Below are 115,343 nucleotides of genomic sequence, written 5' to 3' on the forward strand. Positions count from 1 at the left end.
TTGAGCTTGGCGGCCACTCATTGATAGCCGTTAGTCTGATAGAACAACTGCGCAATATGGGATGGGTTCTTGATATCCAGATCATATTTACCAGACCAGTACTGCACGAGATGGCAAACGCAATACTGTCGGCTCAGAAAAAGACAATTCAAGGAAATATAGAACAAGAAAATGCGGCTGTATTCACCGTTCCGCCTAATCTCATCCCTGACGGCTGTACTACCATTACACCCGACATACTGACTCTAGTTTCTCTGTCTCAACAAGAAATTGATGCTATCGCCGCAGCTATTCCCAGAGGAGCTGCCAATATTCAAGATATCTATCCACTCGCACCACTACAGGAAGGCATTCTTTTCTATTATCTGTTGCAGAAACAGGGGGATATTTATCTATTACGCAATTTACTGTCCTTTAACACCCGCGAACGGCTCGATACCTTTCTGGCAGCCTTACAACTGGTGATTAACCGTCACGATATTCTGCGCACTTCAATCTATTGGCAGGAATTAGCACAGCCGGTACAGGTCGTTTGGCGGCAGGCCTCTTTGAACATTAATACGTTTTTGGCAAATAGCGAGCAGGAGATCTCCTCTCAATTACTGACACACACTGATCCCCACCAACACCGTTTTGATATAAGTCAGGCTCCGTTAGTCTCTGCCGACATTGCCTATGATCCAGCTCAGAATGAGTGGTTACTGGCACTGTGCATCCACCATTTAGTCTGTGACCATATCACACTGGAGCGTATCATTGATGAAATCGGTACATTACTGCATAGCCATGCCGAAACATTGCCACCCGTATTACCTTATCGTAACTTTGTTGCTCAATCCCTGCATGTATCGACTTCAACTCACGAAGCCTATTTCCACAAAGTATTTTCTGATGTAGATGCGCCAACAGCCTCTTTCGAAATACTGGATCTTCATAGCGGTGAGCAACAAAATAGTGGCGAGCAGCAAATATCTGAAACCAAACAGCCACTTGATACTGCACTGTCCAGAGCTATCCGCACACAGGCCCGACGTCAGTGTGTCAGTCCCAGTATCTTGTTTCATGTTGCTTTAGCTCTGGTGCTGGCAAAAACCAGCGGGCGTGATGATGTGGTCTTTGGCACGGTATTGTTAGGGCGTATGCAAGGCAGTTCCGGCATCGATCAAGTTATGGGACTGCTTATTAATACTTTACCTATTCGGATTAGGCTTACGGAGAATAGCGTACAGACAACCGTTCAAGAGACCTACCTCAGCCTGATGAGATTGTTAGAACACGAGCAGGCAACACTGACACTGGCCCAGCGCTGTAGCGGCGTAATACCACCTTTACCACTTTTCAACACCCTGCTTAACTATCGTCATAGTCAATCGGATACCACCTTTGCTAAATTGGAAGGTACACGTCTGTTGATGCAAGAAGAGAGGATTAATTATCCCATCGGTTTGTTTGTTGATGATTGGGGTGATGAGTTTAGCCTGGTTGCCCAAACTGTATCGAACATCGATTCGGTTCGTCTGATTGGCTATATGACCACAGCCCTGACAGGCTTGGTCGAGGCGCTGGAAACCTCACCTCACCAGCCAATTTTGGAGATTTCGATTTTGCCCGCTAGCGAGCGTCAACAGTTGCTGGTGGATTTCAACATAGTTCAATCCCGTCAAGACTTTTCATTTTCTCAAGATACAGCGGCAGATTTCCCACAACATGATGCGTTTATTCACGAATTATTTGAAAAACAGGTGCAACGCAATCCTGATGCAATTGCTGTCATTTTTGGAGAACAGTCGTTAAGTTATGCTGAATTGAACCACCAAGCCAATCGTCTAGCCCATTATCTGATTACTTTAGGTGTCCGCCCTGATGATAGGGTGGCGATTTGTACTGAACGCAGTCTGGAAATGGTAGTGGGATTGCTCGCTATCCTTAAGGCCGGTGGTGCCTATGTTCCGCTTGACCCAAGCTATCCTGCCGAAAGACTGGCCTATATACTTGAGGATGCGTCCCCTGTTGTCTTACTCACCCAGACGGCGTTTATTGAACAATTCATCCGCTCCATACCCATTGTAAATCTTGATGATACAGTGTCCTTTATTGAAGATATGCCAACCAGCAACCCGGACCGACAAACTCTTAGCCTCACCTCACATCATCTGGTTTATGTCATTTATACCTCTGGTTCGACGGGCTTACCCAAAGGCGTGATGAATGAGCATCGTGGTGTCATGAACCGCTTGCTCTGGGCGCAGGAGACCTATCGGCTAACCCCGCAGGATCGGGTTTTGCAGAAGACACCATTCAGTTTTGATGTTTCCGTCTGGGAGTTCTTCCTGCCTTTGATGTTTGGTGCGCAGTTAATTATGGCTCGTCCTGACGGTCATAAAGATCCCAGCTATTTACTGAGTGAAATCGAAAAACGCAGCATTACCGTGCTTCATTTTGTCCCTTCCATGCTGCAACATTTTCTGCATGATACGCCAGCCGGAAGTTGCTGTTCTCTGCGCCATATTCTGTGTAGTGGCGAAGTGCTTTCTTATGCCTTGCAGCAGCAATGCCTGTCCCGTTTTCCTCACTGTGAATTACACAACTTATATGGTCCAACTGAAGCAGCAATTGATGTTACCGCCTGGAGATGTGTTCCGAATCGTTATATCGGGCAGGTTCCCATTGGACGGCCTATTACCAATATTCAAATCTATCTTCTTGATCGCCATGGGGAGCCGGTTCCAATCGGTGTTACAGGTGAAATTTATATCGGTGGAGTCGGTGTTGCCCGCGGTTATCTGAACCGCCCAGAACTCACAACCGAACACTTTATTGCTGATCCTTTTTCTTCAGCCCCTGATGCTCGTCTATACAAAAGTGGCGATCTGGCTCGCTGGTTACCTGACGGTAATATTGAATACCTTGGCCGGAATGATTTTCAGGTCAAAATACGCGGTTTCCGTGTCGAACTTGGCGAGATTGAGAACAGACTGGCGCAATGTCACGATGTGCGCGAAGCCGTTGTGCTTGCTCAAGAAGATACTTCTTATGAAAAAACAGAGGGTGAAAAAACAGGGAATGGAAAACGTCTGGTTGCTTATCTACTCGCTCAACCAAATGCGATACTGGTGCCGGCAGAATTACGCCAGCAACTTGCGCAACACCTTGCCGAGTATATGCTACCCAGCGCTTTTGTGACGCTTGATGCCTTTCCATTGACACCTAATGGCAAACTCAATCGTCAGGCACTGCCAATACCCGCGCAGACGGCACTGGTGACCCGCAATTATGAAGCGCCCATCGGAAGCATGGAAACAGGATTGGCCGAGATTTGGCAAGAACTGCTGAAATTGGAACAAGTTAGTCGTCACGATCATTTCTTTGAACTCGGTGGTCACTCCCTGCTGGCTATCCAACTTGCTGCCCGAATACGCCAGAAACTGGCGCGGGAATTGCACTTACAGCAACTCTTTTCCCACCCTGTCCTGACCGATTTAGCAACCGTGCTTATCGACACCCCTGTGACAAACCAAATCATTATTTCTGCGACTGATCGTAGCCAACCCTTACCACTCTCTTTCTCTCAACAACGCTTGTGGTTTATCATCCATCTCAATACCAAAACCAATCTGGCCTATCATATCCCGATGGCCCTGCATCTCAGCGGACATCTCGATCATACTGCTCTTGCGACTGCGCTTAACCATCTCGTCAGCCGACATGAAAGTTTACGTACCCGTTTTGTCCTGATTGATGAACAGCCTCACCAATATATTGATAGTGCAGATACTGGTTTTTCTCTGGCCTATCAAGATCTGCGCAGTTTAGACGAAACATCTCGCATGACCCGTATTAACGAATTGGCAGAACTCGAAACACAAACGCCATTTGACTTTGCTAATGAGCCAATGATTCGGGGCCAATTACTGCAACTATCTGATGAAGAACATGTATTGCTCCTGACCCAGCATCACATCATTACCGATGGCTGGTCGGTGGGGATACTGCTCCGGGAACTAAGTGCTCTTTACCGTACCGCACTGGGAAAATATAGCGATCCTTTACCTCACCTCCCCATCCAGTACCCGGATTATGCCGTCTGGCAACAGAAATGGTTACAAGGTGTGGTTCTCACTACACAACGGGATTTCTGGCAAAAACAACTTCAGGGTGCACCGGTATTGCTCGATCTTCCTACAGATTATCCACGCCCGCCGGAACAACGATACACTGGCAGTCACGTCCCTGTTCACCTGAATGCTGACTTACTGTCTGCTCTCAAAACACTCGGACAGCGTCAAGACACGACGTTATTTATGATCCTGCTTGCAGCCTGGGGGATCGTACTTACCCGTTTAAGCGGGCAGGATGATATTGTCATCGGCACGCCTGTCGCTAACCGTCCACTGAGTGAACTTGAAGGATTGATTGGCTTTTTCGTCAATACCCTGCCTTTGCGCATTGAGCTGAAACCGTGCGATTCTGTGGCAAATCTGCTCACCCACGTTCGTGAACGTGCGCTGGCAGCTTATGCACATCAAGACTTGCCTTTTGAACAATTAGTGGAAATTCTGCAACCTGAACGCAGCCTGAGCTACAACCCAATTTTTCAGGTTATGCTGGCCCTAAACAACACTTCCACTCAGTCTCTTGAATTGCCGGGTTTATCTGTCTCACCGATAGAACAGCCACATCCCAGCGCGTACTTTGACCTGACGCTGTCACTGTCCGAAACTTTGGATGACCTCAATGGTTATCTGGAATACGCTTCGGATCTCTTCAAGCACACAACAGTTGAACGCATGGTTGGATATCTCATCAATGTGCTAACTGCCATCGCAACCGATGAAACCCAAGCCATTGGCCGCCTGCTGATGTTATCTGCTGAGGAGCGCCAACAATTACTGGTGGATTTCAATACCCCTCAATCCTGTCAAAATACCGGAGTTAACTTGCCGGACAGTACGTTGATTCATCAACTGTTCGAAGCACAAGTACAACGCACTCCAAACGCGACAGCGGTGATATTTGAAGGCCAATCTTTGAGTTACCACGAACTGAACTGTCGCGCCAATCAACTGGCACATGGACTAATTGCCTTTGGTGTTCACCCTGATGATCGTGTCGCCATTCATGTTGAACGGGGTTTAGACATGATTATCGGCCTATTCGGGATCTTAAAAGCCGGTGCCGGTTATATTCCACTTGATCCAGAATACCCCACCGAACGGCTGGTTTATCAGTTATCGGACTGCAAACCGGTATTATTGTTGACCCAGAAACAATTACAGACACGTTTACCAATACAGGATATTCCCATCTGGCGGCTGGACGACGAAATTCACCAAGGTAACATGCAAAAACTGCCTGCCTATAATCCTGATAGCCCGCAAATGGGGATCAAGCCGCACCACTTGGCTTATATCATCTACACCTCTGGTTCAACCGGAAATCCAAAAGGCGTTATGTTGGAACACCACAATATCGTTAGCCTTATTCATGCTCAATGTCAGGTGAGTGAACCTCACTTGGGCGATCGGGTTTTGCAATTTGTGACCTTCGCGTTTGACATTTCAGTGTCAGATATTTTTCCTACTCTGGCTTCAGGTGCCACACTGGTTCTGCGCCCATCCTATATCAAAATACCGGATGTCACCTTTATCGATTTTTTGCGTGAACAGAAAATAACCATTATCAATATACCGACCGCCTTCTGGCACCATTGGGTACAAGAAATGATAGTCAGACGCAGTGGTTTCAGCCCCTACCTGCGTACCATTATTGTTGGAGGTGATAAAGTAGAGCACCGCTATTTAATGGACTGGCTATCGTACCCGGAAACACAATCCTGCCGTTGGATCAATGCCTATGGTCCTACAGAGATCACCGTTACTGCAACTACTATGCCGATAAACAAGGACATGACAGTAGACAAAGGAACAGTGTCAGATAATAAAAACACTCCCTCTATTACCAATACCAACAACGTTATCACCAACAACATTCCGATTGGGCGCCCACTGTCTAATACCCGTGTCTATATTCTGGACACACTCGGTCAGCCAGTTCCTATCGGCGTAAGTGGCGAAATTTATATCGGAGGCATGGGCGTCGCCCGTGGTTATTCAAATCAACCAGAGCTAACAGCAGAAAAATTTGTTGTTGACCCCTTTAGCGAGCACCCCAACGCGCGTATGTATAAAACTGGCGATCTGGCTCGCTGGCGATCTGACGGCAATATCGAGTACCTCGGTCGCAATGATTTTCAGGTCAAGATCCGCGGATTCCGTATTGAACTGGGAGAAATCGAAACCAGATTGCTACAATGTCAGGGCGTGCGTGAAGCTATTGTGCTTGCTCGCGAAGATGCTTCTTATGAAAAAACAGGGGGTGATAAACGCCTTGTTGCTTATCTGACCGCCGAACCCAATACAAAACTTGTGCCCGCAGAACTACGCCAGCAACTCGCACAATACCTTGCTGACTATATGCTGCCCAGTGCATTTGTGATACTGAGTGCTTTTCCGTTGGCTCCCAATGGCAAACTCAACCGCCAAGCCCTGCCGATGCCGGATCAGTCATCAATCGTGACTCAAGCTTATGAAACACCGCTCGGTGAAAAAGAAAGAGTTCTGGTGGAGATCTGGCAAACATTATTAGGGTTGGAAAAAGTTGGCCGCTATGACCATTTCTTTGAACTGGGTGGTCATTCTCTGATGATTATCCATCTGATCGAACGACTGCGCAGCCGGGGTTGGAGCCTTGATATACGAACCGTTTTTGTCACTCCGATATTGGCTGAAATGGCAAAAGTAATGCAGGACATTGAAAATAACGCGGCCACATCCACCATGTCCGCTATACCGCCTAATCTGATCCCTGATGACTGCACCGCCATTACTCCTGATATGCTGCCACTGGTTTCTCTGACACAACCCGAAATTGATACTATCGCCGCCGCCGTTCCCGATGGCATCACCAATATTCAGGATATCTACCCACTCGCATCATTACAGGCAGGTATGTTGTTCCACCATCTGATGCAAACACAAGGAGACGTTTATCTGTTACATACCTTGTTTACGTTCGACACCCGCGAACGTCTTGATGCTTTTCTGGCAGCCTTACAACAGCTCATTAATCGCCATGATATTCTGCGCACAGCTATTTGCTGGGAAGGCTTAACACAACCAGTGCAAGTTGTATGGCGTCAGGCTTCCTTGCATATCAACAACTTTGTGCCGGACGGTGATAACGATATTTCTTCCCAGTTACTGGCGCATACCGCCCCACACCAGCGCCGTCTTGATATAAGTCAGGCACCGCTATTATCTGCCGATATTGCCTATGATCCGCATCAAGGTGAATGGTTGCTGGCTTTCTGCTGCCACCATATACTTAATGACCATATATCGTTGGATATTATCATCACTGAAATCAAAGAACTTTTGCACCCGCATACCAAACTGTTACCTCCTGCACTGCCTTATCGTCACTTTATCGCTCAGTCTTTATGCGTACCGATATCAGATCACGAAACTTTTTTCCGTGAAATGCTCGCCGATGTGGATGCACCAACCGCGCCTTTCGGAATAGTGGATATCTACAGTGAAAATAGACAGATAACCGAGGTCGTCAAGCCACTTAACGCCGCCCTATCCAGAGCTATCCGCAAACAGGCGCGTCGTCAGGGAGTCAGTCCCGGAGTATTGTTCCATGTCGCGCTAGCACAAGTTCTGGCAAAAATAAGCAGACGAGATGATGTCGTCTTCGGGACAGTCTTGCTCGGACGCATGCAGGGAAATGCTGACATTGAGCAGATTCTGGGGCTGTTTATCAATACTCTGCCTGTGCGCATCCAACTTGCAGAGAACAGCGCACAAGAAACTGTGCAAGCGGCCTACCGCAGTCTGACGCAGTTACTTGAGCACGAACAGGCACCACTGGCACTGGCTCAGCGCTGTAGTGGTGTAACACCGCCTCTGCCACTGTTTAATACACTGCTTAACTATCGCCATAGTCAATCAAACGTGACTAACACCCTATGGGAAGGCATACGCCTGGTGACAGGACGGGAAAGAACCAATTACCCTCTCTACTTGGCAGTAGATGATTTGGCTAGAGGTTTCCTGTTGACAGCCCAGACTGTATCGGGAATCGATCCGGCGCGCCTGATTGCCTGCATGACGACGGCCCTAACGGATCTGGTAAAAACATTGGCAAACGAACCTCATAAACCAATCATGGATATTTCTACTTTGCCCGATAAAGAACGCCAGCAATTACTGGCGGATTTTAGTGCTGTTCAGGCTGGCTTAGTGCAAGATTTGCTGATACCAGACCAATCTGCCGTTGTAACTTCCGGCCATTCCGACTATAAAGCGCCGCTCGGTGAAGTAGAGATTGCACTGGCTGAAATATGGCAAAAGTTGCTGAAACTGGAACAAGTAAGCCGCCATGATAATTTCTTCGCGTTAGGAGGTCATTCATTGATAGCGATACAATTGTTAGCCCGTATGCGTGAACAAAACATGGAGATCCCATTAGCAACGTTGTTTACTCATCCCACATTATGTGAACTGGCTAAGGCCATAAACCAAAATCACTCAACCGAATTTAATCGCTCAAACTGCAATCATGAAATGAAATAAAAATTAAACGGCTCCACAATCTGTAGACTGTGGAGCCACTTTTCAATCAGTTACCTAACGGGCACCTTTAATTAAAATTAGGTTGACCATTGGATGCCGTTAGCCCGCCATCTACTGGCAAGTTCACACCATTAATGAAACTGGCATCCTCACTCGCCAAAAATGCAATAGCAGCGGCCACTTCAGAAGGCTGCCCTGGCCGTTTCAACGAAATACGGCTATCGAAAGACTCAAGAGTTTCCTCGTCAAGACGTGCGACCATCGGGGTCAATACTAAACCTGGACAAACGGCATTGACACGAACACCTTGTGAACCATAATCCAGAGCCATAGCACGGGTGAGATTAACGACAGCGCCTTTTGACGCGCAATAGTGAGCGCCACCCCAATCTCCCCCTAAACCAGATATAGAGGCATTATTGACAATACATCCTTTACTTTTCAGCAAATGAGGTAAAGCAAAATAACTACAATTAAGCACGCCATTGAAATTCGTCGCTAATACCGCATTAGCCTCTTCTTCTGAGATATTCAATAAATCGCCGACTGCATACAATCCTGCATTGTTCACCAGAATATCGATCCGGCCAAAATGCCTGACCGTTTCATCAACCATATTTTTAACTGATTCCCGATCTGTAACATCAGTCTGGATCACCAACGCTTTTTCCGATGACAGTTCACTGAAAACACAATGAAGCTTATCAGTATCCCGTCCTGCTAATACAACAATGGCCCCCTCTTGCGAAAAACGTTTCGCTGTAGCCTCCCCAATACCGCTTCCTGCGCCAGTAATAATGACAACCTTATCCTCAAATCGAATCATGTTATTACCCTCATTGATGTATTTTCAATGCCCGTTATAAATCCAGAAATAGCAATATTCTTGATCCCGTTCTTCCTGACTGGAATTTATATGCCAGTGAGCATTGCGTATTTCAGATATTGATTGAGATATGGAAACTGATTTATTCAAGATAGATGTTATCTTATCGTCAGATAATGTATTTTAAAATTTATAAAAAACAGGAAATGTTTAACTATCATATCCTCCAGAATATAATTTGTTAATTACCTTGCTATTTCTTTTTTTATACCTGATTAACCATTAATTATTCAATAAAGGATTAATTCATGTTTTCTCAGTAAAAAATATAATAATCCTTCTTCCAGTAATTTCAGGCTAATAGTTTTATAAAACAAAAATAGCTTTATACAACAAAAATAGCTTTCCCCAAATAAAGTAGAAAAATTGGCTAATGTGCAACAACAAAATCCCTGGATTAGCAATGATTATTAGAGAGCTGGTGCTATATCCTTCGTCTTTCAAATTCCCTCTTTGTTGGCTGAGCTAATTTAACATAATTCAGATATGATATTGTTTTTTCTCACAAAATAATGCATTATTCTCCTTTTTGCAGTTTAGCAGGTAATAAAAAGTGAAAATGAAATCATTTTGCATCTCAGCAATCGCAGCCTCTGCAATTATCATCAGTGGATGCCAATCCAATGCTGATTCATTTGCAGCAGATGTTTATGACACAACTCAGTTAAACGAAAAACAAGAAACAAAGACAATCAATATCATTTCTGTCCTTCCTGCCAAAATCGTTGTAGAAAACAACTCCAATAGACAAGCTGCTCAAACATTTGGTGCCATTCTTGGTGCTGTGGCTGGTGGTGTTGTGGGTTATAACGCAGGTCCCGGTTCCAGAGCAGGTATTGCGGCAGGTGCAGTCGGTGGTGGCGCACTTGGTGCAGCAGCAGGATCAATAGTAGATGATAAAGTCATCGTTGAAGGTGTCTCTCTTACCTATAAAGAAAACACTAAAATTTACACCTCAACTCAAGTTGGGCGCACATGCCAATTCACTCCAGGGCTAGCGGTAGTCATTTCAACCAGAGCAAACGAAACGCGCGTTCAGCCTAATGCTACGTGCCAGGATAAAAAATAAGCAGGTGAACCATGATTAAAAAAATTCTTATTACATCTTTACTGATCGTTCTATCCACTCCTGTACTTGCTTCACCTCTTCAAAGCCAGCTTTCTGCCATTGCTCAGGCAGAAAGTGAAGGTAAAGCAGAAGAGCAAAAACAGCAGGCCGAAAAGAAAGCGCAGTTAGAAAGAGCAGCCAGAGCGGAAAGAGAAAGAAAGCAAAGAGAAACTGCTGTCAGAGCAGAAAAAATCAGAAAGCAAGAAGCTATCCGCAAAGCTGAAAAACAAAGAGTGCTGGCTGAAGCAGCGGCAGATAAGAAACGGGATCAGACTTATGAAGATGAACTACGCAAACTCGAAATAGAGATGAAAAAACTTGAACTAGAGAAACGTTCAGCCAGAACGAAGCGTGAAAATGAGTTCATTGATCAAGAACTAAAAACCCAGGCAGCAAAAACGGATGTTATCCAGTCAGAAGCTGATGCCAACCGTAATTTATCATCGGGCGCTAAGTCTCTGTTAGAAAGCGAAGGCAAAGCCAGAGAGAAAAAATCCAGTGGTTGGTTTAAGTAATCTATCTGTAAGTTTTCTGACTTATATTGGCTCAAACTTCATCAGACGGACACCTTAAATAGATGTCCATAATTTCGCATCATTTCAGATAAATCAATCAATGGCTTGGTATGTTATTATTCCAAGCCATTGGATCTTTTCTATAAATTTGTGGTATACCCGTCGTCTTTCAAGTTACATCTTAAAATCCATAGGTTATATTGCAATTACACTTTACATAATTCGATACTTACTGCGAATATCTCTGACCTGAGATTTGAGTTGCCCGCAACCACCCAAAATTTCTGTACTATCACTTTTATCTGATATGCATCGGAAACCGGCTTCAGTAAGTGCTTTAGCAAAAGCAGGCATCTCTTCTGAAGGATTCAATGATATTCCATTTATATCACTAACTTCATTCAGGTATTTTAGCTTGATAACAAATATGTCTTTATCCACCAAATCTTTTAACCGTGTTAAATCCTGTTGTGAATCATTTATTCCCTCTAACATCAGATAATTGACAATAACTGGAACACCAGTATGGTGATGATAGGTTGAAAAATGCTCAAGAAGTTCTTTAATACCAAATTTCGCTTTTGATGGAATCAACATATTGCGTTGTTCATCAGTGGTAGCATGGAGCGAAATGGAAACGGTATCCAGTGGAAGATCATAAATTTTATCTCCCGCGTGGCGAATACCGCCCGTTGTTAGTGTGGCCCTATTTGCCAATGTCTGCTTTTTAAACTCAGTGACTGCACCACTGATCTCTTTCAAATTCAATATTGGCTCCCCCATTCCGGCAAACAATATCGTATTAAGCCCTTCATCACCTCCCAGTGCCCCTGAATGTAATAAATGATCACGGCATAATACAACTTGCTGTACTATTTGCTCTGTCGTCATGTTTCCTAATGGCTGCTGCCTGCCCGTTTCACAGAATACACAACCAACAGCGCAACCATATTGACTGGATCTACAGAGGTAAGGCAAACGTTGCTCTGTATGCATAAAGAAAGTTGATTCAACGCTTTTTCTTAAATCTGAATCACTTGCTGACAATAAATATTTTTTGGAACCATTTTCTGATTCCACGACTTCGCTAATTTTCATCTTTACACCTTCTCAATGCTCTTTGGCGCGACGGCGCATATCAGAAACTTCACACATTTTAGGGCTGGATAGAGGCAAATCAGATTGGATAACTTCCTGATGTGTCTTAACCGGATCAATGAATAATTTTTGGATTTCATCCAGTTGCAGTGTGGAAAGATAACTACTATCGATACCCTGATAATTTTCTGGGATCGTCGTTGTTGTGGGGAAAACAAGTTGTTTCGGATATAAACGACCACTCCAGAATTCATCACCTTTTTCCAGTGGCTTAGTCATATTTTACCATCCAGTCGACAATGTTTTGTTGTCGTTCCATCAATGTAATGTCTTTAAAGAATGCAGTTAATACTATGGGGATTACGATCCCTCCTGAATTACGATAATTTTCAATAAAGTCCAGCCGTTGTTTCAATTGTACATTGGTATCTAACGCACTAACCGAAACTCTTATTTCTGCTTTAGCCACAATTAAGCGCCGAATAATGTCATCTGACATTTTCCGGAAGGCTTTGGGAAGGCTTTGGTGATAAATATCATCAACAATCCCGCATCCCGGGCCAACTTTAGTTCATTTATCAGACACACTGTTATTTGAGAGAATATTTACGATTCCAGATATATTATATTCCATCAACTTTTAAACATAGTAAAAATAACACTATCCAATTAGTTTGTTATCTGATTTTATATCCAATAGATTTCAAGTTGCATTACGATGGCAAGGAAACTAATCCTCGGAAGCATAGATAACAAAAGATAAAATTATCGGCTGAATAAAATCAGCTTTATCTCAGAGTAATTCCATAAAAAGTTATACATAATATGTATCCCCTCTATATACAATCAGAATACAGTAAGTTAAATTCTTTAAAGTAGTCTAATAGAAAGAGATAAATAACATTTTTCGAGGAGAAGTAATAGATCACACAATTTAAAAGGAGAAATTAATGACATATAAACAATCATATCCTTCTGACATAACACATTCTCCGTGGAAAGTTAATGACGCGCCATTATTAATTGTCCTTGGTCAATCAAACAGTTATGGTCATGGTACTCAATTATCATCAGATGAAGCAATTACTCAGGGTTTAGAAAATGTATTTACCTTATCCCTGCCAGAAGTTTATAGCGTTAATTTTCCCACAATTCACTGGACGGGGTTAACCAGTTTTGGTCATGCCAATATCGGTGCTCCCAACGGTCTGCCACGTGGTAATCAGGATCACCCTGTCAATCTCGCAAATCGTTTCGCCCGCCACTGGCAAGATCATATCGACGCAGGTAACACACTTAGCTTGCCTGATCTTTATGTCATTCTGATGGGTACAGAAAGAGGCTATCGCTCTACTATCGGTTTTGACATTGATCTTAGCGTATAGCACTATTAATAAGTTCTAAATCGAATCACAATAAATACACCTTATTAATCAAACATCTGACTCTATGACTAAACTTTACGATTATAACCCTCTCGTCACTATCAAAAGCGGCTCTCGAACTGGTTCACCCTTCTTTTGTATTCCGGGTGCGGGAGCCAGCGCTTTCAGCCTCCTTGAGCTTGCTTTGTCATTACCGCCATCCTTGCCTGTTTATGCTTTACAATCACGTGGGTTAGCAGATCCCAAACTGCCGCCTCATTCCAGTGTCAATGTGATGGCTCGTGATTACATTCAGGCTATCCGCCAAGTGCAGCCTACAGGTCCCTATCACTTATTAGGGCACTCCTTTGGTGGCTGGGTTGCCTTCGAAATTGCATTACAGCTACTGGAACAGGGAGAACAAATTGCTGATCTTATTCTCATTGATACCGAAGCACCTGATCCACAAGGTTGCAAATCCAAGTCTTTCGACCGTATCGAAACATTGATGGAATTAATTAAAATCTACAACATGATACTCAACCAACCACTACCGCTTACGAGAAAAGATTTTGAGGAGCAGTCGGAAAGCGAACAACTCCAGTATCTGTATCAGGAACTGATACGCTCTGGGCTATTCACTACCCATTCATCGATATCCTTGTTACAAGGTATTGTTCAGGTCATGCAGGCCAACCTGAATACGTGCTATACGCCTCATACTCACTATAACGGCTTAGTGCATTTGATTAATGCCAAAGAAGAGGATATGCAAGAAACACAAGGCCATATCACCCGCTGGAAAACACATGTCACTCAGTTAAATACAATGCTGGCACCCGGCAATCATATGACCATGTTGTCTATGCCGAATGTTAAAATATTTATTAATGCGTTATGGCCAAAGCAGGGGTAAAGTCAGAGTAAAACTATCTCATCATATTTCGATAATCACCGAAGTGACCACAAAACCTGCAAGATATCATGGCGTTTTCTATCCTTCAGAGGAACAATAATATTAGTTTGTTATATTTGAAGTCGAAATCGCAGAAAACCAAGGTGAACGTTACTTTGATACCACAACCGCACTTTACTTACTTAAAAAATATTTTGGTTATTATCTATTGGGAGATAAATTGCTGTCATCTCCCAATAAATAACCATTTTTAGGTAATGAGACTTATTAAAGGACATATTAGAGACTAGTATGTCGCGAACGAACAACCCATAAATCGACCAAAGAACATCCAATACCAATATCCCATTGAAAATCCTGCAACCAATACATAACTGATCGATCTTAATTTACACAGTGAAAATGCTTTGATGCCTTTCACTGCAAATACCAACATAAATGGCAAAAGAAAAAAGAGACATAATGGTGCTGTCAATATTCTGTCATCATTAATAACAAAAGAACTGACCACATCACAAACGGTATTGATCCCTTCTTCCCCGATCGCCCACTCAAAATCAACGGTTGACAAACATCCTATCAATATAATACTGAATAAAATAAAGGTGATACAGGCGAGTATATTTATAATTTTCATGCTCATTTATTTTTCTCATCTATTTATAAGGCATAAGACGAGATTTAATCCTTTCTTAAGCTCATTAAATTAAATCTGAAACGTTTATATCAAAAAACTTAATACGGCATTCTCTCGGCCTGCCAAAGATCAGATCTTGATCACAAGATAAAATAATATAATGAACAGAAAAACTAGGATTTGTCGGAGGCGAAAAATTCAATACACACTAAGAGGTATAATAAATTCAGGCTATTAATAACAATGCGTTATAAAAGCAGCAGAGGGAAGGAATAAACTCTTATCCGTTTAATTAGCAAACAGATAAGAGCCAAGAACCTGAAAGTCACAAGCTCACATTAAACTTAATTATCGATACATCTCAAACAGAGACATTCCTTTTAAGTCTGTAAACGCTTTAAAAGAAGCCTGCAAAGCAGCCTGTTGCTGGTAATAGCTGGAAATAGTCGCAGTCCAATCCACATCTACCAATTCCCCAGTGCGAACTTTATTGGCAATACTATGTTCACTACCCAAAGAATCCAGTTGCTCCAATTCCTGAAGTTGTAAACCAAGTACGGCTTCCACAGAAGATAAATTATTCAGGCTGTTACGGATACCACGGTTAGCTTTATTCATCAGCTCCGTAGCTTCGTTTTTCTGTTCTTCAGTCACCGAACTGTATGACGTTCTCAACGCTTTGATTGCCATATCAATGGTGGCAAAAACATCAGATTCACTCGAACTGCCATCAGGCTCTTTAATCGGGCTGGATGTCGCTGATAAGAAGACCTGCTGTCCGGTATGAGCAATCACCATTGTGCGGTTATCATCCACTTTCTGGGTGATTTCTTCGTAACCTCCGGCATAACTGACTTTACCATCTTTATCTGCGACAAAAGGAGGCTTATCCGTTTTATAACCAGCAAAAATATATCGGCCATTACCATCAGTTTTATTGCCGAGGTTTAACAGCTCTTGTTTAAGACCTTCCAATTGCTGCGCATAGGATTCACGATCCTGATTACTCTGTTCATCCGCAGCCGCAACTAAAGTCTCAAACACATTAGCTGCCACCTTAACGACATTAGAAGTAATGCTCAGTTGGGATGACATTGCATTTTTGGCAAAAATACGAGCAGTCATAAACTGCTGGTTTTTCGATTCAGATTGAGAAACCATGATGCTTTGTGATGCAGCCAAAGGATCATCGGATGGATTAATTACCCGGCGGCCACTAGATAGTTGTTCACCATATTTCATCCACTTGGATTGGGCGCCAAAAATCCCATTCATTTTTTGGCTGTATAATAGATTCGTACTTACACGCACAATATCATTTCCTTTTTGTTATCGGCGAATAGTTACTAGCAAGAATAATTACCATAAAAAACAGCTATCAGCGAATGCCCAAAATAGCATCAAATAAAGTCGTCGCCGTCTGGATCACACGGGCGTTTGCCAGATAGTACTGCTGCATACGTTGCAGTTCGCCGTATTCTTCGTCCATATTAACGCCGGAAATTGATTCACGGATCGATTTCAGTTTATCAACGATGTGGCCTTGTGTTTCAACGCTGATATTTGCGCTATTGGCTTTGCTGCCCACTGTACTTACCAGTGAAGCGTACGCTCCGGCAAAGGAAGCCTTGCCATCCACCAAACGTTTATCCTGTAATTCGAGGAATTTCTTCGCGTTGCGGTTATCACTCTGGCCAGCATCTTTGGCTCCCGCCGTTGCCAATTGGGATGAATCCTTCAGATTCACTTCCAACGTTGCCACGACGTTACTGACCGTTTTCAGTGTGTATTTGTCGTGATCCTGTGCGTTAGTAGCATCGATTTCTACTTTCAGCCCATCGAATTCCAGCGTATTGCCATTTTTGGTCACAGCAACCATTTCGCGATCAAAAAAACGCTGTACTTTCCAATCTCCACTTTCATATTTGAGAGTGTAATCACTGGCTTTCACTTTAGTGGTATCGGTGTACGCCACCTTGATGTCAGCCGTACCTTTGTTATCGCTGTTAGAAACAACATCCGGTTTAGTGAAGTTGAAAAAATCAACGCCTGGTTTACCTTTCAGGTCAAAACCGCCATGTTGTACCTGATTAAATTGGTCAGCCATGACCAGCGCCAGTTGGTTCAGTTCATTGCGGGTTGAATCGCCAACTCCGCTGCGCACACGCAATGCACCACCCAACTTACCGCCTGAAATGAAACGCTCATCAATTTCTCTCGTACCCACTGTGCCATTGTTATAACCCAGCGTAATACGGCTACTGTCGGTGCTGGCTGGAATAGCTTCCATCCGGTAGGATTTACTGCCCGATACCAGTGACATACCACCACCGAATGAAACGTTATAAACGTCGCCATCCTGCTGAGTGACATTCACTTCCACCAGCTCATTTAATTTACTGACCGCCAGATCACGTTTATCCAGCAATGCCAGCGGTTCACCTGTACCAACACCACGCATACGGGTGATTTCATTATTCAGTTTGGCAATTTCTTCTGCGTATTTGTTGATTTCTTTAACATTCTGCTCAATCTGAGAATTGATGCTGCTATCAACCTGACGCAGAAATTCGTCCGATTCTTTAAATCGACTGACTAAACCTCCCGCTTTGCCTAACACCGTAGTTCTTGCCGCGCTGTCTTCCGCATTGCTTTCAACCGTCCCCAGACTTTTGAAAAAGTCTTCAATGGAGTTCGACAGGCTGGTGTCTTTATCTGCCAACAAGTTGTTGATTTTGGTAATCTGCTCGTTATAAGCCTTTAAAGCAGATTGTTTGGTTTGCGCAGAGCTGTATTGCTGATTGATAAACTCGCTATATTCACGGTTAATGGTAGTCACCGTCACACCGTTACCCACAAAACCAGCGGGTGACATAGTTCCATTATTTTGTGTCATTACGGTGGTCTGTCGGTTATAACCTTCGCTTCTGGAGTTGGCAATGTTATTACCCACTACACTCATTGCCACCTGTGCGGCATTAATACCACTCATGGCAGTATTCATAAGACTGTTGGACATGTGTAGATCCTTTTACGTTTCCGTTATGCCTCCATCATGGGAGGCCAACTGCTGTCGTTATCGGTATATACCCAATGGATTTCAAGAGACGACTTGAAAGACGAAGGGGATAAATTATCTGTAAAAGTTATCGGCAGGATATTCTGATCCTTGAACAAAAATGATTTGGGCTGTTCGGTCAGAACAAGTTATCGAAATCATAGTTATAGGCTTTTACCATCTGATTGCCGCTACTCTTTAATTGCTGGATCAGTGATACCAGTTTCCCGGCATAACCGGGGTCTGTGGCATACCCGGCATCTTGTAAGGAGTATGCTCCCTGCTCTGCGGTCGTTGACCGAGCGACTTTGGCATAGCGCGGGTTTTCCGCCAGTAATTTGACGTAATCTGTGACCGCTTCCAGATAAGAGCCATAAACCCGGAAACTGTCACGTATTTTCTTCGGTTCACCATCAATGTATTCGGTTGTCGTAATCTGAGTGACAGGCCCTTGCCAACTCTTACCTGCTTTGATGCCAAACAGGTTATGACTCGGTTTACCCTCTTCGGTCAGAATTTCCCGCTGCCCCCAACCAGATTCCAGCGCCGCCTGCGCAATGAGCAGTAAATGGGGGATACCACTTTGCTGACTGGCTATCTGCGCAGGCACGGAAAGCATAGAAACAAAGCTGGCACTGCTCATTGGCACAGACCTGGTCATTGACAATGATTTCGACTGTGCTGCACGATTGGGCGATTTATCAGGTAGTGTCCGACGCAGAAACTGTTCCAAAGCCTGTTTTGGCAGGGTATGCAGGATTTCATTATCCAATGGCATCGGCACAATTCCGGCCAGTTCACTGGGAGCGCTGTTAGTATTAGGAATAGCAGTATTAGGAATAGCATTGGAAAACTGTTTGACGATCATATCGGCAAATCCCAGTCCTTTTTGAGAAAGATCCTGGGCAATCTGCTGATCGTACATTGAAGTATAAAAACGCGTCTGATCACTACTCAATATGCCATTCTGTGGCAACGAGGAACGCATACTTTTCAGCATCATCTGAACAAATACGCCTTCCAGTTGTTGGGCTACCTGCCGTAGCCCTTGTTGTGGTTCCTGTGACAATTTAGCTTTCAGTGAATGGAGTGAATTCACATCGTAAGCGACATTCGGCATCGTCAGAAAATCATTCATCAAATAATCTCCAACTTCGCCCGCAAGCAACCTGCACTTTCCATCGCCTGCAAAATAGACATCAAGTCTGTCGGTGTTGCTCCCAAAGCGTTCAACGCACGAATAACCTGAGTCAGGTTTGCACTGGCATCAACTTTCTGTAGCACACCGCCCTGCTCCTGAATACCAACCCCGGTATTGCGTGTTACAACCGTATTTCCCCCTGCCAGTGGTGTATTCGGCTGATTGACTACCGTCTGACGTTCAACAATCACAGACAGGCTGCCATGAGCAATTGCACAGCTATCCAATGTGACATTACGGTTCATCACCACCGATCCTGTACGGGAGTTGAAAATCACTTTGGCGTCGCCGGCACCGACACGAATATTCAGGTTCTGAACCTGTGACAAGAATTTCACCTGTTCGCTGCTCTCTATCGGCAAACGTAACTGTACCGTACGGGAATCCAGCGCTGTTGCTGTGCCTACCCCCTTTAGGCGGTTGACAGCATCACTGATTTGCTGAGCCAGACTAAAGTCATCCTCATTCAATTGCAGATTCAAAATACCTTTCTGACCAAATTTTGTTGGCAACTCCTGCTCAATGACAGCACCATTGGAAATTCGTCCGCCTGCAAGTTGATTAATTTTAAGGCTGTTGCCACCTGCACTAACTCCCGCACCACCGACCAGAATATTACCTTGTGCCAGTGCATATACCTGATTATCAACACCTTTCAGTGGTGTCATCAACAATGTACCGCCACGCAGACTTTTGGCATTACCCAGTGAGGAAACGACCACGTCAATGCTTTGCCCTGAACGCGCAAATGGTGGCAGTTTGGCTGTCACCATAACGGCAGCAACGTTCTTAAGCTGCATATTTGTACCGGACGGCACAGTGATCCCCAACTGTGACAACATATTACTTAAACTTTGGGTAGTGAAAGGCGTTTGCATGGTCTGGTCACCCGTGCCATCCAGCCCGACCACTAAGCCATAACCAATCAGCGCGTTATCCCTGATACCCTCAATGGTCGTCAAATCACGAATACGCTCAGCAAAAGCGTTGGTCAGCGCGAACGTGTTGAACAATACCAGCAAAAACGTAAAAAGGCTGGCGACTAATTTTTTCATCCTGACCATCCTCTTTTAAAACGGTGAGATATTTATAAAGAAACGCTGTAACCACCCCATGTGCTGCGCTTCATTGATATAACCATCGCCAACATATTCAATGCGGGCATCTGCAACCTGATTGGAGCTGACTGTATTGTTGCCGGTGATGGTGCGCGGGTTCACAACGCCGGAGAAGCGGATAAATTCCGTTCCCTGATTGATAGCAATCTGTTTTTCACCGATAACATGCAGGTTGCCGTTTGCCAACAATTGATCCACGGTCACAGTAATTGTACCCCTGAAAGTATTGTTCGCATTCGCTCCGCCTTTACCGCCAAACTCATTATTACCTTCCATGCCCAAATCAGTTTTATCACCACCGATCAATCCCTGTAAAAAACGGGGAGTCAGGGCAGCTGCGAAACTGGTTTTACCATTCCGGCTGGCATTCGCTGAGGAGTTTTTGCTGGCACTGACATTTTCTTGCAGGATAATCATCAGTGTATCGCCGATATTGCGTGGACGACGGTCTTCAAACAGTGGCTGATAACCGTAATAGACTGGCTGGACAGTCTGAAAAATAGAACCATTCGGCGCTGGGGCAGGTGCTTCGGCGGGTTTGGCAGTTGTCACCCCTTTCACCAGTGGTTTGTGCGGCATATAAGCACATCCCCCTAATGTCAGTATCGACAATGCGATTACCGCCACAGTTCTGCTGATATGCCGCTTATTCCCCCGGTTTTTCCGTAAACCGGCAGAGCTATAAGCTACATGTTTTTCAGCCTGTCTTTCAGCAACGGGCATTGTATCCATCTTCGATGCTCTTAAGTTTATCGTAGAAATCGTGGGGAATTTATTCCCCACTGATTAATGATTAGGTTATAACTGAGTCAGCTTTTGCAGCATCTGATCTGAAGTCGATACTGCTTTACTGTTAATTTCGTAGGCTCGTTGAACCTGAATCATACTGACCAGTTCTTCCGCCACATTGACGTTAGAGGTTTCAACATACCCCTTGTAGAGCAATCCGGCACCATTGATGCCCGGTGCATTTTCTACCGGAACACCGGAACTGTTGGTTTCCAGATACAGGTTCTCACCGATACTTTCCAGACCGCTTTCATTGATAAAGGTAGTCAGTGTCAATTGTCCAACCTGCTGCGGCGCGTTTTGCCCCTGCACGTTTACGCTGACGATACCATCACGAGCAATGTTAATTTTGGTGGCATTGTCTGGAATGATGATGGCAGGCACGACCTGAAAACCGCCGGCAGTCACTAACTGACCATTCTGATCCACCTGAAATGAACCATCACGGGTATAGCCAGTTGTGCCATCAGGTAACTGGATCTGGAAAAAACCCTGTCCCTTGATTGCCACATCTTTACTATTGTTGGTCTGTGCTAGGTTACCCTGACTGTGCAATCGCTCAGTCGCTACCGGACGAACCCCTGTACCAATCTGTAAACCGGATGGCAGGTTAGTCTGTTCAGATGACATTGCACCGGGCTGGCGTTCAGTTTGATAAAGTAAATCTTCAAACACCGCACGCTGACGTTTAAAACCATTAGTGCTGACGTTTGCCAGGTTGTTGGCAATTACATCCATATTTGTTTGCTGAGCATCCAGCCCAGTCTTGGCAATCCATAAAGATCGGATCATGAATTTATCCCCCCGATTAGCTCATAGTGAGAAGCTGGTTAGCCCGCTGAGCATTTTCATCAGAACTGTGTATAACTTTCATCTGCATCTCAAAACGACGCGCGTTGGCGATCATGTTCACCATGCTTTCCACTGGGTTAACATTGCTGCCTTCCAGTACACCCGGCATGATTTTCACTTCAGTGCTCGCCGCCAGTTCATCACCTTGTTGTTCCCGCGCCTGTGGCGTTAAATGGAACAAACCATCATCACCGCGCACTACTTGACCCGCTTCCGGTTTGACGATTTTCAGTTTGCCAATCTGCCCCAATAAAGTCGGAGGATCGCTGGCAATCAGGGCAGAAATGGCACCATCTGCTGCAATGGTCAGTTCAGCTTGTGGTGGAACATCAATTGGCCCGTTTTCACCCATCAACATACGCCCCTGTATCATCAGTTGCCCTTCTGGTGAAATCTGGATGCTGCCGTTGCGGGTATAGGCTTCCGTCCCATCTTCAAGTTGAACAGCCAGATAGCCACTTTGTCCGACAGCAACATCCAATGGACGAGCAGTATAATTCATTGGCCCCTGACGGCTATCCATGCCGGGAGTGGAGGCAACAACCAAAGTACGGGTTGGCAGGGTTTCACCTTCAATTGGAACAGCACGCAATGCAGCAAGCTGAGCTTTAAAGCCCGGCGTCGAAGCGTTCGCCAGATTGTTAGCAGTAACGGCCTGATGCTCCAGTGTCTGGCGCGCGGCGCCCATAGCGGTATATATAACGTGATCCATAAAGCTATCCGCCTGAGCTTATTAACGCATGCTGACCAAAGTTTGCAGGATTTGATCCTGTGTCTTGATAGTCTGGGCGTTAGATTGATAGTTACGCTGAGCGACGATCATATTGACTAGCTCCTGACTCATATCCACGTTAGACGCTTCCAGCGCACCGCTGATCAGCTTGCCGAAGTTACCAGAATCCGCAAGACCCACTACCGGACTACCGGATGCGCCGGATTCTACCCAAACGTTATCACCTTGCGCAGCCAAGCCTTCAGGATTAGAAAAGTTTGCCAGTACTACCTGACCTAATACTTGTTTCTGGTTGTTGGAATAGGTAGCGTAAATCTTGCCGTCATTATCCACACGATAGTCAATGAAACTACCCGCAGCATAGCCATCTTGTATTGGATTAGAGGTAGAATCTTGTGCAATGTTCTGCTGTTTACTACCCGAAAAATCGATGGTGATTGGTGCAGTAATTGACCCATTCAAAGATTCTACATTGAATGTAAATGCATTATTGATGTCGACCATTTGACCATTGCCGTCAAATTCCACATCACCCAATTTATGATGAGCGGTAGAACCTGCTACAGAGATATCCTTAGCATGAAACTCCCACTTATTATTGGCTGTTTTCACGAAGAATATATTGAGATCATGTTGATTTCCCAAACTGTCATAGACTTGCAGAGTTGTGCTGTAGCTAAAGCTATCTTTATTATTCGGATCAAAGGCGTTTTTTACCTGATCAATCGCTGGGTGCATTGAATTTAGGGTAGCTTTCAACTTAACTTCTGTGCTCGCTTTTGCATTCAACATATCCGTTGGAATTGAAAGCGGCTCTACAGCTCCGCCTTGCTGAATTTCTCCGTTTACCGCCGGATAACCCGTCAACTTCATGCCCTGCATATTGATCAGATTACGCTCTTTATCCATTTGGAACTGACCGTTACGGGAATAGAAAATATTACCGCTGGAATCCTGCATGCGGAAAAAACCGCCTTGTGTAATTGCCATATCCAACTGGCGATTAGTCTTAGTGGTTGAGCCATCTTTAAAGTTCTGAAACATACCAGAAACCTTAACCCCCAAACCCACGTCTGAACCACTGAAAACATCCGCAAACGCGGCTGAGCTAGATTTAAAGCCAAATGTCGCTGAGTTTGAGATGTTATTACCAATAACATCCAGATTACTCGCTGCGGCATTCAAGCCACTAACCGCTTGTGAAAAAGACATATGTCCTCCGTTTAATTAAAGAATCTGACGAACTTTATCCATGGTTACCGTACCCGCCAGCCCTAAATCTAATTTAGTGCCGTCCTCACCCCGCGTGACACCGTTTACCACACCCTGTGTCAGCGGAAGTGTCACTAACGCTTGATCTTGATAGCTTGCAGAAACAGTGAAGCTATATGCTCCGTCTGCAACTTCCTTGCCATCCGCGTCTTTACCATCCCATACGAGGTTATGAACACCTGTATTTAACTTACCGATATCCAATTCCCGGACTACCGCACCACTCTTATCTTTGATGGTTACTTTGACACTGTCGGCAGGCCGGTTCAGTTCAAACCCAAATGTACTGATTTCTTTCTTTTCATTGGAACCTACTAAAATTTTATCGCCAGGGATCATGACTTTACGACCAATTAACATGGTCGTTTGCATTGTTTGATTGCCTTCCATTTGTCCAACAATGGCACCCAACGATTTATTGAGTTTTTCAATGCCTTCAACAGTACTGATCTGCGCAAGCTGCGCAGTCAGTTCATTATTTTGCATTGGATTGGTTGGGTCCTGATTCTTAAGCTGTGTAACCAGCAAATTCAAGAAGTTATCTTTGATATCGCCACTTTTCTGCGGCTGTGTTTTGGTGATGCTGGCTAATTCACCGACCGTTGAATTATCCAAAGAGTCATTGATTGAAGCGGTAACTGCCATAATGGAATTCCTGTTACTGACCCAGAGTCAGGGTTTTCAGCATGATGGACTTAGTGGTGTTGAGAACTTCAATATTTGCCTGATAACTGCGGGAAGCAGAGATGGTATTGACCATTTCCCCGACGACATCGACATTTGGCATACGAACATAACCTTTTTCATCCGCCAACGGGCTGCCCGGCTGATATTCAAGACGGAAAGGTGTGGGATCATCCACCACTTCACTGACGCGCACACCGCCGATCTCCTGTCCTGCTGGCGCAGCGACACGAAATACGACTTGTTTGGCACGATAAGGCTCGCCATCCGGCCCAACGATACTATCGGCATTCGCCATATTACTGGCGCTGACATTCAGCCGCTGAGACTGAGCAGAAAGCGCGGAGCCGGCAATATCAAAAATACTGAGTAAAGACATTCCCATTATCCTTGTGACTGTAGAACTGACATCATGCTTTTGATCTGAGCATTCGTCATGGTAAGTTCAGCCTGATATTTCAGACTGTTATCTGCGAAATTGCTACGTTCCATATCCATGTCAACGGTATTTCCATCCATCGCCGTCTGGTGAGGCACCCGGTACAATAGATCCATCTCCAAACGTTTCTGAGGCTGAATGGGAATATGTCGATTGGAAGTCAGAGTCAGCCCAATTCCATTCCCCGTCACACGACCATGTTCCATCACCTTTCTTAATTGGGCGGCAAAATCGATATCACGAGCCTGATAGCCAGGGGTATCCGCATTGGCAATGTTCGCCGACAGAATTTCCTGCCGCTGGTTGCGGAGTACCAGGGCTTCTTGTCGAAAATGAAAGGCGGTATCTAATTTATCGAGCATATTCCTCCCTCGCCTGTTTTATAGCCGGCTTTTATAGGCCAGTTTAGGGTAAGTCCCGCAGAACCAAGCCCCGTAACGCATTAAGAGCGCTAACAGCATAAACTCAGAAGAAAAAGCCGATTCGAAGAATAGACACAAATTGATTTGCTATTTATCCCATTAACTAATAATCAAGCGCGTTACACTATTAACATCCAGCAGATACTGAATATTTTTGGAATCATGGTTTACCTCACTAGTGTCAGGTAATAGAAGGTAAGAGTAAGAGAGATAAAAATGATTAAAATACCTGTATTAAAATTTATCGGATCCCTTACCTTTTTTCTTAACCTGTTTTTTGGTGGTTCTTTGGCATGGGGAAATGATTTACCCCGTTCAATCAATGATTATTTCAAGCAGATTCATTACGGCACGAATTATAAGGTTTCCGTAGACATCAAAACACCGGAACAACAATGGCCAACATGTGAATCTCCTGAAATACATCCACCAATGGGCAATAAAAATTGGGGAAATATTTCGCTGCCGGTTAACTGTGGTCAGCAACGTCGTTTTATGCAAATCCACGTCAGTGTTACTGGCCCATATTTAGTTTCAAATCGTGCAATTCAACGTAATTCGGTACTGAGAGAAAAAGATTTTCAGGTCAAAACAGGCGCTTTAGACAAACTACCAAACGACATCATCCATAACAAAAAGGTTACACTTAATGGTATTGCCATTCGCAACATACCTGCCGGGCAATTCATCACTCGTAATATGCTCCGGCGTCCCTGGGTGATTAAAGCCGGACAAAATGTTGTCATTACTGTAGATGGGCAAAATTTCCGGGTACGTTATAAAGGAAAAGCAATTAACAATGCTGCAAGTTTTGATAATATCCGTGTCCGCTTGGTTTCCGGGCAGGTTATTACCGGAGAAGCTCAGGAAAATGGTAGTGTAAAAATGATGTTATGAATGGCTAAAGTTTTATGTTTCTACGCCGATATAACCATCAGACCATGATTTACAGGCATGCCAGCGGTATATCGCCTGCTACCTCTACCCAATAGAGTATAAGATAAATAAATAATGCCTGATTAAAGGATTACAATTATGAGTATTGAACGCACTCAACCTCTACTGGCTATTGCTGCTTTACAGCAACGCAATGCCAATGAAAGTGCCCAAAGCACTCGCAGGACTGTGGCTGTTGCAGAAAAAAGCGCCGATACGCAAGTTAGACTGAGTGAGGCGCAGAAAAAACTGGTTCAGCCAAGTAGTCAAGACATTAATATCCAGAAAGTACAACAACTGAAAGAAGCTATTGCGAAGGGAACCCTAACTATGGACAGTGGTAAAATTGCTGATGCCCTGCTCAGAGAAGCCCTTGAAAACCTTGAAAACTGATTACTTAAAACTTATTACCTTAATAACAAGAATTATAAGAAATAAACCAGCAAAATCATAAAGGCCATAAATGGAAGAACTTCAACTCTTGCTTGAGCAGCAAAGTGCACACTTACATTCGCTTTCGACAACGATGGCAGAAGAACAACGTATCCTGAACGAAGGCTTTATTGAAGCGAATCATTTGCATCGTGTCACAGAGCAAAAAACATTTTTGCTTTCGGCACTCGATCATGCGGAAAGAAAGCGTCAGCAATTAAATGGAACGCTGAAAGTGAGTGCACCTTATGCTGACCATGAAATATTAGCTGTGTTGTGGGATCAAATCAGTCAGTCGGTTGAACGAATTCGTGATTTAAATACGCATAATGGATTTTTGTTGGATCAACATATTGAGTTAAATAGTCAGGCAATTGCTTTTTTGAAAAGCCATCACAGCCCTTCTCTTTATGGCGCTGATGGTCAGGCCCGTCATAATTCTGCATTATCGGGTCATAAGATCAGTGTTTGATTATTCTCATGCTGCTTAAGCAACAATCTTTACAGACCTCTTGGTATATCCGTAATAATAAGAGGTCTGTTTCTGTGTAGTTATATTTTCCTTTGGATGTAGGCCATGATTCCAATTTATTGATAGTGATGAATATTTAAATAATCCCCCATGACTCTGTCATGCATTTCCACGGATTTTGAAAAAGATAAGGTTTTGCGAGTCAGTCTTGCCAAATGCTGACGAAGATTCAGGTTATGTCTCTCTATGCGTTGTGTATAACGCTTGCTGACCACATGCAATTTCCCCATCAGTGTTTTTTCATCGCTTTTCCAGCCATCGGTCATACAGACCACTATGTTGAAAGAAGCCAGTAACGCCATCAAACGCATCAAGGTCTTTTTCACCTAATGAATAATTAAAAATTTATATATACCCTTCATATTTCAATTAAGATGAGGGAAAACAGGCAAGATTATTATTCGAGATGAAAGTAACAAACCCCGTTATTTTCAACGAGGTTTGTCAGAGATTTGAGTCTATAGTTTTAACGAGAAGACTTTAATTCACGAAGCGATTTTAAATAGTAAGCCTTTCCGGGATTATACAACGGCCCCATATCAATAGTTTCACGGTTAGATTTGGCAACATATCCCATTCCTTCTCTGGCTGCATTCGCTAACAGCCCGCAATCCTGATCACCAGACCAGGAAAAGATCCCTCCTAATTGATGTTCGCTGACGTATTCTCCTTTTTGTTTCACCGTACGCGGCGTATCCAATGAAATGAAATGCCCCTGCTTTTCACTGAACAGAAAATCGGCATCCGCGTTGGTGTCCGTCATCAATACAAATCCATTCTTTCCGGTGCTGAGTGTGTGTTCATTATCCAGGTAATTATTGACGATATCGAAAAATTCCGGTGCCCCCTTTTCCATTGTTCCTAACGCATCAGCGGGCATATCATACCGGCGTGTTTCAAGATTGGCACCTTTACCTGCACGCCCATAGTTGGCATAACCTAAGTTAATCATGTTCAAGGGAATGCCCAATTCTTGATGCAGATATTGAATCGCTGCCTCAGCGGAAAGATCATATTCTCCCTTGGGATCGGGATCGTTGGGGGAATAAAGATTAGTGTGGTGACCAATATAACTCGCCCATCCTGTACCAAAAAAGTCGTAACTCATCAGGAAGATGTTGTCCAGTCCATTTTTCACTAGTTCAGCAATATTGGATTTCTCCAATTTCGCTTTTACCCCGCTACAGGCAATGGAAATTTCCTTGCTGCCGATACCAAACCGATTATCCAGTGCTGTTCGTAACTCTTTAACCAAAAGGGCATAATTTTTACCATCATCTTCACTAATGTGATTGTGTTCATCCCCCGCGGCTCCCGGATATTCCCAGTCAATATCCACACAACTGAACATCGGGAAACGCTCAAAAAAATCGACTACACTACCAATGAAAACACTACGCTGATTTTCATCAGCCGCCATCACGGAAAAATAACTCGACAGGCTCCAGCCACCAATACTGAATGCCAGCTCCAGTTTATGGCCGGCCGCACGTGCACGCTTTTGGAGTTCCCGCAATCCTCCCAACAAACCAGCCGCTTTACTCTGGTTGTAATAGGGCAGAAACGTTCCCGGATTAATTGCCGTGTTCTGATTTGTTTCTGGCAATCCCACGTTATGCGCTGTTCCTAAATCACCGTAAGGATCCAGTGGCACAATATGACCTTCACTGATTTTCTGATCAGTCTGGGAATTCCAGCCAGCCCACACTTCGTTCACTTTGTCTTTCTTAACACCAACATCACCACAAACACCTAAAAAACTGAAAATCAATTTGTCATAAATGGTTGGATCAATGGTCGCTAAATCAAATCCCCTGCCCCATTGGTTTGGATCTTTATTCTCTTCATCATCTTTATCAAGACGAACATCATATTGGGACCAATCTGTAATATAAGCAGAAAGTTTGGGCTTTGTTAGATCGCTTTCATACTGGTTATACATGGGTTTACAGACACGGGTAGCGGTATAAGATAAATATGAACCTGAGCCATCGGGTTTGTATCCAACTTGTTGGTAACTGTCTTCCGTATATTCATCAAATTGCAGAATAGGGAATGGAATATTTTCTGTTGGCAATACCGTGCCATCCGTTGGATTGCCATGCTGTTTCATTTCATCTGCCGTTGCTGCACGTACATATTTCCAGGCATTATGCGGTGAACTTTCTTTGCCGGATTGACCGGGAACATGCCAGCGTTCAACCCAATAAGTATTGGTATAAACGTTACCATCAAAAATGACATTATAAACTTGCCCGCCTTCCTGCTGGTTCCAGGCAGTTAATGGTTCACCAATAGCATCACTGATATCGGACATTGCTTTTGATGATGTATAAATGTATTTATTAGCCATTGAGAAACTCCAATCGTTTTTCCTGTTCAGCCTCCTTTTCAGAAGGCTGGCTCATCATGAAATCACCTGTAACAAGCCAAAACCATGCGGTTATGAGTCCGCCGTTTTGGATTCTGCCAGTAGTTTCTGGACGGCTTTGCCAAACGCAGAAGAACCTGCTTTAGCCGTATATCTGACGTGCAGAATGACATCGGTCAAGCTGTCAAGATTTTGTGTCTGGTTAGTGAAGGCGAATGTCCAGCTTGATTCGACGCCAGATCCTTCAAATGGTAAGAAACGTTCATCATCAAAATTCAGTGTGAACATGCCGCTGTCATTCATACCACTGGACAGAGAGATCTGCTGGTTAGGATGGATGCTACGTACCCAATAGGGAGAATCAGCACTAAGACCATTTTTCAGGACTTTTTCCATGACCTGAACATCGGCTTTTACCATGCGGGCATTGACGCCCAACGATAACTGCGCACAAATATCTTCATAAGGCCCCACCAGCATAGGAAGGGAAACTGAGACAGATTTAATTCGACGATGAGAAAGATTGGGATAATCCTTTGCAAAATCGGCTTCTTGTAAGTTGAAAGTGATTGCTGAATGTTGTTTCAGCGTCTCCAGGTCTTTATCCCACATCTCTTTTCGAAGTTCTTTCAGGGAGATGGTCTTAGTAATTTCTTGCAAACGTGAATTCTGTTCAATGTAGGTACGTTCCATTCTCTGCAAAGCCAATTTCAGGGTTTCACCAGACATCAGCCCCTGATAAAAATCATTCCAACTGCTGCCTTCAATAAAGGTTTGCTCTGAATCCAGTTCATACTGCAATGAGGCTTCCGCGGAAAGACACAGTGATGAAACGGCATCATAAGCTTGCAGATATAAGTTTGACAGTTGGCTTATCATCCATGTGTACAGGCTTTCATTAGTAAAACGACTGGAGAAATAATCCAACAATTCCAATGACTTTTGTTGTTCAGCTGCAATCTGTACCAACCGTTTATTCGCAGCCTCAACTTGCAAGTTTTGCACATTAATTTGTTGATCAATAGAGTTCACTTCCCATTCCGCCTGTTTGTACTGTATTTCCCACTCTTGACGGCGACGGCGATATGATTCCGATACACTCAAACTGTCAGCTTTGATACTGTCAGACTGATGTTTGATCATAATGATTTCGGCTGCGGCATTTAATGCTGCCCCCCAGCGCGATCCCCCTACTGCCAACCCATAAATGTTAGGCAACATATCCAATGCCGCTGCACCAGTACGCAATGTTTGAGCGGCCAGTAAAGCAGAAGCCGATTGGGATTGAAGTTCAATTATCTGTTGTTCTGTTGGTGAAATATTTTCGTCATGCAGTGATTTGAAATGTTCATATCGATCCTGTGCGGCTTTCTTACTGATTTGCAACGCTTCCAGGCTAGCCTGATTAATATTGATTTCCTGCTGTTGCAGATCTATTGAAAAGCGGTACAGATCACTGTTCTGGAGCATTTGGTATTTTTCAAAACTCAGGCTTTCCTTGCGTTCCAGCAGACTCAATAAGGTGCTGCCAAACTGGATCAATGTATCAACCCCACCTTTGGCACGAGCCAGCATTGGTTCAAAACGGTAATTGGGAGGATTGAAATTCATTCGGCTGGCATTACGCGCTGTCACGACACGTTGGTAACGCAGATTCATCAGGCCCTGTGGAGAGATTTTTTCATCATACAACGCCATGTTAATCTCTTTACCATCCAACGTAAGGTTATGCCGCAAATTGTAAATCCGGTTTTCAAGGCGATCCCAAAGCGCGGTCAGATCGCTGTTGATCGGTTTCATAAACAGATCATTGTCAATGGCACGGATAGTGTTGTCGTGCACAACCGGAATGTACGGCAACGGCTGGCTTTGCATCTCCAATTGGCGTAGTTCACTGTTATCGTATTGGTAAAGCGCATCTTCCAATGTCAGTGGCTGCCAATAACTGGCTAATTGCACATCAGGGCGCCGGCCAAGCAGCGAACTGGCCGTGGCATAACTCAGACGGGCAATGGTTCTTGCCGTAGGCTGGAGTTTTCGATACTCCATATCACCTTGATCAATGAGGTTTCTGACCAGGAAATAGAAAATCGCCTTGCGGTAGTGGATCGGTTCGCCAGAGGCAATAGCATCAGGATCACTGGGTTGCATCAAACTGTAAGTCTCTTTGGGATCATCAAGCAATGGACGACTGTTCCAGTAACGTGGTTTTCCCTGTTTCAATGCAGGTTCATCTTCATTTTCATATGGATCAAAGAGGTATTTAATCCAGCGACTGGCTTCTTCAAAACGCTGTTCAACATTAAATCGCCATGCCACCAGAAACGGCATATGGAAGAACAATTCCCAGAAATAGATACCGTTCGCTCCTTCCAGATCAATCGGTACTGAACCGCCGCCAGAGATGGATTCTTCATGCAGGTTTTGAGTTTCCCAACTCAATACTAGTTCCAGCTTTTTGCTTGCTTTACTAATGAGTTCCTTAGCAAACAACGTATTTAAGCGAGTCTGCTTACCGGAATACCAAACGGGTTTTGATTGATTGTCAGGGAATTGCAAATATTGAGTCTGTTTACTCTGTTTGATCTGGAATTTTTCCCGCAACAATTTACCAACACTTAGCGTGACCTTAATTCTGCCACCAATATCGTCACCATCTTCTTTCGGCAAGCTGAAACCAGTAACAACAATGATATCTTTCAGGTCATCACTGTTACACCGTTTCACGCGGGCATGAAGCTCGATGTTACCTTTTTCAAAATCTTCTTTGGTCAGGGACTTATATTCAAGCCAACATCGGTTACCGTTTTTATCCTGCAGCCAGATGCAATACAAAATATTTTTACTCTTACTGAAATCGTATTTGTAGGTTGAAGTAGAGGTCAGATACATATCCAGTGTATCTTCCACATAATCTGCACTGAGCTTGAAATTTTCCTTATTGCCCAGTTTGCCCTCAAATGTCGTTTCTCCTTCAATTGGCCATTTTCTATTGATGTTAACGGGATAGAGGATGAGCTGATTGAATTCTTCCATTCCCCCATTATCGGGTTCACGGAAGAAAAACCAAACCAGCTTATTACCATAATCATCCTGGTCAGAGAGATGCGTTGTTGAAGGAGGAAGATCTGAAGAAGCCATCAGCATATTGTCACAGATATAACTGAATACTTCGTCATAATCATAAGGCCCGTTCTTATCTTCACCATGAAGACGGGTAAAGGCTACCAGCGCCAAACGCTCTTCTTTTCCTGTCCGGTCAAGCACAGCGATCATTTTATCCATAGCGTGAGCCAACACTTCTTCGCGAACTGTTGTGCCGCTGCTCCATGTACCATCGAACCCCAGATGCGCTATATTGAGCTTGGTGCGGTAACGAATTGCTGTGCTCTCTTTATCATCTTTCTCTTCTGAAACCTCAAACCAGCCAATATAGAGGCGATTATTCATAATCACCGGACGAACAATACCGTTGCGGGCATTTTCCAATGGCACACTGATAGGTTTCCACTCACTCCAGGCTGTCGGATACAGCTCATTGGTCGCAGTGTTACGCTGCATCATATCCAGTGAGCGCCAGAAGTAACGATAAGGTTGGGTGCGGGTTCTGGCAATGAAATAGGTTTTATCGTTGGCAACGTCTACGCCATCTTCATAACCGGAAAGGACTTCCAGATTACTCACTTCTTCAAACTGATTCAGATAACCAAGAACTGCTTTTTGTGCCGCATCATCAGTCAATTTTCCCTGATTTAATGCACTTTCCAGTTGAAAGAAAAATTCTGTTTTTGTCAGGCGCAGAGTCGGATCAACATAAATTTCAGGATATAGCCTGAGTTGCTGGTTGGCTGACCAATAACCATAACGGTTGGCAAACTCCTGCCAATCGGCGATCTCTTCCTGAGTCATGGCAAGGCCCGACTCCAAATTGAGCATAATGCGATTAATATATTGTTGTACCGATTGAGTAACATAGGACAAACGTGAAGTGGTCACTTTTGAAGAAACTTGTGTATCCAACAACAGATAATCATAAAGATCATCAACATTCTTGATTTTCTCACGATCACGCTGGAAATCTGCCCCTTTGGGAACAATTTGCCCAAGATAATAATCGACCAGAGCATCACGCAAATCTTCTTGTAATTTTGCTTCAATGGAATTAGACATTCTCAATATCTCCTTGCGCTTTTAAGGCCGCCATAACCGCTTCACCAACGCTCTGGTAGAGGTTGAAATCAGTGCTGATTGTTAATTCGCTGGCATCCCATAAGGTTTTCACTGACAGGTTTGTACTGGTTGCAAGTTGCTGCAATCTGCGTAACCAGTCGATATGGAGTAGATTTTGTGCCTGTGGAGGAGTTAATGCTCGCAAAGTACAAGCCAGATAGATTTCATTGGCATCCCATCCCAAAATATCGGCAAGAATATCTGCACATGTTTCACTGTGATCATCAATGCCATTTCTGGCTGTTTTTCTATTGGGTTGTGACTGATTGGATTGTAGCTGATTGGTATGATCCTCATTCGCATAAGTGAAATAATCATACAACTTGTCTTCGTTCTGATTGGCGCTGCTCACCAAATCTTGATAACGAGTCAAAGAATATATTTCATCCAATGACAATGAGTTTGAGGTTTTGTTATTTAACACACCAAGCCATTCTGGTTTTGTCAGGCGCAGTAACAGCAAGTTTTTATTGATTTTTAACGTGTTGATGATTTGAGTATAAATAAGCAGGCTATAGGTTAAATCGGTAAATTGGCTACTGAGATCCGCTGCGGTTTCCGGTACTCCCGCTAGGATCATATTCAAAACTTGATAAACATTACTGCCTAACCAGCAAAGCTGTAAGGGAACCAGGCTCTTTTCCACGCCATATTCCGCTGCAATCGCACTGGATAGCAGATTATCCTGTGCATTTTTGGCCTGAATCAAGAGTTGGGCCACAATATTAATAGCATTATCTGAAACCGCTCCCTCTTCAGTAAACAATGCTTTGACCTTTTCCCTGATTTGATTTTCCTCTGTTTTGTTCCACTCTGGTGGAATATCTAATACCAACCCTTGCTGATTAAGTAGTCCATGTTCCCCTGTCAGTAATGTCCACCAGTCGATTCCAACCAGCTCTGGACGGATAAAATCTGACGATGATAAAAGTACATTTTCAGATAACCCGGCAGCAATACCTTTAAAGAAAGTGACCATGCTATCAGTAGGCACAACAGGCAATACTGTTTTACCCAGCATCAGGGAAAGTTTTGCCGCCGTCATTTTGCTTTTCACCAACCAGGCACTCATAATCTCCATTTTCATGATGAAGATAAGAAGATTGTTCTGTTCCGCACTGTTGGCAGAAGTATTAGTCAGAGGGAAAACAGGTGGCTTAGCCAGATAACCGTGGTCATTCGTCAGAATATCAGCAAGAATCAACCCATCTTCTGTGGAAAGACCAAAGGTGCGAGGAATACTAACTAAACGGTAGAGGCTTGAGACAACATCAAGATTACGCTTTAATCTTCCAGGCATCGCAGACTGTATTGGCGTATACACATTTTCAACAAGCGGGGCAATCAGTTGGAACGTCACCGAAGAAATGCCCAACCCTGCACAAAGTTGTTTGATCGTTTTGGCATCATCTCCTTGAGTTGCCATATAATTGAATTCTGTATTATCCAGTACTAACGGTTGATCAAACAGTTTTGTCTGATTGAAGAGCTGGTCAAAGAATGGCACGTTATCGCTGATTGAAAATGGTGTCACCTGATATAGCCAACTGGCAAACATTTCCGCTGTCACTTTATATTGAACGTTCAGATGCCGGAATAGTCCTAATAATTTCAATATATTATCCGTAATTCTCATGTCCAGATTATTGGTTTCAGCTTTTATGCCAGAAGCCAGCAAGAGATCAAGCTGATGGTAAGGTAAGTCAAACCAACGCTGTAAACGGATAAAACGATTTAACCTGTCATAACGGAATTGTGATACTGCCTTAATTTCTCGCCCATCATCTGTTCGGATAATTTCCAGCGCATCACGCTGCCCGGCATTGATATAAACACCACCATAATGATAAGGTGCGGGAAAAGTCGCCGAAGTTTGTTCACTACTGAAAATCGTATTAGAGAAGTGAACATGCGGGGAAACAATTGGCCGATATTTGCCACTGCTAAACAGATTTTCAAGTTCAGTAACTTTGGTATTAGTTTGATCACCAAAAACAGTCAATTGCTTGAGCTGGACACTTTGCCCTTCCGACAGGCCATAATTATTTTCAAAAAAATCATTGGATTGTGGTGATAATTCGGAAGATGGTGTACCAGACTTAGCAATCGCTAACCGATAACTCATAGCCCGAAATACAACTCCATCTATTTGATCGACAACTTGTCCAATTCGTTGATTATTTTCTGCTGGAATAGCTGCGTAAATGGTCATATTGGCAAAATATGGCCCTTCATCCAGATTACCGATATCAGGGTTATCACTTTCCAGATAGGTCAGTTTTAACTGTCGGCTGAAAGGTGGAGAGTTATCAAACGGCACCATTCTTGCCTTGATGCGATAGTAAGTTAAAACGTTTTCTGCCCGCAGTTTAATTGTGATGGTTTTACCTGCCTGATTTTTGCAGGTGATGGAAATGGTGTCATAAGCATTGGGAGAATTTTCAACTAATTTCGTTGGCCCGTTTATACCTTCCTCTTGAGCAACAATATAAGCGTGCCGTGAAATATCTTTTTCAGGCACCAGCTCTGTAGTACTGCCACTGTAGTAAGACTTCATCAATTGGTCACGTGACAGTAAATTTTCAGAAAAATGAGCAGGTTCAGTTAATATCTCAATTTGTTCATTACTCAATTGTGTATAGGCCAGCAAAGTCTGATGGTTTTTTGCAGTTCCTGTACTCCACGGAAATTGTGTGTCTACTTGCTGGATCACGGCGCCTAATTCAGTGTTATTTTCTGCTAATCCTCTATTGATTTGTTGAGTGGCTAAATTATAGGGCAACGTAAAGGGGAAGCGGGTTTCTCCCAACACCTGATTAACGGGCTTAGTGGCTTCTCCAGTCTGGTCAATATATTTTCTGGCACTTTCAGACAACACATTATTCACGATAGTCAGGGCGCGCACCTCTTTATAAAGTGCCTCACTGTCCAACATCAACTGCGAGATATCTTCCCGTCTTGTTGCCAGTACTCTTGCCTGATTAGTGCCATCGACTTCGATTTGCTGAACAAATTTATAAAGATCAAGTAAGTAATTCGCTGGACTATCAAGGGATTCAATAGCATCTGGCTGACAAAAATTATCCCACGGTTCCGGGAACAGGCTGCTATAGTCTGGTAGTTTTCCAACTTGTCCGCCAGCATCCTGATACTCTGCGCCTGAAATTCGGAATGATGCTTTTTCCCTATCATGTTGCCTGAGTGAATTTTGCCGATAATGCTGAACCAATTGGTTAGCCATACTCACCGCTTTGTCAAAGATAATCTCAGCATGACCGGTCAAAGACTGGTTATGTCGTTTAACAAAACGCTGCTTTGACACACTGACAATATCGAAAATAGAGTGATAGCCTAAATTTTTAAGTGCATCAACCAATGAAAATGTCGTGGATGAATATTCTTCTTGTGGAAATGTGCTTTTTTTTGTTAGTGCTAAATTAGATAAAGGTATTTCTGCCGCCACCGCTAATAATGGTGAAACTTTTTTCATATTCTGCGGCCCGTCAGAATAATCACGATTCTTACTCATTTTTATTATCCCATTTCAGTGATTCGGTCATACTCAGCAAACAGTTATCAATTAAATAACCATCTGAACATGATATTGAGAATTAAACACAATCCTTGCATTGTGGCTCTTTGGGTTTATCGTAAGAAGGGAGATTATCGTCATCAAAATAAAATGGTGACATATCAATAATCTGATGCTTAACTTTACGTCCCAAACCTTCGTGAGCTGCGTTGGTTAATAAGCCATTATCCTGATCACCAGACCAAATAAATAAGCCACCTAATCCTTTTTCTTTGACATAACGGGCTTTTTCTCTGACAGAGCGGGGCGTGTCCAATGACATAAAGACTTGCAGCTTTTCGTTATAAAGGTAATCTGCCTGTGCTATTTCATCGTGGATAATTTCATAGCCATTACGGCCTATGCCATTTTCGAAATCAACATAGTTATAAATAACGTCTGTCCACTCAATAACTGCGGATTCGAAACTGCCTACAACATTACCGCTTCCGGTATAAGTGCCTTGCAGTGGACTTTGATTGTTAATAGTTGCACCTTTCGCATTACGTGTATAACCCGAATAACCGATAAAAATCTTTTCCTCATCAATACCAAGTTTAATTAAATGCTGGACAGCATCATCAACGGAATATTTGGAATACTTATCATCTTTATTTCGATACAGGTTGGTATGGTGAGAAAGTTGACCATCACCTAAAGTAAAAAAGTCATAAGTCATCAAATTAATACCAGTGACTCCTGCGGCTATTAATTCAGGAATATGGGCATCATCAATTTTTTCCGGATCGCCGGAAGCCGCAATACTAATCCCTTTTAAATTAGAAATATTGGCAGCCTTTATTTCTTCAATTAGTTTTTTATAATAAATATAATCATCTTTATCAAACTGATTTCCCATTCCCGCAGAGCCGGGATATTCCCAGTCAATATCGATATGATTGAACATTGGGAAACGATTGAATAGATCTTTCAGCCCCTCAACAAACTGTTTACGGTGGATATCATCGCGGCAGATATCATAAAAAGCACCACTCATTGACCAGCCACCAATACTGACGGAAATCTCCAGATTAGGGTCAGTTTTTTTCAGTTCACGGAAGCCACCCAGTAATCCTTTGGCTTTTTCCTGGTCATAGAGATCCTTCGCGACGATGCCTCCGGCCCCTTCTTTAAAACCACAGTTGAAAAATGAACTGACATCTGCCCACGGGTCGATTGGGATCGGCCAACCCGTGTAACTTTCGGGAATATTATCCTTATCTGAACCAAATCCCCAAATTGCAGCAGCCGATAAAATAGTATCCTTTTTTGGCCCTTTATCACCAATGATGCCAACAAAGCTGAATATCAGTTTTTTAAAGGGGCTACCATTGGTTGCATCACCTTTAACGCGAGTTAAATCAGCGCCACGACCGCCCTGATTTTTTAATACCTCATCTGGAGGCGATGGTTCTACCGCTCTGGCATCGTATTGCGCCCAATCAGTAAAATAACACGCGATACTGAAATCATCGTTATCCTCATAAGTATTAAACACGGTCTTGGCCATACGAGTAGAAGTGTAGGTCAAGATATCCGTGCTCGCGGCGGGATCATAATTGTTGAGGGCATAGGTTTTTTGCGTTGCCTCTTTGCCATAACCTTTAAGAGCACCTTCATGTTGATATCCAGGATCAACACTATACACAAGATTACTTTCTGTATTCTTTTCAGTTTTATCCATTTTATACCTCATTATTATTACATTGCTGCTAATAAACAGAAGATCCTTTATGTAATTTGAATATTAAAAATAATTAACCTGAATCCAGATTAAGAATATTCTTGCTAAAAAATATACTTATCAACCGTACTACAAATGAAAGACGCCTGTCTAGCTTTCAAATTTAATATCATTATTAATATTAAATTATTTTTGCAATATTTACAGTCTATTTCATTAGGTTCTTAATTTTCTTAATGTAATATCGCATTATTGGTATACAAGGATATCCTTCATTTTAAAATTGCCGCATTGCAAGTTTGTGGATATATCTAATAAGAGGAAGTAAATTATATTTAATAATATATCCCCATCCAGAGGTAGTTCATATCAAAATTAATTACTATTTTTGTATGTACTATATAAATATTGAAAGAGATATATTTTTTAAATAACCAGGTCAGATATTATTTAGAAGATACCAATAACAGGATATGTCCGAATTAACAATTTTATAAAGAGAGAATTAAAATGCGATTTTGAGTTAGTTCCAGATGAAATGAAAAAACAGCTTTAATGTAAAAAGTCTGAGAATTGATTATTTCTATAATAAGGTGATCACCGTAGTGATCACTTATATTTATTATTATGCAGAAAACTTCACTGCCAGTACTATCTTGTACCACCAATCGTCGCTGTCATTCTTATCTGACGGTTATCGGTAATTTCAAGATTAGAAAGTACAACCAATCTGGGCAGCACACGGCACAGAAAACGAGACAGTAATGGACGCAGTGCGTGGTTGACCAACAGCACTGGCGGTGCACCGAGCATTTCCTGACGCTCCAGTGCTTCTGCCGCTTGACGTTCCAGACTTTCAGCCAGTCCCGGCTCCAGTCCACCACCACCCTGCAATGCCTGAAGCAGAATACGTTCAAGGTTCGCATCTAAACCAATCACTTTAATTTCATCCGCACCGGGGAACCATTGTTGAGCAATCGCCCGACCAAGAGCAATACGGATAATGGCAGTCAGTTCATAAGGATCTGTCTGTACCGATGCATGTTCAGCCAGTGTTTCAATAATGGTGCGCATGTCACGGATCGGTACTTGCTCCGCCAACAGGCTTTGCAGAACTTTATGTAATGTGGTCAAGCTGACGACATCAGGAATAAAGTCTTCTGTCAGCTTCGGCATTTCCTGACTGACGCGCTCAAACAGTTGCTGTGCTTCCTGTCTGCCAAATAGTTCACTAGAGTGCTGAGACAACAAATGGTTCAGATGAGTTGCCACAACAGTACTTGCCGCTACAACGGTATAACCCTGTACCTGTGCCTGTTCCCTTAAACTGTCATCAATCCAGACAGCCGGCAGTCCGAAAGCCGGATCTTGAGTCAGATCACCCTGCAATTCACCTACTGCACCGCCCGGATTAATCGCCAGCCAACGTCCGGGATGAGCTTCACCACGGCCAATCTCTACTCCTTTCATCATGATACGGTAGCTGGCTGGTGCCAATTCAAGGTTGTCACGGATATGAACAACGGGTGGCAAATAGCCCACTTCCTGTGCGAATTTTTTACGAATACCGCTAATACGCCCAAGCAGCTCGCCATTCTGACGAAAATCTACCATCGGGATTAACCGATAACCGACTTCCATGCCCAATAGATCTTCCAGTTGCACATCAGACCATGAAGCTTCTGCGGTTTGTTGTTGTTCTTCTACCGCTTTCATCTCTTCGTGTTGTACCGTAAATGGATCTTTATCCTTACGAAGCAGGAAGTACCCTACTCCCGCCAATGCCACGGTAAACAACAGAAAAACAAAGTTAGGCATTCCCGGCACTAAACCAAGCAGACCCAATACACCAGCACTCAACATCATAACCTTAGGGTTGTTAAAAAGCTGGGTCACCATTTGCTGGCCGACATCTTCATCGGTTGCGACACGGGTTACGATAACACCCGCTGCCGTAGAGATAATCAACGCCGGTAACTGAGCAACCAAACCATCACCGATGGTTAGCAATGTATAGGCTTCTGCCGCATCATCCAAACTCAACCCATGTTGGACAACACCGACAATCAAACCTCCAACGATGTTGATCACCAGGATCATCAAGCCGGCAATGGCATCGCCGCGCACGAATTTACTCGCCCCATCCATCGAACCGTAGAAGTCTGCTTCTTGTGTGACTTCAGCGCGCCGTTTCTTGGCTTCATCTTCGCCTATCAATCCGGCATTCAAATCGGCATCAATTGCCATCTGTTTACCGGGCATCCCATCCAGTACAAAGCGTGCGCCGACTTCAGCGATACGTCCTGCACCTTTGGTGATCACCATAAAGTTAATCAGAATCAAGATAACAAAGACAACGATACCAATGGCAAAATTACCACCGACAAGGAAGTGACCGAAAGCTTCTACGACTTGTCCTGCCGCTGCCGTTCCTGTATGCCCCTCCATCAGAATGATACGCGTAGATGCGACATTCAGTGACAGACGCAGCAATGTTGAAAACAGCAAAATCGTCGGAAAGGCCGCAAAATCCAGCGTCCGACGAGTGAACATCGCCACCAGCAAAACCATGATGGAAAGTGCGATATTAAAAGTGAACAGTAGATCAAGCAGGAATGGTGGTAACGGCAGTACCATCATTGACAAGATCATGAGGATGAGTACAGGCCCCGCAAGCATTTGCCACTGGGAGCCTTTTATATTCCCCGGTAAACGGAACAATGAGGCCAGATTAGCCATGACGATTATTCTCTCCAGCAAAATCCAGTGCTGGCGGCACTGGCAGATTTTCAGGTGATTTTGGTTTCAGGCCACCTTCCCGTTTCCAACGTTTCAATTGGTAAACCCAGGCAAGCACTTCAGCAACGGCAGCATAAAGTGCCGCCGGAATAAAGCCGCCCACTTCAGCATGGCGAAACAACGCTCGTGCTAATGGAGGGGCTTCCAACAGTGGAATGCGATTTTCCGCACCAATTTCTTTAATACGTAAAGCAATGAGTCCCGCTCCTTTCGCCAATACTTTAGGTGCACTCATTTTTTTACTGTCATACTGTAAAGCAACGGCATAGTGGGTCGGGTTAGTGACAATAACATCCGCTTTTGGCACATCCGCTATCATCCGCTTACGTGCAGCCGCACGCTGTTGTTGGCGAATTCGCGCCTTTACATGTGGATCTCCTTCTTGTTCCTTAAATTCATCCTTGATCTCCTGACGGGTCATTTTCAATTTTTTCAGATGGCTGCGGATCTGATAAAACACATCAAACGCCACCATCGGTATTAACATAAACAAGACAACGTAGCCTGCAAAAATCAACATCAGCATGGCATCACTCAATGCCACCAAGGGTGTTTGGGTAGTCAGGTTTAGCATGGCAGGCCAATTCTCCCAGATAAACAGGGCTGCTCCCCCTCCTACCATTGATGCTTTCAAGATGGCCTTGAACAGTTCCGCCAATGCGTTCATAGAGAAAATTTTCTTCAGGCCAGCAACCGGATCCAGTTTCGCCAGATCAAATTTGATGGATTTTGAGCTGAATATCAGCCCCCCCATCAATGTCGGCGCACTCAAGGCAATCAGAACCAAGCCAATAAACACAGGTAACAACGCCCAGACTGCCTGTTTTAATAAACGGCCAACCTGCTGTACCATCTGCTTATCATTACTGACCATGTTATGGTCAAAGTTGAATCCTTCGAATACCATCAATGAAAGTTCGTGAGTGATCGACTGTCCGCTCATCCAAAGTAGACTGACGCCTCCCGTTAACATCAGGATAGAGGTGAGTTCCTTTGAACGCGCTATCTGCCCCTCTTTACGCGCTTTTTCCCGTTTATGGGACGTGGGTTCTTCAGTTTTTTCGAGATCGCTATCTTCAGCCACGGCTTTCCTTGGTGAGCATTTGTTATTACACGCAGGAAATTTGCCCTCAACAAACCTCAGCAAAGGACAAATAAAATTGTGCTAAGCATGACAAAAGCCAGGAAATTCAATGGCAGGAACACTGCAAAATTTGCAGGGATATTTGCGGCATTATACCCGATGGGTTTCAAGATACCGCAACTTGAAAAACAACGGATATATGAGATTTATGCCTTACTGGAAGTATAACGCCGCCCCCATACCAGAATGATGACCAATACTGTTAGCGGCAAGCCGTGGAAAAAAATGATAACGCTGGACGGCGGCAACCAACAGCATTCCTATTCCAAAACCGGTCATCTGTAATAGAGTCAGCAAACTGAAAATGGGCAATCGCAGACTTTCCGGTTCACTTTGCGCACGGGATATCAGACTAACTTCCGCAATTCCATCACCAATTCCTGCCCATACTGCAAACTTTTATTAAACGTTCACCTAAAATGGCAATATCTGTAGCAATAATATGTTGCATTATAAGATGAGTAATAAAAGTTTCCTCCGAATAATGAAACCGGAGGAGCAATGAGCAGATTTTCTAATACCGTATTATCTTTTTCTGTCAGAATAAGTTTTTCATTTATTAATACCGGATAGACAGTATCCTGGGTAATTAGACATTCGACAGTATCTTCAATACTTTGGATATATTCTTCCAGTAACATACGTTGCCCCGGCTGGTTCAGGTATTCTGTGCCTTCAGGAGTAGAATATGTTTGAATATTTCCAAGAAAATCCACTACGGCTGAGTGCTTATAGTGAGCTGTGAATGTTTGGTAATGAGCTTGCAATTCAAACCAGTTATAACACTTTTTAATAAAAGCTGAGCATGCCCCAAAAGGCAGTTTTGCCATCACCGGATGACCAATTCTATTGGCTTGCTTATATAACTCCTTTTCACTATTACATAGTGCATGGCGTATTGTTCTAATTCCATGCGTTTGTATTGCCTGACGCATAAGGAATTTGTTGTTGCAGGTAGCAATGGAGGCGGGAGAAGTATAAGGCAATCCAATTTTTTGACATATTTCGGCAACAATACAACCCATTTGCCCGCTGGCAGAAGCATGCCCTGCGTGACAAAAAATAGCGCACAAATTATAAGATTGCTGCAAACCGGTAACGCAATCTTGCAAAGATTCAAACGATAATGATTCCAATAAGAAAACTTCATCACTATCAGTAAAAAGTCGTTCTGTATTCTGGCGTCTTTTACGCGCTACAGTCAGACAAAAAAATCCCATCTTTTTTGCTGCCAACGCCAATCAACCCAATTTTCAGTAGAATCAACCAGAATCTGCTGTAAATGAGGTACTACATCGCTATTATTTATTGTCGTTCCTCATAATTATTATTTTACTAATAATATATACCCCTTCATAAATAACATGTTCCCATATCCCAATCCGTGCGTTCAGGACGATAACGCTCTGCTTGAGACATGGAAACTATTCCAATTTATATTGGTTTAATAATTATTAATCTATTTTCATTGCGGTTTTAATCTCAACACTACTTGCCTTAATCTCAATGCTATCCGCATTAACATCATAGATATGGTCTTTCGTCAGGCGATACACAACCGGACTTAACAGCGCAATCGCAATTAAGTTAGGGATAGCCATCATGGCATTGAGTGTATCTGCCAGTAACCAGACAAAGTTCAGTGATTGAGTTGCGCCAATCGGTAACGCAATGATCCAAATAATACGGAAAGGAATAATGGCTTTTGTTCCCAGTAAATACTGAATACATTTTTCACCATAGAAGCTCCATCCTAAGATAGTTGTAAAAGCAAAGATTGCCAGTGCGATTGCAACAACGTAATGGCCTCCCGGAATAACTGACGAGAAAGCAGCCGCTGTTAATGTTGCTCCTGTCTGGCCTGTCAACCAACCGCCAGTAATAACGATGGTCAACCCGGTAATGGAACATACCACAATGGTATCAATGAAAGTCCCCAACATGGCAATTAAACCCTGGCGGATCGGGTTTTGGGTTTTCGCTGTAGCGTGAGCAATAGGAGCACTACCCATACCTGCTTCGTTAGAAAACACACCACGGGCAATACCAAAACGGATTGCAGCCCAGACTGCTGCTCCAGCAAATCCTCCTTGTGCTGCAACAGGAGTGAAAGCGGATTTGATAATCAAGGCAAACGCATCTGGAATAGCACTCACATTGAGTCCTAAAACGACCATACCGGCCCCCAGATAACCTACAGTCATAACAGGCACCAGTTTACCTGCAACATCAGAAATCCGTTTGATACCACCAATCAATACCGCACCAACCAGAAGAACCAGTGCCGCCGCAGTTATAGTTTTATCAACACCAAAGCTACTTTGCAGTACTTCAGAAACTGAGTTGGCTTGTACCGTATTACCAATGCCAAAGCCAGCTATACTTCCGAAGAAAGCAAATAATGTTCCCAGCCATACCCATTTTTCCCCCAATCCATTTTTAATATAGTACATGGGGCCACCAACATAGTTACCGTTCTTATCTGTTTCACGGTAACGTACTGCCAGCACAGCTTCGGAATATTTAGTTGCCATTCCCACCAACGCAGTCATCCACATCCAGAACAATGCTCCCGGCCCACCCATAACAATCGCCGTTGCAACCCCTGCTATATTCCCTGTGCCTATCGTTGCGGACAATGCGGTCATTAATGCATTAAAAGGGGAAACTTGCCCTTCACCACGTTGTGTATTTTTTTGAAAGAGTAATTTGAACCCTGTCCCTAACTTGCGTATCGGCAAGAAAGACAGGCGGATCTGCATGAAAATACCTATCCCCAGAAGACCAATCAGCATTGGTACTCCCCATACAACCCCGTTTATTGCACCTAACCATTGTGTGATCAGTTCCATATATACCCTCGGAATTCTACGTAACAAGTTAGTAACAAAAATGCTTCAATTAAATAAAAGAATATTTTGAGGAAATAAGAAAGAACTAATTCGACCTTACTGGTAAGAAAACTTAATACTGTGAGTGTGATCACCGACTCTAGTAATATCTTAATAATTTCGCTTATAGCAAATCTTCATGCATCATAAAATCAAAGATAAAAGGCCATTAGGCAAATTTTTATCGTGTGATCTGGCAAATTTGGGGTTTTTTATAACAAAAAAATAGGTATTATTCCCTGACAAATAGTTTCCCATGTAATTAAAGGATTATCCGTGGCAAGAATTGGTTATATCCGAGTGTCAACAAATGATCAAAATAGTGATTTACAAAAAAATGCATTGGTCAGCATTAACTGCGAAATGATTTTTGAAGACAAAATCAGTGGGAAAACCGCCAATCGCCCGGGATTAAAACGTGCGTTAAAGCACCTCAAATCTGGTGATACGCTCGTTGTCTGGAAACTGGATCGCTTGGGGCGCAGTGTAAAAAATCTGGTGACACTCATTTCAGAACTACATGAACGAGGAATTCATTTTCAAAGTCTGACTGACAGTATCGATACCAGCACAGCTATGGGAAGGTTTTTCTTTCATGTAATGAGTGCATTGGCGGAAATGGAACGTGAATTGATTGTTGAAAGAACTAACGCAGGTTTAGCCGCAGCACGGGAACAGGGACGAATTGGCGGGCGGCCTGTCAAATTTACCGAAGAAGACCAGCAACAAGCCGCCAGATTGCTGAGTAAAGGCCACAGCAGAAAACAACTCTCAATTATTTATAATGTATCGCTGTCAACCATTTATAAATATTTGCCGGCGAATTTAACCGTTAGCCTTGCCTCTTCAGAATAAAACGCTGTTCCCAATTACCTATTTTTGCAAAAAATCTTTGATAACCTTTACCCACTCTGCCGGGTTTTCCATCTGTACCGCATGACCACTCTTCACCTCCATGTACAGACTGTTCTTTATACTTTTATGGACTTCACGTGCCAGATAAGGCGGAATCAGCGTATCGTGACTTAGCCCAATAATTAATGTGTCCTTATTTATCCGGGAAAGGTAATTTTTGATGTTTATCGATAATCCCAAAGCTATCCGCCTGTTCGCCTCTTTTTCTGATGGTCTGGCACAAATTTGACGGAGCGTTTCCTGCCCCAATGATGAAATAAATTCAGGGCTGAGAACATGGGAAAGTCCAAAAGCAGTTGCTAAAGTTTGATCGCTGTTTTCCAATTTTAACCAGGTCGTAAACATCAACTGGAAATAGGGATCATCATTTGTGGCCCACGGTGCAGTCAATACCAGCCTATTCACTAACTGAGGATAAGTCGCTGCAACCACTGAGGCAACAACGGCTCCTAAAGATATACCCACTAAATCAACAGGGGTATCACTGCTGTCATTAATGGCTGCTGCTACCTGTTCCACAAGGTACTCGATAGTTAATATCTCTGATGACAACCCGGAATTACCACACCCGGCATAATCAGGAATAATAACTGTCCGATCACCATTAAATGCAGTTTTTATCCCTCCAAAGCTACTATTACCACTGCTATTTGTGCCATGGAGAAACATCACCGGATTTTGATGGTTTGCTTGATTTTCATTAGAGTCTTTACGATAGGAAACAAATGAATCTGCCAAATAGATGACTTTTTCAATCGACTGCACTGTGTTTTCCTTTTATAGGGTCTGAATAATGATATCGTTTTATACATAAAATCAACCAGATAACACTGTGATCTAACCGAAAGTCCGGCATATTGAAAATAACGTTTGGGCAGCCGCCTGACTCGCCCAAACATCAAACTTATTTAAGAATAAATGTTGTTCGTTAAAGTATTATCACTCGTTATCAAAAACCTAAACTATCCAGTAAATCATCAACCTGTTCCTGGTTGGCAATGACGCCGATCCCATTCTGGTTGACCTGAGGGCCATTAAGAAGACTTTCGTTCTCTTTTTTAGTTTTGGCCACCTGGTCAGAAGGCATATTTTCCATTAATACCATGACCAGTTGTTTTTCCAGTTCCTGAATGACTTCCATCATCCGTTTAATTACCTGCCCGGTGAGATCCTGAAAATCTTGGGCCATCATGATCTCAAGCAATTGGGTATTGGTAAATGCAGCATGTTCTGGCACGAGTTTGAGATAATCTCTCGTGTCCGTTACCAAAGAGCGCGCATCAGCCAGTTCTAAATTAGTCGGGTTCGCAAACCACTCATCCCAACGTTGGGTTAAGGATTTTGCCGAGGTTTCCAATTCATTTTGGCGAGGCTGAGCTACTTCAACGCAGTTCAATACCCTTTCAGCCGCCTGTGCTGTCATCTGGACAACGTAATTCAATCGCTCCCTCGCATCAGGGATCGCCTCAGCCGCCTGAGCAATGGTTCGATCCAATCCCAGTTCACGTAGACTATCGCGCAACATTCTTGTTAACTGCCCGATACGACTGATTATTTCACTGGTTGTAACCGCCTCATCTCTCGGCATGACTGGATTTCCACTCATTTTGTCTCCTTAGAGCCCCAATTTTTCAAATATTTTATTGAGCTTTTCTTCCAAAATCGCCGCAGTAAATGGTTTCACAACATAACCACTAGCTCCGGCTTGTGCTGCTGCAATGATGTTTTCTTTTTTTGCTTCTGCCGTCACCATCAGAACTGGCAAAGCAGCCAATTTTTCGTCACTGCGAATTGTTTTCAACAATTCGAGACCATCAATGTTAGGCATGTTCCAGTCAGAAATGACAAAATCAAATTCGGCTGCACGAAGCTTTGCCAGCGCTTCTGCTCCATCCAGTGCCTCATCAACATTATTAAAACCCAGTTCTTTCAACAAATTACGCACAATTCGACGCATGGTTGAAAAGTCATCAACCACCAGAAACCTTAGATCCTTACTTGCCATAAAAACTCCTTGAAATTTTATTCATCCAACAGCATCGTGCTGTAAAAGTTAACAACAATATCCTCTTTATCTTTCAAGGTGCAGCAACTTGAAATATATCAGATATAACAACGACTAAATCCGAATCGATTGCCCGGTACTGATTTTAGCCAGCATAGTTTTACTCAGCTTTTGTAGATCCATCACTTCATCGACGGCCCCCAACTGGATCGCAGCCCGCGGCATACCAAAGACCACACAACTCGATTCACTTTGTGCTAATGTGTACGCTCCTGCTTGTTTCATTTCCAACAAACCCGCCGCACCATCACTGCCCATACCCGTTAAGATAACGCCCACCGCGTTGCGCCCTGCGTATTTAGCAACAGAACGAAACAGGACATCGACAGAAGGACGATGACGATTAACCGGTGGAGTACTGCTAGTCATAATTTGGTAGTTAGCTCCGCTACGACACAGTTCCATATGGCGATCTCCCGGTGCGATATAGGCATGTCCCGGTAAGACACGCTCACCATCTTCCGCTTCTTTGACAGTAACCTGGCTCAATTTATTTAGCCGTTCTGCAAATGAGCGGGTAAAGCCGGATGGCATGTGCTGTGTAATAAGCAAAGCCGGGCTGGTAACAGGTAACGGTTGTAACAGGTTCTTGATTGCCTCAGTTCCCCCGGTTGAAGCACCAACCGCGATCAATTTCTCACTGGACAAAAGTGGCTTAAAATTCAGCGGAGCTACAATTTCTTGTGTTGGTCTTACTGTGCTGATTTTTGCCTGTGCCGCCGCACGGATTTTTTCCGCAATCAGCTCACTATAGGCCAACATGCCTTCACGAATACCTAATTGCGGCTTGGTTACAAAGTCCACAGCCCCCAATTCCAGTGCTTTTAATGTAATTTCCGAACCTTTTGCCGTCAGAGATGAAACCATCACAACAGGCATAGGTCGCAAACGCATTAATTTATCAAGAAAATCAATACCATCCATCCGTGGCATCTCGACATCCAATGTCAATACCTGCGGGTTATATTTTTTGATTAAATCGCGGGCAACATATGGATCAGGCGCACAGTCCACCACTTCCATGTCAGGGTGGCTATTGATTATTTCCCGCATGATTTGACGCATCAGCGCCGAATCATCCACACAAAGAACTGTTATTTTATTCATGACCCCTCCTTGCCCGGCCTACACCGTAAACGGTCTGTCCTTGCAAGTAGAACTCTCGGCTAATTTGAGTGACGTTTTCGGAATGCCCTGCAAAGAGCAGACCATCGGGTTTTAAGAAATTGACAAAGCGACGCAGAATTCTTTCCTGCGTTTTTTTATCAAAATAAATCATGACATTACGACAAAAAATTGCATCAAATTTACCTTCCAGTGCCCACTCAGAATCAAGTAAATTCAGATGCTGAAAGCTAACCAGCTCAGTAAGCACTGGACGAACTCTGGCGTACCCTTCAAAATAACCAACGCCTTTGAAAAAATATTTTTTCTTTTGGCTTTCACTCAGGTGCTGTAATTCATCCAATCGATAAACACCTTGGCGAGCTTTTTCCAACACCTGGGTATCAATATCACTGCCAATGATTTTTATCCGGTTTGAGTGGTGTCCCAATACATCACACGATCTGCCACACAAAGCCTCTCTACCACACAAAGTGTCATACAGTGTCATTGCAATGGAATACGGCTCTTCTCCCGTTGACGCAGCCGCACTCCAGACACGGTAAGTTCCTCCGTTTTTTCTGCTGGCATGTGCCGCCAGAATAGGAAAATGATGGGCTTCCCTAAAAAATGCGGTGAGATTGGTCGTTAATGCATTGATAAATAATTCCCACTCCTTGCTATAACTATCCTGTTCCAGAATCGACAGATATTGACCAAAATCATTGAGCCCCAGAACACGCAAACGCCTGATCAGGCGGTTGTAAACCATCTCACGTTTATTTTTTGCCAATACAATGCCAGCTCGTTGGTAAATAAACTGGCAGATGCGCTGAAATTGCGCATCCGACAACGTATGCCGCTGAAACATAAAGTTCAGCGGTACAATAGCTTCAACGTCTGAAGCTGCTAAATTGGATTTCATCTGACCTCAGTGTACTTGACTTACAACATACTCATCGGTCATTTTTGATGCTGGATATACCTGATGGTCATGCTCATGCTCCAAATCTGTCGGTAATTCAAATTGTGCAACCGTTTTCACCAATATATCTGCCTTATCTTCAAGCGCGGATGCAGCAGCCGCAGATTGTTCCACCAATGCCGCATTTTGCTGTGTGACTTGATCCATCTGACTAACGGCTTGGGCTATCTGATGAATGCCACGGCTTTGTTCGTCGGAAGCTGCCGCAATTTCAGACATAAGATCAGTGACTTGATTCACTGACTTGACTAATTCATCCATTGTTCTTCCGGCATTATTCACCAGCTCAGAGCCTTGATTAACACGATGGACGGATTCATCGATCAATATTTTGATTTCTTTTGCGGCGTCAGCACTGCGTTGCGCCAGATCACGAACTTCTCCGGCCACTACAGAAAATCCTCGGCCCTGCTCACCAGCACGGGCGGCTTCAACCGCTGCATTCAAGGCCAGAATGTTGGTCTGAAAGGCGATACCATCAATCACGCTGATAATCGCGCTGATTTTCTTCGAACTATTGGCAATTTCATCCATTGTCGCAACAACACTGCTGGTCTGTTCGCCGCCTTTCGTCGCCGTTTGAGAAGCCGCTACCGCAAGTGCGCTGGCCTGACGTGCATGTTCTGCGTTCTGCTTAACAGTAACTGTTAACTGCTCCATACTGGCCGCAGTTTCTTCCAGTGATGCCGCTTGTTCCTCAGTACGTGAGGATAAATCTGTATTACCTTGCGTGATTTCCTGGATACCGGCATACATTTGGTTGGTATTATCCCGCACCGACGAAATGGATTTGATCAGTGAATTCTGCATATCACGCAGTTTTCTGAATATGTTACCAATTTCGTCATTGGTGGTGACGACCACTTCTTTATTTAGCCGCCCTTCAGCCACATCCTGAAAACAAGCTCTCATGTTTGCAAAAGGTCTGAGGAGGTTACGTTTCAGCCACCAATGAGCTGACAGGGAAACAACAAACACCATCAGGATAGAGCCAAAGAACATGGCAATGGAGACTTTATAATAAAATGCGCCATCAGAAACCGCTTTACTGATATGGGCACCGAGATAATGCATATAGTTATTGTATGCAACCTCTAATTTACTCTGGTAACTCTCTGTTGGTTGATCGAGGAATTCTTGAAAGTGACCTTCGTAAAGGAAGATTTTTAATTCCTTCAATGCATTAATGTATTCTTGGTATGCATGCTCAACAGCCGACAATAATTCCGCTCCATTATCACTCTGCTCCATCAGAGGTAATCCACTAAAACGTGCGAAGCTCCTTTCAGCTTCATTCAGTGAACTTTTGAGCAATGCTTCCATTTCATCTATTTGCTCTCTCGGTTGCCCGACTTTATGAGCAATCGCGATCTTATTCAAGGTGTTACGCGTTTGCAGCAACGCCGCCCAACTCAATCCAAGGGTATCTCTCCGTTGAGTTCCCAAATCAATTCTTTCTATATATGACTGGTCTGTATAAATTATCCCCAAAGATAAGCCACTGGAAATAATCTGCATAACACAAAACATCATCAGTAATAGATACAAACTGGTTGATATGCGAAACCTGCCTAACATGTAATCACCTCGTTTAACGGCTGCATAATGCAGCCGTAGTTATCGCTATTATTTTTTTAGAATGTTTCCCAATTAGATGGGTCTTCCACATCGCTGCTTTTTTTCAGCACGGGAGGATTCGTTTTATTAGCTGGAGGAGTCGGCGATTTTATCGTCGGTAAAACTTCATGTTTTCTTTTCTCAGGCTGCTTCCTTCCTGCCTGCTCCGGTAACTGAAATAATGATACTGCTTTGGTCAAGATCATGGCCTGCTCTTCCAACGCCGCTGCTGCGGCCGCAGACTGTTCAACCAATGATGCATTCTGTTGTGTGACTCTATCCATTTCAGAGATAGCGACACCAACTTGTGTAATTCCCCGACTTTGTTCATCAGAAGCTGATGCTATTTCTCCCATGATGTCAGTCACACGGGTAACAGAATCGACAATTTGGTTCATTGTTTCACCAGCACTTTCCACCAGCACAGAGCCTGTGTCAGTACGGTTGACGGAATCTTCAATCAGTGATTTGATCTCTTTCGCTGCTTCTGCACTGCGCTGTGCCAGATTGCGGACTTCACCGGCAACCACAGCAAAACCACGACCGTGTTCACCTGCACGAGCCGCTTCTACCGCAGCATTAAGAGCCAGAATATTAGTCTGGAAAGCGATGGCATCAATAACACCAGTGATGTCTGAAATTTTGCGTGAACTATCAGCAATTTCGTGCATAGTTTGCACTACATTTGCTACCACTTTACCCCCCTGACGAGCGATATCAGAGGCGTTATCAGCCAGATTACTGGCTTGGCGAGCGTTGTCAGCATTTTGTTTTACCGTTGCCGTCAACTGTTCCATGCTGGCCGCAGTTTCTTCTAATGAAGCCACTTGCTGCTCAGTACGGGCAGAGAGATCATTGTTACCCGCAGCGATTTCGCTGGTGCCGGTATAGATGGTTTCAGTGCTGTGATGCACGCTGCTGACGGTATGAATCAGCTCGTCTTGCATATTTTTCAGTCCAACCGCCAACATTCCCATTTCATTGGTGCCTGAGACATCAACAGTTTTAGTCAAATCACCTTTCGAAAAAGCCTTAATGGTATCCAACAATTTGTTCAGCGGATCGATCAATGATTTACGCAAACCAACCCAACTTGCTGCCATGACGGCAATCAGCAATACAAATATAAAAATCAGACTAATGATAATATTGTGGTAGGCGGCATCAGCTTCATCTGACAATTGCTGATACAGTTTTTCATTTTGATCCAGGTAAAAAGCGTATTCAGCACCAAATGCGTTCTGATACGTAGTGGTTGGCTGAACAAAAAATTCTTTAAACTGTTTTTTTACCAGCAACACATCTAGTTCTTTCAGTGCATTGAGATAGTCATGGTGGGTTTGTCTTAAGCTCTGCATACGCTCTGGCTCGCGTATAACTGTGCTTGGCAATTGCTCAAATTGCTGGAAACGACGCTCTGCACGCGCTAAGTTGACCTTAGCTTCTGCTAAAACATCCTCAATTTTGTACTCGCTCTCCCCATCATGCTCTTTCATGATATAGATGATGCCAATACGGTTCAGGTTATTACGGGCTTGTAGCAGGTTGCTCCAGCTCTCGTCCAATAATTTTTGCCGCTGCCGCATTTCATCTAATGTATCAAAGGACTTGGTATCATTCTTTAACGCATTAAAAAACAGTCCTCCAGAGATAAATTGCAGAGCACCAAATAATATGATGACTGAGATGAGTCCCGTCACTATTTTCATTCGGTTAAACATGACTTCCCTTGTGTAATAAATTGCTATGCCTGTGTTATCGGCATCCTTAAAGGGAACTTTACGCGTAATACAAAAAATTGAGTCTTTACTGTGTTTTTTTGACCTACAACAAATCAGGCTGCCTTTTCACGCTACAATTTTGCGCATTCCCTTAGCAAAAAGAGCGAGAATGATGGCAGCCCTGAAATATCAATCTCTGGCGACAGAATCCACCAATGCCATTTCCTCACTATTGAGCAATTTTTCAATATCTACCAGGATCAGCATACGCTCTTCAATAGAGCCAAGCCCGGTCAGATATTCAGTTGACAAAGTGACGGCAAATTCTGGCGCAGGACAAATTTGCTCTTCTTTCAGAGACAACACATCAGATACACCATCAACCACGATCCCGACTATGCGATTAAGCAAATTCAAAATGATGACCACGGTGTTATCGTTGTAAGTGACATCTTCTTGTGAAAATTTGATCCGCAGGTCGATAATAGGAACAATCACTCCACGCAGATTAGTTATGCCTTTTATAAAAGCTGGGGTGTTGGCAATCCGGGTAACCTGATCATAACCACGTATTTCCTGCACTTTCAGAATTTCAATTCCATACTCTTCATCACCCAAAGTGAAAACCAGATATTCCTTTCCGGCTGTTTCCCCCGATAATTTACTAAATTCGTCTATGGCTGGCATGATGTTACCTTTTACTGTGACTTGAAATTGGGCCTAACTTAATTGGTTGTTTTTTTATCCGCAAGTTCAGCCTTACGCACGGCCAACTGCTCATGATTAAGTTTCTGCAAAGCAGGAATATCAATAATTAAGGCAACACTGCCATCCCCCATAATGGTGGCAGCCGAAATGCCCGGTACTTTGCGGTAGTTGCTTTCAATATTTTTAACAACAACCTGATGCTGCCCCACCAGTTTATCTACCAACAGTGCATAACGACGCCCTGCACTTTGAACGATCACAGCAATACCTTTCGTTGGTGCCGTTTCTGCATTTGGAATGTCAAATATCCGGTACAGTTCAAGCAGCGACAGATATTCGCCACGTACCTGCAACAATTTTTCATCTCCCGCCAATGGATAAATATCTGCTTCTTGTGGCTGTAAGGAACTGACAACAGCACTCAACGGTAAAATGAAGACTTCATCGTTAACTTTGACAGACATACCATCCAATATCGCCAATGTCAGCGGCAGCAAAATACGAATGACGGTCCCCTTTCCTTCTTGGAAGTTGATCTGGATCTGTCCTCCCATATCCTGAATGTTACGTTTAACCACATCCATACCTACTCCACGGCCAGAAACATCCGTGACCACTTCTGCGGTAGAAAATCCGGGAGCAAAAATTAACATGGCAACTTCTTCATTACTCATGTTTTCACTGACCGCCAGCCCCTGAGACTGGGCTTTTGCTAAGATCTTCTCTCGATTCAGCCCTGCACCGTCATCAATAACTTCAATACAGATATTGCCGCCCTGATGTTCCGCAGCAAGAGTCAAGTTACCTGTTTCCGGTTTACCTGCTGCAAGACGTTTTTCCGGGGTTTCGATACCATGGTCAAGACTATTGCGAACTAAGTGCGTAAGCGGATCGATAATTCGCTCAATCAAACTTTTATCTAATTCTGTTGAGCTGCCGATTAATGTCAGTTCTACTTTTTTATTCAATTTTCCCGCCAAATCCCGGACTAAACGTGGATAACGGCTGAAAACATATTCCATCGGCATCATACGGATCGACATGACAGACTCTTGTAAATCACGAGAGTTGCGCTGCAATTGAGCCATACAACTCAACAGTTCACTGTGTTTTGTCGGCTCTAAAGCATCACAGTGCTGCGCCAGCATAGATTGGGTGATCACCAGCTCACCTACCAGATTGATGAGTTGATCCACTTTCTCCACAGCCACACGAATGCTGGAAGATTCCACACGTTGACGCGGTGATCCTGCCACCGGACGCGGTGCCGGACGGCCAACTTCATGTAGATCTGCTTTTTTCTTCGCGCTATTTGTACTATTTGCATTATTCGCATTAACAGACTGTGGTATATCTACCGTGCCAGATTCCACATTATTTATGACGGTATTTGTCGTTGTAGTATCAGATGATGTAGTACTTTCTTCAGTTTTTGATTCTGTCGGTTGGAAGTCCGATACAGGCAAAAAAGTTATCTGCTCAGGTTCAACCACAAAACACAATACCGCAGTAATATCATCTTCTGTTGCAGATGTGATTAATGAAGCCTCAAGGCTATCGGTGGCTTGTTCAACATCATAAACCTCTCCAAGATGTCCTAGTTCATCTTTCATCAAAGCAACTTCACGCTCTTTCAACCCAGACAGATGAACACGGATCCTGCCCTGATCGATTGCTACAGCCGGAGAGATTTTTTCTTCTGATTGCTCAGGTTGCTCTGTTGTTACTGCTTGTGCTTCCTTCTCTTCCTGACTTTCTGCTGCATGTTGGATAGTCTCTTCCATTACAGGCGCCGCTTCAGATATTGCAGTAAAAACTTCTACATTTTGCTGTTTTTGCTGTTCTTCCTGCTGCCGATCTTCCTGTAGCTCTAATGCAAGCTGACGCAATGTCTCGCAGATATAATTGAATGTATCTTCATCTGGCTCCTGAGAACTTTTATAGGCATCCAATTGTTGCTGCATAATATCTTTCGCTTCTAAAAACAGGTTGATAATGTCAGTTGTCAGGCGTATTTCGTCACGTCTGGCACTATCCAGCAGATTCTCCAAAACATGCGTGGTTTGTTGTAGCTTGGTAAAACCAAATGTCGCAGCGCCCCCCTTGATAGAGTGGGCGCTGCGAAAGATGGCATTTAGCTGTTCATGATCAGGTTCATCGGCATTGAGCAGCAATAAATGCTGCTCCATATCCGCCAATAGTTCATCTGCTTCATCAAAAAAAGTCTGATAAAACGCGGTAATATCCATCGTTACTTACTCTGTCACCTTATTAGTATCACTTGCCGATTCCACTTTTGGCTGTTCGGGCATTGTGATTTCATTGGATTGTCCGGTGGGTTGCTGAGAAGGCGTTCCCTCATTCGAATCCATTCTGATGACTTCTTGCATATCCATACTACTGCTAGCAGTCATGGCATTACCGCCACTGTTTTCCTGTTCAATCCGTTTTTCTGCTTCCTTATTCAAAACAATAATGCTGATACGGCGATTAACAGGAGCATCAGGAGCAATACCTTTTTGCATACTGACGGTGGATGCCATGCCAACAACCCGCAGAACTTTGGGTTCATCCAAACCACCAATGAGCAACTCTCGTCTTGATGCGTTTGCACGATCTGAAGAGAGTTCCCAGTTGCTATAACCACGCTGTCCATTGATATATTGCAAATTATCAGTGTGTCCAGACAGGCTGATCTTATTTGGAATGCTATTCAGGATCGGCGCAATTGCCCGCAAAATATCGCTCATATAATTTTCAACTTTCGCACTACCAACCATGAACATCGGGCGATTTTCCCTGTCGATGATCTGGATGCGTAAACCTTCATCCATCATGTCAATTAATAAATGCGGACGCAGTTCTTTGAGATGAGGATCCGTGATAATCAGTTGATCAAGTTGTTGGCGCAACCGATTCAAACGACGGGTTTCTTCACTGGTTTCAACTTGCTTGTTCTGACGGAAAACTTCTCCATCCTGCTGGAAAACGTCATCCCCTCCCCCAGGGATAGGATTTGTATTATCACTACTCTGTTTCCCCTTATTTATTGCAACCTGCAAAGGGGTACGGAAATATTCTGCAATGCTGGTCAATTCCTGCGGGCTGGCGATAGATACCAGCCACATAACCAAAAAGAAAGCCATCATTGCAGTCATAAAGTCAGCATATGCAATTTTCCATGAACCGCCATTATGACTATGACCATGTTTTTTGCGCTTTTTTATTCTGATAACAGAAACATTATTCGCTCTCATAATTAGTCTTCAGCTTCTTGTTGTACAGGGACCTTAACCCTACGAACATGCTCTTCAAGTTCTGTAAATGAAGGACGATCTGTGAGAAATAATGTTTTACGACCAAATTCAACCGCAATTTGTGGAGCATAACCATTCATGCTGGAAAGCAGGGTAACCTTAATACATTGCATCATTTTTACCTGCTCACTACTGCGCTGACGCAACAAAGTCGCCAAAGGCGAAACAAAACCGTAAGCCAGTAAGATCCCCAGAAATGTTCCTACCATTGCGTGAGCAATCAATACCCCAAGTTCTCCTGCTGGCCGATCTGCCGAACCTAACGCATGAACTACCCCCATCACGGCCGCGACAATCCCAAATGCCGGCAATGAATCTCCCACCATTGTCAAACTGGTTGCAGGGACTTCGCTTTCCTGCTCATAAGTCTCGATTTCTTCATCCATCAGAGCTTCGATTTCATGTGGATTCATATTACCGCTGATGATCAAGCGCATATAATCCGTGATGAAGTTCATCAAATAAGGATCTTTTAGTAAGCGGGGATACTGTGTGAAGATATCACTCTGTTGCGGATTCTCAATATCCCGCTCCAGAGCCAAAAGCCCATGCTGGCGGGATTTAGATAGCAGACGAAACTGTAAAGCCATCAGATCCATGTACATCGCTTTATTGTATTTTGATCTACGCAATACTTTTGGTAAAACGCGCAATGTAGCCTTTATCGCTTTGCCATTGTTGCCCACGATAAAAGCACCAATGCCCGCACCTGCAATAATCAAAAATTCCGCTGGCTGATAAAGTGCGCCCATGTGACCACCGACAAGCAGATAGCCACCAATTACCGCACCAAAAACCATCATATATCCTAAAAGTACTAACACGCGATATCCTTTAGCTAAGTTGGTGAGCAGATGGGATTTGAACAGGGCGAATTAGCCAATGAGGAAGAGGATGGCTGTAGATTACAGGCCAGAGTAACCAAAACCTGTAATCTAGTTTTCACTTTCCCATTTAAATTCACATAGCTTGCTGAGCAAATCCATCCAGCAGTTGTGAATTAGTATCGGCAGGTTGAGCGGAAAGTTTACGTTTTTTTACCGCTCTTGAAGGCGGCTGGCAAAGACTACAAACAAAACTATTTACCGGTTGGTGAGCATGTGTGATAAAAGTTCCACCACAACAGCGACACTCGGTTGGCTGCAACATCCCACTATCGACAAAACGAATAAGAGTCCAAGCTCTGGTTAGGGCCAAAACTGGTCCATCTTTACTCGCCGGGGGACATTGCTCAAGATATAACCTATAAGCCTTTACTACAGCTTCAACACCAGCACAATGTCCACTTTTTAGCAGGAAACGGTAAGCGTTGTAGAACATTGAAGAATGAATATTCTGTTCCCAAGTCATAAACCAATCCGTCGAAAAGGGGAGCATCCCTTTAGGCGGAGGGCTTCCCCGCAACTCTTTATACAACTTAATCAACCTTCCCCGGCTTAATTGCGTTTCACTTTCAAGCATCTGCAACCGTGCGCCTAAGGTGATGAGCTCCATTGCCAATTGAATATCTTTAGCTTCCTGGACAATACTTTTCTCAACCATCTTTATGCTCTTTTTTTGATTGAAGCGTCATCCTGAGTGGATAACTGTTGAAAAAGATGGGTAGACAACAAGATACCTGTATGAATTTGTTGCAAATCATCCACCCGTGATTCCTTCGTCAACTGCTGTACAGTTTCGTGATCTTCAAACCGAAAATGGCAAATCAGTTGGTTTGTTTCAGCTAATTTTACTAACTGAGGCAATGCCAGCTTGGCCAACGTATCAGCCATAGATTCACTAATACCTAAACGGAACATCGCAGACGCTTTCTCATGGTTAATTAGCCGTTGTGCTAAAAGCAAATACGATAAATTTATGTCATAAATATGTTTGAGCAATTCAACCGTACTCATTTCTATATATCCCGTCCGATTATATGAAAAAATCAATTAAGTGATCAAAGAATCACTCACGACAAAATTACCAGTAGCATGAGATTCAATAATCTCCGACATAACTGAAATATACATCTTTAGCCAGAGCAGTAACTGTCCTTTGTATTACTCTTGGGATCGCCCAATTTCTAAAATATTTCGGTAATGAATTGTAAAAATATTATTGCATCATCTGGATAATGAACTTGCCACAATTGATTAAGAATATTCTTAATACTAATTAACTTTACTCCTGAATCATCAATTTATACAACGGAGAATATATGTCATTTTAAATACTATGTGACATATATCACAAAACCACCTTTTTTATTATGATTCTAGCTCATTAACTATTCAAGCAAAAGAAAACACAAAATAGCCTATAATTAATAAGTTAAATTATTTAAATAAAAATATTAGAGACCATTTTTTGTTTTATACGATCTATTAAACTTATAAATTTAAAATAACGAGAAAAAATCCTTTCTTTAGCTAAATTATAAAAATATTATTAAAAATTGTTTCCTGATAATGTGGGTAGGCACTCATCTTCCACTATTAGTCGATTTGGATCATAGTTATGCCAAATTTATTAATAATGTGTGAATACTAGTCATTAAAAAGATACCAGTCTGATCATTTTTAGTTTACGATTGTGCTATTTTCACACAGTTACTGAGGTAACATCGACATCACTTAGAATACAAGTATCACACAGATCACAAAAATAAGATAAAATACAGTATGATGTTGAAATAAAAAAATATCTGCATCTTTATCCCAGAGCAATCGCAATCAATAAGTCTCCGATACTCCAACAAATCCTATCACTGGACAAAGCCAGCACCACTTTACCCAGTCATTAAAATTAATAATTTTTACTTATCAAATATAGTGCACAGAATGATAGCTTTTGACATTCTCTTAACGAAAACCTCATTGGCGGTTATTTACAGCCACTGAGCACTCCATAAGCCAAAAACATAAGAAAAAATTATAATACACATCTTCCATGACTTTAAAAATGTTAAGGATAATCGATGATTATGATACTCATCTGACCAGTTTATTAGCTGACATACAAAGTACAAAATAACCTATTGACCTAAAATTAATTTCCTTAAATACGATAAATTCAGAAACAAAATAATTCCCAAATGTAAATTAACCAATAAATTATTACAACGCAGAACTAAATTTAAAAAGTAATTTACAGTTTAAATAGACTGCGAACAAAATAATAGATGAAATAAAAACAAATAGTGTCTTATTCTTCTTAATTTGAAATACAAATAATAACGAGTCATGTAACAAAATGATTAAAATAAAAAAATAGCATACAAATATAATTCTATTATCCCGTTAAGCTTATCATTATTATGATAGTAGGTTCGTAGTTAAAGAATAACATCAATACCTATCAAAAATATCTGCCAAAAATCATTAATGGCCAGAGTTATTGATGTGAAAATTGCGATGGCTATTTTCTTAATCAAGATAGAATAAGATATTAATTAATGAGAATTATTCACAACCATTCACCAAAACTATGAATATAAAATCGTTTTATCACATGAATGACAATGCAGTAGCTTATAAACTCCCCAATTAACCAAGGAAAATATTTCCAAGGTAACGATTTTAATCCTTATGAAAGTAGCAAATGATGATCATGATATGTAACTACCTAATATCATTGTTATTAATGTCATCAATAATACAGGTAAAGCGACGGTACTTTATACAACCAGGTTTTTTGCATAACATATGTACACCTAGTTTTGTGATAACACCTCTTCCACCACTCACCAGACTGTAATACGGCTTAATGTTATATACTATTAGTTCGAATAAATACCATATAAAATATGTTGTAATATAGAAAACGATTACACAAAATCGCAAACAAGGTTATAGAAAATAGAAAGGACCAGAGCATAAAATATCCGATATTTTTCACATCCCATTTGTAATGGTTTTCTCAAGAAACTTTTATCCATTTTATTCCACTGCAAAGACTATTGTGAAATATCGTACATTAGGTTTTGTACAAGCTAATGAATGGTTAACATAGCTAAAAATAGAATAAATGCATTGACAACCAATACAGAAAATACATCCCAAAATTCGATCTGACTGTCATATTTAAATACTGCATGATATTTCCAAACGTTTTCCTTATCTTTTTACACCCTCTTCTAATGCCATCTGATTTTTATCAAGCAAAATGATATCTGCAAATTCTTTTGCGATCCCAATCGCAATATCCACACAAATACGCCAACATCCTGCAATGTCGGTGCATCATTTATTCCATCATCAGGAATATTTATTGCATACGTATTATTTTGTAGTGCCTTTAAAATGTATGATTTTTACCGAAGGATTAAGTTACAAAAACAGGTCTTAATTCCACTTCTTTTGAAAGGTTTTCATCATTCATACATTTAATATCAAGGTAACTAAGAATACTCTCAGTATCTAAATCCATATCACGACAAATTTTAACTATAATGACAGAATTATCTTCGGCAAACACCTTAACCGAAATACTCACTCCTTTTCGTTAGTAACAGAAAGTAGATGTTTCACTTCATCAATATTTAATTCACATATTACTAAGATTAACACCCTGAAACCTTGCTCGTTATAGCAACTAACCAATTACATGATATTGTTGCGCCTTTCTTCAGTAAGAGGAATAAGTTACTCATTTTTCTATGTATGACAGCAAACAGATCACATCCCTTCTGCTGTACCTTTGCGAATCACTTGGTAGCTTTGCTGTGGGTTATACACAAAAATTGACGATCTCCAACTGACACAACTAAAAAGTAATTCATCAATTTTTCTGTAGCCGTGAAGAAAACTAATCTCTACTTTCTTTTACTTCCATATCTAAAAATTGCCTGATCTTTCAGTTTATTATCCACTTTGATGAAAATTATTTATCCCGTTCCAATGAAGTGTTGAACTATGGTAAATTCTTTTCTGAAATGATTAATTAGTTTTGTGACGGCCCACTTAATCATACACACTATATTCAATTTCCCATCATAGTGGTTATCTCTTCTTTGCTAATAGAGAAGAATTTATAAAGTTTTTGGTGTTGCATAACTGAGAATAATGTTCATTATCATTAATGAAAGTATTAATAATCAATACCATTCCATATTATTAATATAATGACGCTATTTCATAGGCAACACCTTATTCATGCTAAGAGATGAAGGAGGATCTCCCACATAATCTCCTTATAAAATAATTGAATTACTTATATAAAATTATTCTAAGTAGGTAACTCAGCAGCAATTTCCCAATTAACTGAGCTAACACTTTTTTCTAAACTCACTCGACAAACAATCGATTCGATTTCTTTTTGCTTAGCAGGTGTTGCCAATATTTCTACACAGACCTCAAGTCTATTTGGCTGATGGGTATCAGCACTACTTAATGATTGTAGCCGAATGTTTAATCCATTAATTGCTTGCCGGATCAGCGTCCTGATTAAGATTTCATCACTAATATCACAGATAATTTGGATTTTATAACGCTGCTTTAAATCTAAGGATTGTTGTTGAGGCTGGGCATTAATTCTCTGAGCCGCTTCTCTCAACAAAATATTTGCGGATAGAATTATTGCAGTTGCAATACTCGCTGACCAATATTGTCCTAACCCACACAAAACCCCAATACCTGCCGAACACCATAAAATTGCCGCTGTATTTAAACCACGAATATTCATTCCTTCTCTCATGATCACACCAGCACCAAGAAAACCAATACCAGATACAATCTGCGCAGCAATACGTCCGGGGCTATCAGGCGAAGTTGATATTGAGCAAAGAATAAAAACCGTAGCACCAGTAGCAACTAAGGCATTAGTTCTCAATCCTGCCATACGTTGACGCCACTGACGTTCTGCACCAATTAGTGCTCCGAAACACGTAGCAGATAGTAAATGAATAGCAATAGATGTCAAAAGCATGACACTCTCCCCATAATATTAAAATGGATAAATTATCCCTTTTATCTACCAGGTTACTTATTCATTGGCTTAGCTCATTTACAGCCTCTACGATGCAACCCAAAATCTATAGGTATAGGATCCGGCTTGGTTCAGGATTTTTATGGCTGAGTGCTTATTGGCTTCGAGGTTTCAGATAATCTCAAGCCTGCAATTAAAATGATCTTACGCTTTGCAAATACGATTTTTAATCGCTACTCATTTTTCTGTATTGGACTAAAGCTTAATGGATAGCCTAAAGAAATAATTTCTTTATTTTGTACAATAGGAATAAGGCAGAATATAGAAATTCGATTTGGTTATTGATATGTTCCCGGAGGGAATAAGGAATGAGTATAAAGTTGCATTATAGATATCCCGACACATCTGTTGATACTATCTTTAAGGATTTAAAATAGCAGCTCTACGGTATTATTGCGTAATTTTTCGGGATAGTACAACTTGTGAAATTTAAGTAATACCGCCCGCCATCTCAGGTAAGCAGTAAATTGAACGTAAATGAACAGATTACCGGATTATTTTTTATTAAACCTAAAACTTTGACTGTTCAATTATCAGTACTCCAATAGAATTTGGCCGGGTGTATAAACAGGTAAAATTGACAAGTAAAGGCTTTAATTAATAAATGAGCTTTAAAAAATGCTCTTTTTATCGTCTGTTTAATAAAAAATTACTGTAATTTATAATATATTGTGGTTATTTTTTTATTAAAAATCATTCTATAAGCAAAAAGCCCGCCAAGGCATTTTAGCATGGCGAGCTTAATAAGACATAAAAGCTAAATTAGATAGCAGTTACGTTTGCTGCTGCCGGGCCTTTGGCACCATCTTCAATGGTGAATTCTACGTTCTGGCCTTCAGCCAGAGTTTTGAAACCGTTACCTTGAATGGCAGAGAAGTGAACGAATACGTCTTTGCTACCATCGGTTGGAGTAATGAAACCAAAACCTTTGGACTCGTTGAACCACTTCACTTGACCTGTCATTTTCATGTGACTTTCCTATATATCAAAAAAAACTCGCCACCTTGGGCATGTGTTGGCCAGTATCAGCTATTACTTATGGAGGCACTAAGAAGGAAACGGTCTACAAAGGCTACTTAGGATAGCACTTTTACACATAACGCATTAACTCAAGATGTCGTACATAAAGTAGGTCTGTTTATCAGGCCAGACGCATTAACGCATGACTGCACAGGAATAGCAACCTTTTTATGTATTATCGATCTAAAAAAAATCCATACGCTCAATATTAGAACAAAATAACCGAATAAATAGATGCATTTATGATTTTATTTGATTTATTCAACTTTTATCTTAAGAAAAAATACTCGTGTTCTTTCCAGACAATAACAGTTTTGCAAATAAAAAAAAGTAATTGCTATACAGATGGATGCTCTGAGCATGATAACCTTGAAAATATTAACACTTTTAATTCGAAAACAGATTTCTACAATAATCGGGCTAGTATTATGAATATCATCAAACAGATATTGATACAGGACCTTGAGCGGATCAATCTCGCGGAGCATCGAGATGGTAAGGTGCATTTTAATAGCATCTTTATTCACCAGCATCCATACCTGTTTTTGGCGATGATCGTTGCTTATGCTTTCCTCGCTGTACTGATGTGGTATGCCCCCTATTTTGGTGTTTGGTCACTTATTCTATTTACCATACTTTTTTTCACCATGGCTGCCGTTTTACTGTTCGATATCAAACCGGTTTATCATTTTGAAGACATTGATGTATTAGATTTACGCGTATGCTACAACGGTGAATGGTTCGTTGATGAAAAAGTATCTCAGGATGCTATCAACACAATACTTGCTCATCCGAATGTACCCAGCGAAATAAAGAATGAAATCAAACGAATCATCAGACGAAAAGATGGAATTTGTTTTTATGATGTATTTATGATTGCGTGTTCAGAACAATCGCCTTATTTACAACCTCCCAAGGTTGAACAAAAATATGTAATTTCAGCAAAGTAGCATATTCATAGCACAATGCGCTCATATGATGAACAAACAATAGAAAAATAGAATTTTGGCGTTGACACTCCCTGAGTTCATCGTTAATATTCGCCACGTTCTCAGGAACATAGTAATTCCTCCATAGTTCAGTCGGTAGAACGGCGGACTGTTAATCCGTATGTCACTGGTTCGAGTCCAGTTGGAGGAGCCAAATTCTAAAAAGCCCGGCTTTAGCTCTGCTAGTCGGGTTTTTTGCTGTCTATCCCCTATGGGCTGTCTCTAACGAATAATTTCTTATCTTGCTCATATACGCTTTCTTTCTCCACATTGCCACTCTGAACACTACTTAACCATTTTAATTTATTTTCTATTTTTTCGCTTTACAACTCTTCTGTATTCCCCTATTATTCGCTTCGTTCTCAGGAACACAGCAATTCCTCCATAGTTCAGTCGGTAGAACGGCGGACTGTTAATCCGTATGTCACTGGTTCGAGTCCAGTTGGAGGAGCCAAATTCTAAAAAGCCCGGTTTTAGCTCTGCTAGTCGAGCTTTTTACCATCTATCACTTATGCTAATAACCACGTCTCCCTTCCCCAGACACATTTTCCCCCAAGTATCTAATCATCACTTATATCCCTATTGTATCGGATGAGGGTTGACGATATTTTTCGCTAAAATCTTTCCTGTCAGTTTTTCCGATAATTTTCTCTGCGATCCCATGTCAGAGAATACAATGAAATCTTAATCTCATGTACAAGATATAAAAAGTTACAGTATTGGTGATATTCTGTCACAAAAAATGATATAACATCATCACATTGAACAACCATCAACCACTTAAACTTATTTTTTTATTTTTCTGCTTTACAACCTTTCTACATTCACCTATTATTCGCCTCGTTCTCAGGAACACAGCAATTCCTCCATAGTTCAGTCGGTAGAACGGCGGACTGTTAATCCGTATGTCACTGGTTCGAGTCCAGTTGGAGGAGCCAAATTCTAAAAGCCCGATTTTAGCTTTGCTAATCGGGCTTTTTACCTTCCAATTATCATGTTTTCCACTTATCCCTGTTTGTTAGTTTTATTTCTGTAAAATTTCTAATATTTTTTCAAAAATAACCCGAAAAAGCTGAAAAAAGCTGAAAAAAGCGCTTAAAGTACATATTTACAACAAACAAACCAGTATTATGATTTTCCTCTTTGACAAATAGAAAAAGAGCCATTAATATTCGCCCCGTCTTGAAGGAGTTCCTCCATAGTTCAGTCGGTAGAACGGCGGACTGTTAATCCGTATGTCACTGGTTCAAGTCCAGTTGGAGGAGCCAACTTCAATTCACCCTCGTTTATTACTTCTATTTTTTCCTTTTTTGATACGATTAATTTCCTCTGAATACCCTAGCTTGTATAAAATTAAAAACTTAATTCTGCGAAAATGTGGAATTTTATCACTTATTAATAGCTATTTAACTATTTTCTCTTTATCATCTTCCATCGGCTTAAGGAATGCTGAATCAGCATCCGTCATTTTTCATCTATATTCTGGAGCCGGTTCCATGACTACTGAATCTTATACTATTAAAATCCGCCGCCCTGACGACTGGCATGTTCATTTTCGCGATGGTGATATATTGAAGACCATTGTCCCTCATACCAGCCGCTTTTTTGGCCGAGCTATTGTCATGCCCAACCTTGTTCCTCCTGTAATAGATGTTGCTAGCGCCAGAGCTTATAAAGAGCGAATCATGGCAGCCATTCCGTCAGAGCATCCATTCGAACCACTGATGACATGCTATCTCACAGATTCAACAGATAACTCACAAATTGAAATCGGTTATAAAGAGGGCGTTTTCACAGCCTGTAAACTCTACCCCGCAAATGCAACAACTAATTCCAGCCATGGTATTTCTGACATACAAAAGATCTATCCTTTATTGGAAACGATGGAAAAATTGGGTATGCCTCTATTAATTCATGGTGAAGCTACCGCAGCTCATATTGATATTTTTGATCGGGAGGCCCGCTTCATTGAACAAGTGATGGAACCCTTACGTAAACAGTTCCCTGATCTGAAAGTTGTTTTCGAGCATATTACGACTAAAGAAGCTGCCGAATACGTTCTTGAAGGCAACGATAAATTAGGAGCGACACTAACACCACAACACTTGATGTTTAACCGTAATCATATGTTGGTCGGTGGTATCCGTCCTCATCTCTATTGCCTGCCTGTATTAAAACGTAATATTCATCAAGAAGCGTTACGTTCAGCCGTCGCCAGTGGTTGTGACCGTTTCTTTTTGGGAACAGACTCCGCCCCTCATTTGTTGCATCGTAAAGAATCTTCCTGTGGTTGTGCTGGTGTCTTCAACGCGCCTACTGCTTTGGCTGCCTATGCCACTGTTTTTGAAGAAATGGGTGCAATGAATCACTTTGAAGCATTCTGCTCTCTGAATGGCCCGAAATTTTATGATTTGCCTGTTAATAAAGGATTTATTGAGCTTATACGCAAAACTACACCAGTTACCGAATATATCGAACATGCTGGTGAAAAACTGATCCCATTCCTGGCTGGAGAAAATGCAAGGTGGGAAGTAACAGTAATTCATTCATAAGCAAGTTTAAGTTATAGAAGTTTTAGTTTCTTATTATCAGATAAAATGACCAATATCTGGTTTCTACAACTGGTTGTAGTATTAGATTGATAAAAAGGTTTATACTGCAACTGCTCATCCTGGATGAGTCCACTGCTCTTAGTCAATTATATCAATAAAGATGCTGTAGTCTGATTAGGGGGTTATATGGGACAAAAAAATGAAATAATCCAAACCCATCCAGTTGTAGGTTGGGACATCAGTATTGTAGATACCTATGACGCTATGATGATTCGTCTTCATTACTTATCCTCCCAAGATCAAACCATAGATAATGTTAGCATTGACAAAACATTGTGGTTGACAACAGGGGTTGCAAAACAACTGATCCTAATCTTGCAGGCTGGAATCGAGAAGATTGAGTCATCGGAATACACTCAACTTGACTATACGAAACATTAACAACAAACTTGAAAATTCAAACACATCTGGACACTCAATACACTGAGTGTCCAACATGAGTATCAAAACGAATATCAGCCGACAAAATCATTCATATAGTTTATTATTCTGTACAATACTGTATCATACAGCTATGTTCGTTCGCCTGATTTTTAAGTATCAAGCGACCTAATTCATTTAATAATAACCGCTATAGAACAAGGATGTTCAGTTAATGAAATTATTAATTATTGATGAGTGCCATTATACACGTCTTGGGATCATTGAATCTCTAAAAGAAAATACAGATATCCTTTCAACAGCGGCTCATTCAATTCAGGAGGCGATAAATATTTTGTCGATATTTTCGCCTGATATTATTCTGATGAACCTGACATATTATGGTCATCACAGTTCATATTGTGAACAAATGAAACTATTTATTTCATTGGTTCGTAATACCCGTATATATATCTATATTGATAAACTATATCCATGGATAGAGAATTATATCCAATTGACAAATAAAGATTTTATCTTACCCAAAAGGAATCTTAGCTTATTGTTAGCGCGGCTAAAAGAGTTGGCATCACATGATATTCAACGTTATTTTACCAATTTTAATATAAAAAGTTCTATTTTTAGTCAACAAGAAAACAGGATCATCTATTATTGGATGCTGGAAATAGATACCTATAAAATTGCCAGAATACTAAATATAAGTAGTAGTACAGTTTATTCACATAAACGGCATATCATAGAAAAAATAGGAGTAACCAACAAAATAGAACTACTTTTTGTTTATAATATTTTTAAATATCTCTGCTAACGCCGCAAAAAATAACTAAATTGGCGTAATAATTTAAGTATTATTACGCCAATTTTTGTATCTGCTTGCTAGAAATATACTTAAGATAAATTTATTGTTTGTTGGATTGCAATGAGGTAATATTTAGACCGTCATTCAACCGATAACGGGATTTATTAAAAATCTTAGCCCCATTTTCTCTTCCTGCCCGGCGAGCACGTTGTTCATCTTCAGGGAGTAACATTTCTTCCCGACAAACATCGCTACAACATCCCTCAAACCGCTCTGCACAAGATGGACATTGAATAAACAACAAATGGCATCCATCATTTTTACAGTTAGTGTGACTATCACAAGTTGCGCCGCACTGATGACAATGAGCGATAACGTCTTCAGAAATACGCTCTCCCATACGCTCATCAAAAACAAAGTTTTTACCAATAAAGCGAACAGGTAAGCTTTGCTCTTTCACCTTACGAGCATACTCAATAACTCCACCTTCTACATGGTAAACTTTGTTAAAACCATTGTGGAGCATGTAGGCACTCGCTTTTTCACAACGGATCCCACCAGTACAATACATAACGATATTTTTATCTTTATCATCTTTCAACATTTCTACTGCCATCGGCAATTGCTCACGAAATGTATCTGATGGGATCTCAATCGCGTTCTCAAAATGGCCAACTTCATATTCATAATGGTTACGCATATCGACAAACACGGTATTAGGATCATCCAGCATTTGGTTGACCTGAGCGGCTTTCAGATATTCACCGGTTTTTGACGGATTAAAAGTTTCATCCTCAATACCATCAGCAACTATGCGTTCACGCACTTTCATACGTAATACCCAAAATGACTTGCCATCATCTTCCAACGCAATATTGAGTCGCAGGTTATACAAAGCAGGATCTGTTGCATCTAATAATGTTTTCAAGGCATCAACATTTTTGGAAGGTATGCTGATTTGCGCATTGATACCCTCTTTGGCGATATAAACCCGCCCGAAGACTGATAACTCAGTGAATTTTTGATACAAGCTATCGCGAAAAGCCTGTGGCTCAGAAATAGTAAAATATTTATAAAAAGAGATGGTTGTACGCGGCTCTGTTTCAGCCAACATACGCTCTTTCAGCTCTTTATTAGAAATACGGTTATGTAACACTGGCATGGTGTTCAAAATACCCTTATAGTTTGTTGATATTCATACATTTATGTCTGTCTGTATCCGCAGAGTGTTTACACTAGATCATTATCGACAATTTTAACCAGAAACCCCACGCGCTACACTTGAGGTTTTTTATCCCCTGCAATATTACTTTTTTCTGTGGCCCAGATCTATCAATCCCTGTTCTGAATCAACTTAACCCCCGAACTAGCTTAAACATTTAGAAATTACCATTTCTCCCTCATTTCACAATATTCTTAATCCGCAGCCACAACGTATCACGGCGCCTCTTTCTGCCGTTCCGTTTCTACCGGAGTAAAACAATCATTTGAATATGATGCTGAAGAACATCATAATCATGCCCTAACACTGCATAGCCAAAGCATGGGGGACAACTTCTTACTTGTTATCAGTTGATTAATCATTTAGTGCCCCGGTATTTCGATATTCCACTAAAAAGTGTCACAATACCCCTATTACTCTTAAAACCTTACAAGACAGGTTTTTTATAGTTAGATTATTATCTTTAATACACTGAAAACACATGATACAAGCATCCTCTTTTCGTTGTTTATTTTTACATCCCCGCTACTGGCTGACTTGGCTGGGTATCGGCATACTCTATCTACTGGTCTTACTTCCTTACCCCGTGATTTACTGGATAGGAACCCGGCTTGGTCGGTTATCACAGCGTTTTTTAAAAAAACGAGCCAAAATCGCTGAACGCAATCTGGCTCTCTGCTTCCCTAATATGCCACCAGAGGAACGAAATAAATGGCTGGTCAAAAACTTTGAATCTGTTGGTATGGGGTTATTTGAAACCGGCATGGCTTGGTTCTGGCCTGACTGGAGAATTAAACGCTGGTTCAAAATTACAGGACGAGAGAACATCCAAAAAGTGCAAGCCACAGGTCAGGGGATCATCGTGATTGGGATCCATTTTCTGACACTGGAATTGGGAGCCCGCATTTTTGGTATGCTCAATCCGGGCATCGGGGTTTATCGCCCGAATGATAATCCGGTTATCGATTGGCTACAAACCTGGGGACGTTTACGTTCCAACAAATACATGCTGGACAGAAAAGATGTCAAGGGAATGATCCGTTGCCTGAAAAACGGTGAAATTGTCTGGTACGCACCAGATCATGATTATGGTCCACGTAAAAGTGTATTTGCCCCATTATTTGCTGTTGAACATGCCGCAACAACGACCGGGACTTCAATTTTGGTTAGATTATCCAATCCAGCTTTATTACCTTTTACCCCACGCAGATTACCTGATGGAAAAGGTTATGAGCTGATTATTCAACCCGCTGTAGAAAATTTTCCTGAAAAAGATGAAGTCGAGGCGGCAACCTTTATGAATAAGGTAATCGAGCAGGAAATTATGCAAGCTCCGGAGCAATACATGTGGTTACACCGCCGTTTTAAAACACGTCCTAAAGATATGCCGTCTTTATATAGTGATAATATTCATTAGTCAGTCATCATTAGCAAACTCTCAGGCAGCCATTTTTTACGTGACCGCCTGAGTTTTAGCAATGAAAGTTATCTATTAAATCATAAAATAACCATCACTATCTCCCGCAAGCATCGGAGATCTCCATCTCGGAATAGAGATTCCCTCGTTCTTTCTCCAATTTCTGTCTGGTTTCACGATAACATTTGCGTCGGTTTGAACGGATTATTTCTCTCATAAAACGAGCTTCCTTGATCTGATAAAACTGCAGGTCTTTGTTATTCCAGCTATAAGAAAGCCCGACACGCCCTTTGTGCTGAGATAAGAGGGACAATTCGTTCATAAAGTGCCTTTCTTTGGCATAATCCCAACTAGGAGAAATCTCGACATACATATTCGAATCGTTTTTTTTGGTGTATTCCTTCAACTCTTCTTCTCGTTTCTCAGCCAGGGCATTGTCTTGCGCTAACTTATTAACATTCCAATAATTGGCGCCAAGTTCTTCCCTTTTTTTCAGATATTCTCCTGAAGGTTTGTTATCAGCAGGTATATCACTTTTGTAGCTGAAGTCGTAAGCCAATGCCTGAGAACAGCCAATTACTGTAAGAAAAAACAGGCTATGGATCCCTTTTATTTTCATAAATCCCCTAGTGTAACTATTACAAGTATTATTATTTAATAATCATTACCACCTTAGATCAACTACCAGTAATGGGTAGTTCCAGAGCCAAAACAAATAACCCTTTACAAACAATAGCAATTTCAACATGCTAGGTAACATTTTTTAAAAGCAAAGTGAGTTCTTGATGCGTTCATACCCTATTTATCATGTCGATGCTTTTACAGAAAAAAACTTCTCCGGTAATCCCGCTGCTGTTGTCTTACTGGACGAATGGTTATCAGATGAAACATTGATTGCGATCGCTGCTGAGATCAACCTCTCAGAAACTGCTTTTTTAGTTGACGATCATCTACGCTGGTTTACTCCCAAAATGGAAGTAAACTTATGTGGGCATGCAACACTGGCAACAGCTTTTGTTCTCGTTGAACAGCATTCTTATCAAAATAATCCAATTACATTCAAAACCCGTTCTGGAGAACTTCGTGTCACCCATCAGGATAGCGTTTTCACGTTAGATTTCCCTGCCGCTGATTACCAAGAAGAAAAAACACTTCTTCCCATCATACAAGAGGCTTTAGGGCAAGATATCAGCGAGGTATTTGCTTCCCACGATCGTTATATCTGTGTACTAGATTCTGCCGATCAAGTTCTTCATGCTCAACCACACTTTGATAAAATAGCCGCCCTTCCGCTACCGGGACTTGCCATTACTGCCTTTGGCGATTTATCTACGGACTTTGTTTCGCGCTATTTTGCTCCAGCAAAAGGCATTAATGAAGACCCTGTCACGGGTTCGACCCATTGTGTTCTGGCCCCTTTCTGGGGAGCAAGACTCAATAAATCGACACTTCGTGCCCGTCAATTATCAGATAGGGGCGGCGATATATTATGCGAAATACAAGGAAAACGTGTTTATCTGACAGGAAAAGCAAAACTATTTTCTTTTGGAAAAATAGTGTTTTAAATCAATCAGTTTCTTATTTTCAAAAGTAGCGACTCAGAAGCATTCAAGTATTAAGGAAAGATATGATTCAGCTATATATGTTTTATCTTGGTGGGAACGCTGGAAAATCCAATATTGAAGTTCATGATGTCCAGTTTGTTGCAGTGAATAAAATTGAAGAAGCATACCCTGTATTACGTGATTGTTCATCTGACTGAAAACCCTCACGGTCAGCCAGACAAACCAGAATGGCAAGGATACCGCCCTATCGGGATCTGATGAAAAATAGTCAGCAGAACAATTCAGTTTCTGCTGACTATCAATCAGAACATATAACTCCCCAAACTCGCTAATTTTACTTTCAATTATCGACCAGCAAATCTAAATTAATTTCTGCAATAGACTTTGCTCCCGTCAATGTCATTGCAACCCGTATTTCTTTATCAATCAGATCCAATAAATTAGAAACTCCTGCTTCTCCAGCTGCTGCCAATGCAAAAGCAAAAGCACGCCCCAATAAAACACTGTCAGCACCCAATGCGATCATTCGTACTACATCCAATCCGGTACGAATACCGGAGTCAACCAGAATAGTGGTATCATTTTTGACAGCATCCGCAATAGTTGGTAAAGCCCTGGCGGTTGAAAGAACACCATCCAGCTGGCGTCCTCCATGATTAGAAACCACAATACCATCCGCGCCAAAACGGACAGCATCCTTAGCATCGTCAGGATCGAGGATACCTTTAATAATCATTTGTCCTTTCCAGCAATCGCGGATCCACTCTAAATCTTTCCACGATATGGATGGATCAAAATTGTTTCCCAGCCAACCAATATAATCCCCCAATTTGGTAGGTATACCGCGATATTTAGATATATTGCCGAGATCATGGGGTTTACCCATCAAGCCAACATCCCATGCCCACTGAGGATGGGTTATCACCTGCAAAAAACGCCGTATAGAAGCATTCGGGCCACTCATACCTGAATGTGCATCACGATAACGAGCACCGGGTACAGGCATATCAACAGTAAATACCAGATTTTTAACACCGGCTGCCTCTGCTCTTTCCAGAACATTACGCATAAAACCACGATCTTTCAGTACATAAAGCTGAAACCATATTGGACGCTCAATTGCAGAAGCAACTTCTTCAATCGGGCATATTGACAATGTCGATAACGTAAATGGAATACCCTTTTTAGCAGCAGCTCGTGCAGCCTGTACTTCCCCACGACGAGCGTACATCCCACTTAATCCAACGGGAGCCAATGCCACGGGCATTGACATTTTTTCCCCAAATAAACTGGTTTCCAGATTCAGTTCAGACATGTCTTTCAGTACACGCTGACGCAGTTCAATGTGAGATAAGTCTTCGGTATTGCGTTTCAAGGTATGCTCTGCATAAGCTCCACCGTCAATATAGTGGAACAGGAAAGGGGGTAACTTCGCCTGTGCAGCAGCCCGATAATCAGTTGAAGCAGAAATAATCATGATTTGTACCTCTACCCAAAATGGAGTGGACGGCAATAGTATTGTTCTGGTTAATCATATTGCCCATGACTAATGCATCAAACAACGCAATAAGAAGCTTAAAAATACATAAACTTGTTTCACAAAACATCCGTTTTATTTGATGATAATTCAGGTGAAACAACAAAAGGTTAGTGATCTAAAGAGAAATATAGTGGGCGAATATCGCCCACTAAGCTAAGAACATTACTAAGATCTGAGTTCTTGGTATTTATCCTGATACGATAGTTTTCAGTGCATCATAAACAGGAAACAAACGGGTAAAACCTTCTCTATCAAGAAAATGGCCTGCATTTTCAATATTAATGATTTCAGTTTGCAACGAATTGGCAAGGGAGTAGGATGATTGAGGAGAAACAATTTCATCATTGGAAGAAATAATGGAAATACGGTGTTTTGTCACTTCACGCAAGAAGGCATAATTCAATGGATGAAGAGTAAAACTTTCTAACTCTGGCAAAGTACACTGCACAGAATCAAATCCTGAGACTAAAATATACCCACCAATTTGATTGGTTGTGGAGCATATTGCCTCTAAATACCGAAGTAAAGTCACACAACCAAGACTGTGGCCAATAAAAATTGTGTTATCGTCTGCTTTGGGGGCAACCTCAATCAATTTTTTGGCCCATGCTTCAGGTTTAGGTGATAACGAATCGGGCATTTCTGGCACAATCACTTCTGCACCTTGTTCAGTCAGCACTTCACTTAACCAGGGAAACCAGTGTGATGAAGGTGAAGCAGTATAGCCATGAACAATGATAACTTTCTTACCAGAAAACCGATCAGGATCCTTTGCTGTTAGCTGTATCATTTATCTTATCCTAGTGAGTAACAATTTCAGTTTATAGAGAGAAGTCTAATAGCAGAGAATTTTCTAACATAGTCATATTGTTGTTTCCAACATATATCCTATTTTTTTAATTTTTCACGCACAGTCATCAAAGCAAAACCTAACAAATTCAATCCATCCCATGTTAACGGATTACAAATATTAGAATTGTCCTCTGCCATTCCAATACCCCAAATCCGATCAACAGGACTGGCTTCCACCAATACTTTATCGCCTGTCTGCAATAAAAATATTTCCATTGATGGGTTTTGAGAAAATATATAAATTACTCAATATATTAATATGCAATAAGAATACTAAAAATAGCAAACTATAAAGCCACTAAGTAAAAAATTCATCTTTAAATGATCATAACTGGCATTACAAGATCACTTAGCACCTAACTTTCTTCCTATAACAAATACTGCCACCAACCCAATTAAATCAATTGTAATGAGTGTTCCTGCAAACACCATTTCACCTCTGAGTGCAAAAAACGTAGCGATAATCAAAATAAACATTGCAATAGAAAAACCCATCCATTGCCCTCTTCTATCCTTTTTTATCATGCCATCCAGTGCCAACTTTTGATTATCATACTGAAATTTTTGCTCTTTTTCCCTGAGCAATAATATTCTCTCTGTGCTGCCAGAAAGAATGGACTCATAGTCCCTCAAAACATCAGGGGGAGGAAGAGGCTCCAAACAATCAGAACCAATTTGATTTTTTAAACCTTGTTTATCGTTCAAAATTCCTTGGTAATCATTCGCGGGCATAATATCTAAAATACTCCCCATTGCACTAATATAATGACGAAAGTGATATTCCATATTTTCTCCGAGACAATATACACAAAATGTATAAGAATAAAATCAATGAAATAATTAAAGCTAATCAGTAATTGATATTACCTAATTCCGTCTAAGGTTCTTTCTCTTCGCTATACAGTATGTTTCTGGCTGGGAAATGACCGACACTCTTCCGCTTTATAGCTACCATCCTCCTGACGAATCAAAAATATTTTACGACCAGCCCGTAATGCCTTACTGATAGCAGTTTGATGAACACCAATCAGACTTGCTGTTTTAGCCTGACCATTCTGTTTCACATATTCTGATAATGGTATTTTTTCCATATTTTCCTCCTGCATTTCTCAAATAATATCCAAAGTATTAAATATTTCAATATTTTTAGTATTTATCATTTCAATAGCATTGGTATTAAAATGCGTTCATGAAAAAGAAACTTACAACAGAACAACTCGCAGATGCCAAACGTTTGAAAGACATATATGAGTCAAAGAAAAAACAGTTAGGTATCTCTCAGGAAAAATTCGCGGACGAACTTGATAAAAGTCAGGGGGCTATTTCACACTATCTTAACGGCACAAATGCCCTTAATTTGGAGATAGCAGCCGATTTCGCCAACAAATTAGGGGTTAAAATTAATGATTTCAGTCCATCATTAGACAAACAAGCAAGGAAACTGCTCACCGCAGTCTATGGCGATAATATGACTTTGGTTGACGATGTAACCTTTTATAAGCAATACCCTCTACTCAACTGGGCTGATGCTGGAAATTGGTGCGAAGAACCTATATCGCTATACCATAGAAATAATATTAAACAGTACGACACTTCTGTTGAATGTTCATACCGTGCCTTTTGGCTGGAAGTAAAAGATGATTCAATGAATTCACCAAATGGCTTGAGCATACCGCAAGGAATGATTATCTTGGTTGATCCGGAAGTAAAACCTATCGCCAACAATTTGGTCGTCGCAAAGCTTGAAGGGGAAAAGAAACTGACTTTCAAGCAATTGATTACAGAAGGGTATGATACTTATCTTAAACCTCTGAATCCCCAATATAATATGATACCTCTCAGTGATAAAATTCATATTCTGGGTGTCGTTGTCGAGGCCAAAATAGCTCGGTTGCCATAAAAAACCACCAGCCAGCGAATCTGCTACACTTTTTGTGATATTTCTTATTAGGAGCTGGCTGGATATTTTTAGTAAGCTACAAATATCCAATAGAATGATAAATAGACTTTTAATAGAGAAATATCATCAAATAGGTAGATATGAACAAAATCATTGCCATTTCAGGCATATCAGGTTCAGGCAAAACATCTTTATCAAAACAGCTATCAACCCTGCTGAATGCTGCCATGCTGTCTTAGGATGATTTCGACCCTATATCAAAATATCCTAATAATTATGTTTTATGGGAAAAAGCTGGGAAAGATTACTCCCAGTGGGAGTATCCAGACTTAGCAAAAAATTTAAACGCCCTAAAATCTAATAAAATCATCAAACACGCTACAAATCACCAGACTATTTATCCTACTAAATTCATTATCTTTGATGCTCCTTTAGGCAGGCTTCATGTGCAAACAGGACAATTTATAGATATAACAATTCATCTCAACACACCCTGTCAGATTCTCGTAGTCTATTCTTTGATGATGAATTAAAAAAACATGCAGATCTTATTGTTGATGGTGAAAAAACTGTAGAAAATCAGATTATGGAGGTTTTAATCTACTTAAAAAAATTAACTTAATGATGAAATTAACTCATATTCTCCAAAATGAAGCAATATACATTGATCTACGAAAGGTGATTCAGACTATCAATCAACATAAAATTTTCTCACAGAAAATTCGATGGAAAAGTGATTTCGATGGCTATTTAGGTAGCATGGCATGTAACCCATTTAAAAGCTGACAATTAATATGATTTGCTTTATGATTTTTTTAAGTGACCGCCAAAACGGTCACATTTAATATAAAATGGCGATTACACAAACCGCAAAACACTCTGTCAAAAATGTCTTTCAACGACCTGTATATTTTTTACCCTCTTTTATCCGTTTTTTTAATTCCTGAGCATATTCATCTAAATTACGCAAATCACATTTTGTTTTTTTTATATACATTTCAGCTTCGCCCTTGCTATACCCCTGCAATTCACTAATCGTTCTAAAAGGAGTATTTTTTATTTTTTGCATTATCTCTTCCACTCCCTTTTCCGAATACTTAGGACACCCATAATACCAATATTTTTCATTAGCCATAACTGGTAAAGATGTAAACAGCAACACTACAAAAACAAAGAAATGACGATATTTCATATTACTACCTTGTTTTAAATTAACCAGACTTAGCCCCTATCTCTTCAGATTGTTCTATTTGCTATCTTGAGCCTGAATTGAGCTCAATCAAAACACAAAATGAACACATATTTGGGATAGGATATTAATAAATATAGCCAACTTATCAAAAAATACAGAAAAATTAAGAGTGACTGTAGTAACGTGATGGATGCTCTCTTTCTCAAAGGGAATAGCACCACTTTTAGATGAGGAAGAACACTACAAGCCATAATATCAATTGGCTTATATACCCAATGGATTTCAAGTTGCATCGCGGCGGCAAGGGAATGCAGCCTGATGGGCCTCGGGGTTTAAAGCCCGTTAATGAGCAACTGGCGCATTCATTGAGCCACTCATCTGAAACCCGAACAGTTGTCCGTCATCCATCACGTATTTTCAAGGTCGGGTAATATGAATCAACCAAATCTACTTTGTGTGGGCATTTATGTTGCCAAAGCCTCGTTGGATATCGCCATCAACACGGGAGCAAAGGCATTCACCGCCAGTAATGACATTGATGGCTTTGATGCCATTTTGTCCGTACTGAAGCCACACACAGTATCACTGGTTCTTATGGAGGCAACCGGAGGGCTGGAAGCCGCTGTCGCTTGTACGCTTCAGGCTGAAAGTTTTGATGTCGTTGTCATCAACTCCAGACAAGCCCGTGACTTTGTGCGTGCCATGAGGTATCTGGCGAAGACCGACCGTATTGATGCCAAAATGCTGGCTCAGATGGCGGAGGTGATAAACCGTCATCCCAAGCGGGAATGTTTTATTCGTGCGATGCCTGATGAAAAGAGTCAGGTCCTGGCGGCGATGGTGGTGCGCACAGACACCTGTTGGCTACCATGCTGGTTGCTGAGTGTAACCGTCTACATCCTTCTCATCCACAGAACCACAAAAGTATTAACGTGATTATTGAGGTGCTGGAAAAAGAGCTGTCACGCATCGACAAGGATATGAATAACCATATCAGAACGTATTTTAAAGTACTCGCTGACAGGCTCTGCATCGTTAAGGGGATTGGCACGATGACAACCGCCGTTTTATTGGTAGAAGTGCCTGAGCTGGGTAAGCTTTCGCGTCGCGGAATCAGCGCCCTTATTGGTGTTGCTCCTGCTAACCGTGACTCAGGGACGATGCGGGGCCGACGAAACCCTCTTTGGTGGGTGAGCGGGAGTGCGTACTGTGTTGTATATGTCGACGCTTGTGGCAACCCGCTTTAACCCGGTGAGCAGGATATTTTACAACCGCCTGTTGGCGGCAGGTAAGCCCCAAAAGTAGCACTCGTTGCCTGTATGCGTAAGCTTCTAACTATCCTGAATGCCATGGTCAAAAAGAACGAAGAATGGGATGAACCGTACCATCAAATTACCTCATAAAAATATCGTTCAAGACAGATACTGTGTTTCCTGTCAAACACAATGTAAGCTTTGATCAAAGCTCAGACCGCTGACAAACCCCGTTATTTTCAACGAGGTTTGTCAGCGGTCTGAAGATAGGGGCTATGCCCCTTTTAATTTTTACCATGACGGGTAATTTTAATTACTTCATTATTCTAATTCTTTATGCCAGAGCAACAAATCATGTCGTAATTTTTCTGGTAAAACAGCGACATGACAACCCTCTATTGCACCAGCCAACGCAAGCAATACATTAACACTCGTCTTTTTCCTATTTCGCTGCAATTTAAGATAAGTCGCTTTTGCTCCCAACACGCGCAATTCTTCTACTTTAGATATGCCTATTTTCCATAATTGACGCTCCAGAACTATCCCCAGATTGGGAAGATCCTTTAACCTGAGAGGTATTTTCTGCCTGCTGATGATATCTGCTAATGTACATTGATAGGCCAAGTTGATATATTCAAATAATTGCTTTTGATCCTGCCAAAGCGACTCACCGACTCGGTAATACCGCAAAGCCACTGGAATGCCCCTTTTTAAATAGATAAACTTCTCCATGCCTATGACTTTAAATAATACCTCTGCATGACTATTTCCTCGTAAATAAAGCTCTCCCTCAGAACTCAGGGCGAACAAGACTCCATCAATTGATAATCCAACTCCACCAAATTGAGACTTCTTTTTAAGTTTTCCCAGTGAAGATACACTATGTTCCAATTGATCAAAACGAGTCCCAGATAAAATCATTTTTATCACTCCATGAATTATATCCTGATTAAATATTTTATATGCTATATCCATGTTTGCCATTAATGAAATAGATAACAAGAACAAGTAATTAAAACCATACTCAATCTGTTCCAACCTGCCAATCATTAAGTTAGAAAAAAACTGTTTTATGTAAATTTTTGCGAAGCGCTTTGAAAAAAATGCCCTTGCTTTTAGACAAACAACCGAGTACTGTATAAATATACACGCATCCATGGTGGGGTGAACTATGAATATTCAATTAATTTTGGAATATCTTATTGAGAATAAAATTAACCGTAATAGAGCTCAAAAAATAGATAATGTGACAAATATCACATCTCCAAAATTACAATTCTCTATTGAATCTGGTCAGTCCACTTTACCAGCAACAAATTCTATGGTTAGAGAATTGCTCTACAATGAGCAACAACCTACGATCAATCAAATCCTTCTCCCTTTATTACATCAATCTGGGAATGAAAATAGATGGTTACTCTGGATTACACCTAATAGGAAACTAAGCCGCCAATGGCTAATAAATTCAGGCTTACCTTTAAGTAAAATTATTCAGTTAAACCAAATCCTTCCCATTGCCTCTCCTAATGCCATGGAGAAAGCACTAGCAAGTGGCAATTACAGTGTAGTTTTAGGATGGCTACCAGAATTGTCTGAATATGAGGTACAAAAACTACAGTTGGCAGCTCATAAAGGTACAGCATTAGGTTTGATTATGCGTCCACAGAATTTATCCGGCCAACTCAAGATATTATCAAGCACAATAAAAGTTCATTCTATTTACTATCATTGAATTAAATTAGGATTTATCTCAATATTTTTTATAGTAAACAACCCGCCACTAATATCTGCTCTTATTTATAAGAAAATTCAACGTATTATAATAGTAAATATCGTAAATTACCGTCAGTAACATTTAGCAATTGTAATTGTATATTTAAAAAATTTGCGTCACGAATCATAGTGTACTTGTAAGTTTTAAAGTTCGTTGTAGACTTTAACAAAGTCGGGATTGTACTTGCTAATCTTATATTTCAGGAGCCATCTATTGATAGAAGTGCATATACCCAACTAAATATCTCAACTAACGGCCAATAATAAGACTTTTAAGGCTAACTGCTTATTTGGATGATAACGAGGCGTACAATGAAGAAGACAGCTATCGCAGTGGCAGTAGCAACTTTCGCAACTGTTGCTCAAGCAGCTCCCAAAGAGAATACCTGGTATGCTGGTGCTAAGTTAGGTTGGTCCCAGTTTAATAAAACAAAATTTACTGATTTCGGTTCTAATGCAGCAGAATCGTATTCAATATTCAAGAAAGCGAAAGGAGGGAAAGGACTTACTATAAGTGATCCAAATTTTCCCCCTACTCCTACTCAGCCGTTTGCCGCAACAGGTAATGCAACAGACAAAAATCAATTGGGTGCTGGAGCTTATATAGGTTATCAGGCAACTCCATATTTGGGTTTCGAACTGGGTTATGACTGGTTAGGGAGCATAAAATATAAAAGCTCCGCCAATAATGGGGATTTCCGTGCTCAGGGTGTCCAGTTGACAGCAAAATTAAGCGTTCCGGTTACGAATGATTTAGATGTTTATACCCGCCTGGGAGGGATGGTATGGCATTCAAAGGTTTCAGCCCACTATAATTCTAAAGACATATCTTATACAGGTGAACTTTTCAATAATAATAAGGGAGCTGATGGTAAGTATCCAGACTTAGCCAGGTCGCCAACTACAGACAAGGTAAATGTGAAAACCAGTAGTACAGGCATTTCTCCATTAATAGCTATTGGTGCTGAGTACGCACTAACCAAAAATCTGGCAACTCGTTTGGATTATCAGTGGACCCCAAAAGTAGGTCGAGGGGGGGATGGTAACTCACGTCTGGATGGCCGTGAGGCTGCTATCGGTGCCCGACCGGATATTGGCCTGCTAACTGTTGGTATTTCTTACCGTTTTGGTCAGGATGAAGCAACCCCGGTTGCTGCACCTGTTACTCCGGCTCCAACTCCTGCTATCGAGAAAAAGAGCTTTACCCTACGCTCTGATGTTCTGTTCAACTTCAATAAATCAACATTGAAACTTGAAGGCAAGCATGAGCTGGATAATCTCTATAACCAACTAACGAAAATTGATCCAACTCAGGGGCATGTTTTGATAATCGGTTATACTGACCGTATTGGTAGTCAACGCTATAATTTGCCCCTGTCTCAAAAACGTGCTCAATCCGTTGTAGACTACCTGGTAGCAAAAGGTATCCCTGCAAACAGTATTCAAGCTGAAGGTCGCGGTAAAAAAGATCCTGTTACTGGGTCAGCATGTAATAACATCAAAGCTCGCGCTAAATTGATTGATTGCCTGGCACCAGACCGCCGTGTAATCATCAATATTCAAGGTACTCAGGAAATTAATCAGACTCAATCCAAAGTATCTCTGTAATATGCTCATTAGTAATAGAAGTGCAAACCCCATGCGTGAGCATGGGGTTTTATTTGGCAGTAAACTTCGTCTGTCATCGTGCTATAAGCTGTTGGATTCATTTCCCTAAAATAGCAGCCAAATCCTGTTTCAAGCTCAACATCTGGTGAGTATATTTTTCTTTATATTCGGCATCTTCCAATAGTTGCACTATTGTTTCTGATAACGTCTTACCTCGGCGCTGGGAGAGATTTGAAAGACGCTGCCAGACATGAAAATCCAAATCGATAGACTTTTTACGCGAATACTGATGTTCAGCATTAAAATGGCGTTTACGTCGTGCCCGAATGGTTTGTTTCATGCGATTGGATAAATCCTGATTCATGTGCTGTGATATCCATTGCATTACCTTGACCGGTTCTCGTTCCAGCTTCAGTAATTCACTAACCGCATCCTGAGCAGCACTTTTTTCAATATATTTAGTAATTGGCTCACCTTCACGATGCTTTTTCACCAAATAAGTCCATTTCCAGCCACATTCCAGATTTTCCAATTGTTGATATTTCATTTCATCTCTCAGTGACAGCGTAACTTAAATTAAGCATAGCAATTATTTATCTAAATTGCTCATAACAACACAAAATACTGAAATATTTTATGAACAGTTAATGAGTTAGCACGAATATTATCTTTTTCAAAGATTATAACATGTTGGTTCACTGCCTAATCTTGTATAATAAATGTTTCCTTTTTTCACTACATGTAGCTATCACTTTGACGAATCTAAAATTAGACTGGCAATCATTACAGCCAGACAGTGCACCTTATCAAGTACTTTTCAATTCTGTTGCTGAATTGCCTACTATTACTATAGAAGCAATTCAACCCAGATTGCATAATGGGCTAACACTTTTTTGTCAGGCCAACTTACGTCAATCTTTTATGTTGCTAAAAGCAGAGGAGAGTGATGCCTATCTGGCTCTTTTGTCCGATACAGTTTCTGCATTATTACCAGAAAATCGTCCCAATGTTGGAGGCTACTATCAGATTAAACACCAAACCATCACGTGGCACCCGTCTGGTGAAGGCCCTTTCGCACCAAATCAGCGTGTTGCTTATCGTGAGTGGATTGAACCGGAACAATTGTTTGGTAACATCTATACACATCAAGGCGTGCTTCAGTTACAACCGGGGCTTATTCATCACGTTAATGGTGGAGTCCTAATTTTACCTCTGCACACTCTGTTATCCCAACCACTAATGTGGGTTCGCCTCAAGCAAATGATCATTCAGCGCCGTTTTGATTGGTTATCACATGATGAGAATCGTTCCTTACCTCTGCCAATTCCCTCAATTCCGTTAGATTTACACCTGATTCTTGTAGGAGATCGGTCAAGCCTTGAAGAGTTACACGTTATTGAACCAGAGCTGGCAAGTAACGCTTTATACAGTGAATTTGAACTGGATATGCCATTCCATGAAGAAGCGGATCTGGCAATATGGTGTCGCTATGTCAACGGACTCATTCAGCAACAAAAATTCCCATCTTTGAGTACCGATGCATGGACAGAATTACTCAGACAAGCTATCCGCTATACTGAAGATCAATTCAGCTTGCCTTTAGATATCCAGTGGTTGAACCAAAAACTGACAACGGCAGCCAATTATCAGCAGGAAAATCAGATTACACTTTACTCTCTGCAACAGGCAGAAGAAAATCGACGTTGGCGCCATGCGTATTTGGCTGAGCGTAGTATAGATGAAATTCTGAAAGGCCAAATACTGATCCGCACCCAAGGTGCTGTTATTGGTCAAATTAACGGATTATCCGTACTTGAATATCCGGGCTATCCAGACCCCATCGGTGAACCCTCTCGTATCAGTTGTGTTGCCCATTTAGGCGATGGGGAATTTATTGATGTAGAGCGTAAGGTTGAACTGGGTGGCAATATTCATGCAAAAGGCATGATGATCATGCAGGCTTATCTGATCTCTGAATTGAAACTGGATCAACCACAGCCATTCTCTGCTTCGATTGTATTTGAGCAATCCTACGGTGAAGTTGATGGTGACAGTGCTTCATTGGCAGAATTATGTGCATTAATCAGTGCTCTGTCACAACAACCTATTGACCAGCAAATCGCTGTCACAGGTGCAGTCGACCAATTCGGTTTTGTTCAACCAATTGGTGGCGTTAATGAAAAGATTGAAGGTTTCTTCCATGTGTGCAACTGCCGTGAATTGACCAGTTCACAAGGTGTAATTATTCCAATGGCCAATGTACAACACCTATGTTTGCATCAGGATATTGTTAGCGCTGTGAAAAGTGGCAAATTCCATATTTGGGCTGTTAAACACGTATCCGAAGCCGCTTCATTATTGACCGGTATTCCTTACTATGATGCACAAAAAGAACACTTGTTATCTATGATATACGAGCGTATTACGCAAGTGAATATTCAAGAACGTCCTAAGTTACCTTGGTTCTTACGTTGGTTGGGTTAGTATACCTATATCTGATCGGAGTTGTTCAGCGTACAACTGTACGCTATTCTCTAGCCTTACCCAATGATAAGGCTATTTCAAAATATGTTTAAAAGACAAGAGTCCTACACGAAAGAAGAACTTCTAGCCTCTGGAAAAGGTCAATTATTTGGTGAGAATGAGCCACCACTCCCTTCTGGAAATATGTTAATGATGGATCGCATCATTAAGATGACAGAAGACGGTGGCGCTTATAATAAGGGGTATATCGAAGCTGAGCTCGATATTCATCCTGACCTCTGGTTTTTTGGTTGCCATTTTGTCAATGACCCCGTTATGCCCGGTTGCCTTGGCCTTGATGCAATGTGGCAACTCGTTGGTTTCTTCATGGGCTGGCTTGGTGGTGAAGGCAAAGGCCGCGCGCTTGGTGTTGGAGAAGTTAAGTTTACAGGACAAGTGTTACCAACAGCTAAAAAGGTTACCTACCGTATTAATTTGAAGCGTGTCATTAACCGTAAACTTATTATGGCTCTGGCTGATGGTGAAGTATTAGTCGATGGTAAACTCATCTATACCGCAACAGATCTAAAAGTAGGGTTATTTAAAGACACCAACAACTTTTGATTTTCCTGTATCACTTACCACTTCCCTCACTTATGCTAATCACCTCCGCTACTACACAGAGGTGATTTCCATTAAATGAAGTTATTTACTACCATCAAACACGCTCCTCCATTGCTTGACGCCAGCCCCCCAACCAATGTGAACGAGCATCCAATGAATGATAAGGACAATTTTCCCGTGGTCGCCCCAAAATACCAGCTTGATAACCTTTAGAAAGGGCGCGTGCCAAGCGGTCTCTTTTTTGTCTTTTCATGCCTTACTTCCTCAACAATTACCATGAGAAAAAATTACCATAAAAAACAATGAGTGCTTTTTATTCAGAATACGCCTAGTGATACCCCGATACGGGGTAAAAATCAAGCAAAGAAATCCATAAAAATGTCATAATTTTGCTATAAAAATACAAGCTAAATACAGAATAAAAAAACAGCAAAGAAAACTCAATTAACTGATAATCAAATAGCTTTATTACTCTGAATAACTGATTAACCCTGTGAAGCTATCTGGCTGGCAATGGACTGAGTCAACTGATGATATCCCGTAGCCAAAGCGCGTACTAATTCCGCATAACCATCTTTCGTTTGTTTCAATTCTAAGTTAAATGCTCGCTTAACCGCTTCTTTCTGATTGGATAAAACCCAATATCCCTGAATAATGACTCGCCCATCATAACGCCCATGAAAAGCTGTTATTGTGACATCCAGTGCATCAGCATTTTTCTCTATTGGCTGATCAGAAACCAACCTTTGTGGAAATGCAGCACTTAGCTGATAAACTAAAATTTGTTGTAATTGTTGCTCCAGCGGACTCGCCCATAAGTGATTTGAAGCATCGCTATAAGTGACATCTCCCGTTTGATAAACAATGCCAGATGATGCGAGATAATCAACAAGGTGTACCCTTTTTACCCATAACTGACGCTCTTGATTGGTATCTATCCTGCTTACCTCTGAGGTTATTGTTGAAGCAGGTAACTGGTAATAAATTTTTTTCGGTTGGCTACTACTGCACCCTGAAATTAATAGATTTCCCATAATCAAGAAACTGACAGGAATTAAAAGAGCCAATCTTAACATCAACTTTTTCATTAATTACGTGCCTTTTTCGGTTCCGGATCTCGAGTTGCTTCTGCTTCAAATACCAATGCGTTGCTCTTATTATTCAGCGTCTTCAATATTGGCTGCAATTCGCGCAAGACCTGATCCAAGCGCTGCATATTATCGACCAGTTTGTTGTAAACTGGCGATCCCGGTTGAATACTCTGCATACTGTGATTTAATTCATTCAACGTATTATGTATATCTTTGGGAAGACTTTGAGCTTCTTTGCTTGCAAGAATGCTATTTAACTCATTCATGGTTTTATGTGCAGCCTTGATGGTTTTCTGGCTCTCTTCTAACGTTCGCGTTGCCTGAATAAAAACTGGCTCAATTGGCATTTGATTAATTTTGTTTAGAGCCATGATGACTTTTTGCTGAATTTGAGCTAATCCACCACTTATGGTTGGTAAAATTTCATAACTGGCAAGTTTTCGCGGACCTTTCCATGCCTTCTCATCGGAATAAAAATCCAGATCAATGTACAGTGCTCCTGTCAGTAAGTTTCCTGTTTTCAAAGAGGCTCTTAAACCACGGGAAATAATTTCTTCCAACTCTTTATCTGTATAGAAACCATCACCAATTTCTTTCTCAAACCGTTCAGGTTCCATATGAATTAAGACAGGAATGCGAAAATCGCTATCAAGGCGCTGTTTGATCCCATCAGTATAAAAAGGAACTTTTGCTACCGTTCCTACCCGTATACCACGAAATTCGACAGGCGCTCCCGGTTGTAATCCTCTGACCGAATCAGAGAAGAATAGTAAGAAATCTCTGTGTTCTGTATAAAGTGAGTTTTCGATATTTTTTTCATTATCATAAAGCCTAAAAACTTCTTTTTCTTTAACCGGACTACCTAAATCCCAGCCTTTCGGTACGTCAAAACTCACACCTCCGGCAAACAAAGTCGATAATGCAGCTACCTCAACTCTTAACCCCTGTGAAGAAACATCAAAAGCAATACCGCTGTCTTTCCAAAACCGGACATTAGTTGTCAATAGTCCATCATAAGGCGCATTAACAAAAACCTGATATTTGGCTAAGCGAGATTTAGGATCAAAAGTACTTGTTTCCACTGAACCAACACGATATCCACGAAATAAAACCGGATCACTGGGGGATAATCGCCCTGCTTTTTCGCTGGTTAAAACTAACCGAATACCTTTAGCATCAGGTGATGCCAAAGGTGGTGCATCTAATAATGAAAATTTCCTTTCTTCACTACCTTCATTTCCGGGTTGTAATTCAATAAATACCCCAGATAACAATGTACTCAGGCCAGAAACTCCTTCTCGACCAATTTGGGGTTTTACGACCCAAAATGCAGTATCTTTATGTAATAATCTCTCCATACCATCATTTAAGCGCGCTTTGATAATTACTTCACCTAAGTTATCGCTTAGTGACACTCTTTCAACCACACCAACATTAACACTGCGGCTTTTTATTTTCGTTTTTCCGGCTTCAATACCTTCAGCATTAGACGTTGTCAGAGTGACTTCGGGCCCTTGATGGCTAAAGTGATAAAATAATATCCAGGCTCCAATAAGCACAGTAACAATCGGTACGATCCATATAGGTGACCAACTCTTAAGTTTACTGATCCTGGCCTGAGTCAGATTTTCTTCTTTATCCGTCACCTTACGATTCCTCATTCTTCTGTAACTCAAATTTCTTATTAGCTTTATCCCAGGTTAAGCGCGGATCAAATGTCATTGACGCAAACATTGTCAAAATCACCACCAAAGCAAACAATATTGCTCCTGTTGCGGGATAGACACTCATGAACTGCCCCATGCGTACTAATGTTGATAAAACAGCAATAACAAAAACATCAATCATTGACCAGCGCCCAACAAATTCCACCACTTCGTAAATCAAATGCATAGTTTCCGAGTTATATCTGCCGTAACTTTTAGCATCCCAGCATAACCAACAGATAGAGATCATTTTCAGCAAAGGCACCATAATACTGGCAATAAAAATAACCAAAGCAACCGGATAAGAGCCAGCATTCCAGAGCAAAATAATGCCTTCCAAAATGGTTGAGTTAATGTGACTTCCTAATGTTTGAGTCACCATGATCGGTAACGCATTCGCTGGAATATAAAGTATGGCTGATGTGACTAATAGTGCCATAGTCCATTGAAGACTATAGTGACGGCGAGCATGCCCTTTTGAGTGACAACGAGGACATTGATGTTGTTGAGCAGGCAAAATAGCAGTACAACATTGACACAATCTGATGCCCTGAACTAAACCGGGTTTACCCGCTTGCAGAGGTATACACACTTTGGGTGCAGATTCTATATCATTCCAAATCCAATATCTGTCAAGGCATTGGAACGCTCTGACCTGAAATAGGCAAAAAAGACAGTAAGGCAGAAAACTCAGGCCAACCCCAATATCGCCATAAGCCATAAGTTTAACGAAACTAACCAGCACCCCGGCTAAAAAGATCTCTGCCATACACCAAGTTTTCATCTGAAACAAAATACGCGCCAACTCAATTTTCAGTCGGTACGCTATTTTAATGTTCTGACATAAAAGGATAATGGAAACCATGCAGAATGCAGGCACAAGCTGTACAAAGATCAAGAAGAATACAGCTATGCTCGAATAATCTTCACTGAACATGACCTCTGGGATCTCTGTCAGCGTAATTTCACTGACAATACCCGCAACATTCATACTGACGAAAGGAAACAGGCAAGCAAGAAATAACATTAATAATGAACTTACTGCATAGCCTGTCGGTTGATTACGTGGTTCTTTCCACTTTGCAGTCAGTAAAGTATCACATCGTGGACAAACAGCCTTATTTCCTTCCTCCAAGTCAGGTAAGGCCACCAGCATGTCACATTGGGAGCATAAAACCAGCTTGTCATGCTGATGATTGTCAGAACACAAAGTGCCTCTCCTGTAACAAATCAATGCCGTTTTTTATCTTATTTAGCCCTGTAAATTGCCGCTATATTAGCGGCAATTTGTACACTATCGGATATATATGCAGCAAATATCATCCATTTTTCATCATTTCCAGCTCCTGCCAGCGATCAAAAGCTTTTTCTAATTCTTGCTCTTTATCTGCCAACTCTTGCAACACGTTTTGTGTGATTGCGTGTGATTGATTAAAAAATTCTGGATCACTAACCTGAGTTTGTAGCTGTTCTATTTCTTGTTCTAACGTTTCCAATAATGATGGTAGTTGCTCTAACTCCCTGAGTAAACGGTAACTTATCTTATTGTTTGAACGTTTCGTAGTTTCCTTAGCTTTAACTGGTTTGGCTTCCGCTTTCTCCCTTTTCACGGAAGGCTGGCGTAAAGAGATTGTTTGTGCCCGTTGCTGCTGAGCATCAAAGTATCCTCCAACATAGTTGTTGATCTCTCCATTACCTTCAAAAATCCAACATTCTGCTACTGAATTATCAACAAACTGACGGTCATGGCTTACCAAAATCACTGTACCACTATAGCCATCCACGAGTTCTTCCAGTAACTCCAACGTTTCAACGTCGAGATCATTGGTAGGCTCATCAAGAATAAGCAAATTGCTGGGTTTCAGGAACAAACGCGCTAACAACAGGCGGTTACGTTCACCACCTGAAAGTGCCCGAACTGGTGTCATTGCCCGTTTAGGATGGAAAAGGAAGTCTTGCAGATAGCCCAAAACATGACGTGGGTGCCCGTTCACTACCACTTCCTGTTTACCTTCGGCAAGGTTATCCATCACCGTTTTGTCTGGATCAAGAGCTGCACGATGCTGATCAAAATAAGCAACTCCAAGTTTTGTTCCACAATGGATTCGACCACTATCTGCCGACAAATCTCCCAACATCAGCTTCAATAGTGTTGTTTTACCGCAACCATTCGGCCCAACTAAAGCAATTTTGTCACCACGTTGAATTTGAGCCGAAAAATTCTTGACTAATGTCTTATCACCAATCTGGTAATTAACATTTTCCAGTTCGAACACAATTTTACCAGAGCGTGTCGCTTCTTCGACCTGCATTTTTGCCGTGCCCATAACGTTACGGCGTTCAGAGCGTTCTGCACGCAATGCTTTCAGTGCCCTTACCCGCCCTTCATTGCGGGTACGACGTGCTTTAATACCCTGACGGATCCAAACTTCTTCCTGAGCCAGTTTTTTATCAAATTCAGCATGCTGTAGTTCTTCAACCCGTAAAGCTTCTTCTTTGCCTTCAAGGTATTTATCATAATTTCCCGGCCATGAAGTCAGTTTTCCACGATCCAAATCGACAATTCGGGTCGCCATACTGCGGATAAATGAACGGTCATGGGAAATAAAAACTAAGCTGCCATTAAAATCTTTCAGGAAATTTTCCAACCATTCAATCGTATCAATATCAAGATGGTTAGTTGGTTCATCAAGAAAGAGAACTTTTGGTGAACTGACCAAAGCTCTTCCTAAAGCAGCTTTACGTAACCAGCCTCCCGACAGAGAAGATAATTTCGCCTCGGCGGGTAAAGAAAGCTGTTTTAATACATCATTAATCCGGCTGTCCAATGACCAAAGACCGCGAATATCTAACACTTCCTGTAATTCAGCCAATCGGTTGAGGTTTTTGTCGCTGGGATCCGTTTCTACCAAGCATGATGCGTGATGAAACGCCTTGATATATTCCGCCTGCTCTTTCACGCCTTCAGCAACAAAATCAAATACCGTTCCTTCCACATCACTGGGAGGATCTTGTTGCAAACGGGCGACAATCAGATCCTGCTCATAGGTAACTTGCCCGTCATCTAGCATTTGTTCTTTCGCCAGTACACACAATAAGGTAGATTTCCCTGCCCCATTGCGGCCAACCAGACACACTCTCTCATTTTCTTCGATATGCAGCTCAGCGTTATCCAATAACGGCGCATCACTGAATGATAACCAGGCACCAGATAAACTAATCAATGACATAATATTATTTTTCCTCGCCAACGTGACGCAGCAGCCAGCAATTGTGGATCTGGCGGTTACGGGCAAAATCTTGAGATAAAGTTTTTTCTGTGATTTCTTCCGCAACCAGACCTAATTTCTCAAGTTCAACAAAATCAATTTTAAAACCACGCTTATTGTTAGAGAACATTAAAGTTCCGCCACGACGAAGCAAGCATTTTAGCTGTTTCATTAAGGCAATGTGATCACGTTGAACATCGAATGTATCTTCCATACGTTTGGAATTGGAGAATGTCGGAGGGTCAATAAAAATCAGATCAAATTGTTCACGTGTCTGCGCAAGCCAACCCAAACAATCAGCCTGAATCAAACGATGCTGACGACCAGTCAGACCATTTACCTGCAAGTTTTTCTCAGCCCACTCAAGGTAAGTGCGGGACATATCTACTGTGGTCGTCGAGCGCGCTCCTCCCAATCCGGCATGAACTGTTGCTGAACCGGTATAGGCAAATAAATTGAGGAAATCTTTCCCTTGACTCATTTCTCCCAATTTCCGGCGGGCAATACGGTGATCGAGGAATAGTCCTGTATCCAGATAATCTGTCAGGTTAACCCAGAATTTCGCCCCATACTCATTCACCAAAAAGAATTCTTTCTTCTCAGCGAGTTTTTCGTATTGATTTTTGCCTTTCTGACGCTGACGGGTTTTCAGGATTAACTGATTAGATTGTAATCCGAGCACATTCATTGTTGCACTGATCACATCAAATAGGCGTTGACGAGCTTTATTAGCATCAACAGATTTAGGTGGTGAATATTCCTGAACAATAACTTTATCAGCATAGCGATCAACTGCTACGTTATATTCCGGCAAATCTGCATCATATAACCGATAGCAATCAATACCCTGCTGCTTAGCCCATTTACTCAGCTTCTTCTCATTTTTACGCAGACGGTTCGCATAATCTTCGGCAATACCACTATCCAATGATTGAGGTTTGTCTGATAACTGCTCGCTTTTCTGGATGGAAGAGTTTGCCTGGATAAAATAGTTTTTCTGAACACAATCCAAAGGGCCATTTTTCGCTTTAAACTCACGTTCAGCCCGCAATTGCAGACAACTCAACAATTCTGGTGAAGCACTGAATAAAGATAAGCGCCAGCCCGGAAAACGACTTTTCATGATCCGGCCAAATACACTGTGCAAAGCAATCAGTGCAGGCTCACTTTCAAGACGTTCCCCATAAGGCGGATTACTCAATACTGTACCTGTTACCCTTGCCAGTAATGGGTTTTCCAACTTACTCGCATCTCCCTGTTGAAACTGGATTAATTGGGAAACTCCAGCCCTTCTGGCATTTGAGCGCGCCATATCCATAACCCGACGGTCAATATCTATACCAAAAAAGCGGGAAGTCGTTTCTTGCAGTCCTTTACGGAAACGCACCTGCGCTTCCGTGACAACTTCACGCCAGATTGTTTCATTGAATTTCAGCCATGAAGTGAATCCCCAATGTTGACGGCGTAAACCAGGAGCACAATCTGCCGCTATCATTGCCGCTTCAATCAACAACGTTCCTGAACCACACATAGGATCAACCATCGGCGTTCCCGCATTCCAACCAGAACGCAAGACAATCGCTGCAGCCAAATTCTCTTTTAAAGGGGCTTGTCCGGCCAAATCACGATAACCACGGATATGTAACCCATCGCCACTTAAATCCAGGGAGACAGTTGCCTTTTCTTTATTCAGGAAGACATTAATGCGGATATCCGGCTGTTGCTTAGCCACATCAGGACGTTGCTTTATTTTACGAATAAAACAGTCAACAATGGCGTCTTTTACTTTCAGAGCGCCATATTGTGTATTCCTGATTTCTTCATTTGTACCACTGAAATGGACTGAGAATGTACTATCTACTGAAAAAATATCAGTCCAGTCAATAGATTGGACTCCAAGATACAGATCCAGATCACTGTAAACCTTGAATTCATTAAGTGGAAGCAGGATACGGGATGCCAGTCTGCTCCAGAGCAGGCTTTTATACATCACCTGTTCATCACCTTTAAAATGAACCCCGCCTTGGGCAATCTTACAGGATTGCGCACCCAGCATTTCCAGTTCGTTTTTTAACAGTTCTTCTAGTCCACGTGCCGTGCTGGCAAAGAGAGAGTTCATACTATTATTCACCAAGACTATTATTTATCAAGAAAATATACCACCAAAAAATTGCTGCCATTATAGCTAATACCAGCAACATGTCATAAGGTTGCTCACTCTGAACAAAAATCAACCTGTTTTTTATTGTGTTACTGCGGAACTGTACGAAAAAATGCCGGAGACTCTCGATGATAAGATATTAGTTAAGATAGTGAAAGAGAGGGAAAGTCAGCCCTTGGTTAATGTAGATCAATATCTATAAGCTATAAAGTTAATTTGTTGTCTTCCCATAATACAATAACGTTAGATTACCTTAAATCACCTTGTCATATATTGGCGCCTGAACAGGTTCAAAATAAGGAATTAAACGATCATTCATTATTTTGATCGGATCGCAAAAATTCATCACGCGATCACCGAGATCTAATTTTTGCTGCACTAATAAGCATACGCTGGCACTATCTCCAGCTTCAGCAACCATAAACAGAATTTCTGTTCCATCGTTTTGTAAACGCACCTGAACAATTTCTCCTTGTTCCGGTTTAGTAATTAAAGAAAAAACAGAAAAATACCAGCTTTTTGGCATTTGTGGTTTCATAAAGCGAAACGCAATTAATCCATTTAGCGCTAATTCAGCCCTGAGCTCTGGTGCAATATGAATACGGCGGGAATACTCTTCGAAAGTATAATAAAGTGCTGCATCATCGACAGAAAAACAGCTTTCTTTCATTGTGGTCGCATAAATAGTCAACATTTTGGCAGGAAAACGGGAACGAAAAACCATACCATTAGCAAGATCGAGCATGACACGATTATGCTCGGCATCAAAATACCAGCGCCACTGATCATCAGGTCTAATTCTCATTGGTTACCCTTTTATGCTCAAAATAGTTTACTTGTTAAAAAATAAGTACCACCATCATGGAAATTCAAAAGAATTTAAAAGATTAGTCTGTCAGACAAAATATAGACGAATTGGGGGCAGAAATAAACCCCCAACACAAAACCTTCAACACAAGATTGCAGCGAATACTCAGATATAATTAACAATATCTTTGATTAACTTTGGCCCTTTATAAATAAAACCAGAGAATATCTGAATCAATGAAGCGCCTGCTTCCATTTTTTCTCTGGCAGAAACCAGAGAGTCAATTCCACCAACGCCAATAATTGGTATTTCACCTTTTAATTCCTGAGAAAGACGTCGAATAATCTCTGTGCTGTGCAGTTGTACAGGGCGACCACTCAAACCACCAGCTTGCTGACAGTGACTCAATCCTTCAATAATATTTCTATCTAATGTGGTATTAGTCGCAATAACACCATCAATGTGATGGCACATTAAACTATCGGCGATTTTTACTAATTCTTCTTCTGTCAGGTCTGGCGAAATTTTCACAGCAACAGGAACATACTTTTGATATTTTTGTTGTAGTTCACTTTGTTTATTTTTAATCGCAGATAAGAGATCATCCAGTGCTTCACCATACTGTAATGTTCTCAGGCCCGGTGTATTAGGTGAAGAGATATTAATCGTAATATAACCTGCATGAGAATAAACTTTATCCATGCAAATTAAATAATCATCTTTACCATTTTCTACTGATGTATCTTTATTTTTACCAATATTAATTCCGATAATTCCGTCATATTTTGCTCTTTTTACATTCTCAACCAAATTATCAACGCCAAGATTATTAAAACCCATCCGATTAATAATGCCTTCTGCTTCAACAACGCGGAATAATCTCGGTTTATCATTCCCGGCTTGTGGGCGTGGCGTTACTGTACCAATTTCAACAAAGCCAAAGCCCATCGCGCCAAATGCATCAACGCAATCACCATTCTTATCAAGACCAGCAGCTAAACCAAGAGGATTTTTAAATGACAACCCCATACAAGTGACGGGTTTAGCAGCGACTGATTGGCGGATGAGAAATTCGAAAGGAGTACCGGTAACAAGTTTGAGCTGGCGGAAAGTAAGTTCATGTGCCTGTTCCGGATCAAGCTGGAACAATGCCTTTTTTAGAAGAGGATAATACATGTAATCTCCTGCAAGCATAATGACAGGTCATGATGACGGTGAAATAAGCGCGGAGCATCTTAAAGAGATCCTGTCAAAATGTAAACGTTACAAAGAAGATATTTTTCAGTGTATTTCTGTATTAACAAATAGCTATATTAACAAGTCGCTGTGTTAGCAAGTTATCGACAGAAGAAGATCTGAACAGCAAAATCTCCTCCGGCTATTGCCGGAGGAAAATATCATAACTTAGCTTTCAAGTGCCTTGGTGATTTTTTCAAACAGGTCACCAGATAAGTTTTCCAGTTCTTTCAGTTCTTCTAAAGTAGCACGCATCAGCGCCTGACGTTTTTCATCATAACGTTTCAGGCGAATCAACGGTTCAATCAAACGTGACGCCACTTGTGGATTCCGGCTGTTCAAATCAGTCAATACTTCTTTCAGGAACTGATAACCACGCCCATCTTCAGCATGGAATGCTACTGCATTATTGACAAAGAAAGTTCTCAGCAACGAATAAATCCGGTTCGGATTACTCAAACTGAAAGAACGATGCTTCATCAAGCTACGCACTTTATCAAGCACATCAAACGCAGGGCTAGTGGCCTGAAGAATAAACCACTTATCCATAACCAAACCATCTTGATGCCAACGTTGATCAAACTCATCCATCAACTGATAACTGCAAGGTAATTCTGCCGCCATTGCCGCAGATAACGCAGCAATAGTATCCGTCATATTATCAGCCTGATAATATTGAGCCGCGATTAATTTATCTGCCTGCCCCTTATCTTCAATAAAAGCTAAATAATGCAGACAAATATTGCGTAATGCCCGTTTCGCAATATCCTGATGTTCCACACGATATGTTCCTGTGTGAATACTGTGATAAACAGCAGCGAACTCATCCACCATTTCATTAGCCAGACTACGCGTGATAGCATAAAGCACTTCATGAATAGCCTGTGGATCAATCACCGTAAACAACTCTGCCATTTCATTTTCAGAAGGCAGTGTCAGGATCAAGGCAGCCAACGCAGGATCAATTTCCTTATCCAACAATACCGCGCGGAATGCATCAATCACATGCATTGGCAGCTCTATTGGCTGAGATTGCTGATAGCGGGCAACATTCAGTTTTACATAATTAGCCAATAGTGCTTGTGCGGCATCCCAGCGGGAAAATTCATTACGTGCATGCTTCATTAAGAAAGCCAATTGGGAATCACTATATGGATAATCCAGTTTCACCGGTGCCGAGAATTCACGTAATAAAGAAGGAATTGGCTGTGACGGAACAACATCAAATACAAATGATTGTTCTGCATTGATAACATTCAGGACATAGTGAACCAACTGACCATCACGACACAGTGGGATCACCCGGCCATCCTCATCATACAATTCAATATCCAGCGGAATGTGTAGTGGCAGCTTCTCTTTCTGATCGGCAGTTGGTGGTGTCATCTGAGTGACATGCAGAGTATATTGCTGTTTTTCTGCATCGTACTCATCGCGGACAGTCACTACCGGAGTACCGGATTGGCTGTACCAACGACGGAATAATGTCAAATCAACGTTTGAAGCATCCTCCATCGCCTGAACAAAATCATCACAGGTTGCTGCGCTACCATCATGACGATGAATATAAAGCTGCATTCCCGCCTGAAATTGTTCCTCACCCAACAATGTATGGATCATTCGGATCACTTCCGAACCTTTCTCATAGACTGTCAACGTATAGAAATTATTCATCTCCATTACTTGATCAGGGCGGATAGGATGCGCCATTGGGCTGGCATCTTCAGCAAACTGTGCTGCGCGCATAACACGCACATTATTAATACGGTTAACAGAACGTGAACCTAAATCAGAACTGAATTCTTGATCACGGAATACCGTCAACCCTTCTTTCAGGCTTAACTGGAACCAATCACGACAGGTGATCCTGTTTCCCGTCCAGTTATGGAAATATTCATGACCAATCACGGCTTCAATGCCAAGATAATCTTTGTCTGTTGCCGTTTCAGTTTTAGCTAATACATATTTTGAGTTAAAGATATTTAGCCCTTTATTCTCCATCGCCCCCATATTGAAGAAATCAACAGCGACAATCATGTAAATATCAAGGTCATACTCCAAACCAAAGCGAGTCTCATCCCACTTCATGGAGTTTTTCAGTGATGTCATGGCCCAATCGGCACGATCCAAATTACCCCGGTCTACAAACAGCTCCAGAGCAACTTCATGACCACTACGGGTAATAAAAGTATCACGCAAAACATCAAAATCCCCTGCCACCAACGCGAACAGATAAGAGGGTTTCGGGAATGGATCCTGCCATTTCACCCAATGGCGGCCATCATCAAGCTCTCCCTGCTCGACGCGGTTACCATTAGACAATAAGAAAGGATATTTGGATTTATCTGCGGTAATACGGGCCGTAAAACGAGCCAATACATCCGGTCTGTCCAGATAGTAAGTAATGTTACGAAAACCTTCCGATTCACACTGCGTACACAGAGCATCACCTGACACATACAGACCTTCAAGTGCGGTATTAGCAGATGGATGATTTTCAACAACAATTTTCAAAGTAAACTGCGCGGGTAATTGTTCTATGATTAATTTATCATCCTGCTCCTGATAATGTTCCCACGCTGTATCATTAATATGAATACTCTTCAGTGTGAGATTTTCCCCATCCAAAATGAGGGGTGCAATGTCATTAATCAGACGTTTTACCTGGCTGGTTGCCGTTACAGTTGTTTTATCTGCATCCAGAACAAAATCGAGATCAATATCTGTAATCGTGTAATCTGGCGCTTTATAATCCAGACGATGTTTAATAAGCCGCTGTTTTGTCATAAGAAACCTTTTTCATTACTTGATTGAGAAGCTAACGCTGCCACAGAGATCCCATCCTTTCAATCTTGAAATCTCTTTTTTCATATATTAATGATTTATTAAATAAAGGTATAAATGATGTAATCGGTATATTGGTGCTTTTGTGCTAATTATCATCTCATATTGTATTTAACATGATATCATCTATAAATTGATCAACCTTAATCTCTTGTCCGGAAAAATATATGTGATTATGTGGCTTTAATAACGAAATAATCGCGGTATACTCTTCCGACTTTATCGATTTAGCAGACACAAATGCTCCGCGAGGATGTTTGACGCGCCATGACTTTAGACGCTACCCCGATTATCAGATCACTGCTTGACACTGATGCTTATAAATTTCATATGCAGCAAGCAGTGTACCACCATTACAACGATATTCCTGTTGTTGCAGAATTTCGTTGTCGTGGTGATGAGCTACTCGGTGAATATGCCGAGGAATTACGTCATCAAATTAATATGATGGCTGATTTAGCCCTGACAGAACGCGAGGCTGAATATCTTTCCAGTTTACCGTTCTTTAAACAAGATTATCTGGACTGGTTCAAAACTTTTCGTTTTAACCCAGAACAAGTCGAAGTTTCTGTTACTGATAAGGGACAGTTAGCCATCAGAATTTCAGGTTTATGGCGTGACGTTATTCTATGGGAAGTCCCGCTGCTTGCCTTAATCAGTGAACTGGTTCACCGTCACCGTTCTCCTGAAATAAAACCGGAAGTGGCTGTCAGTCAGCTCAGAAAATTAATCGAGCTGTTCCATCAAGACGCCACAGCAGAAAATATCGATTTGTCCGGTTTCAAATTGATGGATTTCGGCACTCGTCGCCGTTTTTCACATGAAGTGCAGTATGCCATTGTCAAGGAGCTGAAAGAGAGCTTTCCTTATCTGATTGGCACCAGTAACTACCAACTGGCACAACAGCTGGATCTGGCACCTCTTGGCACACAAGCTCATGAGTGGTTTCAGGCACATCAACAAATCAGCCCTGAACTTGCCAACAGCCAGCGGGCAGCATTACAGACTTGGTTGAATGAATACCCAGAGCAGTTGGGCATTGCCCTGACAGATTGCATTACGATGGATGCATTCCTGCGGGATTTTGATAAATCCTTTGCTACCGCTTATATTGGCCTGCGCCATGACTCCGGTGACCCAATCGAATGGGGTGAAAAAGCAATTGCACACTACCAATCACTGGGTATCAATCCACTGACCAAAACGTTGGTATTTTCAGACAGTCTGGATCTGCAAAAATCTCTGGCTCTCTATCAACATTTTTACAAGCGAATCAATGTTATGTTTGGCATTGGCACACGGTTAACCTGTAATATTCCGGGTATAAAACCGCTGAATATTGTGATCAAACTTGTTGAATGCAACGGTAAACCGGTGGCTAAGCTATCTGACAGCCCCGGCAAAACCATTTGTGAAGATGTTGAGTTTGTCAATAGATTACGCAGAGCGTTTGATATACCGGAAATGAAAAAAGCCGTGTAGTTTCCGGTATAGTTTCTACTGATTGTTTCCGGCATAACCAGATAGATCCCGGTTATGCCGGGAAGAAAAATAACTTTTCTCTTTATTTCCCCGTTAATCCCCTTAATTTCTGCTTGTTTCCTGTGAGATGACAAGTAAGATAAAGAGCCATAGTGCCATTTGACACTATTTACAATAAATCCAATTATCTATTTCACTATTATATATAAAGAAGAGAGAAATTTATGAGCGTAGCGCCTGTAGTCGATGTACTGCAAGGCCGTGTTCCGGTTGGCAGCGAAGTCACCGTCCGCGGCTGGGTACGTACAAGGAGAGATTCTAAAGCTGGTATCTCATTCCTCGCCGTCCATGACGGTTCCTGCTTTAATCCATTACAGGCCGTCGTTAATAATAATTTACCTAATTACCAGGATGAAATTCTGAATCTGACTACTGGCTGCTCTGTGGAAGTGACCGGCACAGTAGCAGAGTCACAAGGTAAAGGCCAGAGTTTCGAACTGCAAGCAACCAAAGTGGTTGTCGTTGGTATAGTGGAAGATCCTGATACATATCCAATGGCGGCGAAACGCCACAGCATTGAATATCTACGTGAAGTGGCCCACCTCCGCCCACGTACCAACCTGATTGGCGCAGTTGCCCGTGTTCGTCACACTCTGGCACAAGCTCTGCATCGTTTCTATCATGAGAAAGGTTTCTTTTGGGTATCTTCTCCCTTGATCACTGCTTCAGATACCGAAGGTGCGGGAGAGATGTTCCGCGTTTCCACTTTGGATCTGCAAAACCTGCCACTGACGGATAAAGGTGACGTTGATTTCAGCAAAGATTTCTTCGGACGTGAAGCCTTCCTGACAGTATCCGGTCAGCTGAACGGTGAGGCTTACGCCTGTGCATTGAGCAAAGTCTACACCTTCGGGCCGACTTTCCGTGCTGAAAACTCCAATACCAGCCGCCATCTGGCTGAGTTCTGGATGCTTGAGCCAGAAGTCGCTTTTGCCGATCTGAACGACATCGCCAAACTCGCTGAAGAAATGCTGAAGTATGTCTTCAAGGCCGCTTTGGCAGAACGCGCTGATGATCTGGCGTTCTTTGCAGAACGTGTTGATAGCGAAGTCATTATCCGACTGGAAAAATTTGTTGATTCAGACTTTGTTCAGTTGGATTACACTGATGCTATTGAAATTCTGGAAAACTGTGGTCATAAATTCGAAAACCCTGTTTACTGGGGTGTTGATTTGGCATCTGAACATGAACGCTATCTGGCAGAGAAGCACTTTGGTGCGCCAGTTATCATGAAAAACTATCCAAAAGACATCAAAGCCTTTTACATGCGCATGAATGAAGATGGTAAAACTGTTGCTGCAATGGATGTTCTGGCGCCAGGCATTGGTGAAATTATTGGTGGCTCCCAACGTGAAGAACGTTTGGACATGCTGGATAAGCGTATGGAAGAGATGGAACTGAATAAAGAAGATTATTGGTGGTATCGTGATCTACGCCGTTATGGCACCGTTCCTCATTCTGGTTTCGGTCTGGGCTTTGAACGTCTGGTGGCTTATGTTACTGGTGTATCAAATGTACGCGATGTTATCCCGTTCCCTCGGACACCAAGAAACGCAAGTTTCTAATGAATTAGCTCAATAAATACGCAAAATTTAATCCTAAGAAAAGCCAGCATTTGCTGGCTTTTTTCATTCTATGGCGAAAACAGCGCAAAAAAAGTTCCTTGACATTTACAATTTGAAATATCTATTTTCATTTGGTTACTAATTTTGTGCTTTTGTAGCATTTTGAGGGTGGATAAAACCTATGACCAATGGAACACTGAGCGCAGATTAATAAGACACCTGATACCCATAAATAGTTCCAAAAACTTTAGTGTTCTGTTTCTGACAGTAACAGATGTCTGAATAACACCAATGAGGGTAATAATAATGAAGCGCAATATTCTTGCAGTGGTAATTCCAGCTCTGCTGGTTGCTGGTACAGCAAACGCAGCCGAAATTTTCAACAAAGATGGTAACAAACTGGATCTGTACGGTAAAGTAGACGTCCGTCATCAGCTCGCAGATAAGAGAAGCAGTGAAGATGGTGATGCTTCTTACGCTCGTATCGGCATCAAAGGCGAAACTCAGATCACTGATCAACTGACTGGTTTCGGTCGTTGGGAATACAATCTGAAAGCCCACACCGAAGAAGGTAAGCAAGATACTGCTACCACTGCTACCCGTCTGGCTTTTGCTGGTTTGAAATTCGCTAACTACGGTTCACTGGATTACGGTCGTAACTACGGCGTAAACTACGACGTTAACGCATGGACTGACGTACTGCCAATCTTTGGTGGTGACTCCATGGCTAAGACTGACAATTTCATGACTGGCCGTGCTACTGGCCTGTTGACCTACCGTAACACTGACTTCTTTGGTCTGGTTGATGGCCTGAACTTTGCTCTGCAATACCAAGGCCAGAACAGCAACCGCACCAAAAATGGCCGTGAAGACATCAAGAAAGCAAATGGTGATGGCTACGGTTTGTCTGCTACCTACAACGTAGGTTACGGCATCACTGTTGGTGGTACTTATGCTAATTCTGCCCGTACCTTAGGTAATGGTCAGAAACAGTCTAATGCCTTTGGTAAACGTGCTGAAGCATGGAACATCGGTGCGAAATACGATGCTAACAACGTATATCTGGCAGCAATGTACGGCGAAACCCGCAATATGACCCTTGGTTCAGTAAATGTTGCTGGTATAAAACACGACGGTATTGCTAATAAAACTCAAAACGTTGAATTAGTTGCACAATACCTGTTCGCTGACTATGGTCTGAAACCATCTCTGGCTTATGTGCAGTCAAAAGGCAAAGATCTGACTGAAGGCAAAGACCGTTTCAACGCTGATCTAGTCAAATATGTTTCTGTAGGTTCTTACTACTACTTTAACAAAAACCTGTCTACCTATGTTGATTATAAAATCAACCTACTGAACAAAAACGAAGGTAACGACACAGGTGCTCGTAATGTATTCGGTGTTGGTCTGACTTATCAGTTCTAATCACTGCTGATAAACTGTTTAGCGAAAAGTTAAACATATTTATCTCAGAAAAGCAGCGCCGGAGCGCTGCTTTTTTATTTTATTTCACTGTTTTTCCTGACTATTTTCTTCACTCCGTAAACTACTTCACAAGATTTTATTCTTTTTACTACTAGTGGTTGGCAAATGGATTCCTTAAGGTTACCCTGAGCGGCATATAACTCATTTTGGGCTTAACTCTCCAAATTTTGGAATTGAAAAAATGTTTGAGAAAATCACAGCAGCTCCTGCCGACCCCATCCTTGGTTTAGCGGATAGTTTTAAAGTTGATCCCCGCGAAAATAAAATCAACTTGGGTATTGGTGTCTACAAAGATGAAACCGGTAAAACCCCTGTCCTGACCACCGTTAAAAAAGCAGAAAAATTCCTGCTAGAAAATGAAACTACTAAAAATTATTTGGCAATTAGCGGATTACCGGAATTTGGTCGTGTAACTCAAGAACTGCTCTTCGGCAGCACCAGCGCTATCGTTACTGACAAACGCGCCCGTACTGTACAAAGCCCAGGCGGAACAGGTGCACTGCGTATTGCCGCTGATTTTATTGCTAAACAAACCAATGCCAAACGTGTTTGGATCAGCAACCCGACCTGGCCAAACCATATAGGTGTTTTCACCAGCGCAGGTTTAGAGATCCGCGAATACAACTATTACGATGCAGAAAAACACGCACTGGACTTCGAAGGTATGCTGGCAAGTCTGTCTGAAGCACAGGCAGGTGATGTTGTTCTGCTGCATGGCTGCTGCCATAACCCAACCGGTATTGATCCAACCGCTGAACAGTGGCAGAAACTGGCAGATTTATCTGCAGCAAATGGCTGGTTGCCTGTATTCGATTTCGCTTATCAGGGCTTTGCCAAAGGTCTGGATGAAGACGCCGAAGGTCTGCGCATTTTTGCCAAAAATCACAATGAACTGCTCGTTGCCAGCTCTTACTCCAAAAACTTCGGCCTGTACAATGAGCGTGTAGGCGCTTGTACCATCGTTGCAGCAGATAGTGACACCGCAGAAAAAGCATTCAGTCAGGCGAAATCTATTGTTCGTACCAACTACTCTAACCCACCAGCACATGGTGCATCTGTAGTAACAACCATTCTGTCCAACGAAGAACTGAAAGCAGAATGGGTTCAGGAGTTGGCAACAATGCGCGAACGCATTCAACGTATGCGTCAGTTGTTTGTAAACACTTTGCAAGAAAAAGGGACAAAACAAGATTTCAGCTTCATCATCGCTCAAAATGGTATGTTCTCATTTAGTGGTCTGACTAAAGAACAAGTTGAGCGCCTGCGTGAAGAATATGCCGTATATGCGGTCAGCTCTGGCCGTATTAACGTAGCAGGCTTAACACTGGAGAACATGGTTCCACTGTGTGAAGCTATCGTTGCCGTGCTTTAATTTTCATAAGGTACATAAAGCATCCTGATAATAAAGCCGCTTGGTTAGCGGCTTTATTATTTTTACCTCAAAACCCTCTGGGTCTGAAAATTTATCGCTCAGTTTTACAAAAAAGGGTTAGTTTTTCGCTCATGACCCAATGTTGACATTGGCCCATGTCCGGGAATGAATTGGTAATCATCGCCCAAAGGTAACACTTTTTCTTTAATAGATTGGATCAACTCATCATAATTTCCACCCGGAAAATCCGTGCGCCCGATACTACCTTTAAATAGTACATCTCCCATCGAGATTAACTTCTCAGCATGGTTGGAAAAGATGATATGCCCTGGTGTATGCCCCGGACAATGCAAAACAGAAAGTTGGATATTGCCAATTTGTAATGTATCTCCTTCATCCAGCCAACGTTCAGGGGTAAAAGATGGGCATTCTTTGACACCAAACATTTGACATTGAACCTCTAATGCTTCTATCCAATAAGCATCGGCTTTATGCGGGCCATGAACTGGCACATTAAAATAAGTAGCAATATCAACAGTTGCACCAACATGATCAAAGTGACCATGTGTCAGTAAAATTTGGGTTAACTTTATCCCCCGACGTTCTATTTCAGATATCAGCCTTTCAGCTTCACCACCGGGGTCAACAATTGCAGCCTCCAGAGTTTCCTCGCACCAGATCAACGTACAATTCTGCATCGCAGCGGTGACAGGCATAATGTGGTATTTCATTGTATTGCTTAACTCCACAATCAGGACAAATTCTTAATATACCTAATAAATTTTCAAGTTGTAGCGCAGCAAACAGAGAGGCAACTTGAAAAATGAAAGATATAATAAGATTACCACGTCCTGATCGGTCCTGTATCAATATGAATAAAATTACTTTTTGGATAGAACCCTACTCCACCTGCTCTCATCTTCAATGCCGCCTTACGAATATGTGTCAGCCCTACCCCATCAATATGAAAATCCATTGCTTGACCACAGGAATGATAACTGTGTTTTGCCACGCCAGAGCTTTTATGGCGCAACATATTATTAGTCTTTAATGAACGATAGCCCGATACCAATTGAATAGATTTATTTATTCCCATCATCATTTGTAGTAAGTAGATCTGGTTAAATAACTCCGGATCAATTGTTTTGATTTCATTTTGGCGATAATCACGGAATAAATAATTTAGGCGAGTAAGTTCGGACTTATTATAATGACGACCGTCAAAAAATTCGGCCTTAATGGTTTCTCCGGTATGGAGATTATCTATACGTAGGCTTCTGGGGCGTGGAATTGTCAATGTAGCTAGTGCATGTTGAGGTAATAAACCTAACCCCAATGCAACCATACCTACGCCAAGCCACTTACGGCGGTTATGATCAATATTATTCATGTATTATGCCCTGCTATTCTATGATTTATCCCCCATTGTCTTTCAAGATATGGCTTTATTCTTTATTGATTACATCTTGAAATCCATAGAGGTGTATGGATAATTTCAAAACTATATTAACAATTATATTTAATCAATTAACAATGCAACAACAGACAAAAAGTAGCTCCTATTATTTGATCGGATCAAGATAATTACGTTATAAGTAAAAGAAAAACAATCGGAAGGGATAAAAATGAGAGGCAGAAAAAATAGCAGTGAGGATATAAATTCCTTATCCTCACTGCATAGATGCGATTATCAATTTCTTTCATTCATGATTTAATAAAAATTATGGTGACAATGTATCCCGTTTGGTTACCAAGGCTTGGGACACCAGTTCAGATTTTTTTCTGGCATTACTATCATATTCATAGATATCTGCCCGATATTGAGGCTTTCCTTTTTCATCAATCCAAGCTGTCTGATAATAAAGGAATACTGGGATTTTTTTCGATATATTCACATACTTTGTTGCCCACGTTTTTAAAGAATTACTCACACGACTTTTATCCCAACCCGCATCTCCCAATAACATATTGGCCAATTCAGGTGCTTTGTTAACACGCACACAACCTGAACTAACCGCTCTCATTTCTCGATTGAATGAAGCCTGATTTGGCGTGTCATGCAAATATATCGCCTCTGAATTTGGCATATTAAATTTAAATCGTCCTAATGAGTTAGTTGGGCCTGGAGCTTGCCGTATCCGATAAGGGAAATTGCCAGGTGTTATCACTCGCCAATTAATTGATGAGGGATTGATAACTGTAGCATCACTATGCCAACTGGAAAAAACAGTATAACCACGGCTACGAAAATAATTGGGATCACGCATAGCTCTTGGTGCTATGTCTTTACGGGTCATACTGACAGGAACAGTCCAGGGAGGATTGATTACCACATTGTCCATCTCACTGCTCATAATCGGTGTCTTTCGGCTTGGGCGTCCAACAACAACTTTAGAAGTTAAAACTTTCTCACCATCCAGATAATAAAATAACGAGTAATTCGGAATATTCACCAAAATCGCGGTGGGAAGATTGTCAGGAATGATGCGTAACCGCTGCATATTCAAAGCCATAATTCTGGCACGGGTTTGTGGCGTAGTATTTAACCATACTCTTGTAGACTGCCCAATAACACCATCAGCGGATAATCCATGTAAAGATTGGAAGCGTTTTACAGCAGCAACTAACTCTTTATTATAGACCTTATTTTCGGGCCTGACTGCTGATGACTCCAAAGTACCAGTTCGAATTAATATATTTCTTAATACGGTGACACTTTTACTACTTTGTCCCGGTTTTAACATTTCTTTCATCGAAAATTCAGACCACGGCTGTTTATCCGATAATTGTTTTAGCATCTCACTGCGCATATTTTCATACATGGAATGAGCAGGAGATAATCCCGAAATATAACCACTAAGGCTATTACTAGAAATATGCTTTTGCCATTTATCAATTAAATCATAAGAAGGTAAATCGATTTTATAAGGTGTTTTGCTATATAACCATGAATCCCCTTTCTTATGAATGTTATTAATAAAATGAAGATAACCTAGCATAGCATCAGATAGAATGACATCTCGCCCCATATCACTTAATTCAGGATAATTAAGTTGCACAAGCCATTTCCCAAATTGAGGCTGAAACCCAGCTAACGACAAATCAAATAATTGCCGTTCAAAATACTGTATAGCATTTTTATCCTGCCATAATGGCTTCATGTTATTTACCGAATATAATCTGGCTAATTGCTCAGAGAAAACAGGAGTTATTTTTTTCGGCAATAAGTTCTGTAATTGCTCCTTACTTTCTTCAAGAGAATTTGTTGAAAATACAGGAACTATCTGAGTAGAGGATATGTTGATATCTGCTTTTTTTTGCTCCCCTGACAATTGTTGGACATCATTTGCTATCAATCCATTTTGTTGATTTGCAAAGGTTCCCTCTGATACCACTAATATGCTAAAAATAAAAGAAAATTTCAGTAATCTTACCGTGTAATTTGCCATAAGAGTTCACCTCGCTTTTTATGTATACCCCTCTTTTTCATGGAGACAGCTTCGTCGACTGCATTCATCAGCCTTAACACTGTACATGAAATTTTCTGGGTATATCTGGCTATCCAATGACTTATTCTAATTATCGGCAGAACTATTTTATCAGAAGAAAATAATAGTAATTATATACATAATTACTTATTAAGACAGAAAGATTTTTAATTATCTCCAATTACATGAGTCAAAAGAAATTTTTACTATAATAAATTAGATTATGTTAATCCTAAAAAAGAAAAGGCACTTAAAGTGCCTTTAATAAGAAATAAATATAATAAAATTTCATATTAATATTCTGAGTTTATCACCACCTCTTCTCCAAATTTACCTGCTTTAGGTAAAGGCTGATAAGAAGAATTGGATGCTCTCAGAATACGAATACCACGAATATTCAACTCACGGGCCGCAGCAATATCAGCATCTGCATCCCCATAATAAATCTTCAGTTTATGATCTCTCATCCAGCTAATTTTATTATTCTTACCAAGATCATCACCAGCAAAAATAACAGGGTTCATTTTATCAGCAGGAATATGGAGATCTTCCTGTAAATATTTGGTAACTGTTTCTATTTTGGTTTTAGTGCGTCCAGTGATGAAGTAGACATCATCACCCCGTTTCAAATGCATCCGCACCAAATCGATACCAACCTGTTTTGGCATACTGAACTTATCCCATTCATTATTCATTTTTTTCCAAAACTCTGGGTTTTTCAGATAGCTATGATCATTTGGCGAATATTCCAATTTACCCCGATAAAAACCGGGACTGGAAAACAATACCGTATCATCAATATCAAACCCGACGGCCATTGGCGGCTGATTTTGCAAACTTTTTTCAATTTGCTCTACGGAGACCCAATGCACTGCCTGACGTTGAGAAAGCTCTACCGCCGTGACCCCTGAACTGATTTGTTCTGGCATTTGTATTTTTGCCTGAGCTGTACCGTTTAAACCAACAGCAAGTACAATTGTACTAAATGCCAACATCACTTTACGCATCGTTTTTCCTTCTTATACCTTGGATGCCCAATGGCATGGAATAATAAGCACTCTTATCTCAATAAAATGAGACTCTATGCACATATTTCAAAACGTTATTATTATCTTTATAAATTAAAAAGCCGTCATTTAATTGAGTGACGGCTTTAGCTTATTTATTTAGAAGAAATTATCTTCAGAATATCACTTGAGCTTGTTCTTGCCGCTGTTCGATAGCAGGTACTTCCTGCCCAAAACCTCTCAACCCGACAACATGCACATGTTCCTGATTATTAAAGATTTTACGCACCAGTTTATAGGTTGTCCCTTTCTCTGGACTAATATTTTCTGGCGCTGCGATGATTAACTGCATTTGCAAGCGTTCACATAATTCAAACAGTGTCGCAATTGATTTCGCATCCAAACGAGCCGCTTCATCAAGAAACAGCAAACGACATGGAGAGATATCTTTGCCACGCAGACGACAGGATTCTTCTTCCCAACTCTGCACAACCATAACCAGAATTGACATCCCCGTACCAATCGCTTCACCTGTGGAAAGTGCTCCACTTTCTGCTTTCAGCCAACCATCTGATCCACGGTTTACCTCAACTTCTAATTCAAGATAATTACGATAATCCAGTAATTCTTCACCAATCGTTTGAGGTAAACGCTGCCCCATATCGATTTGCGGATTCAAGCGCTGATAAAGTTTGGCCATTGCTTCCGAGAAGGTCAGACGCTGGCTGTTAAACAGATCCTGGTGCTGCTCCTGCTGCTCAGAAAGTACGTCCAGCAAAACAGAGTGGCTTTCACGTACATTCACATTCAGGCGCACACCACCTACCTGACCGAATGCAACAGTTTGCAACCCCTGATTCAGCATACGAATACGGTTCTGCTCACGTTGGATAGTTTTACGGATGATATTGGCGACACTTTTAGAGCTAATCGCCAATTTTTGCTCACGTGATGTCAATTCTTCCGTTAAACGAGCCAGTTCAATTTCCATCTGTTCAATGGCATCAACTGGATCATCAGTACGAATGATATCCTGACGAATTCTCTCACGCAGATGTTGATACACAGCGACAAAGAACTGAATCTTACGTTCAGGACGTTTCGGATCTTCAGACAATCGCAATGCATCACGCAAATGCTCATTATCCGCCACCGCAAGACGCAACGCTCCCAACGCTTTATCTGACATTGAACGTAACGCATCGCTATCCATATAAGCCAGTTCGCGACGATGGAGACGACGTTCAACGCCATTGTCTTTCACCAGCCGCATCACAGCACACCAGCCAGCTTTAGAAGAAACCACCTGCTCCCGCTTCAGGCAATAATCACGCTCAGATTTACGCAGCTTTTTCTGGAGGTTTTCCATTTCAGCCTCACAGAATGCAATCTGTTTCTCAAGCTGATTAATACGGGAACGATTAGTTTGCACGGCAGTATGAAGCTGATCACGACGTTCACGAGCACGACTTTCTGCATTGGCATCAGCCTGAACACCAATCTCTTTCATCTCTTGCTCAAGTTCCTGCAACATATCCCGTTTGGTGTCATAAGAACTCTTCAATGAAGCCAATACCTGACTAAACTGGGCACATTGCGACTGCTGCTGGCGCAATTGTTCACGGGCACGGCGGCGATCAGATTCCGCATGTTCAAGACGCTGACGCAGTTTGTCATTCAGGTCACTATTTTCACTGAGCATTCCCGCCGAGTCGCTGTAACTGAAATGAGCACGACGTTGTACCACTTCAGACAGAGCAAAAGCCTGTTGTTTAGCTTTGATTTGACTGTGTTTAGCCGTCTCATAATCCCGCTGTAACTGTTCATGTTGTTGGGGATCATTTTGCAGAACGGAAACCAATGGCTCAAGTTTACTCAACGCACTACCATGCTGTTGTAAGAAACGTGCCGCATCTTGTGCTTCACTCAATTCTTCACGCACGGTTTCTACACGGTCAATCAGTGTTTCATCCAATAAAATTGTGACTTGTGGAATCAATCGATTCAGTGCAGACAAACTCTCTTTTATCTGAGACTGTTTTTGTTGATGTTGTTGAGTCTGGTCCTCAAACTGTGACAATTCTCGTTCCAGCTCTGTACGGCGCTGGTTCAGACTACGAATTTCAACTTCCGGATCGTTATCAAACGCCACGGATAAGTGTTTGCCAACAAAACGGCTGAAAGCCTGATGTGCACGTTGGATTTTCTGTACATCAAATGAAAGCGTTGCGTAACGCTCTGCCAGTGTATCACGCTCCAGGCTAAGAGCTTCCAGACGGTTTTCCCTTGCCGCCCGCCCGAAAAGTGGCACTTCAGGATAACGGGAATAACGCCACTGGCGATCAGAGGATTTCACCAGAACTGCATTTTCCTGCTCTTCAAAATGGAATACGCTGTCATCGAATGATTGTGGATCACCCTCGATCAGATAGAGATCTTCCGGACAATCTTCCAATGCTTCCAGATGTGAGCGTACCAGAGAGAGATCAGGTACAACAATCGCATGACGTGCAGGGCCATATAGTGCAGAGAAATAAGGTGCATCGTCAATGGTAATGTCATCGTAAATCTCTGAGAGCAGAACTCCGCCAAAACGCTCCGCCAGTGCCAGCAATCGGCTATCTTCTGCCCCACTCGGCTGGCTCAAGCGCTCAATCTGCTTTTCAAGTTCACGTTTCTGTGCCGCCACATCGTCACGTTCAACGGTGATTTCACGCTCTTGCTCCAGCAACTGCTGCATATATTCCGTCACATCATTGCCACTTTCGAACGTTTCACCACTCTGCTCACTAAGTTGGTTCAGCATTTCCTGCGCAGCCAGCCAAACAGGGGCACGTGATGTCAATCCTTGAATTTTCTGCTTGAACTGCTCAAGTTCTTGGCGCATCTGCATACGGCGCTCGCCGCTTTCATACGCACTCTGGCTTAATTCTTCCAGCTGAGCTTCGAATTCACCCTGCAATGCTTCCAGATCTTCCGCCTGATATTGCTGGTGATGACGTTTGCAGAATTCTTCCAACAAACGCTCTGCGTTTTGCTGACTGTTCAGCCGTTGTTCCAGTTCAGCCAGTTGAATACGCAATGGTTGAACACGATCATCCAAATGACGCTGAGATGGCCATTCACGCAGTATTTCTCGCGCACTTTGCCATGCTTCACTGCGACTGATTTCACCAACAATATTTTTTACCAACTGGTAAGCTTGCTCGAACTGACTATGGGCGGCATCGGCCACACTCAGCTTTTGTTCCAATGATAACAGGGTTTCTGTTGCCTGCTGCTCTTTAGCCTGATAGGTTTCTTGCCATTCTTCTGCATTTTCTATCGACAGTTCAGGAAGCTGGCAAAACTCACGGGCACGTCCCAACGCTTGCAATGCCTGCTGGTATTGAATTGCGCGGGTTTGTTGTACATCTAATGCCTGCTGATAATCAGCAAGCTGGTTTTTCAATTCGTCAACTTCCTGTTCAGCTGCCTCAGAAACAGCCTCGTATTCCACCTGCAATTCTTTCGCTTCTTCAACGACTTCAGTTTGTTCTTCCAGTCGATAAATCAGCTCTTCAACATCCGCCTGATAACGGTCAATTTTCTCCTGCTGACGCATGGCTGTTTGAACCAGATTCAGGTGATCACTGGCTGCCTGATAATCCATCTCCAAATCAGAAGATGCGTCACTCTGTTCAGTAAGTTCCCGTGCCATCTCAACATGGCGATACTGCTCCGTCACTAGCTGACGACGGCCCCCAAACAATTCACTACGTAAAGCCAGTGCTTCATCTAAATGGATGCGGCGCTCGTTAGCATGACGCATGTAATCAGCAGAAACATACGCCGTCGCTTCA

At 41.8% G+C, this 115,343-nt stretch carries 88 protein-coding genes, 4 tRNA genes and 5 pseudogenes (2 of these 97 cut by a window edge); 31 read left to right on the forward strand and 66 right to left on the reverse strand.

The window, feature by feature from the left end:
* On the forward strand, nt 1-8,636 hold the 3' portion of the coding sequence (locus tag HGO23_RS11840) for an amino acid adenylation domain-containing protein (protein WP_425330496.1). Its footprint begins 3,178 nt before the window's first position; 8,636 of the gene's 11,814 nt are visible here — the last part of the coding sequence; its start codon lies off the left edge, out of view; the stop codon is at nt 8,634-8,636.
* Nucleotides 8,637-8,703: 67 nt separating this feature from the next.
* Here HGO23_RS11840 and budC read toward each other — a convergent pair whose 3' ends face one another.
* On the reverse strand, nt 8,704-9,462 hold the full coding sequence (gene budC, locus HGO23_RS11845; protein ID WP_209026733.1) for a meso-2,3-butanediol dehydrogenase: 759 nt from the start codon (nt 9,460-9,462) through the stop codon (nt 8,704-8,706).
* A 619-nt stretch (nt 9,463-10,081) separates the two neighbouring features.
* On the opposite strand from budC, the gene HGO23_RS11850 reads away from it, so the two are divergent.
* Together HGO23_RS11850 and HGO23_RS11855 are read left to right on the forward strand one after the other, a co-directional pair.
* Nucleotides 10,082-10,591: a hypothetical protein gene (locus tag HGO23_RS11850; protein ID WP_099134908.1), complete on the forward strand. Its 510-nt coding sequence runs from the start codon at nt 10,082-10,084 to the stop codon at nt 10,589-10,591.
* 14 nt (nt 10,592-10,605) lie between these two features.
* The gene (locus tag HGO23_RS11855; RefSeq protein ID WP_209028777.1) at nt 10,606-11,145 is read left to right on the forward strand and encodes a DUF5384 family protein; all 540 of its coding nucleotides are present in this window, start codon (nt 10,606-10,608) and stop codon (nt 11,143-11,145) included.
* Nucleotides 11,146-11,358: 213 nt separating this feature from the next.
* On the opposite strand, the gene HGO23_RS11860 is transcribed toward HGO23_RS11855, so the two are convergent.
* From HGO23_RS11860 to HGO23_RS19680, 3 genes are read right to left on the reverse strand one after another with little or no spacing between them, the layout of a single operon-like run.
* On the reverse strand, nt 11,359-12,243 hold the full coding sequence (locus HGO23_RS11860; protein WP_209026734.1) for a radical SAM protein: 885 nt from the start codon (nt 12,241-12,243) through the stop codon (nt 11,359-11,361).
* A 12-nt stretch (nt 12,244-12,255) separates the two neighbouring features.
* A complete protein-coding gene (locus HGO23_RS19675) occupies nt 12,256-12,522 on the reverse strand; it encodes a hypothetical protein (RefSeq protein ID WP_244967795.1) in 267 nt (88 codons plus the stop codon).
* Entirely contained in the window at nt 12,515-12,712 is a 198-nt protein-coding gene (locus tag HGO23_RS19680; RefSeq protein ID WP_244967796.1) for a hypothetical protein, read from the reverse strand. The genes HGO23_RS19675 and HGO23_RS19680 overlap by 8 nt, the downstream gene beginning before the upstream one ends.
* 481 nt (nt 12,713-13,193) lie before the next feature.
* Here HGO23_RS19680 and HGO23_RS11870 point away from each other — a divergent pair, with 481 nt between their 5' ends.
* Together HGO23_RS11870 and HGO23_RS11875 are read left to right on the forward strand one after the other, a co-directional pair.
* Nucleotides 13,194-13,628 (forward strand): hypothetical protein, encoded by a 435-nt coding sequence (locus HGO23_RS11870; protein WP_244967797.1) that lies wholly within the window; start codon nt 13,194-13,196, stop codon nt 13,626-13,628.
* A gap of 64 nt (nt 13,629-13,692) precedes the next feature.
* A complete protein-coding gene (locus HGO23_RS11875; protein WP_209026735.1) occupies nt 13,693-14,523 on the forward strand; it encodes a thioesterase domain-containing protein in 831 nt (276 codons plus the stop codon).
* Nucleotides 14,524-14,809: 286 nt separating this feature from the next.
* Here HGO23_RS11875 and HGO23_RS11880 read toward each other — a convergent pair whose 3' ends face one another.
* The 12 genes from HGO23_RS11880 to flgB form a co-directional block, all read right to left on the reverse strand.
* Nucleotides 14,810-15,166: a DUF2645 family protein gene (locus tag HGO23_RS11880; RefSeq protein WP_209026736.1), complete on the reverse strand. Its 357-nt coding sequence runs from the start codon at nt 15,164-15,166 to the stop codon at nt 14,810-14,812.
* Nucleotides 15,167-15,508: 342 nt separating this feature from the next.
* Nucleotides 15,509-16,471, reverse strand: coding sequence for a flagellar hook-associated protein FlgL (gene flgL, locus HGO23_RS11885; protein ID WP_209026737.1), 963 nt, complete (start codon nt 16,469-16,471; stop codon nt 15,509-15,511).
* A 67-nt stretch (nt 16,472-16,538) separates the two neighbouring features.
* Nucleotides 16,539-18,179, reverse strand: coding sequence for a flagellar hook-associated protein FlgK (gene flgK / locus HGO23_RS11890; protein WP_099134832.1), 1,641 nt, complete (start codon nt 18,177-18,179; stop codon nt 16,539-16,541).
* A gap of 178 nt (nt 18,180-18,357) precedes the next feature.
* The gene (gene flgJ / locus HGO23_RS11895; protein ID WP_209026738.1) at nt 18,358-19,356 is read right to left on the reverse strand and encodes a flagellar assembly peptidoglycan hydrolase FlgJ; all 999 of its coding nucleotides are present in this window, start codon (nt 19,354-19,356) and stop codon (nt 18,358-18,360) included.
* Complete coding sequence (locus HGO23_RS11900; RefSeq protein ID WP_244967798.1) at nt 19,356-20,474, reverse strand: flagellar basal body P-ring protein FlgI; 1,119 nt, start codon at nt 20,472-20,474, stop codon at nt 19,356-19,358. The genes flgJ and HGO23_RS11900 overlap by 1 nt, the downstream gene beginning before the upstream one ends.
* Nucleotides 20,475-20,489: 15 nt before the next feature.
* Nucleotides 20,490-21,269, reverse strand: coding sequence for a flagellar basal body L-ring protein FlgH (locus HGO23_RS11905; RefSeq protein ID WP_209026739.1), 780 nt, complete (start codon nt 21,267-21,269; stop codon nt 20,490-20,492).
* Between the two features lie 66 nt (nt 21,270-21,335).
* Nucleotides 21,336-22,118: a flagellar basal-body rod protein FlgG gene (gene flgG / locus HGO23_RS11910; protein ID WP_099134836.1), complete on the reverse strand. Its 783-nt coding sequence runs from the start codon at nt 22,116-22,118 to the stop codon at nt 21,336-21,338.
* A 16-nt stretch (nt 22,119-22,134) separates the two neighbouring features.
* Nucleotides 22,135-22,890: a flagellar basal body rod protein FlgF gene (locus HGO23_RS11915; RefSeq protein ID WP_099134837.1), complete on the reverse strand. Its 756-nt coding sequence runs from the start codon at nt 22,888-22,890 to the stop codon at nt 22,135-22,137.
* A 21-nt stretch (nt 22,891-22,911) separates the two neighbouring features.
* A complete protein-coding gene (gene flgE / locus HGO23_RS11920) occupies nt 22,912-24,123 on the reverse strand; it encodes a flagellar hook protein FlgE (RefSeq protein WP_209026740.1) in 1,212 nt (403 codons plus the stop codon).
* A gap of 15 nt (nt 24,124-24,138) precedes the next feature.
* Nucleotides 24,139-24,828, reverse strand: a complete 690-nt coding sequence (gene flgD / locus HGO23_RS11925; protein ID WP_099134839.1) for a flagellar hook assembly protein FlgD — start codon at nt 24,826-24,828, stop codon at nt 24,139-24,141.
* Between the two features lie 13 nt (nt 24,829-24,841).
* A complete protein-coding gene (gene flgC, locus HGO23_RS11930) occupies nt 24,842-25,246 on the reverse strand; it encodes a flagellar basal body rod protein FlgC (protein WP_209026741.1) in 405 nt (134 codons plus the stop codon).
* A 5-nt stretch (nt 25,247-25,251) separates the two neighbouring features.
* Nucleotides 25,252-25,668: a flagellar basal body rod protein FlgB gene (gene flgB, locus HGO23_RS11935; RefSeq protein ID WP_047681127.1), complete on the reverse strand. Its 417-nt coding sequence runs from the start codon at nt 25,666-25,668 to the stop codon at nt 25,252-25,254.
* Nucleotides 25,669-25,944: 276 nt separating this feature from the next.
* Between flgB and flgA the strand changes: the two genes are divergently transcribed.
* The 3 genes from flgA (at nt 25,945) to HGO23_RS11950 (ending at nt 27,568) form a co-directional block, all read left to right on the forward strand.
* Nucleotides 25,945-26,625: a flagellar basal body P-ring formation chaperone FlgA gene (gene flgA / locus HGO23_RS11940; protein ID WP_244967799.1), complete on the forward strand. Its 681-nt coding sequence runs from the start codon at nt 25,945-25,947 to the stop codon at nt 26,623-26,625.
* Nucleotides 26,626-26,763: 138 nt separating this feature from the next.
* A complete protein-coding gene (gene flgM, locus HGO23_RS11945; protein WP_209026742.1) occupies nt 26,764-27,057 on the forward strand; it encodes a flagellar biosynthesis anti-sigma factor FlgM in 294 nt (97 codons plus the stop codon).
* A gap of 70 nt (nt 27,058-27,127) precedes the next feature.
* On the forward strand, nt 27,128-27,568 hold the full coding sequence (locus HGO23_RS11950; protein ID WP_099134842.1) for a flagella synthesis protein FlgN: 441 nt from the start codon (nt 27,128-27,130) through the stop codon (nt 27,566-27,568).
* A 116-nt stretch (nt 27,569-27,684) separates the two neighbouring features.
* On the opposite strand, the pseudogene HGO23_RS11955 reads toward HGO23_RS11950, so the two are convergent.
* The 10 genes and pseudogenes from HGO23_RS11955 to HGO23_RS12000 all read right to left on the reverse strand — a co-directional run.
* Nucleotides 27,685-27,945 (reverse strand): annotated as a pseudogene (locus tag HGO23_RS11955) (IS1 family transposase); the annotation flags it as partial.
* A gap of 149 nt (nt 27,946-28,094) precedes the next feature.
* Nucleotides 28,095-29,981, reverse strand: coding sequence for a glycosyl hydrolase family 18 protein (locus HGO23_RS11960; protein ID WP_209026743.1), 1,887 nt, complete (start codon nt 29,979-29,981; stop codon nt 28,095-28,097).
* 90 nt (nt 29,982-30,071) lie between these two features.
* Nucleotides 30,072-34,169, reverse strand: coding sequence for a Tc toxin subunit A-related protein (locus HGO23_RS11965; RefSeq protein WP_209026744.1), 4,098 nt, complete (start codon nt 34,167-34,169; stop codon nt 30,072-30,074).
* A complete protein-coding gene (locus HGO23_RS11970; protein ID WP_209026745.1) occupies nt 34,162-37,758 on the reverse strand; it encodes a Tc toxin subunit A in 3,597 nt (1,198 codons plus the stop codon). The genes HGO23_RS11965 and HGO23_RS11970 overlap by 8 nt, the downstream gene beginning before the upstream one ends.
* A gap of 82 nt (nt 37,759-37,840) precedes the next feature.
* A complete protein-coding gene (locus HGO23_RS11975) occupies nt 37,841-39,484 on the reverse strand; it encodes a glycosyl hydrolase family 18 protein (protein WP_209026746.1) in 1,644 nt (547 codons plus the stop codon).
* A gap of 651 nt (nt 39,485-40,135) precedes the next feature.
* A pseudogene (flhA, locus tag HGO23_RS11980) lies at nt 40,136-42,286 on the reverse strand (flagellar biosynthesis protein FlhA); the annotation flags it as partial.
* Complete coding sequence (gene flhB / locus HGO23_RS11985) at nt 42,216-43,367, reverse strand: flagellar biosynthesis protein FlhB (RefSeq protein ID WP_209026748.1); 1,152 nt, start codon at nt 43,365-43,367, stop codon at nt 42,216-42,218. The pseudogene flhA and the gene flhB, both read right to left, overlap by 71 nt.
* Nucleotides 43,368-43,580: 213 nt before the next feature.
* Complete coding sequence (locus HGO23_RS19685; protein WP_244589844.1) at nt 43,581-43,739, reverse strand: hypothetical protein; 159 nt, start codon at nt 43,737-43,739, stop codon at nt 43,581-43,583.
* Nucleotides 43,740-43,837: 98 nt separating this feature from the next.
* On the reverse strand, nt 43,838-44,662 hold the full coding sequence (locus tag HGO23_RS11995) for an ATP-grasp domain-containing protein (protein WP_209026749.1): 825 nt from the start codon (nt 44,660-44,662) through the stop codon (nt 43,838-43,840).
* A gap of 219 nt (nt 44,663-44,881) precedes the next feature.
* Nucleotides 44,882-46,279: an alanine/glycine:cation symporter family protein gene (locus tag HGO23_RS12000; protein WP_099134850.1), complete on the reverse strand. Its 1,398-nt coding sequence runs from the start codon at nt 46,277-46,279 to the stop codon at nt 44,882-44,884.
* 315 nt (nt 46,280-46,594) lie between these two features.
* Between HGO23_RS12000 and HGO23_RS12005 the strand changes: the two genes are divergently transcribed.
* Nucleotides 46,595-47,173, forward strand: a complete 579-nt coding sequence (locus HGO23_RS12005; RefSeq protein ID WP_209026750.1) for a recombinase family protein — start codon at nt 46,595-46,597, stop codon at nt 47,171-47,173.
* 18 nt (nt 47,174-47,191) lie between these two features.
* Here the strand turns inward: HGO23_RS12005 and HGO23_RS12010 are convergent, their stop codons facing one another.
* The 16 genes from HGO23_RS12010 to cspE all read right to left on the reverse strand — a co-directional run bounded on the left by HGO23_RS12010 (nt 47,192) and on the right by cspE (nt 65,686).
* Nucleotides 47,192-47,998, reverse strand: coding sequence for an alpha/beta fold hydrolase (locus tag HGO23_RS12010; RefSeq protein ID WP_209026751.1), 807 nt, complete (start codon nt 47,996-47,998; stop codon nt 47,192-47,194).
* A 184-nt stretch (nt 47,999-48,182) separates the two neighbouring features.
* The gene (gene cheZ, locus HGO23_RS12015; RefSeq protein WP_209026752.1) at nt 48,183-48,839 is read right to left on the reverse strand and encodes a protein phosphatase CheZ; all 657 of its coding nucleotides are present in this window, start codon (nt 48,837-48,839) and stop codon (nt 48,183-48,185) included.
* 9 nt (nt 48,840-48,848) lie between these two features.
* Nucleotides 48,849-49,238, reverse strand: a complete 390-nt coding sequence (gene cheY, locus HGO23_RS12020; RefSeq protein WP_099134854.1) for a chemotaxis response regulator CheY — start codon at nt 49,236-49,238, stop codon at nt 48,849-48,851.
* A 114-nt stretch (nt 49,239-49,352) separates the two neighbouring features.
* A complete protein-coding gene (locus HGO23_RS12025) occupies nt 49,353-50,405 on the reverse strand; it encodes a protein-glutamate methylesterase/protein-glutamine glutaminase (RefSeq protein WP_209026753.1) in 1,053 nt (350 codons plus the stop codon).
* Complete coding sequence (cheR, locus tag HGO23_RS12030) at nt 50,398-51,327, reverse strand: protein-glutamate O-methyltransferase CheR (protein WP_099134856.1); 930 nt, start codon at nt 51,325-51,327, stop codon at nt 50,398-50,400. Before cheR ends, HGO23_RS12025 begins: the two co-directional genes overlap by 8 nt.
* Before the next feature lie 6 nt (nt 51,328-51,333).
* A complete protein-coding gene (locus HGO23_RS12035) occupies nt 51,334-52,965 on the reverse strand; it encodes a methyl-accepting chemotaxis protein (RefSeq protein WP_209026754.1) in 1,632 nt (543 codons plus the stop codon).
* Nucleotides 52,966-53,021: 56 nt separating this feature from the next.
* Nucleotides 53,022-54,725: a methyl-accepting chemotaxis protein gene (locus HGO23_RS12040; protein ID WP_209026755.1), complete on the reverse strand. Its 1,704-nt coding sequence runs from the start codon at nt 54,723-54,725 to the stop codon at nt 53,022-53,024.
* 189 nt (nt 54,726-54,914) lie between these two features.
* The gene (gene cheW / locus HGO23_RS12045; RefSeq protein ID WP_047681078.1) at nt 54,915-55,412 is read right to left on the reverse strand and encodes a chemotaxis protein CheW; all 498 of its coding nucleotides are present in this window, start codon (nt 55,410-55,412) and stop codon (nt 54,915-54,917) included.
* 38 nt (nt 55,413-55,450) lie between these two features.
* Nucleotides 55,451-57,682: a chemotaxis protein CheA gene (cheA, locus tag HGO23_RS12050; RefSeq protein WP_209026756.1), complete on the reverse strand. Its 2,232-nt coding sequence runs from the start codon at nt 57,680-57,682 to the stop codon at nt 55,451-55,453.
* A 6-nt stretch (nt 57,683-57,688) separates the two neighbouring features.
* The gene (gene motB, locus HGO23_RS12055) at nt 57,689-58,690 is read right to left on the reverse strand and encodes a flagellar motor protein MotB (RefSeq protein WP_209026757.1); all 1,002 of its coding nucleotides are present in this window, start codon (nt 58,688-58,690) and stop codon (nt 57,689-57,691) included.
* 2 nt (nt 58,691-58,692) lie between these two features.
* Complete coding sequence (motA, locus tag HGO23_RS12060) at nt 58,693-59,574, reverse strand: flagellar motor stator protein MotA (protein WP_099134861.1); 882 nt, start codon at nt 59,572-59,574, stop codon at nt 58,693-58,695.
* A gap of 136 nt (nt 59,575-59,710) precedes the next feature.
* On the reverse strand, nt 59,711-60,292 hold the full coding sequence (gene flhC / locus HGO23_RS12065) for a flagellar transcriptional regulator FlhC (protein WP_099134862.1): 582 nt from the start codon (nt 60,290-60,292) through the stop codon (nt 59,711-59,713).
* A 2-nt stretch (nt 60,293-60,294) separates the two neighbouring features.
* A complete protein-coding gene (gene flhD, locus HGO23_RS12070; protein ID WP_099134863.1) occupies nt 60,295-60,645 on the reverse strand; it encodes a flagellar transcriptional regulator FlhD in 351 nt (116 codons plus the stop codon).
* A gap of 2,410 nt (nt 60,646-63,055) precedes the next feature.
* Nucleotides 63,056-63,226 (reverse strand): hypothetical protein, encoded by a 171-nt coding sequence (locus HGO23_RS12075; RefSeq protein WP_209026758.1) that lies wholly within the window; start codon nt 63,224-63,226, stop codon nt 63,056-63,058.
* Between the two features lie 732 nt (nt 63,227-63,958).
* Nucleotides 63,959-64,657, reverse strand: coding sequence for an MgtC family protein (locus HGO23_RS12080; protein ID WP_209026759.1), 699 nt, complete (start codon nt 64,655-64,657; stop codon nt 63,959-63,961).
* Nucleotides 64,658-65,479: 822 nt separating this feature from the next.
* Nucleotides 65,480-65,686, reverse strand: a complete 207-nt coding sequence (cspE, locus tag HGO23_RS12085) for a transcription antiterminator/RNA stability regulator CspE (RefSeq protein ID WP_038265922.1) — start codon at nt 65,684-65,686, stop codon at nt 65,480-65,482.
* Nucleotides 65,687-66,165: 479 nt separating this feature from the next.
* Between cspE and HGO23_RS12090 the strand changes: the two genes are divergently transcribed.
* The 8 genes from HGO23_RS12090 to HGO23_RS12125 all read left to right on the forward strand — a co-directional run bounded on the left by HGO23_RS12090 (nt 66,166) and on the right by HGO23_RS12125 (nt 70,527).
* A complete protein-coding gene (locus tag HGO23_RS12090; RefSeq protein WP_099134911.1) occupies nt 66,166-66,687 on the forward strand; it encodes a YlaC family protein in 522 nt (173 codons plus the stop codon).
* Between the two features lie 117 nt (nt 66,688-66,804).
* Nucleotides 66,805-66,880: transfer RNA gene (locus HGO23_RS12095), tRNA-Asn, on the forward strand.
* A gap of 224 nt (nt 66,881-67,104) precedes the next feature.
* A tRNA-Asn gene (locus HGO23_RS12100) sits at nt 67,105-67,180 on the forward strand.
* Between the two features lie 408 nt (nt 67,181-67,588).
* Nucleotides 67,589-67,664, forward strand: a tRNA-Asn gene (locus HGO23_RS12105).
* 254 nt (nt 67,665-67,918) lie between these two features.
* Nucleotides 67,919-67,994, forward strand: a tRNA-Asn gene (locus tag HGO23_RS12110).
* Nucleotides 67,995-68,222: 228 nt separating this feature from the next.
* On the forward strand, nt 68,223-69,278 hold the full coding sequence (gene pyrC / locus HGO23_RS12115) for a dihydroorotase (protein ID WP_209026760.1): 1,056 nt from the start codon (nt 68,223-68,225) through the stop codon (nt 69,276-69,278).
* Between the two features lie 186 nt (nt 69,279-69,464).
* Nucleotides 69,465-69,719, forward strand: coding sequence for a biofilm formation regulator BssS (gene bssS / locus HGO23_RS12120; RefSeq protein ID WP_209026761.1), 255 nt, complete (start codon nt 69,465-69,467; stop codon nt 69,717-69,719).
* Between the two features lie 214 nt (nt 69,720-69,933).
* Nucleotides 69,934-70,527: a response regulator transcription factor gene (locus HGO23_RS12125; RefSeq protein ID WP_209026762.1), complete on the forward strand. Its 594-nt coding sequence runs from the start codon at nt 69,934-69,936 to the stop codon at nt 70,525-70,527.
* 91 nt (nt 70,528-70,618) lie between these two features.
* Here HGO23_RS12125 and trhO read toward each other — a convergent pair whose 3' ends face one another.
* On the reverse strand, nt 70,619-71,680 hold the full coding sequence (trhO, locus tag HGO23_RS12130; protein ID WP_099134867.1) for an oxygen-dependent tRNA uridine(34) hydroxylase TrhO: 1,062 nt from the start codon (nt 71,678-71,680) through the stop codon (nt 70,619-70,621).
* Nucleotides 71,681-72,221: 541 nt separating this feature from the next.
* On the opposite strand from trhO, the gene HGO23_RS12135 reads away from it, so the two are divergent.
* Nucleotides 72,222-73,157 (forward strand): Kdo(2)-lipid IV(A) acyltransferase, encoded by a 936-nt coding sequence (locus HGO23_RS12135; RefSeq protein ID WP_209026763.1) that lies wholly within the window; start codon nt 72,222-72,224, stop codon nt 73,155-73,157.
* 97 nt (nt 73,158-73,254) lie between these two features.
* On the opposite strand, the gene HGO23_RS12140 is transcribed toward HGO23_RS12135, so the two are convergent.
* The gene (locus tag HGO23_RS12140; RefSeq protein WP_209026764.1) at nt 73,255-73,776 is read right to left on the reverse strand and encodes a hypothetical protein; all 522 of its coding nucleotides are present in this window, start codon (nt 73,774-73,776) and stop codon (nt 73,255-73,257) included.
* A gap of 166 nt (nt 73,777-73,942) precedes the next feature.
* Between HGO23_RS12140 and HGO23_RS12145 the strand changes: the two genes are divergently transcribed.
* On the forward strand, nt 73,943-74,722 hold the full coding sequence (locus HGO23_RS12145) for a PhzF family phenazine biosynthesis protein (RefSeq protein ID WP_209026765.1): 780 nt from the start codon (nt 73,943-73,945) through the stop codon (nt 74,720-74,722).
* Nucleotides 74,723-74,787: 65 nt separating this feature from the next.
* A pseudogene (locus HGO23_RS19690) lies at nt 74,788-74,904 on the forward strand (DUF1543 domain-containing protein); the annotation flags it as partial.
* Nucleotides 74,905-75,062: 158 nt separating this feature from the next.
* On the opposite strand, the gene lldD reads toward HGO23_RS19690, so the two are convergent.
* The 5 genes from lldD to HGO23_RS12175 form a co-directional block, all read right to left on the reverse strand.
* The gene (gene lldD, locus HGO23_RS12155) at nt 75,063-76,199 is read right to left on the reverse strand and encodes an FMN-dependent L-lactate dehydrogenase LldD (protein ID WP_099134871.1); all 1,137 of its coding nucleotides are present in this window, start codon (nt 76,197-76,199) and stop codon (nt 75,063-75,065) included.
* Between the two features lie 250 nt (nt 76,200-76,449).
* Complete coding sequence (locus HGO23_RS12160; protein WP_209026766.1) at nt 76,450-77,052, reverse strand: RBBP9/YdeN family alpha/beta hydrolase; 603 nt, start codon at nt 77,050-77,052, stop codon at nt 76,450-76,452.
* 98 nt (nt 77,053-77,150) lie between these two features.
* Complete coding sequence (locus tag HGO23_RS12165; RefSeq protein WP_342355504.1) at nt 77,151-77,357, reverse strand: NADAR domain-containing protein; 207 nt, start codon at nt 77,355-77,357, stop codon at nt 77,151-77,153.
* Between the two features lie 102 nt (nt 77,358-77,459).
* Nucleotides 77,460-77,900 (reverse strand): DUF2335 domain-containing protein, encoded by a 441-nt coding sequence (locus tag HGO23_RS12170; protein WP_209026768.1) that lies wholly within the window; start codon nt 77,898-77,900, stop codon nt 77,460-77,462.
* 110 nt (nt 77,901-78,010) lie between these two features.
* On the reverse strand, nt 78,011-78,205 hold the full coding sequence (locus HGO23_RS12175; RefSeq protein WP_099134875.1) for a Cro/CI family transcriptional regulator: 195 nt from the start codon (nt 78,203-78,205) through the stop codon (nt 78,011-78,013).
* A 98-nt stretch (nt 78,206-78,303) separates the two neighbouring features.
* Here HGO23_RS12175 and HGO23_RS12180 point away from each other — a divergent pair, with 98 nt between their 5' ends.
* The gene (locus HGO23_RS12180; protein ID WP_209026769.1) at nt 78,304-79,014 is read left to right on the forward strand and encodes a LexA family protein; all 711 of its coding nucleotides are present in this window, start codon (nt 78,304-78,306) and stop codon (nt 79,012-79,014) included.
* An 895-nt stretch (nt 79,015-79,909) separates the two neighbouring features.
* On the opposite strand, the gene HGO23_RS12185 is transcribed toward HGO23_RS12180, so the two are convergent.
* Nucleotides 79,910-80,206 carry a hypothetical protein gene (locus HGO23_RS12185; protein WP_209026770.1) on the reverse strand — a complete coding sequence of 99 codons (297 nt, stop codon included), beginning with the start codon at nt 80,204-80,206 and terminating at the stop codon, nt 79,910-79,912.
* Between the two features lie 432 nt (nt 80,207-80,638).
* On the opposite strand from HGO23_RS12185, the pseudogene HGO23_RS12190 reads away from it, so the two are divergent.
* Nucleotides 80,639-81,609 (forward strand): annotated as a pseudogene (locus HGO23_RS12190) (IS110 family RNA-guided transposase).
* A 171-nt stretch (nt 81,610-81,780) separates the two neighbouring features.
* Here the strand turns inward: HGO23_RS12190 and HGO23_RS12195 are convergent.
* Complete coding sequence (locus tag HGO23_RS12195) at nt 81,781-82,497, reverse strand: TfoX/Sxy family DNA transformation protein (protein WP_425330497.1); 717 nt, start codon at nt 82,495-82,497, stop codon at nt 81,781-81,783.
* A 133-nt stretch (nt 82,498-82,630) separates the two neighbouring features.
* Here HGO23_RS12195 and sulA point away from each other — a divergent pair, with 133 nt between their 5' ends.
* Complete coding sequence (gene sulA, locus HGO23_RS12200; RefSeq protein WP_209026771.1) at nt 82,631-83,191, forward strand: SOS-induced cell division inhibitor SulA; 561 nt, start codon at nt 82,631-82,633, stop codon at nt 83,189-83,191.
* A 353-nt stretch (nt 83,192-83,544) separates the two neighbouring features.
* Nucleotides 83,545-84,840, forward strand: a complete 1,296-nt coding sequence (ompA, locus tag HGO23_RS12205; RefSeq protein ID WP_209026772.1) for a porin OmpA — start codon at nt 83,545-83,547, stop codon at nt 84,838-84,840.
* Nucleotides 84,841-84,937: 97 nt separating this feature from the next.
* Here the strand turns inward: ompA and matP are convergent, their stop codons facing one another.
* A complete protein-coding gene (gene matP, locus HGO23_RS12210; RefSeq protein WP_209026773.1) occupies nt 84,938-85,387 on the reverse strand; it encodes a macrodomain Ter protein MatP in 450 nt (149 codons plus the stop codon).
* Between the two features lie 206 nt (nt 85,388-85,593).
* Between matP and HGO23_RS12215 the strand changes: the two genes are divergently transcribed.
* A complete protein-coding gene (locus tag HGO23_RS12215; RefSeq protein WP_209026774.1) occupies nt 85,594-87,324 on the forward strand; it encodes an AAA family ATPase in 1,731 nt (576 codons plus the stop codon).
* Nucleotides 87,325-87,408: 84 nt separating this feature from the next.
* A complete protein-coding gene (gene fabA, locus HGO23_RS12220) occupies nt 87,409-87,927 on the forward strand; it encodes a bifunctional 3-hydroxydecanoyl-ACP dehydratase/trans-2-decenoyl-ACP isomerase (protein WP_209026775.1) in 519 nt (172 codons plus the stop codon).
* A 94-nt stretch (nt 87,928-88,021) separates the two neighbouring features.
* Here fabA and rmf read toward each other — a convergent pair whose 3' ends face one another.
* From rmf to rlmKL, 6 genes are all read right to left on the reverse strand, one after another.
* A complete protein-coding gene (rmf, locus tag HGO23_RS12225; RefSeq protein ID WP_099134881.1) occupies nt 88,022-88,180 on the reverse strand; it encodes a ribosome modulation factor in 159 nt (52 codons plus the stop codon).
* 232 nt (nt 88,181-88,412) lie between these two features.
* Nucleotides 88,413-89,015, reverse strand: coding sequence for a membrane integrity-associated transporter subunit PqiC (pqiC, locus tag HGO23_RS12230; RefSeq protein ID WP_209026776.1), 603 nt, complete (start codon nt 89,013-89,015; stop codon nt 88,413-88,415).
* Complete coding sequence (gene pqiB / locus HGO23_RS12235) at nt 89,015-90,664, reverse strand: intermembrane transport protein PqiB (protein ID WP_425330498.1); 1,650 nt, start codon at nt 90,662-90,664, stop codon at nt 89,015-89,017. The genes pqiC and pqiB overlap by 1 nt, the downstream gene beginning before the upstream one ends.
* A gap of 1 nt (nt 90,665) precedes the next feature.
* Complete coding sequence (gene pqiA, locus HGO23_RS12240) at nt 90,666-91,934, reverse strand: membrane integrity-associated transporter subunit PqiA (protein WP_209026778.1); 1,269 nt, start codon at nt 91,932-91,934, stop codon at nt 90,666-90,668.
* A gap of 109 nt (nt 91,935-92,043) precedes the next feature.
* The gene (locus tag HGO23_RS12245) at nt 92,044-93,954 is read right to left on the reverse strand and encodes an ABC transporter ATP-binding protein (protein WP_209026779.1); all 1,911 of its coding nucleotides are present in this window, start codon (nt 93,952-93,954) and stop codon (nt 92,044-92,046) included.
* Nucleotides 93,955-93,958: 4 nt separating this feature from the next.
* Nucleotides 93,959-96,112: a bifunctional 23S rRNA (guanine(2069)-N(7))-methyltransferase RlmK/23S rRNA (guanine(2445)-N(2))-methyltransferase RlmL gene (gene rlmKL, locus HGO23_RS12250; protein WP_209026780.1), complete on the reverse strand. Its 2,154-nt coding sequence runs from the start codon at nt 96,110-96,112 to the stop codon at nt 93,959-93,961.
* A 100-nt stretch (nt 96,113-96,212) separates the two neighbouring features.
* Between rlmKL and HGO23_RS19695 the strand changes: the two are divergent.
* Nucleotides 96,213-96,356, forward strand: a pseudogene (locus tag HGO23_RS19695) (type II toxin-antitoxin system Phd/YefM family antitoxin); the annotation flags it as partial.
* A gap of 51 nt (nt 96,357-96,407) precedes the next feature.
* Here HGO23_RS19695 and HGO23_RS12255 read toward each other — a convergent pair.
* The 3 genes from HGO23_RS12255 to pepN all read right to left on the reverse strand — a co-directional run bounded on the left by HGO23_RS12255 (nt 96,408) and on the right by pepN (nt 100,985).
* The gene (locus tag HGO23_RS12255; RefSeq protein ID WP_209026781.1) at nt 96,408-96,959 is read right to left on the reverse strand and encodes a cell division protein ZapC; all 552 of its coding nucleotides are present in this window, start codon (nt 96,957-96,959) and stop codon (nt 96,408-96,410) included.
* A gap of 168 nt (nt 96,960-97,127) precedes the next feature.
* Nucleotides 97,128-98,138, reverse strand: coding sequence for a quinone-dependent dihydroorotate dehydrogenase (gene pyrD / locus HGO23_RS12260; protein ID WP_209026782.1), 1,011 nt, complete (start codon nt 98,136-98,138; stop codon nt 97,128-97,130).
* Nucleotides 98,139-98,366: 228 nt separating this feature from the next.
* Entirely contained in the window at nt 98,367-100,985 is a 2,619-nt protein-coding gene (pepN, locus tag HGO23_RS12265) for an aminopeptidase N (protein ID WP_209026783.1), read from the reverse strand.
* A 324-nt stretch (nt 100,986-101,309) separates the two neighbouring features.
* On the opposite strand from pepN, the gene pncB reads away from it, so the two are divergent.
* The 4 genes from pncB to HGO23_RS12285 all read left to right on the forward strand — a co-directional run bounded on the left by pncB (nt 101,310) and on the right by HGO23_RS12285 (nt 107,006).
* The gene (gene pncB / locus HGO23_RS12270; protein ID WP_099134891.1) at nt 101,310-102,524 is read left to right on the forward strand and encodes a nicotinate phosphoribosyltransferase; all 1,215 of its coding nucleotides are present in this window, start codon (nt 101,310-101,312) and stop codon (nt 102,522-102,524) included.
* Between the two features lie 224 nt (nt 102,525-102,748).
* Nucleotides 102,749-104,149, forward strand: coding sequence for an asparagine--tRNA ligase (gene asnS / locus HGO23_RS12275; protein WP_209026784.1), 1,401 nt, complete (start codon nt 102,749-102,751; stop codon nt 104,147-104,149).
* A 306-nt stretch (nt 104,150-104,455) separates the two neighbouring features.
* A complete protein-coding gene (locus HGO23_RS12280; protein WP_209026785.1) occupies nt 104,456-105,574 on the forward strand; it encodes a porin in 1,119 nt (372 codons plus the stop codon).
* Between the two features lie 241 nt (nt 105,575-105,815).
* A complete protein-coding gene (locus tag HGO23_RS12285) occupies nt 105,816-107,006 on the forward strand; it encodes an amino acid aminotransferase (RefSeq protein WP_099134894.1) in 1,191 nt (396 codons plus the stop codon).
* A gap of 104 nt (nt 107,007-107,110) precedes the next feature.
* Here HGO23_RS12285 and HGO23_RS12290 read toward each other — a convergent pair whose 3' ends face one another.
* From HGO23_RS12290 to mukB, 5 genes are all read right to left on the reverse strand, one after another.
* Nucleotides 107,111-107,737, reverse strand: coding sequence for an MBL fold metallo-hydrolase (locus tag HGO23_RS12290; RefSeq protein ID WP_209026786.1), 627 nt, complete (start codon nt 107,735-107,737; stop codon nt 107,111-107,113).
* 110 nt (nt 107,738-107,847) lie between these two features.
* A complete protein-coding gene (gene mepK / locus HGO23_RS12295; RefSeq protein WP_209026787.1) occupies nt 107,848-108,396 on the reverse strand; it encodes a peptidoglycan L,D-endopeptidase MepK in 549 nt (182 codons plus the stop codon).
* Nucleotides 108,397-108,727: 331 nt separating this feature from the next.
* A complete protein-coding gene (ldtD, locus tag HGO23_RS12300) occupies nt 108,728-110,455 on the reverse strand; it encodes a L,D-transpeptidase (RefSeq protein ID WP_209026788.1) in 1,728 nt (575 codons plus the stop codon).
* Between the two features lie 332 nt (nt 110,456-110,787).
* Entirely contained in the window at nt 110,788-111,501 is a 714-nt protein-coding gene (gene aphA / locus HGO23_RS12305; RefSeq protein ID WP_099134898.1) for an acid phosphatase AphA, read from the reverse strand.
* Between the two features lie 175 nt (nt 111,502-111,676).
* Nucleotides 111,677-115,343, reverse strand: partial view of a chromosome partition protein MukB gene (mukB, locus tag HGO23_RS12310; RefSeq protein WP_209026789.1) — the 3' portion only. Its footprint extends 791 nt past the window's final position; the window shows 3,667 of its 4,458 coding nt (coding positions 792-4,458); the start codon falls outside the window, past its right edge — the gene reads right to left on this strand; the stop codon is at nt 111,677-111,679.

It is taken from the genome of Xenorhabdus budapestensis, from assembly GCF_017743015.1.
Lineage (GTDB): Bacteria > Pseudomonadota > Gammaproteobacteria > Enterobacterales > Enterobacteriaceae > Xenorhabdus > Xenorhabdus budapestensis.

Excerpts from the sequence above, each read along its gene's own strand:
- HGO23_RS12280 (WP_209026785.1), top strand. The coding sequence starts at position 104,456 with ATGAAGCGCAATATTCTTGCAGTGGTAATTCCAGCTCTGCTGGTTGCT.
- flgA (WP_244967799.1), top strand. The coding sequence starts at position 25,945 with ATGATTAAAATACCTGTATTAAAATTTATCGGATCCCTTACCTTTTTT.
- pncB (WP_099134891.1), top strand. The coding sequence starts at position 101,310 with ATGACTTTAGACGCTACCCCGATTATCAGATCACTGCTTGACACTGAT.
- HGO23_RS12080 (WP_209026759.1), bottom strand. The coding sequence starts at position 64,657 with ATGCTTTTGACATCTATTGCTATTCATTTACTATCTGCTACGTGTTTC.
- HGO23_RS11965 (WP_209026744.1), bottom strand. The coding sequence starts at position 34,169 with ATGTCTAATTCCATTGAAGCAAAATTACAAGAAGATTTGCGTGATGCT.
- pyrD (WP_209026782.1), bottom strand. The coding sequence starts at position 98,138 with ATGTATTATCCTCTTCTAAAAAAGGCATTGTTCCAGCTTGATCCGGAA.
- budC (WP_209026733.1), bottom strand. The coding sequence starts at position 9,462 with ATGATTCGATTTGAGGATAAGGTTGTCATTATTACTGGCGCAGGAAGC.
- HGO23_RS12180 (WP_209026769.1), top strand. The coding sequence starts at position 78,304 with ATGAAAAAGAAACTTACAACAGAACAACTCGCAGATGCCAAACGTTTG.
- HGO23_RS12170 (WP_209026768.1), bottom strand. The coding sequence starts at position 77,900 with ATGGAATATCACTTTCGTCATTATATTAGTGCAATGGGGAGTATTTTA.
- HGO23_RS11850 (WP_099134908.1), top strand. The coding sequence starts at position 10,082 with ATGAAATCATTTTGCATCTCAGCAATCGCAGCCTCTGCAATTATCATC.
- HGO23_RS12285 (WP_099134894.1), top strand. The coding sequence starts at position 105,816 with ATGTTTGAGAAAATCACAGCAGCTCCTGCCGACCCCATCCTTGGTTTA.
- HGO23_RS12175 (WP_099134875.1), bottom strand. The coding sequence starts at position 78,205 with ATGGAAAAAATACCATTATCAGAATATGTGAAACAGAATGGTCAGGCT.
- flgM (WP_209026742.1), top strand. The coding sequence starts at position 26,764 with ATGAGTATTGAACGCACTCAACCTCTACTGGCTATTGCTGCTTTACAG.
- HGO23_RS12255 (WP_209026781.1), bottom strand. The coding sequence starts at position 96,959 with ATGAGAATTAGACCTGATGATCAGTGGCGCTGGTATTTTGATGCCGAG.
- pqiC (WP_209026776.1), bottom strand. The coding sequence starts at position 89,015 with ATGAAAAAGTTGATGTTAAGATTGGCTCTTTTAATTCCTGTCAGTTTC.
- HGO23_RS11860 (WP_209026734.1), bottom strand. The coding sequence starts at position 12,243 with ATGAAAATTAGCGAAGTCGTGGAATCAGAAAATGGTTCCAAAAAATAT.
- HGO23_RS12040 (WP_209026755.1), bottom strand. The coding sequence starts at position 54,725 with ATGTTTAACCGAATGAAAATAGTGACGGGACTCATCTCAGTCATCATA.
- HGO23_RS12160 (WP_209026766.1), bottom strand. The coding sequence starts at position 77,052 with ATGATACAGCTAACAGCAAAGGATCCTGATCGGTTTTCTGGTAAGAAA.
- cheY (WP_099134854.1), bottom strand. The coding sequence starts at position 49,238 with ATGGCAAGTAAGGATCTAAGGTTTCTGGTGGTTGATGACTTTTCAACC.
- HGO23_RS12035 (WP_209026754.1), bottom strand. The coding sequence starts at position 52,965 with ATGTTAGGCAGGTTTCGCATATCAACCAGTTTGTATCTATTACTGATG.
- HGO23_RS11870 (WP_244967797.1), top strand. The coding sequence starts at position 13,194 with ATGACATATAAACAATCATATCCTTCTGACATAACACATTCTCCGTGG.
- HGO23_RS11875 (WP_209026735.1), top strand. The coding sequence starts at position 13,693 with ATGACTAAACTTTACGATTATAACCCTCTCGTCACTATCAAAAGCGGC.
- cheA (WP_209026756.1), bottom strand. The coding sequence starts at position 57,682 with ATGGATATTACCGCGTTTTATCAGACTTTTTTTGATGAAGCAGATGAA.
- HGO23_RS12090 (WP_099134911.1), top strand. The coding sequence starts at position 66,166 with ATGAATATCATCAAACAGATATTGATACAGGACCTTGAGCGGATCAAT.
- flgG (WP_099134836.1), bottom strand. The coding sequence starts at position 22,118 with ATGATCCGATCTTTATGGATTGCCAAGACTGGGCTGGATGCTCAGCAA.
- flgB (WP_047681127.1), bottom strand. The coding sequence starts at position 25,668 with ATGCTCGATAAATTAGATACCGCCTTTCATTTTCGACAAGAAGCCCTG.
- HGO23_RS12140 (WP_209026764.1), bottom strand. The coding sequence starts at position 73,776 with ATGAAAATAAAAGGGATCCATAGCCTGTTTTTTCTTACAGTAATTGGC.
- motB (WP_209026757.1), bottom strand. The coding sequence starts at position 58,690 with ATGAGAGCGAATAATGTTTCTGTTATCAGAATAAAAAAGCGCAAAAAA.
- rlmKL (WP_209026780.1), bottom strand. The coding sequence starts at position 96,112 with ATGAACTCTCTCTTTGCCAGCACGGCACGTGGACTAGAAGAACTGTTA.
- fabA (WP_209026775.1), top strand. The coding sequence starts at position 87,409 with ATGTTTAAAAGACAAGAGTCCTACACGAAAGAAGAACTTCTAGCCTCT.
- flgK (WP_099134832.1), bottom strand. The coding sequence starts at position 18,179 with ATGTCCAACAGTCTTATGAATACTGCCATGAGTGGTATTAATGCCGCA.
- pyrC (WP_209026760.1), top strand. The coding sequence starts at position 68,223 with ATGACTACTGAATCTTATACTATTAAAATCCGCCGCCCTGACGACTGG.
- cheZ (WP_209026752.1), bottom strand. The coding sequence starts at position 48,839 with ATGAGTGGAAATCCAGTCATGCCGAGAGATGAGGCGGTTACAACCAGT.
- HGO23_RS19675 (WP_244967795.1), bottom strand. The coding sequence starts at position 12,522 with ATGACTAAGCCACTGGAAAAAGGTGATGAATTCTGGAGTGGTCGTTTA.
- flgJ (WP_209026738.1), bottom strand. The coding sequence starts at position 19,356 with ATGAATGATTTTCTGACGATGCCGAATGTCGCTTACGATGTGAATTCA.
- flgC (WP_209026741.1), bottom strand. The coding sequence starts at position 25,246 with ATGTCTTTACTCAGTATTTTTGATATTGCCGGCTCCGCGCTTTCTGCT.
- flhC (WP_099134862.1), bottom strand. The coding sequence starts at position 60,292 with ATGGTTGAGAAAAGTATTGTCCAGGAAGCTAAAGATATTCAATTGGCA.
- pepN (WP_209026783.1), bottom strand. The coding sequence starts at position 100,985 with ATGACAAAACAGCGGCTTATTAAACATCGTCTGGATTATAAAGCGCCA.
- mepK (WP_209026787.1), bottom strand. The coding sequence starts at position 108,396 with ATGAATAATATTGATCATAACCGCCGTAAGTGGCTTGGCGTAGGTATG.
- HGO23_RS12025 (WP_209026753.1), bottom strand. The coding sequence starts at position 50,405 with ATGAATAAAATAACAGTTCTTTGTGTGGATGATTCGGCGCTGATGCGT.
- HGO23_RS11915 (WP_099134837.1), bottom strand. The coding sequence starts at position 22,890 with ATGGATCACGTTATATATACCGCTATGGGCGCCGCGCGCCAGACACTG.
- cheR (WP_099134856.1), bottom strand. The coding sequence starts at position 51,327 with ATGAAATCCAATTTAGCAGCTTCAGACGTTGAAGCTATTGTACCGCTG.
- HGO23_RS11960 (WP_209026743.1), bottom strand. The coding sequence starts at position 29,981 with ATGGCTAATAAATACATTTATACATCATCAAAAGCAATGTCCGATATC.
- HGO23_RS12290 (WP_209026786.1), bottom strand. The coding sequence starts at position 107,737 with ATGAAATACCACATTATGCCTGTCACCGCTGCGATGCAGAATTGTACG.
- HGO23_RS12000 (WP_099134850.1), bottom strand. The coding sequence starts at position 46,279 with ATGGAACTGATCACACAATGGTTAGGTGCAATAAACGGGGTTGTATGG.
- HGO23_RS11905 (WP_209026739.1), bottom strand. The coding sequence starts at position 21,269 with ATGGATACAATGCCCGTTGCTGAAAGACAGGCTGAAAAACATGTAGCT.
- aphA (WP_099134898.1), bottom strand. The coding sequence starts at position 111,501 with ATGCGTAAAGTGATGTTGGCATTTAGTACAATTGTACTTGCTGTTGGT.
- HGO23_RS11880 (WP_209026736.1), bottom strand. The coding sequence starts at position 15,166 with ATGAGCATGAAAATTATAAATATACTCGCCTGTATCACCTTTATTTTA.
- trhO (WP_099134867.1), bottom strand. The coding sequence starts at position 71,680 with ATGCCAGTGTTACATAACCGTATTTCTAATAAAGAGCTGAAAGAGCGT.
- HGO23_RS11900 (WP_244967798.1), bottom strand. The coding sequence starts at position 20,474 with ATGAAAAAATTAGTCGCCAGCCTTTTTACGTTTTTGCTGGTATTGTTC.
- flgD (WP_099134839.1), bottom strand. The coding sequence starts at position 24,828 with ATGGCAGTTACCGCTTCAATCAATGACTCTTTGGATAATTCAACGGTC.
- HGO23_RS11950 (WP_099134842.1), top strand. The coding sequence starts at position 27,128 with ATGGAAGAACTTCAACTCTTGCTTGAGCAGCAAAGTGCACACTTACAT.
- HGO23_RS12185 (WP_209026770.1), bottom strand. The coding sequence starts at position 80,206 with ATGAAATATCGTCATTTCTTTGTTTTTGTAGTGTTGCTGTTTACATCT.
- asnS (WP_209026784.1), top strand. The coding sequence starts at position 102,749 with ATGAGCGTAGCGCCTGTAGTCGATGTACTGCAAGGCCGTGTTCCGGTT.
- lldD (WP_099134871.1), bottom strand. The coding sequence starts at position 76,199 with ATGATTATTTCTGCTTCAACTGATTATCGGGCTGCTGCACAGGCGAAG.
- bssS (WP_209026761.1), top strand. The coding sequence starts at position 69,465 with ATGGGACAAAAAAATGAAATAATCCAAACCCATCCAGTTGTAGGTTGG.
- HGO23_RS12135 (WP_209026763.1), top strand. The coding sequence starts at position 72,222 with ATGATACAAGCATCCTCTTTTCGTTGTTTATTTTTACATCCCCGCTAC.
- ldtD (WP_209026788.1), bottom strand. The coding sequence starts at position 110,455 with ATGGCAAATTACACGGTAAGATTACTGAAATTTTCTTTTATTTTTAGC.
- flhD (WP_099134863.1), bottom strand. The coding sequence starts at position 60,645 with ATGAGTACGGTTGAATTGCTCAAACATATTTATGACATAAATTTATCG.
- HGO23_RS12245 (WP_209026779.1), bottom strand. The coding sequence starts at position 93,954 with ATGTCATTGATTAGTTTATCTGGTGCCTGGTTATCATTCAGTGATGCG.
- sulA (WP_209026771.1), top strand. The coding sequence starts at position 82,631 with ATGAATATTCAATTAATTTTGGAATATCTTATTGAGAATAAAATTAAC.
- cspE (WP_038265922.1), bottom strand. The coding sequence starts at position 65,686 with ATGAAAATGACAGGTCAAGTGAAGTGGTTCAACGAGTCCAAAGGTTTT.
- HGO23_RS12145 (WP_209026765.1), top strand. The coding sequence starts at position 73,943 with ATGCGTTCATACCCTATTTATCATGTCGATGCTTTTACAGAAAAAAAC.
- flgE (WP_209026740.1), bottom strand. The coding sequence starts at position 24,123 with ATGTCTTTTTCACAAGCGGTTAGTGGCTTGAATGCCGCAGCGAGTAAT.
- ompA (WP_209026772.1), top strand. The coding sequence starts at position 83,545 with ATGAAGAAGACAGCTATCGCAGTGGCAGTAGCAACTTTCGCAACTGTT.
- HGO23_RS11975 (WP_209026746.1), bottom strand. The coding sequence starts at position 39,484 with ATGGATAAAACTGAAAAGAATACAGAAAGTAATCTTGTGTATAGTGTT.
- cheW (WP_047681078.1), bottom strand. The coding sequence starts at position 55,412 with ATGCCAGCCATAGACGAATTTAGTAAATTATCGGGGGAAACAGCCGGA.
- rmf (WP_099134881.1), bottom strand. The coding sequence starts at position 88,180 with ATGAAAAGACAAAAAAGAGACCGCTTGGCACGCGCCCTTTCTAAAGGT.
- matP (WP_209026773.1), bottom strand. The coding sequence starts at position 85,387 with ATGAAATATCAACAATTGGAAAATCTGGAATGTGGCTGGAAATGGACT.
- HGO23_RS12125 (WP_209026762.1), top strand. The coding sequence starts at position 69,934 with ATGAAATTATTAATTATTGATGAGTGCCATTATACACGTCTTGGGATC.
- HGO23_RS11970 (WP_209026745.1), bottom strand. The coding sequence starts at position 37,758 with ATGAGTAAGAATCGTGATTATTCTGACGGGCCGCAGAATATGAAAAAA.